Origin of the sequence: Sphingopyxis sp., assembly GCF_036261875.1 — a bacterium.
GTDB lineage: Bacteria > Pseudomonadota > Alphaproteobacteria > Sphingomonadales > Sphingomonadaceae > Sphingopyxis.
The window spans coordinates 166,079-279,534 of sequence record NZ_DATAJZ010000010.1; the positions used below are offsets into that span (position 1 = coordinate 166,079).

Genomic DNA, 113,456 nt, shown 5'->3' on the forward strand with positions numbered 1-113,456 from the left:
TCGCAGCGTGGAAATGGTCGAGGTCGGGCCGCGCGACGGCCTGCAGAATGAATCGGCGATCGTCTCGACCGCCGACAAGGCCGAACTGATCCGCCGCGCCATAGCTTATGGCGCGCGGCGGATCGAGGTGACGAGCTTCGTCAATCCCAAGAAGGTGCCGCAACTCGCCGATGCCGAATCCCTGGTGGCGATGCTGCCCGAGCGCGACGACGTCACCTATATCGGGCTGGTGCTCAACCGCCGCGGCGCCGAGCGCGCGCTGGCGACGGGGCGAATCGACGAGCTTGGCGCGGTGTGCGTGACGAGCGATTCGTTCGGCATCCGCAACCAGGGGCAGAGTTCCGACGAATCGCTCGCCGCCGCGATCGGGATCGTCGGCCTGGCGAAGGCGGCGGGGCGCGACGGACAGATCACCATCGCCACCGCCTTCGGCTGCCCGTTCGAGGGCGAGGTCGCGATCGACCGCGTTGTTGAGATGGCGAAGCGCGCGGCCGAAGCGGAGCCGCGCGAGATCGCGCTCGCCGACACGATCGGCGCCGGCACCCCGGCCGAGGTTGCTGAGACGGTGGGGCGCGTGCGCGCGGCGGTCGGCGCGCTGCCGGTGCGGGTGCATTTTCACAATACGCGCGGCAGCGGACTCGCCAATGTCTGGGCGGCGGTGAACGAGGGTGCGGCGACGGTCGACGCCTCGCTCGGCGGTCTCGGCGGCTGTCCCTTCGCGCCGGGCGCGGCGGGCAATGTCGCGACCGAGGACGTCGTCTACCTGCTCGAACGCAGCGGCGTGGCGACCGGGCTGGACCTGCCGTTGGCGGTCGAGGCGGCGGGCTGGCTCGGCGGGGTGATGGCGCGTCCGCTGCCCGCGATGGTGAGCCGGGCCCCCGCCTTTCCGGGCTGACGGCCCAAGTTTTCCGTGATTTTTGTCGCCACGCGCGACGGGCACATCGCTGCCCGATAGTCGTCGGAATTTTATTCACACACACGATAGTGAATATTGACTCCTCCGTGAATGTGACGGATAAACCTTCCCAGATCGGTGGCAACGACCGCCGACGGGAGGGAGAGTTTGTATGAAGGCTCAGCTTTTCGCGTCCGCATCGGCGGTCGCCTTGTTCGCGCTACCTGTTTCGGCGCTGGCCCAGTCTAATGATGGCGACGCACCTGCCGATACCGGCGTCCGCGCCGATACCCACGACAGCAAGGATATCATCGTCACCGCGACGCGCCGCACCGAGCGGCTTCAGGACGTCCCGCTCAGCGTCACCGCCTTCGGTCAGAAGGAACTCGATGATCTGGGGATCGTCGGCTATGAGGGGATCGCGCAGAACACCCCCGGCGTGGTCGTCAACCGGCCGACCCAGAATTTCAACAATTTCACTGCGCGCGGCATCAACACCAACGGTTATTCGGCCGGGCTGCAAAGCGCGGTCGCCATCTATGTCGACGAACTGCCGATTTCGGCGAACGGCAATTCGACGATCCTCGACCCCAATCTCTACGACGTCGAGCGCGTCGAATTCCTGCGCGGGCCGCAGGGGACCTTGTTCGGGTCGAACTCGCTCGCGGGCGCGATGCGGATCATCACCAAGAGCCCCGACCTCGACGAATTTCAGGCGTCGGCGAGCGTCGACCTTGGCCTCACCGGCTCGCATTCGCTGCGTCAGCGCTACAATGCGATGATCAACCTGCCGATCATGAAGGACGAGATCGGGCTTCGCGTCTCGGGCTATTATCGCAACGAAGACGGCTGGATCGACAATATCGGCACCGGGATCAAGGATTCGAACAGCCTCGAGGCCTATGGCGGCCGCGCGGCCCTGCTCCTCCAGCCGAGCGACCGGATGAAGGTGAAGCTGCTCGTCTCCTATGAGAACAGCAAGCCCGCGGATTCGGGCCTGACCAATCCGCTGCTCGGCAAATTCGTCCGCAATTCGGATCGCCCAGACCTCTTCCAGGGCAAGCTCACCAACTACAACCTCACGGTCAATTACGAGTTCGATTTCGCCGAGCTGATCAGCTCGACGACGCTGTCGAATTACGACGCCTCCTTCTATGTCGATCTGGCCGGCACCTATGCGCAGGCCTTTCCGTTCGCGCTCGACGCATACGGCTATGACGACCTGTTCGTGCAGGAAACGCGGCTGGTGTCGCGTCATGACGGTCCTCTGCAATGGGTCGCGGGCTTCTTTTATTACGACAAGCGCCGGACGGTCGATTTCGCCTATCGCTCGACGCCCGAATATCTGGCGGCGAACAATATCGTCGGGCTTCCCGACGAATATTATCAGCGCTTCAACAGCTATACCGACCAGAGCGAAATCGCCGGTTTCGGCGAGCTGACCTTCCGCTTCAGCGACAAATTCTGGATCACCGGCGGACTGCGCTACGGCAATACCGAGGTGCAGAGCTTCACGCGCGGCGGCGGCTACAACAGCAATTATCTGACCGTCGCCTATTGCCGCGCGTTCACCGCGCTTTGCGGCGGTTTCATCCCAGCGTTCAGCGGCACGACGCCCATCCCCTATGCCGAAGGGCTGAAGGTTTCCGACGACCGCCTGTCGTGGAAGGCCAGCGTGTCATGGAAGCCGGTCGACAGTCTGACCACCTATGCCACCGTTTCGACGGGGTTCCGCACGCCGGTGGTCAACGCGCGCGCCGGCCTAGTCAGCACGATCAACCCCAATGACATCGTCATCCCCGACGGCGCCAAGTCGGACAGCGTGACCAATTACGAGGTCGGGCTGAAAGGGCGCTGGTTCGGCGGCGACCTGACCGCCAATCTGGCCGGCTATTACATCGACTGGAAGAATATCCAGGTCCAGGCGAACCGCGTGTCGGATTCGATCCAGTTCGCGACCAATATCGGCGCGGCCGAAAGCTATGGCCTGGAATTCGAGTTCATGGCGCGGCCGCTCGCGGGGCTCAGCCTCGCGCTCAACGGCTCGTTCAACGAAGCGAAGGTGACCAAGCTGTCGGCGATCGAGGCGGCGATCTCGGGCGCCGAAGTGGGCACCCGGCTTGCGTCGCCGCATTTCCAGGGCTCGGCGACGCTGCGCTATGACTTCCCCGTCGGCGATAGCGAGACCGCGTTCGCGGCGGTCAATGTGTCGCACGCGGGGTCGTTCCCGAACCAGTTCCCCAACGTGCCGGGCAATCCCAACGCGGTCAGCCCGACCTACGACTATACCGAGGCGTGGACCAACGTGAACCTCTATGCGGGCACGAAGCTGGGGGCGCTCAACCTGACCGCCTATGTCGAGAATCTCTTCGACGACAAGTCGATCACCTACGTTCACCCCGAAGCCTTTCTCGACGGGCGCTACGCCCGGATGCGGCCGCGCACGGTGGGCGTGCGCGCCGACTATCGCTTCTGACCGATGACGAGGGACCGGCCGATGATCGCTCGCTTCAGCCCCTTCGCACTTCTGCTCGCGGCCCTGCTTTCCGCGCCGGTCGCGGCCGCCGATCCGGTGGTCGATGCGCCCGACGGAGCGGTGCGCGGGGTGCAGGAGCGCGATATGCGGGTGTTCCGCGGCATTCCCTATGCCCAGCCGCCCGTCGGCGAGCGCCGCTGGCGCGCGCCGGCGGCGCTGCCGCGCTGGGACGGCACGCGCGACGCGACGAAGTTCGGCGCCGCCTGCATGCAGCCGAAGCCGCGCGGACCCAGCATCTATGCCTGGGACCTTCCGACGATGAGCGAGGATTGCCTGTCGCTCAACGTCTGGGCGCCGCAGAATGCGAAGGGCGCGCCGGTCTTCGTCTGGATTCACGGCGGCGCCCTGTCGTCGGGGTCGGGCGCCGATCCGCTCTATGACGGCAGCGCGCTCGCGCGGCGCGGGATGATCGTGGTGACGATCAACTACCGGCTCGGCATGTTCGGCTGGTTCGCGCACCCGGCGCTCAGCGCCGAGGCGCCCGATCATGTCTCGGGCAATTACGGCCTGCTCGACCAGGTCGCGGCGCTTGAATGGGTCAAGCGCAACATCGGCGCGTTCGGCGGCGATGCCGGCAATGTGACGATCGCCGGGGAATCGGCGGGCGCGCTCAGCGTCATGTATCTGATGGCGGCGCCCCCGGCGCGCGGCCTGTTCCACAAGGCGATCGCCGAAAGCGGCTATATGGTCTCGGCGCCCGCGCTCCGCGAGGCGATCAACGGCATGGTTCCCGCCGAGGCGCAGGGCGTCGATCTCGCCGCCAGGCTCGGCGCCGCCGATCTTGCCGCGCTGCGCGCGCTGCCCGCGGCGGACATCGCCGAAAAGGCGCCCGCGACGGGCTATTTCCCGTTCCCGAACGTCAACGGCAAGGTCGTGCCGCGCCAGCTCGTCGACACGTTCGACAAGGGTGAGCAGGCGCCGGTGCCGATGCTCGCGGGGTTCAACAGCGGCGAAATCCGCTCGCTCCGCTTCCTCCTGCCCAAGCCGCCCGCCGACGCCGCGGCCTATGAAGCCGCGATCCGCGCCGGCTATGGCGAATTTGCCGACCTGTTCCTCGCGCGCTACCCGGCGAAGACGATCGAGGAGAGTATGCTCGCCGCGACGCGCGACGCGATGTACGGCTGGACGTCGGAGCGGCTGGCGTCGGATCAGGCGGCGCTGGGGCAGGGCGCCTATCTCTATTTCTTCGACCATGGCTATCCGGCGACCGAGGAATGGAATCTCCATGGCTTTCACGCCGCCGAACTGCCCTATGTGTTCGGCACCGCGACGCGGACGCCGCCGCTGTGGCCGAAGATTCCCGACAATCTCGCCGAGCGGAAGCTGAGCGAGGCGATGGGCGATTATTGGGCAAGCTTTGCCAGGACGGGCCGGCCGCGCGCGAAGGGCTGGCCCGACTGGCCGGCCTATGCCGACAATCGCGGTTTCCTGCATATCGCGGATGTGCCGCGCGCCGGGCACAATCTCCTCCCCGGCACCGCCGCGCTCCACGAAGCGGTGGTCTGCCGCCGCCGCGCCGCGGGCAATGTCGCCTGGAACTGGAATGTCGGCGTGATGTCGCCGCCCCTGCCCCCCAAAGCCGCGGGGTGCCAATGATCGACGGATCGATGCAGACCTATGCGTTGACGCTCGACAAATTCCTCTCCCATGCCGCGAAATGGCACCCCGGCGCCGAAGTGGTTTCGGCCGGGGCGGAGGGTCGGGTCCGGCGCATCGGCTATGCCGCGCTGCGCGAGCGGGCGCTGCGCGTGTCGGGGGCGCTCGCGACCTTGGGGATTGCGAAGGGTGACCGCGTCGCGACGCTCGCCTGGAACACGCAGGGGCATGTCGAGGCCTGGTACGGCATCATGGGCATGGGGGCGATCTGCCACACGCTCAATCCGCGCCTGACCCCGGCGCAGCTCGGCTCGATGCTCGCCCAGTCGGAGGCGTCGGTGCTGCTCGCCAGCCCCGACCTGCTGCCGCTGGCACAGGATGCCGTGCGCAATCTGGGCACGGTGCGCCATATCCTGCTGCTCGATACCGCGGAGGGCGAGGGCGCGATCGAACCGCTGGTCGCCGCGGCCCCGGCCGATGCCGTCTGGGGCGATTTCGACGAGACCAGCCCCTCGGGACTCTGCTTCACCTCGGGCAGCACCGGCGCGCCGAAGGGCGTGACCTATACCCACCGCGGCTGCTTCCTTCACACGATGCGCCAGCTTCAGGCCGATGTTCTCGGCATCACGGCGCGCGACGCGGTGATGCCGGTCGTCCCGATGTTCCACGCCAATGCCTGGGGCATTCCCTTCACCGCCCCGGCGGTCGGCGCGAAGCTGGTGCTGCCGGGCCGCCACAGCGACGGTGCGCATCTGGCGCGGCTGATCCGGGCCGAAGGCGTGACCGCCGCCGTCGGCGTTCCCACCGTCTGGCTCGGGCTCATCGAACATCTGGAAGCCGAGGGCGGCGAGGTGCCGACGCTCGAGCGCATCCTCGTCGGCGGGTCGTCGATGCCGCCCGCGCTGATGGACCGGATCGAGCGATGCCTGGGGGTGGAGGTGCAGACGAGCTGGGGCATGACCGAGCTGTCGCCGCTCGGCACCGCCGCATTGCCGGGCGACTCCGCGCGCCGGCCGTCGCTTTCGGGCCGTCCGGCGATGGGCATCGACCTGCTGCTCACCGACGCCGAAGGCCGCGCGCTTCCCGAACAGCGCGGCGCCGAGGGGCATTTGCGCGTGCGCGGCGGCTCGGTCGTCGAACGCTATTTCGGGCAGGCCCAGCCCGCGACCGACGCCGAGGGCTGGTTCGACACCGGCGACCTAGCGCGGATCGACGGGGCGGGCAATCTCGTCATCACCGGCCGCGCCAAGGATCTGATCAAATCGGGCGGTGAATGGATCAATCCCGCCGAGATCGAGGCGCTGGTCGGCGCGCTGCCGCAGGTGTCGCTCGCCGCGGTGATCGGGCGGCCCGACCCCAAATGGGGCGAGCGGCCGATCCTGCTCGTCGAAACCAGCGAGCCCGCGGTCAGCGACGCCGAACTGCTCGCGCCGCTCGCCGGGCGGGTCGCGTCGTGGTGGATTCCCGACGCGGTCGTGCGGCTCGACGCGATGCCGCTCGCGCCGACGGGCAAGATCGACAAAATGCAATTGCGGGCCGAATATGGACAGGTGTAGGCGCCTAGGGCCTGACCCTAGGATCGCGGCCGCCTGAGAAGGTGCGGAAGGAAGAGAATTTGGCGTCGAATGCAAAGAGCGCGGTAAAGCGGCCATCGAAGGCGGAACAGCGCGCCGAAATGATGGAGCAGATTCTCGACACCGCCGAACTCCTGTTTTCGAAGCACGGCTTTCACGGCGTGACGCTGAAGGACGTCGCGAAGCAGGTCGGCGTCCACCACACGCTGCTCAACTATTATTTCGACGACAAGCGGACGCTGTTCGACGCGGTGTTCGCGCGGCGCGCGGTGGTGACGATCGACAAGCGGATGCAGGCGCTCGACGATTATGACCGCGCGGCCGGCGGCAAGCCGACCGTCGAGGGCGCGCTCCACGCCTTCCTCGATACCGACCTCGATCTTTATATCCAGGGCGGCGAGGGCTGGAAGAATTACGGCGCCTTCGGCGCGCAGGCGTCGAACAGCCCCGAGGGCGCCGAGTTCATGGACAAATATTTCGATCCGGTGGTGCTGCGCCTGATCGGCATATTGAAAAAGGCGCTGCCCGAATCCGACGAGGAGGATATTTTCTGGGGCTATCATTTCGTCACCGGCGCGCTGATGCTGACGCTCGCGCGGACGGGGCGCATCGACAAATTGTCGCAGGGGCTTTGCCATTCGGACGATTATGAGGCGGTGAAGCAGCGCATGGCGCGCTTCATGGCGGCGGGTTTCCGCGAGATCTGCGAACAGAGGAAGGACGCCAGGGCCGGCTGACCGCGGACGGAGGCCGCCGGACCCGCGGGGGCGGCGCTTTCGGGCTTTTATTCACTCACAAGTGAGTTACTATCATATGCGACGAGGAAGGAATGCTATGCAACTGGATGAGCGGGTCGCGATGGTGACCGGAGCGGGCGGCGGCCTCGGCCGCGCGCACGCGCTGATGCTCGCGCGACACGGTGCGCGCGTTGTCGTCAACGACATGCAGGCCGACGCGGCCGAGCGCGTCGCGGACGAGATCGCGGCGGCGGGCGGCGATGCGCTGGCGGTTCGCGCATCGGTCACCGACGAGGCCGAAGTCGCGGCGATGGTCCATTCGGCGACGCTCGCCTGGGGCGGCGTCGACATATTGGTCAACAACGCCGGCATCCTGCGTGACAAGAGCTTCGCGAAGATGGACCTCGCCGACTTCCGCCTCGTCGTCGAAGTTCATCTGATGGGCGCCGCGATCTGCTCGAAGGCGGTGTGGGAGCAGATGCGCGCGCGGCGCTTCGGCCGCATCGTGATGACGACCTCCTCCTCGGGGCTCTACGGCAATTTCGGGCAGGCCAATTATGGCGCGGCCAAGATGGCGCTGGTCGGGCTGATGCAGACCCTCGCGCTAGAGGGCGAGAAATACGGCATCCGCGTCAACTGCCTCGCGCCGACCGCGGCGACGGCGATGACCGACGGCGTGCTCGCGCCCGAAGCGCTCGCGCATCTCGCGCCCGAGGCGGTGAGCCCGGGATTGCTGGCGCTCGTCGGCGAGGATGCGCCGACGCGTGCGATCCTGTGCGCGGGCGCCGGTCATTTCGCGGCCGCGAACGTCACGCTGACGGACGGCGCCTTCATCGGGCGCGGCGACGATGCCGCGACGCGGGTCGCCGCCGAATGGGATCGCATCGTCGACCGGCGCGGCGAAAGCGTGCCGGCCTATGGCTTCACGCAGGCCGAGCGCGAGCTGGCGAGCGCGGGCGTCACCGCGCCGACGATGGCGGTCCAACGCTGATATTCCCCGGGAGCGTGGCGGACGGGCCGGTCAAGAGCCCGCCGCCGCTGCCGGGCTGAAGGGAGAGGAAGATGGTAACCGACAGCGAAATGCTGCCCGCCGAGGGCAAGCGCCAGAACGAGACTCTTGTCATCACCGCCTCGTCATTGGGGACGGTGTTCGAATGGTATGATTTCTATCTCTACGGCCTGCTCGCCAGCGTGCTTTCGCACCATTTCTTTTCGGGGGTCAACGAAACCACGGGTTTCATCCTCGCGCTGATGGCGTTCGCCGCGGGCTTTGCGGTGCGGCCGTTCGGGGCGCTGGTGTTCGGGCGCGTCGGCGACGTCGTCGGGCGCAAGAACACCTTCCTCGTCACCATGGCGATCATGGGACTGTCGACCTTCGCGGTCGGCTTCCTGCCCTCCTACGACACGATCGGGGTCGCGGCGCCGATCGTCCTGATGCTGCTGCGCCTGCTCCAGGGTCTCGCGATCGGCGGCGAATATGGCGGCGCGGCGGTCTATATCGCCGAACATGCGCCGCCGGGAAAGCGCGGCTTCTACACCAGCTTCATTCAGACGACCGCGATGATCGGGCTGATCCTCGCCTCGACCTTCGTCGTCACGCTGCGCCTGTTCATGGACGAGGACAGCTTCAACGACTGGGGCTGGCGGCTGCCTTTCCTCTTCTCGATCATCCTCTTGTCGGTCGCGCTGTGGATCCGCCTCCAGCTTGAGGAAAGCCCGGTCTTCCAGCGCATGAAGGAGGCCGGCGCGACCTCGAAAGCGCCGCTCAAGGAAGCGTTCGGCGAGTGGCGCAACCTCAAGATCGTGCTGATCGCGCTGTTCGGCGCGGTCGCGGGGCAGGCGGTGATCGGCTTTGCCGCGCACCTCTATCCGCTCTTCTATCTCGAACGCATCGCGCGGGTCGACGGGGCGACTGCGAATTTCCTCGTCGCCGCCGCGCTGACGATCATCATCCCCAGTTTCATCTTCTTCGGCTGGCTCAGCGACAGGATCGGGCGCAAGCCGATCATGATGACCGCCTGCGTGATCGCGGTCTTCGTCTATTTCCCGCTCTACAAGGCGCTGGTCGTCGCGGCCAATCCGGCGATGGCGGCGGCGGTCGAGCGCGCCCCGGTGCAGGTCGCGGCCGATGCCGGCGAATGCTCGTTCCAGTTCGATCCGGTCGGCCGCAACAGCTTCGATGCGACGAGCTGCGACATCGCCAAATCCTATCTCGCGAAGAACGGCATCAACTATGCCAATGTCGCGGCGCCGCCGGGAACGGTCGCCTCGGTGCGGATCGGCGCGCGGACGCTCGCGGTTCCCGACCCCGCGGGGCTCGACAAGGCGGGCCGCGCCGCCGCGGTCGCATCCTTCGACGCCGCCGCGAAGGCCGAACTCGACGCGGCGGGCTATCCCGACAGGGCCGATCCGGCGCGGGTGAACAAGGGTCGGGTGCTGTTGATCCTCTGCACCTTCGGCCTGCTCGCGACGATGGTCTATGGGCCGCTCGCGGCGCTGCTCGTCGAGCTGTTTCCGGCGCGCATCCGCTACAGTTCGCTGTCGCTTCCCTATCATATCGGCAACGGCTGGATCGGGGGTTTCATGCCGACGATCGGCTTCGCAATGGTCGCTGCGACGGGGGATATCTATCAGGGGCTCTGGTATGCGGTCGTGATCGCCGCGGTCACCGCGGTCGTCGGCATCCTGTTCCTGCCCGAAACCTATAAACGGGACATCGAGGCATGAGCGGGGACGGAGGCGGGGCGATCGGCCGCCGCGCCCTGATCCAGGCGGCGGCGGGCGTGGCGGCAGCGCCCGCGCTGCTGGCGAACGCATCCGCGGCGACGCAGCGCAAGCCCGCGCCCAAAGGCTTCCTCTGGGGCGCCGCGATCTCGGCGCATCAGAGCGAGGGCAACAACACGAACAGCGATGCGTGGCTCGCCGAAAATGTCCGGCCGACCTTGTTCAAGGAGCGCTCGGGCGACGCGTGCGACAGCTATCATCGCTATGACGAGGATTTCGCGCTGGCCGAAACGCTCGGGCTCAATTGCTACCGGCTCGGGATCGAATGGGCGCGGATCGAGCCGAGCGAAGGGCATTTCTCCAACGCCGAGCTCGACCATTATGCGCGGGTGCTGACCGCGTGCCGCAAGCGCGGGCTCGCGCCGGTCGTCACGCTCAGCCATTTCACCGTCCCGCTCTGGTTCGCGAAGCGCGGCGGGTTCGAGGCGAGCGACGCACCACAGCTTTTCGCGCGCTATTGCCGCACCGTCGCCGAACGGCTCGGCGGGCTGATGCATCTGGCGACGACGTTCAACGAAGCGAATATCGGCCTGCTCGTCGCGCTGTTCCCGCAATCGGAAGCGGGCGCGGCGTTGCAGCGCGAGGCGCAGGCGGCGCTGGTCGCGGCGACCGGCGCGCCGAAATTCTCGCGCCTCGCCTTCGCCGATCCCGCGGTCACGACCCCGATCATGCAGCAGGCGCACCGGCTCGCCTATGAGGCGATCAAGGTGGCGCGGCCCGAGCTGCCGGTCGGGATCACGCTGACGACGCAGGACATCCAGTCGGCGGGGGCGCCGTCGCTCGTCGCCGACTATGAGCGGCGGCTCTATGGCGACTGGATCGATGTGGCGCGCAGCCATGCCGATTTCTTCGGCGTGCAATGCTATACGCGCCTCCGCTTCGACGAGCATGGCATGGCCGCGCCGCCGCCGGGCGCCGAGCTCACATTGTCGGGCTATGAATTTTATCCGCAGGCGCTGGCGAACACGATCCGCTGGGCGCACCGGACGATCGGCAAGCCGATCTATGTCACCGAAAGCGGCGTGGCGGTGGCCGACGACGCCCGCCGCATCGCCTTCATCGACCGCGCGCTCGACGGGGTGCGCGAATGCCTCGATGAAGGCATATCGGTGCACAGCTATATCTATTGGTCGCTTCTCGACAATTTCGAATGGACGTCGGGCTACGCGGTTCCCTTCGGCCTCGCTGCGGTCGACCGGCAGAGCTTCAAGCGCACCCCGCGCCCGAGCGCTTTCCATTTCGCCGCGATCGCACGCGCGAACCTTATCTAGTCTGGTGGAATCAAAGTAACTGTCATCACCGTCACCCCGGGCTTGACCCGGGGTCCCGCTTCCTTTCGCGCACGGAGCGAAAAAAAGCGGGATCCCGGGTCAAGCCCGGGATGACGAAATCAATGCAGTGAACTTCAGATTCAGGGGACTAGCGTGTGATCGGCTTGGACTGAAATCCCGCTCCACCTTCGCCGGGATGACGATTCTATCACGGATGCTTGCACTCTAGAATCAGGCACCACCGCCACGCGGGCGACCGGAATCCATGCTGCCCACATAGGTCGGGAAAGAGGAGCCTTTATCCCCCGTCCGCCACACTCGGTGGCCGCGACGGGGGAACAGGTTGTGTGTGCACGAGAAGAACATTAGGAGAACAAATATCGATCGTCAACCCTCTTTCGCATCCGCTGCGGCCGATTGACGTAAACGTCAATTGACGCCAAAGCCAAGCCAGAGCCGATAAGGGAAACAGCGAAAGGAACAGGAAATGGCCGAGCAGCCCCGCTTTGATCTGACCGGGCGCGTCGCGCTCGTGACGGGCGCATCGTCGGGACTCGGCGCCGGTTTCGCGCACGCGCTCGCGGCGGCGGGCGCGAAGGTCGTGCTCGCGGCGCGCCGCGCCGACAAGCTCGCCGAACAGGTCGCGGCGATCGAGGCAGCGGGCGGCCAGGCGATCGCGGTCAGCCTCGACGTCACCGACGAAGCCTCGACCAAGGCCGCTTATGACGCCGCCGAGGCGGCGTTCGGCACCGTCGACACGATCGTCGCCAACGCCGGGGTCGCGACCGAGAAGGTGGCGACGGCACTGACGGTCGAGGAGGTCGACGGGCTGTTCGCCGCGAACGTGCGCGGTGTCTTCCTGACCGCGACCGAAGGCGCGCGACGGCTGGAGGCGGCGGGCAGCCGCGACAAGCAAAACGGCCGCGTCGTCCTCATCGGTTCGATCACCGCCGAAAAGGTCTTTCCGGCGACTTCGGTCTATGGCGCGACCAAGGCGGCGGTCCGTCACATGGGCAAGGCGCTCGCGCGCGAATGGGCGCGGCGCGGGATTAGCGTCAACGTCATCCAGCCCGGCTATTTCGAATCCGAGATGACCGCCGACCTGTTCAATAGCGAGGCAGGCAAGAAGTTCGTCGCGACCTTCCCGCGCCAGCGCCTGCGCCCGCCGAGCGACCTGCACGCACCGCTGCTTCTGCTCTGCTCGGACGCCGCGCAGGGGATCACCGGCAGCGTGATCACCGTCGACGACGGGCAGACGCTGTGAGCGGCGAACTGCTCGTCGAGGCGCGCGGGCAGGTCGAGATCGCGACGCTCAACCGGCCCGAGCGGCTGAATGCGCTGAGCGAAGGACTGGTCGACGAACTCAATGATTATTTCGGCGGGCTTGCGGAGCGCAAGGACGTCCGCGTCGTCATCCTGCGCGGCGCCGGGCGCGGTTTCTGCGCCGGGCTCGACATTCAGGAGGATCGCACAACCGGCGAGACGCCGGTGCTCCGCACGCTGCGCACCCAGACGAGCATCGGCAACATCTATCGCAAGATGCGCGCCTGTCCGCAGCCGATCATCGCGCTCGGCCATGGCGCCGCGGCGGGCGGCGGACTGTCGCTGCTGCTCGCGTCCGACGTGCGCTATGCCTCGCCCAGCTTCCGCTGCAACGCCGCCTATATCCGCATCGGTCTCGGCGGCTGCGACATGGCGTCGAGCTATTTCCTGCCGCGCCTCGTCGGCGCCAGCCTCGCGTCGGAGATGATCCTGACCGGCCGTTTCATCGACGCCGAGCGCGCGCTCTCCGCCGGGTTGGTCAGCGAGATCGTCGAGGAGGAGGCGCTGCTGGGCCGCGGCCTCGCGCTCGCCGACGAGATGCTGGCGACGAGCCCGTGGGGGCTGCGCCTGTCGAAGCAGGCGCTGAACCTCAATATCGACGCGCAGAGTCTCGACGCCGCGATGGCGATCGAGGACCGGCAGCAGGTGATCCTGTCGGCGACCGAGGATCACAAGGAAGCGCTCGCCGCCTTCCTCGGCAAGCGTCCGCCGGATTATCGCGAGCGGTGACCGGCACGCTCACCCTCTATGCCTTCAACACCGGCTGGTTCCAGTGCCGGCCGGGTTATTTCATCGAGGGCGAGGAGGGCGATTATCTCAAGGGGCCGGTTCCCTCTTATCTGATCGACCATCCCAAGGGCCGGGCGCTGTTCGACAGCGGCATGGGGGTGCGCTATCGCCGCACCCTCGCCGACGCGCTGCCGCCGAACAAGTTCGGGCTGCAATGGTTCGAGGGGCAGGAGATTGCGGCGCGGCTGAAGAGCATCGACGTCGATCCGGCGAGCATCGACTGGGTGATCAACTCGCACCTCCACATCGATCATTGCGGCGGCAACGCCAGCCTGCCGAATGCGACGATGATCGTCCAGTCGCGCGAGCTGGCGGCGGCGCAGGCGGTCGAGGAGCCGGGGCTTTACGAGGCAGAGGATTATGCCACCGGCCAGCCGGTGCGCGCGATCGACGGCGAACTCGACCTGTTCGGCGACGGCAGTGTGCGGATCGTCCCGACCTACGGCCATACGCCGGGGCATCAGAGCGTTATCGTCACTTTGCCGAGCGGGCGCGAAATACTACTCGCCGCCGACTGCTGCTACACCGAGCGCAACCTCGACCTGATGGTGCTGCAAAAGGCGGTGGTGGACCGCGAAGCGGGCCTCAAGACGATGGGCTTTCTGGACCGCCGCCGCCGCGCCGGCGCCCATATCCTCTTCGGCCACGACGGGCGCCAATGGGCGAGCGTCGAAGAGGGGAAGCCGATCGGGTGAAAAGACGGTCTCCCTGATCGATCTTCCCTCGTCATTCCCGCGAAAGCGGGAATCCAGCTTTTCCTTCTTCGCGCCTTTGCGCCTTTGCGTGAGTCTTTTGAAAATTTCACGCAAAGGCGCAAAGGCGCGAAGAATTAAGAGAGAAAGAAGCTGGATTCCCGCTTTCGCGGGAATGACGAAGGAAGTTTTCTGGTGCCTATCCTAAAACTGCTTCGCCACCCGCTCGGCGAAATCGGGCGCGACGCCTGCGCTGTTGAACACCTCATGCGCCAACCCCGGCCCCAGCGGCAGGTCGGCCTGCTCGCGGTAGAGCCGCTTGTAGGCGAAGACGCTGTGCCGCGACTGGGCGGCGATCGCTTCGGCCAGCGCCCGCGCCGTCCCATCAAGCTCGGCATCGGCGACGACATGATTGGCGAGCCCGATCCGCGCCGCCTCGCGCCCGTCGACGGGCAGGCCGGTGAAGCTGATCTCGCGCGCCTTCCATTCGCCGACGCGGCGCGGCAGCCGCTGGCTCATGCCCCAGATCGGCACCAGCCCGAACTTGCCATGGGTATCGGCGAAGCGCGCGCTCTCGCCCGCGACGATGATGTCGCCCGCGAGTGCCAGCTCCAGCCCGCCGGTGAAGCAGCCGCCCTGCACCGCGACGATCAGCGGCTGCGGCAGCCCGGCGAGCTTGGTCACGATCGAGGCCTGATAATGCGGCCGCGGCGCTTCGAGCCCGCGTTCCTTGAGGTCGTTGCCGGCGCAGAAGACCGGCCCCGCCGCGCGCAGGATCACCGCGCCGATCCGCTCGCCTGCGTCGGCGATCGCGTCGGCGTGCGCGTCGAGTTCGCCCCACAGCGCGAGGTTCAGCGCGTTGCGCTTGTCGGGGCGGTTCAGCGTCAGCGTCGCGATGCCGTCGGCATCGTCGCGCAGCACCAGTTGGTTCATCTCACTCTCCCTTTTTCGGATTCTTACCGTCCAAGCAGGAAAGGTCCGGCGTGCCAAGAGCATTGACTTTGCAATCTTTTGACATAACAAGTGCCAAAACTTATGCAGGGGGAGGGCGATGGCGATGCGTGAAAAAGCCGGGCGGGGGGCCGGCTGCATTGTCCGGGGGCGGAGCGCCCTTGTCGCCTCGATGACCCTGCTCGCGGCGGCGCCGGCTATGGCCTCGGCCAGCCCGGCGCCGCCGCGTCATCCCAATATCGTCATTCTGCTCGCCGACGACTGGGGGTTCAGCGATGTCGGTTCGTTCGGCAGCGAGATCGCGACCCCGAACATCGACGCGCTGGCGGCGGCGGGGATGCGCTTTTCCAATTTCCACGTCGCGGGCTCCTGCTCGCCGACGCGCGCGATGCTGCAGAGCGGGGTGATGAACCACCGCGCCGGGCTCGGCAACATGCCCGAGACGATCCCCGACGCGCATCGCGGCAAGCCCGGATACGACACGGTGATGAACCTGCGCGTCGTGACGATCGCGCAGCTTTTGAAGGCGGCGGGCTATCGCACCTATCTGACCGGCAAATGGCATCTCGGCAGCGACGCGAAACGGCTTCCCGGCGCGCGCGGCTACGACCGCGCCTTCAGCCTCGCCGACGCCGGCGCCGACAATTTCGAGCAGCGGCCGATCGAGGGCATGTACGACACCGCCGCCTGGACCGAGAACGGCAAGCCCGCGACGCTGCCGAAAGACTATTATTCGTCGCGCTTCGTCGTCCAGAAGATGATCGACTATATCGAGGCCGATCGCGCGAGCGGAAAGCCCTTCCTCGCGTCGGTCAATTTCCTCGCCAACCATATTCCGGTGCAGGCGCCCGACAGCGACATCGCGCGCTATTCGGCGATGTATCGCGAAGGCTGGACCAAGCTGCGCGAAGCGCGGGCGAAGCGCGCGGTCGCGCTCGGCATCATGCCCGCGAGCACGGCGCTGGTGACGATGAAGACGACCCCCGACTGGGCGAAGCTCGATGCCGAGGAGCGCGCGGCGGCGATCCGCGTGATGCAGGCCTATGGCGCGATGGCGACCGCGATGGACCGCGAGGTCGGGCGGCTCGTCGCGCATCTCAAGGCAACCGGCGATTACGACAATACGATCTTCGTCTTCCTCTCCGACAATGGCGCCGAGCCGACCGATCCCTACAACCGGCTGCGCAACCGGCTGTTCCTCGGGATGGAATATGACACCTCGACCGCGAACATCGGCCGTCGCGGCAGCTTCAGCGCGATCGGGCCGGGCTGGGCGAGCGCCGCCTCGTCGCCGCTGTCGGGCTATAAGTTCAGCGCGACCGAAGGCGGGCTGCGCGCGCCGCTGATCATCGCCTGGCCCGGCCATTCGCAGGTCCGCGCGGGCGCGATCAACGGCGGCCTCGCGCATGTCACTGACATATTGCCAACGCTGCTCGACCTTGCGGGGGTGGCGGGGCAGGACGGCACGTGGAACGGCCGCCCGGTCGAGCGGCTTGCCGGGCGCAGCCTCGTCCCCATGCTCGCGGGCGGCGTGGGCAGCGTCCATGGCGACACGCCGATCGGTTACGAACTGTCGGGCAATGCGGCGCTGTTCCGCGGCGATTACAAGCTCGTCCGCAACCTTCCGCCGACCGGCGACGGCCAGTGGCGGCTCTACGACATCAAGAGCGATCCGGGCGAGACGAAGGATCTGGCGACCGCGATGCCCGACCGCTTCGCGGCGATGCGCGCCGACTATGCGGCCTTCGCCAAGGACAATGGCGTGCTCGAAATGCCCGCGGGCTATACCGCCGACGAGCAGATCAACCTCTATGCCTGGCGCCAGCAGGGAAAGAAGCGCGCGATCCAGGCGGGACTGGTGCTCGGCGGGATTTTGATCGGGTTGGCGGCGCTGGTCTGGGCCTGGCGCCGCCGCCGTCGATCCAAAACTTAATCTCCGTCATTCCCGCCTTCGCGGGAATGACGTGGGAGGGGTCAAGCCCCGATCAGCGCCTCGATCATATGCAGAGTGACCCCGGCGGCGTCCTCGACCGACAGGCCCTGATCCTGCCGGATTGCGCGCCAGTTCTGGAACGACAGCGCCGCGCATAAGGCCTCGACCCGGTAGCGGTCGCTGCGCACCTCGGCGGGAAGCAGCCGCAGCACGAGGTCGCGCTCCATCGTCACGACCTGCGCATATTGCCCCATCAGGAAGGGCGACTGATAGCGCTTGATGTTGGCGGCGAGGCGGAAGGGCAGCATCGTCTCGAACACCCGCGCGCGGCGGCGGGTGAGGTCACGGACATTGGCGCGCCAGTCGGGGTCGGCATAGGGCGCGGTGATCACCGGCCAGATGCGGTCGGCGACGATTCGCGAAATTTCGCGATAAAGCGAATCCATGTCGTCGAAATGGCGGAAAACGGTGCGCAGGCCGACGCCCGCCTCCTCGGCGACGCGCGCCGCGCTCGGCATCAAATCGCCGCCCTCGATCAGGTCCATCATCGCCGCGACGATGCGCTTGTGGCTCGACCGGCCGCGCTCGCGCCGCCCGTCGATCCGCGTGCCTTCCTCGGCCGGTCCGGCTGTCACTTTCCCCTCCATACTCCTCCGCTGGCCCAGCTTGCGGCGCGCGTCAATGGCGGTGTCGAACCATCTTGCGCCGCAATCGATATAATGACACATATAGTGTCATAAGTTTATTGGCAACGGTCCGGCAGGTGGGGCAATGGACGGGCAGGCAGCAACCTTGGGAGTTATATGGGGCGGCGCGCTGCTGCTCTGGCTCGGCTTCCTCCTTTTCTACGACGGGATTCGCAGGCCGCTGCGCCGTGAAGAGGTCGACGCGTTTCTTGCGACGCTCGGCCCGCGGCTGATCGAGACGGGAAATGACGTCGGTCGGCTACGCGCTTTTCTGGAGGCCGACGACGGACGCGAATTCGTGATGGTCAATCTCGTCCGCACGCGCCCCGGCCCGGTCACCGACCCGGCGAGCGGCGAGACGCGCGCGGGACACGAATGGCTGCGCCGCTATTCGGAGCCCTTCGTGCGCGGGCTGATCGCGCGCGGCGGCCATCCCGTGTTCGTCGGGCGCAAGGTCGGCGGCTATATCGATGCGTGGAACACGCCCGCCGACCCCGGCTGGTCGCTCGCCGGGACGATGCGCTACCGCAGCCGCCGCGACCTCGTCCGCATGGCGGCGGACCCGCGCTTCCGCGCCGCCCACCTCAACAAGACGCTGGGGATCGAGGCGACTTTCTCCTTTCCGACGCAGCGCCAGATCGCCTTTTACGCGAGTCCGCGCGCCACGGTCGGGCTGGCGCTCGCGCTCGCCGCGGCGCTCGCTCACATCATGACACTGACATTCGCAGGGGGGACGGCATGAAGAAGAGATGGGTGGCGCTCGGCGTCCTCGCGCTGCTCGGCGCGGGCGGCTATTGGGGCTTTCAGGCGAATAAATACCGGCTTCCCGGCCTGCTTCAGGACTGGCGCGATCCGGTGCAGCCCAATCGCCCGGTCGCCTGGCAACAGGGGCCCGCGACGGCCGCCGCCAATCCGCCCGGGGCCAAGCGGCCGCCGAACATCATCCTGATCGTCGCCGACGACATGGGCTGGAACGACATCAGCCTCAACGGCGGCGGCGTCGCGGGCGGTATCGTCCAGACCCCGAACATCGACGCGCTCGCGCATCAGGGGCTGAACTTCACCACCGCCTATGCCGCCAACGCGACCTGCTCGCCCTCGCGCGCGGCGATGATGACAGGGCGCTATCCGACCCGGTTCGGCTTCGAATATACCGCGGTGCCGGTGGCGTTCGCGGAGAATCTGACCCACGGCAGCGGCATCGGGCCGCTGAAACCGATCTTCCACAAGGAACTGATCACCGACGACATCCCCGATTATCCCGACATGGGCGTGCCCGCGAGCGAAGTGACGATCGCCGAGGCGGTGAAGGCGGCGGGCTATCACACGCTGCACATCGGCAAATGGCACCTCGGCGAGGCGCCGAAGCTGCAACCCAACGCACAGGGTTTCGACGAGAGCCTCGCGGTGCTTGCGGGCGGCGCCAAATATCTGGACGACGACGATCCCGACGGGGTCAACGCGAAACTGCCGTGGGATCCGATCGACCGCTTCATCTGGGCCAATCTGCGCCCGGCGGTGACGTTCAACGGTAGCAAGCGTTTTCACGTCAAGGGGCATATGACCGACTATTTCGCCGACGAGGCGATCAAGGCGATCGACGCGAACAAGAACAGACCCTTCTTTATGTATCTCGCCTTCAACGCGCCGCACACACCGCTTCAGGCGACGCGCGAGGATTATGCGAAACTGCCGCAGATCAAGGACCACAAGACGCGCGTCTATGGCGCGATGATCGCGCAGCTCGATCGGCGGATCGGCGACGTGATGGCCGAATTGAAGCGTGCCGGGATCGACGATAATACGCTCGTCATCTTCGCCAGCGACAATGGCGGCGCCTGGTATAACGGCATCGCCGATCTCAACGCGCCCTATCGCGGGTGGAAGGCGACCTTCTTCGAAGGCGGCATTCGCACCCCGCTGTTCATGCGCTGGCCGGGGCATATCGCGCCTGGATCGACCCGCGTCGACCTGACCGGGCATCTCGACATCTTCGCGACGATCGCCGCCGCCGCGGGCGCGAAGCTGCCGACCGACCGCGTCATGGACAGCGAGAATATCCTCGCCGGCCCGGCGAAGCGGACCGCCATGTACTGGCGTTCGGGCGATTATCGCGCGGTGCGGATGGGCGACTGGAAATTGCAGGTGACGAAGCGGCCCGAAAAGGCGCGACTCTATGACCTCGCCACCGATCCGACCGAGCGGCACGATGTGTCGGCACAACAGCCGCAGCGCGTGGCCCAGCTCCGCGCGATGATCGAGGCGCAGAACAAGGACATGGCGAAACCGATCTGGCCTGGCCTGATCGAGGGGCCGATCCGCATCGACGTGCCGCTGAACACGCCGTGGAAGGACGGGCAGGATTATATCTACTGGACGAACTGACGAAACAGCTCGGCTGCGATAACGGGTGCGTCGAGCGATAGCGAAACGCCGGCAGGTGCGTTGATCCGCAGCGCGTCGTGCGCCGACAGGTCGAACCGGCGCCCGTCGATCGTGACCCCGGCGGTGTCGGCGGCAAGCAACAGCAAATGGTCCGCCGAGGTCGGCCGCGCGGCTTGCCATCGATCGAGCTTGGTGGAAAAGGCCTTGCGTCGCGCCATGATGTTCAGGACGGTGCAGGCCTCGCCGACCGGAGCGGCGCTCACCACCTCTTCACCGGTAAAGTGCAGCGCGGCGGAGCCGGGGCGCAAGCGATGCGCTACATCGCCGATCTTGATGACCAGTTCGCCGTCCAGCAGCATCAACGCGCGGTCGATCTCCGGAAACCGCGAAAAAGGCCCCGCCGCCGCAATCGTCGCAACGCTCGCGCGCCACAGAAAGCTCTTGTCGTCCGCGCCCTCGGGAAAGACGGCGACGTTGCGCGTGACGCCGCCGCCATTCTTCCACGGCCGCGCCGGGCAGTCCCGCGCGCGGAGCAGGCGGACGCCGCTCAACCCAATATGCCGGGCAGGTCGAGCCCCTTCTCGCGCGCGCAGTCGATCGCGATGTCGTAGCCCGCGTCGGCGTGGCGCATGACGCCGGTGCCGGGGTCGTTCCACAATACGCGCTCGAGGCGCTTCGCCGCTTCGGGGGTGCCGTCGGCGACGATCACCATGCCGCTGTGCTGCGAATAGCCCATGCCGACCCCGCCGCCGTGGTGCAGCGACACCCACGTCGCGCCCGACGCGGTATTGAGCAGCGCGTTGAGCAACGGCCAGTCGCTCACCGCGTCGGACCCGTCGCGCATCGCTTCGGTCTCGCGGTTCGGCGAGGCGACCGAGCCGGAGTCCAGATGGTCGCGGCCGATCACGACGGGTGCCTTGAGTTCGCCCGACGCGACCATCTCGTTGAAGGCGATGCCGAGCCGGTGGCGGTCGCCGAGCCCGACCCAGCAGATGCGCGCGGGCAGGCCCTGAAAATGAATCTTCTCGCGCGCCATGTCGAGCCAGTGGTGAAGGTGCGCGTTGTCGGGCAGCAGCTCCTTCACCTTGGCATCGGTCTTGTAGATGTCCTCGGGATCGCCCGACAGTGCCGCCCAGCGGAACGGCCCGATGCCGCGGCAGAAGAGCGGGCGGACATAGGCGGGGACGAAGCCGGGAAAGTCGAAGGCATTCTCGACCCCCTCGTCCTTCGCCATCTGGCGGATATTGTTGCCGTAATCGGTCGTCGGCACCCCCGCCGCCTGTAGGTCGAGCATCGCCTGCACATGCACCGCCATCGACGCCTTCGCAGCTTTCGCGACCGCTGCCGGGTCGCTCTCGCGCTTGGCAAACCACTCGTCGAGCGTCCAGCCCGCGGGAAGGTAGCCGTTGACCGGATCGTGCGCCGAGGTCTGGTCGGTGAGCAGGTCGGGGCGGATGCCGCGACGCACCATCTCGGGCAGGATCTCGGCGGCGTTGCCGAGCAGGCCGACCGAGATCGGCGTCTTCGCGGCGCAGCTTTCCCCGATCAGCGCCATCGCCTCGTCGATGCTGCTTGCCGCCTTGTCGAGATAGCCGGTGCGCAGGCGCATCTCGATGCGGCTCGGCTGGCATTCGATCGCGAGGCAGCTTGCGCCCGCCATCACGCTCGCGAGCGGCTGCGCGCCGCCCATGCCGCCGAGCCCGGCGGTGAGCAGCCAGCGGCCCGACAGGTCGCCGCCATAATGCTGCCGCCCCATTTCGACGAAGGTTTCGTAGGTGCCCTGAACGATGCCCTGGCTGCCGATATAGATCCAGCTTCCGGCCGTCATCTGGCCGTACATCATCAGGCCCTTTTTATCGAGCTCGTGGAAATGCTCCCAATTCGCCCATTCGGGGACGAGGTTGGAGTTGGCGAGCAGCACGCGCGGCGCATCCGGATGGGTGCGGAAGACGCCGACCGGTTTGCCCGACTGGATCAGCAGCGTTTCGTCGCTTTCCAGCCGCTTCAGCGTCTCGACGATCCGGTCATAGCTTTCCCAGTCGCGCGCGGCGCGGCCGATGCCGCCATAGACGACGAGCTCCTCGGGCCGCTCGGCGACATCGGAGTGGAGGTTGTTCATCAGCATCCGCATCGGCGCTTCGGTGAGCCAGCTCTTCGCGCTGATCTCGGGGCCGGTCGCGGGGCGGATCACGCGGCTGTTGTCGAGACGGGTCATCACAGTCCTTTCGCAAAATCGAGGGCCGCGGCGATCACTTGCTCCAATACGGGCCGGATCGCGGGAGCGGGGTCGAGGGGGAAGGGCCAGTTGGCGTGGGTGATCTCGGCCGGCTCGGCCATATAGCCGCGCTGCGCGAGCTCCATCTGGATCGCGTGGACGCCGTCGTCGGGGCGGCCGTAGTGCCGCGTCGTCCAGCCGCCCTTGAAGCGGCCGTTGACGACATGGCTCTCGCCGCTCGCGGCGCAGATGTTCGCGACGATGGTTTCGAGTTCGGGTGCGCAGGCGCCGCCGCCGTTGGTGCCGATGTTGAACTGCGGCAATTCACCCTCGAACAGGCGCGGGACATGGCTGCGGATCGAATGCGCGTCATAGAGCACGACCTTGCCGTGCCGCGCCTTCAGCCGGTCGAGCTCGGCCGCCAGCGCCTCGTGATAGGGGCGATGATAGAGATGCAGCCGCCGCGTGATCTCGGCCTCGTCGGGTTCGCCGAAGCGATACAGCGGGTCGCCGTCGAAGGTCGTCGTCGGGCACAGCTCGGTCGTCGCCTGCCCCGGATAGAGCGACGCGCCCGAGGGATCGCGGTTCATGTCGATCACGCTGCGCGAAATATCGGTCGCGACCGTCGTCGCGCCGAGGTCGGCGGCGAAGGCATACAGCTCGGCGATCCACCAGTCAGTGTCGATCTGCGCGTGCCAGGGCGAGACGAACTGCTCGTCGAGCCCCGCGAGGCCGGTGCCGCCGTGCGGGAAGGCGACGACGAGCGGCGCATCGCCGCGATGGATGCGCAGCCAGTCCATCAGCCGACCCCCGGCAGCCGCGCGGACACCGCGGCGACGAGGCTGCCCGAACGGATCAGTGCGGTCGCGGCCTCCATATCGGGGTGGAAATGCCGGTCGTCTTCGAGCGTCGGCACGGCGGCACGAAGATGCTTGTGCGCTGCCTCCAGCGCGTCGCTCGATGTGAGCGGCGCGTGGAAGTCTATCCCCTGACACGCCGCGAGCAGCTCGATCCCGATCACCGCGCTGGCGTTATCGGCCATGTCGAGCAGGCGGCGCGCGCCGTGCGCGGCCATCGAGACATGATCCTCCTGATTGGCGCTGGTCGGAATCGAGTCGACGCTGGCCGGAAAGGCGCGCTGCTTGTTCTCGCTGACCAGCGCGGCGGCGGTGACCTGCGGAATCATGAAGCCCGAATTGAGGCCGGGGCGCGGAGTGAGGAAAGCGGGGAGCCCCGACAGCGCCGGATCGACGAGCATCGCAATGCGGCGCTCGGCGATCGAGCCGATCTCGCACAGCGCCATCGCGATCATGTCGGCGGCGAAGGCGACGGGCTCGGCATGGAAGTTGCCGCCCGACAGCGCTTCATCCGTATCGGCGAAGATCAGCGGATTGTCCGACACACCGTTCGCCTCGATGCCCAGCGTCGTTGCCGCCTGCCGCAAGAGGTCGAGCGCGGCGCCCATCACCTGCGGCTGGCAGCGCAGGCAGTAAGGGTCCTGCACGCGCGGGTCGTCGATCGCGTGCGAGGCGCGGATCGCCGACCCCGCCATCAGTCCGCGCAGCGCATCGCCGACCTCGCGCTGCCCGGCATGGCCGCGCAGCGCATGGATGCGTGCATCGAACGGTGCGTCGGAGCCTTTGGCGGCTTCGGTCGAGAGCGCGCCGGTGATCAGCGCCGAGCGGAACAGGGTTTCGGCGCGGAACAGCCCGGCGAGCGCATTGGCGGTCGAAAATTGCGTGCCGTTGAGCAGCGCGAGCCCTTCCTTGGGGCCAAGATCGAGCGGGGCAAGCCCCGCTGCCGCAAGTGCCTCGGCGGCGGGCAATGTCTTGCCGTCGACCTCGATGTGACCGACGCCGATCATCGCCGCGGCCATGTGCGACAGCGGCGCGAGGTCGCCGCTCGCGCCGACCGAGCCCTGCGACGGCACGACCGGGGTCAGCCCCTTCGCGAGCATAGCCTCGATCATGGCGACCGTCGCGCGCTGCACCCCCGACGCGCCCATGCCGAAGCTGGCGAGCTTGAGCGCCATCATCAGCCGGACGATCGGCGTCGGCGACGGCGCGCCGGTGCCCGCGGCATGGCTGAGCACGATGTTGCGCTGGAGCGTCGACAGTTCGTCGTCGGCGATCCGCACGCTCGCGAGCTTTCCGAAGCCGGTGTTGATGCCATAGACCGGCGCGCCCTTCGCGACGATCCGCGCGACCGCGGCGGCGCTCCGGTCGATCGCATCCCACGCGCTCGCGTTCAGCGTGGCTCCCGCGCCTTCATAGATCGCGTTCCAGTCGGCGAGCGTCATCGCGCCGGGGGTGATCGTCACCATGTTCCTTGTCCCATCCAGATTCGTTGGTGCAGCGGATTGAAGCCGATGCGGCCGACCAGATCGGCGGGCCGCTCGATGTCCCAGATCGCGAGGTCGCAATGCTTGCCGACTTCCAGCGTCCCGGCCTCGGCCTGCATCCCGAGCGCCTTTGCGGCATGGCGGGTCGCGCCGAGCAGGCATTCGTCGACGGTCATGCCGAACTGCACCGCCGCCATGTTCATCGTCAGCAGGATCGAGGTCAGCGGCGAAGTGCCGGGATTGCAGTCGGTCGCGAGCGCGATTGGCACCCTCGCCGCGCGCAGGCTCGCGACGGGCGGCTGTTTGGTTTCGCGCAGGAAATAATAGGCGCCGGGGAGCAGCATCGCGACGGTCCCGGCTTCGGCCATCGCGGCGATGCCGTCGTCGTCGAGATATTCGAGATGGTCTGCCGACAGCGCCCGATGCCGTGCCGCGAGCGCCGCGCCATGCTGGTTCGACAATTGCTCGGCGTGGAGCTTGACCGGCAGGCCGTGCTTTGCGGCGGCCGCGAACACGCGTTCGGTCTGCGCGGGGGTGAAGCCGATATTCTCGCAAAAGGCGTCGACCGCATCGGCGAGCCCCGCCGCCGCGATCTCGGGCATCATCGTTTCGCAGACGAGGTCGATATAGCGGTCGGCATCGCCCGCATATTCGGGGGGCAGGGCGTGCGCGCCGAGGAAGGTCGTGCGCACCGTCACCGGCCGCGCCTTGCCGAGCACGCGCGCCGCGCGCAGCATCTTCGCCTCGTCCGCCGCCGACAGGCCATAGCCCGACTTGATCTCGACCGTCGTCACCCCCTCGGCGATCAGCGCGTCGAGGCGGGGGAGGGCGCTCGCGACCAGATCGGCCTCGCTCGCGGCGCGGGTCGCGTGGACGGTCGACACGATGCCGCCGCCGGCACGCGCGATCTCTTCATAAGAGGCCCCCTTCTGGCGCAGTTCGAACTCGGCGATGCGGTCGCCGGCAAAGACCAGATGGGTGTGCGGATCGATCAGCCCCGGCGTGATCCAGCGCCCTTCGCAGTCGATCGTTTCGGTCGCGGGCGGCGCATCGACCATCGACCCGACATAGGTGATTGCGCCCGCCGCCATGCCGACCGCGCCATTCTCTATGACGCCCAGGCCGGGCAGCCCGTCCTGCATCGTGGCAAGGCGGGCGTTGGTCCACAGGCGATCGCTATGCATCGGGCCCTCTCCTGCTTGCTGGCCGACTCAATTATGTATATACATTAATGGCAGACGGATAAAGATGTCCAGATGGAAGGCGACGACGTAGTTTGAAGAGCGAGGCGCGATCTGCTCTCTTCGTCACCCCGGATCAAGTCCGGGGTGACGAGGAAGGTGGTTGAATCTTTCAAAGTCTCACTAGGTTATCGCCAGATAGGATGATCGATGGCGCTTTGGTGCGAGCAGGCATGGCTTCCGGAAGGGTGGCGTAACAATGTGCGCCTGACCCTTGAAAAGGGGAGAATTTCCGCAATCGAAACGGGCGTCGAAGCGGGCCCCAACGACGAACGGCACGCGATTTTTCTGCCCGCCATGCCCAATCTGCACAGCCATGCCTTCCAGCGCGGCATGGCGGGACTCGCCGAGTGCGCGGGGACGGGCGACGACAGTTTCTGGACGTGGCGCGAGGTCATGTATCGCTTCGTCGATCGCCTCGATCCCGAGGGGATGGCGGCGATCGCCGCGCTCGCCTTTGCCGAAATGCTCGAAAGCGGTTTCGCGCGCGTTGGCGAATTTCATTATCTTCATCATGACGTTGACGGGCAACCCTATGACGACATCGCGGCGATGGCGCAGGCGATCGCGGCGGCGGCGGGTGAGACCGGCATCGCGTTGACCCTGCTCCCCGTCTTCTACGCCCATTCGGGATTCGGCGGCGCCGCGCCGACGCACGGCCAGCGGCGCTTCATCAATGACGTCGATCGCTATGCGCGACTGCTCGACGCATCGCGCGATGCGGTCGCCGGCCTCGACGGTGCGGTCGTCGGCGTCGCGCCGCACAGCCTGCGTGCGGCAACCGCGGATGAACTGGCGGCGGTGACCGCAATGGCGTCGGGCGCGCCGGTCCATATTCATATCGCCGAGCAGCTGCCCGAGGTCGAAGCCTGTCTCGCGTGGAGCGGCGCACGGCCGGTCGAATGGCTGATGGGTCACGCCGACGTTGGCGCCGACTGGTGTCTTGTCCATGCGACGCACATCACCGATGCCGAGCGCGCCGCCATCGTGCGCAGCGGCGCGGTCGCGGGTCTCTGCCCGATCACCGAGGCGAACCTCGGCGACGGCCTGTTCCCCGCGCGCGCCTTTCTCGCCGAGGGCGGGCGCTTCGGGGTCGGGTCGGATTCGAATGTCGAGATCGACGCCGCCGCCGAATTGCGCCTGCTCGAATATGGCCAGCGGCTCGCGCATCGCGGCCGCAACCTGCTCGCGGGCGGTGCGGGGCAATCGACCGGGGCGAGCCTCTATCGCGGCGCGCTCGCGGGCGGCGCGCAGGCGCTCGGGCGGCCTTCGGCGGGTCTCGCGGTGGGCGCGGCCGCCGACATCGTCAGCCTCAAAGCCGACGATCCCGCCTTCGCCGGGCGCACCGGCGACGCCATCCTCGACAGCTGGATCTTCGGCGGCGGCGCGTGCCTTGTCGATTGCGTGTGGCGCGGCGGCGTCAGGCGGGTCGAGGGCGGGCGTCACGTCGCGCGCGATGCGATCGCCGCGCGCTATCGCGCCGCGATGGCGAAGCTGCTCGGATGAAGCAAAGCAGCGCCATCCACGCCCAAATCCGCCGCGATATCGAGGCGCGGATCATGTCGGGCGAATGGGCGCCGGGAACGCGCATTCCCTATGAACATCAGTTGATGGCGAGCTATGGCTGCTCGCGCATGACAGTGAACCGGGCGCTACGCGCGCTGATCGAGGCGGGGCTGCTCGAAAGCCGGCGGCGCGCGGGCACCTTTGTCTCGCACCCGCGCATCCATCGCGCCGCGCTCGAAATCCCCGACATCCGTGACGAGATCGCTGCGCAGGGCGAGCCCTATCGCCTTGACCTCGACCGCCGCGAGGTCCGCGCCGCGAGCGAGGAGGACAAGCGCCTGCTCCAGATCGACGGCGGCGCGGTGCTCGCGCTCGAATGCCGCCACCATGCCGGCGGCCGCGCCTATGCGCTCGAACGCCGCCTGATCAACCTGTCGGCGGTTCCCCAGGCGGCCGAGATCGATTTCGCCGCCGAGCCGCCGGGCTCTTGGCTCCTCGCGCACGTCCCCTGGACCGAGGCCGAGCACCGCATCACCGCTTTCAATGCGGGGGCAAAGGAACTGGTCGCGCTCGGCATTTCGGCGGGCGCGGCGTGCATGGCGCTCGAACGCTGGACGTGGCGCGGCACGGAGCGCATCACCTATGCGCGGCAGGTCTATCCCGGTGACCGCTACGCCCTCGTCGCCCATTTTCGCCCCTGAAGGATAAGAGCCATGGATTTCTCGCGCCTCGAAACCAGCAGCAAGATCGGCGACGGCTGGACCTATCCACCGGCCGTGGCGCGGAGGAGCGGCTGGCTCGACGTCGATGCCGAGGCTGGGCATCGCATCTATTGGGAAGAATATGGCCCGGCGGACGGCGAGCCCGTGATGTTCCTCCACGGCGGCCCCGGCGGCGCCTGTTCGCCCGAGATGGCGCGCTTCTTCGATCCCGCGCGCTATCGCGTCATCCTCTTCGACCAGCGCGGCTGCGGCAAGAGCGAGCCCAATGTCGCCGCGGCGGGTCCGGCGGCGGCGCTGCGCAACAACACCACCGCCGACCTGATCGGCGATATCGAGAAGCTGCGCGATGCGCTCGACATCAGCGGCCGGATGCACGTCTTCGGCGGTAGCTGGGGCAGCACGCTCGCCATGGCCTATGCCATCGCTTTCCCGCAGCATTGCGCCAGCCTGATCCTGCGCGGCATCTTCCTCGGCGCGGCGGAGGATCTGCTCTATCTCTATCAGGGCAACGCCGCCACGTGGCATGAAGCGCCCCATGCGCTGACCGCGCCCGGCGCCTATATCTCTTACCCCGACGAATGGGGCGAATTGCTGTCGGTTCTGACCGTCGAGGAGCGCGCCGACGTCATGGCGTCGTACAAGGCGATCTTCGACATGGTGCCCGCGAACGAGGAAGAGCGCGCGAAGCAGCTTCACGCTGCCCTGACATGGTCGCTGTGGGAAGGGGTGATCTCGAACATGATCCCCGAGACCGCATCGACGGGCAAGTTCGGCGACGCCGACTTCGCGCTCTGTTTCGCGCAGATCGAGGCGCATTATTTCGCGAACGACCTGTTCATCGAACCGGGCCATCTGCTCGGCCATGCCGATGTCCTCGCGTCGATCCCGGTGCATATCGTCCACGGACGTTTCGATCAGGTCTGCCCGCTGACGCAGGCCTCGCGGCTGGTCGATGCGCTGCGCGGCGCGGGCGCGGAGCCTGCAACCTATGTGATCACCAACGCCGGGCACAGCGCGATGGAGCGCGAGAATGCGCTGGCGCTCACCGCGATCATGGACGGGCTGCCGCGCCTCGGCGCCTGACGGAGCGATCCACCACCCTGCGCGTTTCCCTTTCCGGTTTGTCGGACAGGAGAGGGAGAGCCATGCAGCATCTGTTCACGCGGATCGCCTCGCGCGCCGCGCATATCATGGGTCAGCCCGCGACTTTCATCGTGGCGGCCGGGTTCATCGTCGTCTGGGCCGCGAGCGGGCCGCTGCTGCAATATTCGGACACCTGGCAACTCATCGTGAACACTGCGACGACGGTGATGACCTTTCTCGCGGTCTTCCTGATCCAGAACAGCCAGAACCGCGACGGTGCGGCGATGCAGGCCAAGCTCGACGAGATTTTGCGCGTGCTCGAAAAGGCGCGCAACGAATTCGTCGGCATCGAGCATCTGACCGACGCCGAGATCGAGAAGATCCGCGACGCGCTCGAGGCCGACGTCACCGGCAACGAGGGCAATGGGGGCACCCTCGGCACCGCGGTCGAACGATTACTCAAGCGGCTTTAGGGCATAACCCTAAAGCCCCGCGCCGCCGAGCTTGTAGGTGAGCTGCAGGAATACGCTCCGGCCGATGCTGTCGAACCAGCTCGTGTTGTAATAGGGATAGCTCGACCAGGTCGGGTCCTTCACCGGCATCTTGTCGAACAGGTTGCGCACCGTCAGCGACCCGCGCAGATGGTCGGTGAAATCATATTGCATCGTCGCGTTGAAGAGGTAGCTCGCCTTGATATAGGCATCCTCGTCATAATTGGGCAGCTTGCCGAGGCGAGTGCCCGACAGGGTGAGCTGGAACCCGCGATCCTCCCAGGTAATGCTGCCGTTCGACTTGTCGCGCGGCAGATAATAGCCGCTGTCGGCCGCCAGCTTGTTGATGAACGGATCGCCCGGATATTGCCGGAATGTGTGATCGAACACATGGCTGTGCGCGAGCGACAAGGTGAAGGTGCCGATCCCCGTCGGCACGCTGCCGCGGAAGGCAAGGTCGATGCCGCTCGTCTTCTCGCGCGCGATGTTGATCGGGTTGACGCGGATCGATTCGATCTGGCCGCCCTGGATATTGCTGGGGAAACGGGTGATGCGCGCATAGGCGTCGAGGCAGGTCGGCGAACTCGGATCGAGGTCGCCCGCTGCGCAATCGGCCTCGGCGCGTGCCAGCGTGTCGAGGCTGAGATCATCGACCTGATTGTCGAGCGTGACGCGGAAATAATCGACCGACACATGCAGGTTGCGCGACGGGGAGAAGACCAGACCTGCGGTCAGCGTGCGACCGGTTTCGGGTTTCAGATCGCGATTGCCGGTGCGGTTCACGACCACGCCGATGTCGGCATATCGGCAATCCTCGATCGCCTGGTTTTTCTCGGCGCAGAGGCGATAGTCGTTGACGCCGCCTTCGACATTGCCCGGTCCGGTAAAGAGATAATGGAGGTCGGGCGCCCGGAAAGCGGTGCCATAGGCGGCGCGCAGCAATATGCTGTTCGTCGGGCGCACCTCGATTCCGCCGTTATAGGTGAATTTGCCGACGTTGCGACCCGCGAAGCCGAAACGGTCATAACGGCCCGCGCCGTTCAACGTCACGAAATCGAGCACCGGCACGCGGATTTCGCCGCCGATGGCGGCATGGCTGCGCTTGCCTGCGCCGTCGCTGTCCTTCCAGCTGAAATAATAGTCGGTGAGCGCGAGCGGGTCGGGGCGGAGGTTATAGCCTTGCTTGCCATATTCGGCGACCGCCGCGAAACCGACGGGCCCAGCAGGAAGCTGGAACAACTCGCCGTTGGTCAGCGTCGCCTGCAAATTGCTCGTCCAGCTGTAAGGGCGATAGACGGTATCGGCCGAGATGCTGTCATATTCGGCGGGGGTCAGGGCGCGGTAAAGATTGGTGGCAGGATCGGCGTTGTAGATGGGATAGCCGCTGTCCTCATCGAAGCCGAGCCGGGGGCCGAGAAAGAAATCCTGCGCCTTCTGGTTGATGATCTGCGGCCAGCGGACCACCGACTGATAGCGGCTGTAGTTGAACGACGCCTCGTAATTCCAACTCTTGCCGAAATTGCCCCGAATGCCGGGGGTGATGCTATAGGTCGTCTGCTTGCTGCGCTGCATTTCAAAGCCGCCGGTCTCCTCCGGCGTGAACTGCCGTTCCCAATCGTCGATCGTGCCGTCGAACGCATTGTAGAAGCTGTTGTTCGTGCTCGACGACGAGCTTTCGAAACCCCAGCTCGTCACGTCGTACATCAGGCGGACCTTGCTGATCCCGAACTGGAAATCGGCGAACAGCTTCGCGTTGTCCGACAGTTCGTAGGACAGGGTGCCGAAGCTGTTGAAGCCCTTGCGACCCGAAATGATCGTGCCGTAACCGATCGATTCCCGGCTGCCGCAATAATAGCCCGGGCCATAGTCGTCGAGCGCGTCGTCATAGTCGCCGTAGCGCGGCCGCGAGCCATAGATGGTCGTCCCGCGGTTGAGAGAGGCGAGCGGCGCGCAGGTCGCGGCACCGGGGTCGATATAGGTGTCATTCTCTATGTCGTAGCGCAGGAAGGTGCGCCGCGGGGCTTGCGACGAGGCCGTGGGGGCGTCGGCGGTGCTGTCCTGGATCGCGCGATCATAGCCCCACAGCGGCCGCTGATCGAGATATTCGATGCCGCCGACGATGTTGAAGCGTCCCGACGACCAGCCGCCGGTCGCGGTGAAGCGGTGTGACATCCCGCCGCCATGTTCGGTGCGCCCGTGGCGATAGTCGAGCGTCAGCCCGTCGAGCTTTTCCTTCATCTTGAAATTGACGACGCCCGCGATCGCGTCGGAGCCATAGATGGCCGAGCCCGCGCCGCTCAAAATCTCGACCTTGTCGATCAGGCTGACCGGGATGTTCGAGATGTCGGTGAAGTTGCTGCGGCCGATATAGGGCAGCGGAAAATCCGCGATGCGGCGGCCGTTGACCAGCACCAGCGTATGGTTGGGGCCGAGCCCGCGCAGGTCGACTTGCTGCGCGCCGGGGGTGAAGTCGGCGCTGCTGCCCGACTGCGGGCTCTGCGTTTCGCCGCTGTTCTGCGTCATCGCCGCGAGCAGTTCGGGAACGCTGGTATAGCCGTTGGCGCGGATCGTGTCCGAATCGATTGTGGTGACCGGCGAGGGGCCCTGATCCTTGATCGTAGGGATGCGCGACCCGGTGACGATGATCTCCTCGCCCCCAGTATCGGACGCATCCTGCGCATAGGCGGGCGCCGCGAGCGCCGGCAGCGACGCGCCGAGGCCGAGCAATATGCGAAACCCTCTTTTGCCGAAAACCGTCATCCCACACACCCCTGACTGCTCCGCCGCGACGATTCTGCGGTCGGACATGCCCTTCGTTGGATCAGAAATCGCCGAAAATTTCAACCAATATGACACTTCTGGAAATCATATTGTCTAATGGTTCAATCATTATGTAACATCACGTCGTCACCGGGGTTAGGAAAGGGATCAAGATGCCGCGCAGGATCGGGCTGAACTGGCTGTTGACTTTATTGGCGCTGCTTGCGGCGCTGCCGCTCGCTCCCGCCGTCGCGAAAGAGGCGAAGGTGCCGCCGGTCGAACATTATGTCTTCGGCAAGCTCGGCACCCCGACGCCGGGGCCGGTGTCGGGCGGCCTGCTGCTGATGGGTGGCGGCGACCGTAATATCGACGCGATGAAATGGTTCTTCGCCAAGGCCGGGAACGGCCATATCGTCGTGATCAGCGCCTCCTACGGCAAGGAGATGGGACAGGAATTCTTCCACGACGTCGGCGGCATCCAGTCGGCCGAAATCTTCGTATTCCACGACCGTTCGCAATCGACCGATCCGAAAATCCTCGACCGGCTGCGCAAGGCGGACGGCATCTTCATCGCGGGCGGCGACCAGGCGCGCTACGTCCGCTTCTGGCGCGGCACGCCGGTGAACGAAATCCTCGACGCACATGTCGCGGCAGGCAAGCCGCTTGCGGGCACTAGCGCCGGGCTCGCGATGCAGGGCGAAAAGCTTTACGGCGCGATGGACGGCGGCAGCATCACCAGCGCGGAGGCACTCGCTGACCCGTTCGGCCCCGCGAACACGATCGAGGGCGACTTCCTGCACCTCGCTTTGCTCAAGGGAATCGTCACCGACACCCATTTCAAGGAGCGCGACCGCCTCGGCCGCCTCTTCGCCTTCGTCGCCAAGGCCGAGGGCGATCGCCCGGCCGATGCGCCCGCGATGATCGGCCTCGGGGTCGACGAAAGCGCGGCGCTCGCGGTCGAGCCCGACGGGACCGGGCGCATTTATGCGACTGCGCCCGACGGCTATGCCTGGGTGGTCGATGGAGCGGGCCTGCGCGGCATAGCCGGGCGCGGCCCGCTCGACGCGCCGCGGATCAAGGTCACCGGCGTCGGGCCGGACTCGGTTGTCCATCTGCCGTCGGGGCAGGTCGATCGTCCCGTCTTCGTCCGCAACTATGCCGCGCGTGCAGGCGCGATTGCCGAAGTGCCGCGCTGGTCGCTCGCGATCCACGGTGGCGCCGGGGTGATCGAGCGCGGATCGTTGAGTCCGGAGAAGGAGAAAGCCTATCGCGCCGGTCTGGACGAAGCGCTCCGGGCGGGTAGCGCCGTGCTCGACAGGGGTGGCCCGGCGCTCGACGCGGTGGCCGCCGCGGTGCGGGTGCTCGAGGATAATCCGCTGTTCAACGCCGGACGCGGCGCGGTGTTCACCGCCGACGGCCGCAACGAACTCGACTCCGCGATCATGGACGGCAAGACGCAAAAGGCGGGCGCGGTGGCGGGCGTCCCCGCACGCGCCATCCCGTCGACCTCGCGCGCGCGGTGATGGACAAGAGCCCGCATGTGATGCTCGCGGGCGCGGGCGCCGACAAATTTTCGGTCGAACAGGGACTCGAACAGGTCGAACCGGGCTGGTTCCGTACCGAGGAGCGCTGGCAGCAACTGCTCGCGTGGCGCAAACGCCAGCAGGCCGCGGTCGATCCGACCCATTTGTTCGGCACCGTCGGCGCGGTCGCGCTCGACGCCGACGGCAATCTCGCGGCCGCGACCTCGACCGGCGGCATGACCGGCAAGCGCTGGGGCCGCATCGGCGATTCGCCGATCATCGGCGCCGGCACCTATGCCAAGAACGGGCAATGCGCGGTGTCGGCGACGGGATCGGGCGAATATTTCATCCGCGAAAGCGCGGCGCGGCAGGTCTGCGACCGCGTCGCATGGAAGGGCGAAAGCCTGAAGGACGCGGCGCAGGATACGATCGTGGCGGTCGGCGCGATCGGCGGCGACGGCGGGCTGATCGCGATGGGCCCCGACGGGCACCCCGCCTTTGCCATCAACGACCTCGGCATGTATCGTGGCCGGATGAGCGCCGGGGGGTCTCCTGAAACAGCGGTTTTCGCCGACGAGAAGCTGACCGATTGATGGCGAGCGGCGGCGTCAGTCTCGACGAGATCGACGAGCGGCTGCTCACCCTGCTGCGCGACGACGCCCGTCAGACGATCGCGCAGCTCGCCAAGGAACTCGGCATCTCGCGCGGGCAGATCTATTCGCGCCTCGCGCGGCTGGAGGAGGACAAGGTCGTCGCGGGCTACACCGTTCGCCTCGGACACGCCTTCGCCGCCAGCCGCGTCCGCGCGCACATGATGATCAAGACGCTGCCGCGCTATCACCGCGAGGTCGAACAGGCGCTCGCCGCGCTGCCGCAGGTGCAGGCGATCCACGCGATCAGCGGCGAATATGACATCATCGCGATGCTCGAGGCCGAGGACGGGGGCCAGCTCAACGAGCTGATCGACGACGTCGGGCTCCTCGACGGGGTCGAGCGGACCACGACCTCGGTCATATTGGCGACGAAGATCGAGCGATAATTTGAAATAATACGGATTCAGCCGGGCGCTCCGTAGCGCTCGACCCTAAAAGCGCATCGTCACCGCGATGCCGCCGCCCTTGGTATCGCCCCAGGGAAACACCTGAACGCGGTCGTTCGCGCGGCGGGTGATCAGAAAGCCCGACGCCTCGCCGATCGCGGCGCCGACGAGGGCATCGTGGACATGGTGCTTACGGGCCTCGACGCGGCTCAGGCCGACAAAGGCGGCGACGATCTGTGCCGGGACGCCGACCTTCCAGCCATATCGATTCTGGAGCGTCGCCGCGGCGGCGAACGACATGGAGGTGTGGCCCGACGGGAAACTCTTGGTATCGCTGCCGTCGGGACGCCGTTCGGGAAAGGCTTGCTTGAGGCCATAGGTGACGCCGGCGGCGACGCCGATGCTGCCGCCCGCCTGCAATACGCCGTCCCAGTCGCCCTGGACCGCGGGCACGCCGAAGGCCGCGACGACCAGTGCATCGCGCGCGACCGACCCCGCATCGTTCCACCCCTTTTCGCTGGCATGAGCGGGCACGGCGCCCGACAGGCCGGTCGCAACCGCCGCGACGATCCATATTTTACGCATGGCAGACTCCCCTCGTCGAAGAGGGCCGATGGGCCCGAAACGGCAAGCCCCATTTGCCGGGCGCCGGCATATCTCACTTAGGCGGCGAAGCAAAGCGGTGCATGCCCTCGCGCGGTGTCGATAGGCGCGGGAAAGCCATTATTCGTAACGATGAGGCCATGGCTTCTCTTGCGAAAGGGCAGGGGACGTGCCTAAGCAGACAGCGGTGGTCAGCAGGGGAGCCGGGATGCCATATTGCCACACGGGTGCGGAGCGTATGCGCGCATGACCCGGGCGACGATCAAGGATGTCTCGCGCGTCGCGGGCGTGTCGATCAAGACTGTCTCGCGCGTTCTCAACAAGGAACGCTATGTCAGCGACGACATGCGGCAAAAGGTCGAGGAAGCCGTCGCGCGGCTCAACTATCATCCCAGCCTCGCTGCGCGGACGCTGGCCGGCAAACGCTCGTTCCAGATCGGGCTGATCCACGACAACCCCAGCCCTTATTATATCTTCAACATGCAGGCCGGGGTCGGACAGCGCTGTCGCGAAGCCGACTTCCGCATGATCGTCCAGCCGTGCGACATCAACTCGCCGGGGCTGGTCGACGACATCGGCGCGCTGATCGATCAGGCGCAGCTCGACGGCATCATCATGACGCCGCCGGTGACCGACGTCGGCACCGCGCTGGCCGAGCTGTTCCGCCGCAAGATTCCCGTCGTTCGCGTCCAGCCGGGGACCGACCTCACCGCGACCTCGGCGGTCTATATCGACAATGTCCAGGCGGCCGACGACATGACCGCCTATCTGATTGCGCTCGGCCACCGCCGCATCGGACTGGTTACCGGCCATGCCAATTATTTCGCCAGCAGCCAGCGGCTGACCGGCTATCGGCAGGCGCTGCAGCGGGCGGGCATCGGCTTCGATGCGGCGCTCGTCTTTCCCGGCCAGTTCGATTTTCCGTCGGGCGCCGCGGCGGCCGAGGCGCTGCTCGCCCTCGACGAACCGCCGACCGCGATTTTCGCGAGCAGCGACGAAATGGCCGCGGGCGTTCTCGCCGCCGCGCATCGCCGGGGCGTGTCGGTGCCCGGGCAATTGTCGGTCGCGGGCTTCGACGACACCGACCTTGCGCAGGTCGTCTGGCCGGCGCTGACGACGATCCGCCAGCCGATCCGCGATCTCGGCTATGCCGCCGCCGATCTGCTGCTCGAATTCGGCGAGCGGATCGAGCGGCGGCAGTTGCCGCACGAATTGGTCGTGCGCGGGTCGACGGCGGCGCCGAAAGGCTGAAAGCGACCGTTTGCAAATATAAAGCTAACCAAACCCGTTCGCATCGAGCGAAGTCGAGATGCCCCTCAGGCTGTCGATGGGTGTCTCGACTTCGCTCGACACGAACGGAAACAGCGGACGGTTTACGCCCCACCCCATTCCCGCCGCTGTGAAAAAACGTCTGTCCTTTCGGATATGACAGCGTTATCTTATTGGTCAACGAAAGATTCGGGGAGAGACGATGGTGGCGCAAATCGCCGATAAACGCCGCTGGCTGCTGGTGGGACTCGTCTTCGTCGCCATCGTCCTCAACTATGTCGACCGCCAGATTCTCGCACTCCTGAAGCCGACCCTCCAGGCCGAATTCGACTGGAGCGACCGCGATTACAGCCACATGGCCTCGGCCTTTCAATTCGCTGCCGCGCTCGCCTTTCTCGGCACCGGCTGGTTCATCGACAAGGTCGGGCTGCGCCGTGGCTTCGCGATCGGGGTCGGCGTGTGGAGCCTCGCGGGCATGGCGCACGCCTTCGTGACCACGGTCGCGGGCTTCGTCACCTCGCGCGCGGTGCTCGGCGCCGCCGAATCGATCGGCACCCCGGCGGCGGTGAAGACCGCCGCGACCTATTTCAATGCGAAGGAGCGCTCGGTCGTCCTCGGCCTTGGCGGCATCGCGCCCAATGTAGGCGCGATCCTGACGCCGTTGCTGATCCCGCTGATGGCGCTGATGTGGGGGTGGCAGTCGACCTTTCTGATCGCGGGCGGGCTCGGGCTCGTCTGGGTGGTGGTCTGGCTGATGGTGCGCATTCCCGAACAGCCTGGCGCCGCCGACGCCGCCGCGACGAAGATCGCATGGGGCAGCCTGCTACGCGACCGCCGCCAATGGGCGGTGATCCTGGGGAAGGCGCTCACCGACCAAGTCTGGTGGTTCCTGCTCTTCTTCATGCCCGACCTCTTCCACCGCGTCTTCGGGCTGAGTCAGGGAACGCTCGGGCTTCCGGTCGCCTTCGTCTATTTCATGGCGGCGCTTGGCGGCATCACCGGCGGCTTCCTGCCGTCGTTGCTGATGACCCGCGGATGGAGCGTCAACACCGCGCGCAAGACATCGATGCTGATCTATGCCGTGCTGATCCTGCCGGTGCCTTTGCTCGTTCATGCCGACAGCGCGTGGGTCGCCGCCGCGATCCTCGGCCTCGGCCTCTTCGCGCATCAGGGGTTCTCGACCAATCTCTTCGGCCTCACCACCGATGTTTTTCCAGCAAAGATCGTCGGCTCGGCAATCGGCATCGGCGCCTTCGCGGGCAATTTGTCGGGCATGGCGATGATCGAGTTCGCGGGCTGGTCGCTCGACACCGGCCGTGGCTACATGCCGATGATGCTCATCTGCGCTTTCACCTATCTCGCTGCGCTCGCCGCGATCCACCTCATCCTGCCGCGCATCGTCGCGGTGGACGAGGAGGATGGCGAGGCGCCGGTGTTGGCGCGTTGAAGGTAATTCTCGTCATCCCCGCTTTCGCGGGAATGACGACGCAAAAGATTAGCTGCACCGCATAGAAAACCCGCTTCCCATCCGTTAAACCATGGAGTATATGACAGCGATGTCAGATCATCTACCCGCTCCCGCCCCCGTGTCGCTCGCCGGCCATGAGGTCGCTCCCATCGCCTGGGGCATGTGGCGCTTCGCTGGTGCCGACGTCGGCACCGCCCGCGCGCGCATCGACGCGGCGTTCGAGGCGGGGGTGACCCTCTTCGACACCGCCGACATCTACGGTTGCGACACCCCCGGCGGCTTCGGCTCGGCCGAGGCGCTGCTCGGCGAGGTCTTCGCCGAAGCGCCTGCCTTGCGCGACAAGATGCTGCTCGCGACCAAGGGCGGGATCATCCTCGGCGTCCCTTACGACAGCAGCGCGCCCTATCTCGCCTCGGCGATCGACATTTCGCTGAAGCGCCTGCGCACCGACCGTGTCGAACTGTGGCAGATCCACCGCCCCGACCTGCTCACCCATCCGCAGGAAGCGGCGCGCGCGCTCGAGGAAGCGCATCGCGCGGGCAAGATCGGCGCGATCGGCGTCTCGAATTTCACGCCGTCGCAGGCGGCGGCGCTCGCCAAATTCCTGCCCGTCCCGGTGGTCAGCCACCAGAGCGAGTTCTCGCCGCTCCACCTGAACCCGCTGTTCGACGGCATCTTCGACCAGTCGATGGCGGAGGGCATGACCTTCCTCGCCTGGTCGCCGCTCGGCGGCGGCCGGCTGGGCGATCCGGCCGACGAACGCGCGCGCGCCATCGCCGCGCTGCTCGACGCCAAGGCCGCCGAATATGACGTCTCGCGCGCCGCCGCGACCTATAGCTGGGTGATGGCGCATCCCGCGCGCCCGATCCCGATCGTCGGCACCCAAAATCCGGGCCGGATCAAGGAAATCCCGCAGGCCTTCGTGCCGCGCTGGACGCGCGCCGAATGGTACGCGGTGCTGCAAACTTCGATGGGGGAGAATCTGCCATGACCGATCGCACGTGCGAAGTGAGCTGGTTTTCGGCGCTTTGCGACGACGACTATGAATTTCTCGGCGTCCCCGACCCGATGCTCAAATCGAGTTGGGAGCATTGCCGCGACATCGTGATGCAGGCGGACAGTCTGGGATTCGACAATATCCTGCTCCCATCGGGCTATGCGCTCGGCATCGACACCACTGCCTTCGCCGCGGCGATCGCGACGATGGTCAAGCGCATCCGCCTGCTGATGGCGGTGCGCATCGGCGAGACATGGCCGCCGCAGCTTGCGCGCCAGATCGCGACGATCGACCGTATCCTGGGCGGCCGGTTGACGGTCAACATCATCTCGTCGGACATGCCGGGCGAGACGATGGAGTCCGAACCGCGCTATCGCCGCACGGTCGAGGCGATGCATATCCTGAAGACGCTGCTCAACGGCGAGGCGCTCGACCATGACGGCGAGTTCTGGAAGCTGAAGCTCGATCCGCCGCGCATCGGCATGGTGTCGGGCAAGGCGCCGCCGCTCTATTTCGGCGGGCTGTCCCCCGCCGCGCGCGACGCCGCCGCGAAGGGCTGCGACGTCTTCCTCATGTGGCCCGACCGCGAGGAGGTGGTGAAGGAGATCATCGCCGACATGACCGCGCGCGCCGCCGCTTATGGCCGCACGCTCAAATTCGGCTATCGCGCGCACATGATCGTCCGCGATACCGAGGCCGAAGCGCGCACCGCCGCTGACCGCCTGCTCTCGAAGCTCGACGCCGACAAGGGCGCGGCGATCAAGGCCAAGTCGCTCGATTCGCAAAGCTTCGGCGTCAACGCGCAGGTTGCGCTGCGCGAGGCCGCTTCCGACGACGGCTATGTCGAGGATAATCTGTGGACCGGCGTCGGCCGCGCCCGCTCGGGCTGCGGCGCCGCGATCGTCGGCGACCCCGACCAGGTGCTGGCGAAGCTGCGGCGCTATCAGGACATGGGCATCGAGGCGTTTATCCTGTCGGGATACCCCCACGCCGCCGAGGCGGACCTGTTTGCGCGCCATGTGCTGCCGAAGATGACGCACGGGCCGCTGGCGCTCTGACGCCTCCCGTCATTGCGAGCGAAGCGAAGCAATCTCCAGCTATCGGCCTCGCGCGGGTTCGATAGCTGGAGATTGCTTCGCTTCGCTCGCAATGACGACCAAGGGATGCCCCGCCTCCTCGATGAGACGTAGGAGAGAGGGAGACGGGGCGAGCGCGCTTAAGCAGAGCGCGGGTTGCGGGAGGATGAACGGGATCGTGCCGGTCGCGCTGGCTATCGCCCAGCCAGTAATGTAGCAACATATCCATGCAGGCTGGCCGAATTGTGACCTTCGCTTCATGCATGGCACTTCTGTCGTGCGGAGACGCGCCATCGTTACCCGCCGAAAGCCATTGGAGGCTGTCGGTCGAAGGAAGTCCAGCCTGTCTGGCGCAACTGACCCGTGCCATGGAACGGCAGGGAATAGCTGTTGCCCGGTTTCCTGAGTGGAACGACGGTAACGGCATAATGGTTTTCGGTCCCGTCGCGACGGATGCGATCGGCAATGTGACGACGGTCATTCACGCGTCGGGCTGCGCTACTCTGCGCGGAAAACAATCGAGTTGTTCAAGCGATCATTCCGACGTCGATGTTTGCTGACGGCTTTGAACGAAACGTTGGGCTACCCCGCCCACACCTGCGCATACAGCATCGCCATCTCCTCCGCATCCGGCACCCGCGGATTGTTCGCGGGCGATCCCGATGCCGCCGCCTGCCCGCACATCGTCGGGACCAGCGCCTCCCAGCGTGCCGCGTCGATGCCCCACGCCGCCGGCCCCGGCACTTTCAGCTCGCGGTTGAGCGCCGCCAGTTCGTCAAGCAGCCGCGCCACCGCCGACTGGTCGCCCTCGGCCTCGTCCGCCACCCCCATCGCCCGCGCGCAATCGGCATAGCGGTGGAGCGCCGCGGGCGCCGACCAGGCGGTGACCGCGGGCAGCAGCATCGCGTTCGACAGCCCGTGCGGGACATGGAAATGCGCGCCGATCGGCCGGCTCATCCCGTGAACCAGCGCGACCGAACTGTTCGAGAAAGCGATCCCCGCCTGCGTCGCGCCCAGCATCATCGCCTCGCGCGCCGCCGCATCCATCGGGTCGGCGCACACGCGGCGCAGGTTCGGCGCGATCGCGCGCATCGCGAGCAGCGCCATGCCGTCGCTGAACGGATTCGCGCGCTTCGACACATAGGCCTCGATCGCGTGGGTCAGCGAATCGATCCCGGTGTCGGCGGTCAGCCGCCGCGGCTTGGTGAAGGTCAGCTCATAATCGACCAGCGCCGCGACGGGCAGATAGGCGAGGCCGGGGCAGAGCATCTTCTCGTCGGTCGCCTCGTCGGTGATGATCGTGAAGCGCGTCGCCTCCGACCCCGTACCCGCCGTCGTCGGGATCGCGATCACCGGCAGTCCCGGCGCGTCCTGCACATGCGGCGCCTTGTAATCGGCCATCGCCCCGCCATGCTCGCCCAGCACCGCGATCGCCTTGGCGCTGTCGAGCGGGCTGCCGCCGCCGAAGCCGACGACGCAGTCGTGATCGCCCTCGCGCAGACAGGCGACGCCGGCGTCGACCGATGCCACCGTCGGGTCGGGCACCGTGTCGGCAAAGACGCGCGCGGCGATCCCCGCCGCCGCCAGCCCGCCGACCAGCGCCTCGACGCGCCCGCTGCCGAGCAGAAAGGCGTCGGTGACGATCAGCGGCCGCGCCAGCCCCAGCGTCGCCAGCACCGCGGGCAGCTCTTTCGATGCGCCCCCGCCGATGCGCAGGATGCGGGGCAAAGCGATGCTGGCGATACTCAACTGACCATCTCCTCACGGATCGAACTGCGCGCCATCCAGAACAGCGCCGAGGCGAGCGCGCCGAACATAATGAAGATCATCAGCGACCAGCGCACGCCCTCCGCCGACCCTAGCCCCATCGGCCCGCTTAGAAAATCGCTGACCGCGCCGACGCCGAGCGGGCCGAGCCCCAACCCGATCAGGTTGATGATGAACAGCAGCACCGCCGACGCGGTCGCGCGCGTCTGCGGCCGCACCAGCCCCTGCACCGCGGCATAGCCGGGCCCGTACCAGAGCGTGTTGAGGATCGGCGGAAAGGCGAAGAGGATCAGCGCGGTCACCGCTGAATCGACGAGCAGCGCGGCGACATAGAAAGGGATGCCGATCAGGGTCGAAACCGCCGGGATGCCGACATAGGCCCGCAGGTCGCGCGCGCCGTAGCGGTCGGCGAGCCAGCCGCCCAGCCATGTCCCGACCGCGCCGGTCAGCCCGAGCACGACGCCGAGCGCGACGCCGAGGAAGCCGGTCAGCCCCAGCCCGAAATCGCCCGCGATCGCGGTCAACTCCTCGGCATGATTGCGAAAGAAGAAGGGCGCGATAAAGGCCGCGGCGCCATAGCCGATGAACGCCTTGATCGCGGCGGCGAAGGCGATCAGCCAGAAGGTGCGCTTGCCGCGGATCTCCGCCATCGCGGTCTTGAAGTCGGGGCGCGCGGCCTTCAGCACGGCGAGGTCGACATGCATCTGCCGTCGCGGCTCGCGCAACGTCGTCCAGGCGACGACCGCCATCAGCAGCCCCGGCAGCCCGGCGACCAGAAAGGCGGTCCGCCAGCCATGAGCGTCGGCGATCAGCCCGCCGAGCGCGAGCCCGAGCAGCCCGCCGAGGGGCGTGCCCAGCGAATAGAAGGCGAGGGCGGAGGCGCGCTTTTCGCGCGGCGTATAATCGGTGATCAGCGAATGGGCGGGCGGGGTGCAGCCCGCCTCGCCGATCCCGACGCCGATGCGGCACAGCGTGAGCTGGACGAAATTCTGCGCATAGCCGCACGAGATGGTGAACAGGCTCCACAGCCCCGCCGCCGCCGCGATGATCCGCGGCCGGTGCCCCGTCTCGGCATAGCGCGCGATCGGAATGCCGAGCACGGTGTAGAAGAGCGCGAAGGCCAGCCCCGTCATCACCCCGAGCTGCCAGTCGGCGAGATGGAGGTCGTGCTTGATCGGCTCGGCGAGGATCGAGACGATCTGCCGGTCGAGGAAATTGAGGATATAGATGACGAGCAACACCGTCAGCGCATAGCGGCGATAGGCGGGCGATACCTGCGGAGGGGCGGGCGGGGCGGGGGCTTCGCTACTCATGACATCCTCTCGTAATCGTTTCTTATTTCGTCACCCCGAACCCTTCGACTGAGCTCAGGACAGGCTTGATCCGGGGTCCATTCTTCCTTTGCCGGCTTGAATGGATGCCGGATCAAGTCCGGCATGACGAGGGTGTTTTGCATTTGTCGGGCAGTTAGTTGACTCCCATCCCCATCGCGATATGACAACGCTGTCTGAAAGGGAAGTCATGCCGCAACTGCTCGTTCTTCAATCGGTCTGGGGCCTCGACCAATGTCTCGGCTTCGACATCGAAAACCGCCTCGACGATGCGCTCGAACGGGTCGTCGCGGCGGGGTTCGACGGCGTCGGGACCAACCTCGCGCGCATCGCGCGCACCGACGGCGTCGCGCGCGTCATGAACCCGCGCGGCCTTGCTTGGGAGGGGCAGGTGCTCGTCCACGACGCCGATCAGCTCACGCATTGGATCGGCGAGGCGCAGCGGCTCGGCGCGCATCATCTCAATGTCCAGATCGCGGGTCCGACGGCCGATTTCGGCGCCGCGCTGCGGCTCGTCGACAGCCTCGCCGCCGCGGCGAAGGATGCGCCGCTGCCCGTCTGGTTCGAAACCCACCGCGGCCGCCTCACCAACGATCTCCTCTTCACCCTGCGGCTGATCGAGGAACGCCCCGGCCTGCCGCTGACCGCCGACCTCTCGCACTATCCGGTCGCGGGCGAGATGGAATTGCCGCTGCGCGGCGACCAGCTCGCGGCGATCGAGACGATCCTGCAGGGGAGCCACAATTTCCACGGCCGCGTTTCGACGACGCATCAGGTGCAGGTCGCGCTGGACGCGCCGCAGCACAAGGGCTGGCTCGACCAGCATGTCGCCTGGTGGCGCCGCGGTTTCGAGCTGTGGCTCGAACAGGCGCGCGCGGGCGACGCGCTGACCTTCATGTGCGAGCTTGGCCCGCCGCCCTATGCGATCACCGCGCCCGACGGCCGCGAACTGACGAACCGCTGGGACGAGGCGCAGAGGATGCGCGACATCGTGCGCGGGCTGTGGCGCGAGGTGAGCGGGGCCTAGCCCTGTGCCCCTGCGAAGGCAGGGGTCCATCACCGAACGCACATATTCTGCACTGCGGATGCCTTGACAACGAGAGGGCCGGTGATGGGCCCCTGCCTTCGCAGGGGCACAAGGAAGGTGGTATCTCACACCATCACCGCCGCCCGCCACTGCGCAAACGCCGCATCGGCCTCGTCGCGCCCGACTTTCGGCAGGAACTCCGCGTCATATCGCGCCAGCCGCTGAAGGTCGCTTTCTCCGAACAGCCCCGCGCCCATCCCCGCCGCCAGCGCCGCGCCATAGGCGCTCGCCTCGCGCACCGCGTGGCGCCGCACCGGGCGCTGCAAGGCATCGGCCTGCAACTGCATCAACGTATCGCTCGCCGACAGCCCGCCCGCGACGGGCAGTGCCTCGGGCACCGGCAGCGCGTCGGCGATCACCTCGGCGATCTCGCGAAAGCGAAAGGCGATGCCCTGCAACGCCGCGCGCGCGACCTCGGCCGGTCCATCGGCAAAGCTCAGCCCCGCGATCAGCCCGCGCGCCTCGAACAGCCCATGCGGCGCGCCCATGCCCGCCAGCGACGGCCGCACCACGACATTCCCTGCCGTGCGCACTGAAGCCGCCGCCGCTTCCATCGCTGCCGGCGACGCGAACAGCCCCAGCCCGCCGCACAGCCATTCGACCAGCGATCCGGTCGTGTTGACCATCCCTTCGACGCAGAAGCGCCGCTTGCCGCCCGCAAAGGCCAGCGCCTCGGCGGGCATGGATCGGTGCACCTCCTGCGGCGTGTCGCCGGTTCCGGCCATCAGCACGCCCGAGGTGCCGTAAGTCGCTTTCCAGTCGCCGCGCTCCAGCGCGCCGTGCGCGACCATCGCCGCCTCCTGGTCGGCGATCAGCGCGGTGATCGGCACCCGCGCGCCGAGCACGGCGGGGTCGGTTTCGGCGATCGTGCCCCAGCTTTCGACCTGCGCCGGGAACAGGCTCGCGGGCAGGCGCTGGTGCGCCAGCAAGGCCGCGTCCCACCCGCTCCCGCGTGCAAAATCATAATAGCCCGTCAGCCACCCCGCCGAGGCATCGGTGACATGCGCGCCGCTCAGCTTATAGATCAGCCAGCTGTCGAGCGTTCCCCATTGCAAGTCCTTGGGATCGCGTCCCGACAGCGCGATCGCGGCGGGCAGCTTCGCCGACGGCACCTGCGGCCAGGCGGTGAAGCCCGCCGCGCGCAGCGCCTTATATTCGTCCATCCCGCGCAGGTCGCTCCACACCAGCATCGGCGCGACCGGCTCGCCGCTCGCGCGATCCCACAGGACCACGCTCGCGCGCTGCGTCGTCACGCCGATCGCCGCGACATCGGCGATGCGGCGCCCGGCGGCGGCCAGCGCGCCATCGATCACCGCGCGGCAGATGTCCCACACCGCGCCGACATCCTGTTCGACCAGTCCGGGGGCGGGAAAGCGGCTGGCGATCGGCCTCTTGTCGACGCCCAGGACCGTCCCCGCCGGATCGACCAGCATCGCGCGGGCGCCGGTGGTGCCCGCGTCGAGAGCGAGGAGGAGGGCGCCGTGGCTATTCACTTGGCCCCCACCCAATCGTCATTGCGAGCGCAGCGAAGCAATCTCCAGCCAGATCCCGCAATGCCGACCGCTGGAGATTGCTTCGCTACGCTCGCAATGACGAGGTGCTTATGCATCGGGTATCAAATTCCCCGGATTCATGATCCCCTCCGGATCGAGACAATGCTTGATCCGCCGCAACAGCGCCACGCCATTCCCGCCGAGGTCGTGGTGCAGATACGGTTTCCTCAGCCGCCCCGCGCCATGATGGTGCGCAACCCCGCCGCCATGCTTCGCGGTTGCTTCCATGATCGCGCGCCAGCCCGCGAAATAGGCGGGCTCCATCTTCGCGCTGTCCTCGAAGGTCGCGGCGAAGCTGAAATAGAGGTTGATCCCCGACCGATAGACATGGCTGCTGTGCGCCGACGCGTTGATCACGCCGGGGATCGCGTTCAGCGCCGCGATGCTGTCGTCATAGATCGCGCCGATCTCGCTCCAGCGCCCCGAAATCTCGACCGTGTCGGCGACATAGCCGCGCTCGAACATGTCGCGCCAGCTCGGCACATGGTTGCGCTTTTCGATCCATTGCTTCGCCGCCATCGGATCGCCTGCCTCAAGCCCCGCGCTCGCGCAAATCTCGTGCATCGCTGCCAGTTCGGCCTCGACGCGCGCCTGCGGCCCTTCGTGCACCATCAGCAGCATTGCCTTGCCGCCCTGTTCATGATCGCGGAACAGCCGCCGCACCTCGCGTCCGTCATATTGGCGCATCACCGGCGGGCGCCAGTCGGCGCGGACGATCCGCCGCTGCGCCTCGAACCCGGCGCGCATGTCGTCGGCATAGAAGATGCTGTAATCGCGGTGCGGCGCCTTCGCGCGCAGCGAGAAGGTCACGCCGGTGATGACGCCCATCGTTCCTTCGGCGCCCATCAGCAGGTGGCGGAGATCGGGCCCGGCGGCGGCGCGCACCGCCTTGCCCAGCGTCACCAGTTCGCCGTTCGGCAGCACCGCCTCGATCGAATGGATGATGTCCTCGATATTGCCGTATGCGGTCGAAAATTGCCCCGACGCGCGCGTCGACACCCAGCCGCCGACGCTGCTGATCGCGATCGACTGCGGCCAATGCCCGATCGTCAGGCCGTGGGCCGCGACCGCCTCTTCGGCCTCCATGCCGTTGAGTCCGGCGTCGAAGCTCGCGAGCAGATCGCCGCTGTCGATATACCGCACCCGGTTCATCGCGCTCATGTCGAGCAGGATCGCATCCGGCGTCGGCTCGATCCCGCCGCACACCCCGCTGCCGAGACCATAGGGGATCAGCGGCACGCGGCGCTCGGCGGCAAGGCGCACGACCTTCTGCACATCCTCGACCGACTGCGGCCGCACGACGCAGCCCGGCGCGGGCACGGCTTCGCCGCGCCAGTCGCGCAGATGCTTGACCGCCCACTGGTCGTACCGCCGCGCTTGTCGCGCATCGGCGTCGCTCGCGACGCGGTCGGCGCCGATGGCGCTCGCTAGGGCTTCGGCAATCGAACTCATCTCACTCTCCCAAAAGCCTGCGGCTCTCATCGTTGATCCGCCGGCAATGCGCGATCTCGGCCGCCCTGGCGGCATCATCCCATCCGAGCAGCGCGCCCATCGCGTCGGCGGCGGGGGCCAGCGCGGCAAGACCCGCGCCCCGGTCGAACCAGGCGCGCGCGCTGCGGCGCACCCAATAATCCTCGAGCCGCGCCGCGCCTTCGTGCGTCACCGCGCGCGCCGCTTCGGCGGCGACGTCGCCGCCCGCGATCAGTATCTCGCTCGCCTCATCGCCATAAAGCCCGGCCAGCCGTTCGGCGGCGAGTGGATCGAGGCGGCTCAAAGCGTCGCCGACGCTCCGCGATCCGCCGGGCAACGGGGCGTCGGCGGTCGAGCAGGGCAGCGCGGTCCTGCCCAGCCGGTTCACGACCAGATCGACCACCCGCTCGGCCATCGCGCGATAGGCGCTGAGCTTGCCCCCCGCGATCGAGACGAGCCCGCCCGGCGAGGTCCATATCTCGTCCTTGCGCGACACCTCGTTCGCTTTCTTCCCCGGCTGCGCGATCAGCGGCCGCACCCCCGACCATAGCGAAACGATCTCGGCATCCCCGATCGGGTCGATGTCCAGCGCCGCTTCGGTGGCGCGGAGCAGATAGTCGATATCCGCGCGCGTCGGCGCGGGCCAGTAATCGGCGCCGTCGTGGAAGACGTCGGTCGTGCCGATATAGGTGAAGGTCCCGCGCGGCACCGCGAAGATGCTGCGCTTGTCGGGCGCGCGGATGATGATCGTCGCGTTGATCGGCAACCGTTCGCGCGGCAGCACCAGATGAATGCCGCGGCTCAGCGACAGCCGCGCATCGCCTTCGCCCGCTTCGAGCCCGCGCACTGCGTCGACCCAGGCGCCCGCGGCGTTCACGACCAGCCTCGCCCTGATCCGCGCGCCGAGATTATCGCCCAGCGACGATATTGCGACCAGCCCATCGTCGGTCAGGTCCGACGCCGCCGCATGGTTGGCCACCACCGCGCCCGCGCCCTGCGCGCTGCGGATATTGGCGAGCACGAGCCGCGCATCGTCGGTCAGGAATTCGGGGTATAATACCGCGCCGTTTAGCCGGTCGGTGCGCATCAGCGGCTCGCGCCGCTGCAATTCGGCGAGGTTGATCACCTCATGCTTCTCGGCCTCGGGCACGCTGCCCAGTTTCTCGAAAGTCCACAACCCCGTGCGCAGCTTCGCGGTCATCGCCATGTTCGTCGTCGGGATCAGGAAAGGCGACAATCTCGTCAAATGCGGCGCGATCCGCCGCAGCACCTGCCGTTCCGACGCCGCTTCCTTGACCAGCGCGATATCGCCCTGGCTGAGGTAGCGCAGCCCGCCGTGGATCATCTTCGAGCTTCGGCTGCTCGTCCCGCTCGCATAGTCGCGCGCTTCGACCAGCGCGACCGACAGCCCGCGCATCGCCGCATCGCGCGCGATCCCCGCGCCGGTGATCCCGCCGCCGATCACCGCAAGGTCGAACGTCCGCGATTCCAGCTCGGCAAAGATTTGCGCACGCCGCCGCGCGTCGAGTTGGGTGCTGCTCATGGCGTCACGCTATGCGAATGACCGGGGCATTGGTATTGCATAATAGGAATGATATGGTGCGCGCCATGAACCTCCGCCGCCTGCGCCATTTCGACACGCTCTACCGCCTCGGCAGCTATGCGCGCGCCGCCGACGAACTCGGCCTGACGCAATCGGCGCTGACCCGGTCGATCCAGAAGCTCGAGGGGGAATTGGGCGCCACGCTGTTCGACCGCACCACCCATTATGTCCGCCCGACGAGCGATGCCGACCGCCTGATCCGCTCGGCGCGCGACGTCATCGCCGCTTCGGCGAACCTCGAACAGGAAGCGCGCGGGCTCGGTCAGCCGAGCAGCGGCACCGTCGCGGTCGGCGCCGGTCCCTATCCGCTGCAACCCCTGCTCACCGACGCGATCGCGCGCTTCGCCGCGGGGCATCCGGGGGTGCGCGTCACCGTCACCGGCGGGCCGTCGGAGCAATTGCTCGAAACCCTCGTCGACCGCCGCCTCGATCTCGTCGTCTGCAATCGCGCGAAATTCGCCACGTCCGCCCACGCCGACGAAGTGCTGTGCATCCCGCTGCCGCCCGAGCCGCTGGTGCTCGTCTGCGCGCCCGATCACCCGCTCGCGCGGGGGGAGGGCGACAGCGCCGCTTTCCCCTGGGCGCTCCCGCGCCCCGCGCCGGGCAGCAATTTTCCGCGCGTGATCCGCACGCGCTTCGCCGCCGGACAATTTCCCGATTATGAGCTTGATTCCACCGCCGCCTGCCTCGACGTGGCACGGAGCGGCCGCGCGATCACCGTGGTGCCGCGGCGTCTTGCGCTGCGCAGCGGTCTGGCGATGATCGCGCTCCCGCCGTCCGAAGTCACCCGCGACGCCATCCACCTTCTGCGTAACCGCAGCCGCAGCGCGCTCGTCGCCGCCTTCGTCGCGGTGCTGAAGGATGTTGCTCAGGCCGACGGGATCGCGTCGAACAGCGCCGCGTCCGGCGACCCGGCGCGATAAAAGACCGGCGGCTCCCCGAACGGCGCCACCACGGTCACATCGCCGCCGCCCGCATAGACTTTCTTCGACCAGACATGCACCCACTCGGCCCCCGCGGGCAGATAGGTCGTCCACTCGTGCTTTCCCGCCGCGATCACCGGCGCGACGAGCAGGTCGGGGCCGAGCAGATACGACGTCTGGATCGCATAGGTTTCGGGATCGTCCTCGAAATGCAGGAACAGCGGCCGCTGCACCGGCAGCCCGGTCTCCGATGCTTCCTTCGACAAGCGCCGGACATAGGGCGCCACATGCGCATAGATCCGCGTCATCTTCGCGAAATGCGCGAGCAGTTCGGGGCTGTCGTCATATTGGACATTCTGCCGCGGCCGGTTGCCCTCGTGCGTGCGGATCATTGCGGTGAAGGCTGACATCTCGGCCCAGCGCATCGCCAGCTCGGCATCGCGCACCGTGTCGAACAGGCTGGTATAGCCGCCGCAATCGCTGTGATGATGCGCGTTGCCCAGCATCCCTGCCGACAGCGCGGCGCAGATCACCGTGCCGATTCCGTCGTGGCGGCTGAAATCGACCGCCTGGTCGCCCGCCCACAGCATCGGACAACGCCCCTGCGCCCCGGCGGCGCCCGAGCGCATGAACACCATCATTTCGCCCGTCTGCCCGCGTCCCGCGATGCCTCTGGCATTCACTTCGCCCCACAACGCGGGCCAGCGGTTGTGCGCGGTCATCCCGCTCTCGCCGTTCGCCAGCCGGACATCGACCGGCAGATATTCGCCGAAGTCGGCCATCCAGCCCGACAGGCCGAAATCGATCATCTTCTCGCCGATGATCGTGTCGGCGAACCAGTCCGCCGCCGCCGGATTGGTGAAGTCGACATGCGCGCAGTCGAACTCGCCGAAATCGATCACATAAGGCTCGTCGCGGTCGGGCCGCATCACCAGCAGGCCCCGCGCTGCCGCCTCGGCATAGAGCGGTCCATCGACGGCGAGATAGGGATTCACATAGCCGAGGAAGCGGATGCCGCGCTCGCGCAGTTCCGCGATCCGCGCCGGCAGCTCGGGATAGCGGTCCGCATTCCATTGCCAGTCCCAGAACAGCCGGTTGCCGAAGCTGGTGATGCGCAGGCCGACCCAATCCTCGCACCACAGCCCCGACACCGCGACCCCGGCGTCTTCAAAGGCTTTCAGGCGCGCAAAACTCTTGTCGCCGTCCTTGAGCCCGATCACCGCGCCCTTCAGCAGCCATTCGGGCAGCGGCGGCTGGCGCCCGAACCGCGCCGACAGCGCCGACACGAGCTCGATGAAATGCGGTCGCGCCCACAGCTCGATCCTGGCCGGAATTTCCCACACCTCGACTTCGTGATAATCGGCATTGCGAAAATCGAACGCCGCATAGGCGAAGGTGTCGACGTGCAGCGCATAGCGCCGCGAACTCACATAGGTCGGCTGCGGATAATTGGTATGGGCATAGCTGCCGCCGCCGCCCTTGCGATGCGCCTCGACCTTCTCGAACAGCGGCGAGGACGGGTCGCGGCCATTGCCGGGCTCGCTCGACCACAGCGGAAAATACCGCCCGCGAAGGTCGAAATAGGAGAATTGCTCGCCGCCGCCCCACACATGCTCGCCCGCCTCCGCGGGAACGCGCAGCCACAGCCGGTTGAGCGCCGGGTCGAGCGCCTTCAGCGCGATCGCCGCGTCGTTGCCGTCGTCCGACACCGTAGCTTCGAGCAGCCACGGCGCGTTTTCGCTTTCGGCAAAGCGCACGATATCGCCCTGAACCTCGGCATGGGCCAGCGCCCGCCGTTCGATCACGTCCTGCGCGACATCGAAATGGCCGAGCGCCCCGTGGACATGTGGCTCTCCGCGCCCGACGAAAAAACAGGGGGCGTCCTCGCGGTGCGACAGGATCGTCCGCCCGCCGAGGCGGATCGCAAAGCCGGTGTCGAGCGCCTCGAGCGCCATGGGCGGGAATCCTTTCGTATTGAGCGGGACCGTCATTGCGAGGAGCGCAGCGACGAAACAATCTCCTGCTATCGGCGTAGCGCGAGGCCGATAGCAGGAGATTGCTTCGCTCCGCTCGCAATGACAAACGGCTTTCCTATCCTCCCCATCGCTTCGCGACGGGGAGGATATCCGGTCAGAAGTTCACGCGTCCGGTGACGCCGACATAGCGTTCGGCATCGCGCGGGGTGATCTGGCGCATGAACGAAGTGCCGTTCGGGATGCGCTGGATGACGAACTGCTTGCCGGTGATGTTCTTGACCAGGAACGACAGCGCATATTTGTCGTCGGCGGTGCGTAGCGTGATCCCCGCATCCCAGATCGCATAGGGGCTCTGAAAGGCGTTGGGGTTCTGGTTGATGTCGAAATTGGTCTTGCTCTGATAGGTGAGCGAGCTGTTCAGATCGACATTGAAGCCGTCGAGGTTCAGCGGCAGGCGCCAGTCCATCGTCACCGTGCCCTTGTATTTGGGGGCAAAGGGCAACGGCTTGCCGTTGATCGCATCGGCACAGGTCACCGCCGCGCCGACCGGGCAGATGAAGGTGTTGATGTGCGCGTCGGTGTAGTTGAAGCCGCCCGAAAGCTGGAAATCGTCGGTGATCGCCGCGTTGAAATCCATCTCGATGCCGCGCGTCGACACCGAACCGGCGTTGGTCAGGCGGGTGACGACCTGCCCCGCGACGATGTCGAGGAAGTTCGCCTGATAATTGTCGTACTTGGCATAGAAGGCCGCGAGGTTCAGCGTCAGCTTGCGGTCGAACAGCCGCATCTTGAGCCCCGCCTCATAGGCATTCGACTTTTCGGGGTCGATCCGGCCGGTGTCGCGCGCCTGCATGTTGAAGAAGACGTTGAGCGCCGGTCCCTTGTAGCCGCGGGTGTACATGCCATAGGCCATGATGTCGTCGGTCACGTCATATTGCAGCCCGGCATTGCCCGACCAGCCATGATCCTTGATCGACCCGTCGGCGCTGAAGGCCGGCGCCACCCCGGCAAAGGCGGTCGTCTGGGTCGATCGCCGCGCGAAGTCATAGCTGACCTTGTCCTCGGTATAGCGCAGGCCCAGGATGCCGCGGAACGCGTCGGTGAAGTTGAGCGTGCCCTGGCCGAACGCCGAATAGCTGGTCAGCGTCGTGGTGAAATCGGCGTTGCCCTCGTTCGTTGTATAGGTCGACGACCCGGCCGCGCACGGCGTCAGTCCGCCGACGGTCGGCAGCGTCGAGGCGGTGCAGGCGGTGACCGTGCGGTTGAAGAAGTCGACCTCCTTCGTATGGTAATAATAAAGCCCCGCAACATATTCGAAGAATTGCGGGTTCGACGAGGCGATGCGCAATTCCTGCGTGAACTGGTCGAACTTCAGGTCGCCGCGGTCGTGCGAGCGCACGTCGCCCGACGCGGTGCCGGTGTTGACGTAGGACGGCGCGTCCGACCGGAAATCTCCGTCGCGGACCTGGAAATTATACCAGTGGCGATAGGCGGTGATCGAGGTCAGCGTCACGCCGCCGAAATCATAGTCGATCTGCCCCGACACGCCGCTGTTCTTGTCCTTGGTATAGGGGTCGAGGTCGTTGTCGATGTCCTTGTTCTTGCCGTCGAGTGTCAGCGGCGCGAGGCTCGGCTTGAACACCGCATCGTTGAACGCGGAGGAAAAGACGGTGCCGATGCTGTCGGCATAGCCATTGTCGCTGTTCTTCGAATAATCGGCGATCAGCGTGATCTTCAGCGCGTCGGTCGGCTCGGCGATCAGCTTGCCGCGCACGCCCCAATGCTCATATCCGTTGATCTTGTGGCCGTTGAACACGTTGCGGCCGTTGCCGTCATATTGCGACCAGAAGCCGGTGAGCGACGCCTTGACGCCGTCGCCGAGGGCGCCGCCGACGCTGCCGCGGATGCGATATTCATTGCCCTCGTACCAGGCGGCGTCGACATAGCCGCCCAGCGCGTCGTCGGGTTCGCGCGTCACGATGTTGATCACGCCCGCGCTGGCGTTCTTGCCGAACAGGCTGCCCTGCGGCCCGCGCAGCACCTCGATGCGCTCGACATCGAGGAAGTCCGACGTCTGCTGCCCGGTGCGCGCATAGACGACGCCGTCGATCACCGTCGACACCGACGGTTCGACCCCCGACGAGAAACTGATCGTGCCGACGCCGCGGATCGACAGCGCCGAATCCTTGTTGGTGTTGCCCTTGCGAAAGGTCAGCGTCGGGACGCGCTGGAAAAGCTGTTCGGCCGAATTGACGTTCGCGCGCTCCAGCATGTCGCCCGACACGACCGAGATGGCGACGGGCACGTCCTGCAGATTCTGCGCGCGCTTCTGCGCGGTGACGATGATGTCATTGTTGGCGAAGGGCGCGTCGGCTGCTGCCGCGGCTTCCTGTGCGGCGGCGGGCGCGGTCAAGGCCGCGGCACCCAGCACGGACGACAGGAACAACGATTTTTTGAACGGCGAAAACTTCATTTCATCCTCCCCAAGAAGCGGCAGCGGATCTGCGTCCGCTCGTGCATCGAGTAGGAGGCTCGGCAGGCCTCCTAATATCTACTCATTCAATTGACAATATGGTCAATCTGCCAGCGTAGGGATGACCGCTAAAATCATTGCAGTCCAATCGAGAAATATCGGTAGATTATGTCCAAATGCTATGGCTTGATTGGGCAACAGCTAAGGATCGGAAACCGACCCCATCCACCATCGTCATCCCGGACTTGATCCGGGATCCATTCATCCGACGATGAGAGAGTGGATCCCGGATCAAGTCCGGGATTACGAGAGTCTGAAAATCGCGCGGCATCGCTTGTCTTCTCTTATCTTCGTCATCCCCGCGAAAGCGGGGACCCAGAGCGTGCGTCGGCTAACCCCACACTGGGTTCCCGCTTTCGGGAATGACTAAGATGGGAATGCCCGCTCACTATTCCAAACCCGCCATCCCAACTAACCTGTCGCCACGACCTTCCGCACATGCGCCAGGCACGCCGCGGTCTCGCGCGCGACGTCGGCGTTCAGCCAGGCGACGATCTCGGGCGTCGGGCCGATGTCGGGTTCGAGCAGGCCGAAGTCGAGTTCGACCGGCGGAGTGAAGGGGCGGATCGCGACGCCCAGCCGGTGGAACAGCGGCGCGCTGAACGGTTCGGCGATCGACACGCCCAGCCCAGCCTCGACGAAGGCATAAAGGGTGTGCGACTGCTGCGTCTCGAGCCGGCGCGAGATCGCGACGCCCGAGGTTTCGAGCACGACGTCGATCCCGTTCCACAGCGCGTCGGCCTCGTGCATCGGGCCGATGAATTCCTCGCCCGCCAGATCCTCGACCGTCAGCCGCTCGCGTGCCGCCAGCGCATGGTTCGCGGGAAGCACGCCGACATATTCGGCGCGCGCGAGGGGGGTCGACCGGATGCCCTCGCGGCCCGGCACGTCGATCCCGATGCCCAGATCGGCCTGCCCCAGGAACACCCGCTCCTCGATGGAACGCTGGCCGAGCGATTCGACCGTGATCTTGATCTCGGGATAGAGGATGCGGAAGCGCGCGATCACCGCGGGCAGGATTGCCGTCGCGATCGCCGCCAGCGCCGCGATCCGCACCGTGCCGACCGGATGCGCGCGGATGCGCCGCGCCGCCTGGTCGAGCAGGTCGAGTCCGGCATAGCTTCGCCGCACCGCTTCATAGAGGGCCTGCGCCTGCGCGGTCGGGTGGACGCGCGCGCCGCGCCGGTCGAACAGGCGAAAGCCGACCGCGCGCTCCATGTCGGCGATCAGCCGGCTCACCGACGGCTGGCTGATGTTGAGCATCGTTGCGGCGGCGGTGATGCCCCCGCTCATCATCACGGCGCGAAACGCCTCGACCTGTCTCATCCGCATAAGCCATAGTATAGACGTATGACCGATGGATGCAATTCGATTGGATACGATGGATGATATCGCGCTACGTGACAGCTTAGACAACATCGGGAGAGTGAAGATGGATTTCTCCGCCCAGCGCGAACAATTCGCCACCGAAGGCTATGCAGTCTTCGAACGCGTCCTCGAAGGCCCGCTCCTCGACCTGCTGCGCGAGGAATGCGGCCGCGTCATCGAACGCGAAGATGCCCGCCTCGACGCGCTTGGGGTCGAGGTCGACGGCATCAGCCACAAGGGCAAGCGCTATTTCGCCGGCGAATGCCAGCGCCGGCAGCCCGACCTGCGCCGGATGCTGTTCAGTGAGACGATGGCCGACGTCTGCCGCGCGACGCTCGGCGACGACGCCTATTTCTTTTACGACCAATATGTCGTGAAGGGCGCCAGCGAAGGGATGCCGTTCAGCTGGCATCAGGATTCGGGCTATGTCGTCGGCAACGGCGGCCCCGCCGATCACAAGCCCTATCTCACCTGCTGGTGCACGCTCGACGACACGACGGTCGCGAACGGGACGGTGCGCATCCTGCCTTTCTCTGAGGCGCCCGGAACGCGCGAGGGCATCGTCCCGCACAGCCGCCAACCCGGCAGCAACGACCTCGTCGGCTATACCGGCGACAGCGATGGGGTGACGCTCGAGGTTCCCGCGGGCAGCGTCGTCGCTTTCTCCAGTCTCGCGCTCCACGCGACGGGATCGAACTCGACCCCGAATATGCGCCGCGTCTATCTGGCGCAATATTCGCCCGAGCCGATTCTGAATCCCGGCACCAACCACCTGCGCCGCAACGCCATCGCTTTCCTGCGCGGCGGCAACCAGGTCACGTTCAATTGACAAGGTGGGCAGCTGACTGGGCGGGGCAGGTGACGGACACGCGCCCGCGCATCGTCGCGCTCGGCGGCAACGCGACCGCCGGCGGTTCGGCCGAGCGGCTGCTGCGCCACGCGCTCGCGTGCTGCGAGGCGCGGGGCGCCGACAGCCTGCTGCTCGCGGGCGATGCGATCGACCTTCCGCTCTATGCGCCGCATCTCAGCGACCGCTGCGACAAGGCGCGGGCGCTGGTCGCCGCGCTTCGCGGCGCCGACGGGGTCATCGTCGCGTCGCCCGCCTATCACGGCACCGTATCGGGGGTGGTGAAGAATGCCCTCGATTATGCGCAGGATCTGGTCGCCGACGCGCAGCCCTATTTCGACGGGCGCGCCGTCGGGCTGATCGCGGTCGCGGGCGGATGGCAGGCGGCGGGCAGCACGCTTGCGACCTTGCGCTCGATCACCCATGCCCTGCGCGGCTGGCCGACGCCGATGGCGGTGACCGCCAATTCGAGCCAGCCGCTCTTCGACGCCGACGGCCTGCTCGCCGATCAGGCGATCGCGGCGCAGCTCGATATCATGGCCGGCCAGGTCGTCGACTTCGCGCAGATGAAGCGCGCTTATGCCGACAATCGGGACAAGGCGGCGGCCTTCGCCTGAGCGTCCTCAGCGGCAATGGTTCCACGCCGGGCCGCGCACCGCGCGCCCGGGCGTCGCGCCGCTATGCTCGCCATCCTTGAGCACCGCGACGCCGTTCACATAGACGTCGCGCATCCCGACCGCATATTGCTGCGGCTGCTCGAAGGTCGCGCGGTCGGCGATCGTCGCGGGATCGAACACCACGACATCGGCATAATAGCCGGGCTTCAGCGCGCCGCGTCCGGCAAGGCCGAGGTTCGTTGCGGGAAGCGAGGTGAGGCGGCGCACCGCTTCCTCGAGCGGGATCAGCTTTTCGTCGCGGACATAGCGGCCGAGCAGGCGCGCGACATTGCCGTAAGCGCGCGGATGGGTGCTCGATTTCAGGAACACGCCCTCGGGCGCCTGTGATTCGGCGTCCGAACCGAAGCTCATCCACGGCAGCTTGATCTGCTTGCGGACATTGTCCTCGGACATCAGGAAATAGATGGTGCCGACGCGCGAGCCATCCTCGACGACCAGATCCATCGCGGTTTCCTCAGGGGACTTGCCGCGCATCGCCGCGACTTCGGCAAGCGTCTTGCCGGTCAGCGGCTTGAGCGCGTCATTCTTGAAACCCGCAAGGATCATCTTGTCGGCGCCCGCGCCGAGATAGAGATTTTCCCAGTCGTTGCCGGGCTTCTGCATCTCGGCGGCGACGCGCGCGCGGATCGCGGGGTCTTTCAGCCGTTCGATCCACGCTTCCAGCCCGCCCGCCTGCACCCAGGTCGGCATCGCGGCGTCGAGCCCGGTCGCGCCGGCGGTATAGGTGTACATGTCGGTGGTGATCCGCAGCCCCTCGGCGCGGGCCGCCTCGATCTTCCTGACGATGGCGTCGAGCTTGCCCCAATTATCGCGCCCCGCCATCTTGAGGTGATAGATTTCGGCGGGCGCGCCCGATTGGCGCGCGATCTCGATCAGCTCGTCGACCGCTTCGCCGATCCGGTCGCTCTCCGAGCGCATGTGGCTGATATACATGCCGCCGCATTTTCCGGCCTCGGTCATCAGCGCAACCAGCTCGGGGGTCTCGGCATAGGAGCCGGGCGCATAGATCAGCGAGCTGCCGACGCCGAGCGCCCCCTCGTTCATCGCCTGCCGGACGAGCAGTTTCATGCGGCCGAGTTGCTCGGGGTTCGGGTCGACGTCGCCTTCGCCCAGTTCGTGGACGCGCACCGTCGCGGCGCCGACGAAGCTCGCGATATTCGTCGCGATGCCGCGCTTTTCGAGATAGGCGAAATAATCGCCGAGGCTGGTCCATTCGATCGGATATTTGATGTCGCCCTGACGCTGGGTTTCCAGCGCCTTCATCGTCGCATTGAGCGGTCCCATCGACCAGCCTTCGCCCATCACCTCCAGCGTGACGCCTTGCCGGATATCGCTCTGGCTCCTCGGATCGGCGATCAGCGATTCGGTCGCCCAGCTCAGCATGTTGATGAAGCCCGGCGCCACCGCCATGCCCCTGGCCGCGACTTCGGTCCGGCCCTTGCCCGCAACCTCGCCGACCGCGACGATGCGGTCGCCCCTGATCGCCACGTCGCCGACGACCGGTGCCTTGCCCGACCCGTCGTAAAGCGTGCCACCGCGGATCACGACGTCATAGGCGGGCTCGGCCGCCGATGCGGCCGCCGCGCCGGCGAGCAGCGCCAGCGCGAGAGTGAAAGTCCGACCGGATGCCATGCGTCTCTCCTGTGCTTTTTCCCGAAAATTTCAGCCGTGCAGGCTCATCAGCGAATCCATGAGGCCGTCGTCGGCGCTCGAACACACCCCCAGCACCAGCGCTTCCTCGCAGCCTTCGGCGACGACGTAAGCGTGGCCCATCGACGAATCGATGTAGATGCCCTGACCGACCTCGAGCGTGACGGGGTCGTAGAATTCGCTGTGCACTTCGATCCGTCCTTCGAGGACATAGATGAATTCCTCGCCCTGGTGGCGGACGAGGTCGCCGAACTCGCGCGCGCTGTGCGCGCGGATGCGGGTGACGATCGGGATCATCCGTTTCTGGCGAAGGTCGGTGCAGAGATAATGATAGTCGTAATTGTCGGTCGTGACGCGCGCCGCCCGGTCGATCGTTCCGATGCTGCGGCGGCCGGTGACGCGCGGCGCGCTTTCCTCCTCCTCTTCGGCGAACAGGTCCGACATGCGAATCTGGAGCCGCTGGCTGAGCTGCTGGAGCTTGTCGTAGCTGAGCGTCAGTCGGTCGTGCTCGACCTTCGACAGCGTCGATACCGGAATCCCCGACTTCGCGCTCATCTCCTTGAGCGTCCAGCCGTTTCGCGAGCGGATGCCACGCATCACCGCGCCGAGCGTCGGCGGGCTGGGACGGTCCGCCATCAGTTCTTCCATTCCATATTTGACAATTTTCTAATCAGGATCATTATGTCCCCATCGGGTCAAGAGGTGCCGTCCCTTGGTAAGGGGTCGCGCGGCTTGCCGCAAGGGTCGGCAGACCCGCCTGACAAAGAGGGGAAGAGGATGCGTTTACTTCACAAAGCCATGATCGGGCTTGCCGCGATCGCGGCGGTTCCGCTCGCGGCGCAGGGCCCGGTCCCCGCGCCCGCCGCCAGGACGGTCGAGGCACCGCCCTTGCCGCCGTCGAAGCCCACGCAGGCGGCGACGCTCAACGCGGCCGATCTCGAAGCCTTTCTCGACGGCTTTCTGCCCTATGCGCTCGACCGCGCGCGCATTCCGGGGGCGGTCGTCGTCGTCGTGCGCGGCGACGGGGTCGTGCTCGAAAAGGGTTATGGCTATGCCGACGTCGCGACGCGCAAGCCCGTGTCGCCTGAAACCACGCTGTTCCGGCCGGGATCGGTGTCGAAGCTCTTCACCTGGACCGCGGTGATGCAGCAGGTTGAGGCGGGCAAGCTCGACCTCGACAAGGATGTGAACGCCTATCTCGATTTCAAGATTCCGCCTTTCGAGGGCAAGCCGATCACGCTGCGCAACATCATGACGCACACCGCGGGCTTCGAGGAATCGGTCCGCTATCTGATCAGCAACGATCCGAAGGCGGTGATGCCGCTCAAGAAGCTGTTGCCGCTCGCGCTGCCCGAGCGCGTGTTCGCGCCCGGAACGACGCCTGCTTACTCGAACTACGCGACCGCGCTTGCGGGCTATATCGTCGAGCGCGTCAGCGGCGAGCCCTTCGACGATTATATCGACAATCATATCTTCAAACCGCTGGGCATGGCGCATTCAACCTTCCGCCAGCCGCTTCCCAAGGCGCTCGTTCCCGATATGGCGAGCGGCTATCCCGACATCACGCAGAAGGCGCGGCCGTTCGAGATCGTGACTCCGGCGCCCGCGGGCAGCCTGTCGGCGAGCGGCGCCGACATGGGCAAGTTCATGATCGCGCATCTGAATGACGGCGCGGGGCTGCTGAAGCCCGAAACCGCGAAGATGATGCACGACTACAAGGCGACCGGCGTCGGCCCGCTCAACAGCATGGCGCTCGGTTTCTACGAACAATGGGTCAACGGCCACCGCGCGATCGCGCACGGCGGCGACACCGTCTGGTTCCACTCCTATCTCTGGCTGTTCCCCGACGCCGACGTCGGCGTCTTCATCTCGATGAACAGCCCGGGCAAGGAAGGCGGCGCGGGCGCGGTGCGCAGCGCGCTGTTCCATGAATTCGCCGACCGCTACCTGCCCGGCCCCGCGCCGACGGGCCGGGTCGATGCGAAAACCGCGAAGCAACATGCCGAAATGATGGTCGGCCATTATGTCACCAGCCGCGGGTCGTTCACCAATTTCATGAGTCTGTTCGGCCTGCTCGGCCAGCCGACGGTGACGCTGACCGAGGACGGCAAGATCAGCGTGCCCGGACTTGACGGCCTCAGCGCCGGCGCGCGCGACTGGGTGGAGGTCGAGCCCTTCGTCTGGCGCGACACCGGCACCGGCGAACGCCTTGCCGCCGACGTCAAGGACGGCAAGGTCGTGCGCTGGAGCCTCGATGCCGGATCGCCGTTCATGGTCTTCGATCCCGCACCCGCCGGCACCAATGCGGCGTGGCTGATGCCCGCGCTGATCGCGGCGCTCGGCATCGCGCTGCTCGCCGCGCTTGCGTGGCCGGTGCGCGCGCTGGTGCGGCGCAGCTTCGGCGCGAGCTTCGCGCTCGAGGGCAAGCCGCTCCGCGCGTATCGCCTGTCGCGCGTCTTCGCGTGGCTGGCGCTGGCCGCGGTCGCCGGCTGGTTCGGTCTGATCGCGGCCTTCTCGGCCGATATCGGCAGCATCGGCGGGCCGCTCGACTGGCTGATCCAGTTGCTGCGCGTCCTGACGCCGCTCGCCGCCTTCGGGCTGCTGGCGACCGCCGCCTGGCACCTGTGGCTCAGCATCCAGGGCAAGCGCAAATGGACGATGAAGCTCGGCGCGGTGCTGCTGGTTCTTGCAGGACTGGTGCTCGTCTGGGTGACGCTTGCCTTCCATCTCTATGGCTTCGGGATGGTCTATTGATGGCGGCGCAGGGCTTTCGCGGATTGACGCTCGACCTTCGGGTCGAGTGTTTTCCTTATCATCAGCCGTTCCGTATCTCGGGCCATGTCTTCACCGAGACGGCGCTGCTCGTCGCCACAGTGTCGGACGGCGAACATGCCGGGCGCGGCGAGGGGGCCGGGGTCTATTATCTCGGCGACGATATCGACCATATGGTCGCCGAAGCGGCCACGGCGCGCGGCGCGATCGAGCAGGGAGCGACGCGCGCGGATCTTCAGACCTTGCTGCCGCCGGGCGGCGCTCGCAACGCGCTCGACTGCGCTTTCTGGGAGCTCGAAGCGAAGCAGCAGGGGCGGCCGGTCTGGGAACTGGCGGGGCTGAGCGCGCCGCAGCCGCTGCGTTCGACGCTGACGCTCGGCGCCGACAGCCCGGATATCATGGCAAAGGCGGCGCTCGCGATCGATCCCGAGGCGCCGGTGAAGGTCAAGCTGACCGGCGACCTCGGCGACGACATCGCGCGCGTCGCCGCGATCCGCGCTGCGCGCCCCGATGCCTGGATCGGCGTCGATGCGAACCAGGGCTATGATGTCGGCACGCTCGCCGACCTGCTGCCGGTGCTCGTCGAGGCGCGCGTCGCGCAGCTCGAACAGCCGCTGAAACGCGGGCGCGAGGCCGATCTCGACGGGCTCAAGCGGCCCTTGCCCTTCGTCGCCGACGAAAGCGCGCTGTCGCTCGCCGATACCGCATCGCTCGTCGGGCGCTTCGACGTCGTCAATATCAAGCTCGACAAGTGCGGCGGGCTGACCGAGGGGCTCGCGATCGCGCGGCAGGCGAAGAGGCTCGGGCTCGACGTCATGGTCGGCAACATGATGGGCACCAGCCTGTCGATGGCGCCCTCCTGGCTCGTCGGGCAGCTTTGCGACATCGTCGATCTCGACGGGCCGACCTTTCTCGCGCACGATCGCGACCCCGGCGTCGTCTATCGCGGCGGCATGATCGACTGTCCGCCCGAAATCTGGGGTTGATGCAAATTCATGTCCTAAATGGGTTGACAATTTTCCGATTAGGACAATAGTCGAAAAACCGAAACATAAGATCGAAGGACGGGATGACGGGGTCATTCCCCACGGCGTGCCCCGCGACTTTCGCGGGCGGGTCTGGGGCGCGCATGGCCTGCATCGACGATCCGGCAAGGACATCATCACGGCCGCACGGGGCGCTTTCGCTGCCTGCCCGGCCAAGTCTTGGGGGTAGGGCGATGAAGAAGAGCTTTTTGATGGCGGGCAGCCTGGCCGCTCTGGCGGTGACGATGCCGGCCCATGCCGACGAAGCGACCGGCGACGAGCATGACATCGTCGTCACCGCGCAGAAACGCGAGCAGCGGCTGATCGACGTGCCGCAGTCGGTGAGCGTCGTGTCGGGCGACGCGCTCGAAAATGTCCAGGCGACGAATTTTTCGGATTATCTGAAGCTCGTTCCGGGGCTTCAGCTCAACCAGACCACCGCCGGCTTCGGTCGTCTCGTGCTGCGCGGCGTCAACACCGGCGGCGTCGCCTCGACCGTTGCGGTCTATCAGGACGAAACAACCTTCGGGTCGAGCAGCGGGCTCGTCAACGGCGCGATCCTCGCGGGCGATTTCGACACCTTCGACGTCGAGCGGATCGAGGTGCTGCGCGGTCCGCAAGGCACCATCTATGGCGCGAGTTCGATGGGCGGCGTGCTCAAATATGTGACGCGCAAGCCCGATACCAGCGGAGTCGAGGTTCGCGCGCGCGGCAGCGTCGAGACGGTCAAGGGCGGCGATGAATCCTATCTGGGCAGCGCGGTGGTCAACGTGCCGCTCGGCGATATGGTCGCTTTCCGTGCCTCGGGCTTCTACCGCGACTTCGGCGGTTTTATCGACTCGATCGGCACCGCGGGGTCTGACGTTGAAGACGACATCAACAGCTCGAAAAGCTATGGCGGCCGCGCGTCGCTGTTGTTCAAGCCGAGCGAGAGTGTCTCGATCCAGCTCAGCGCCTATCTCCAGAATCTGAAGACGCACGCCTCGAACAGCGTCGACAGCGACCCGTCGACCGGGCGGACGCTGTACGGCCGCCTGTCGCAGTCGCAGTTCGTTCCCGAATTCACCGATGTCCGCTACCGCGTCTACAGCGCCGTTGTCGACGCCGATCTCGACTTTGCCAATCTGGTGTGGGCGACGAGCTACAGCAGCCTGTCGCAATCGTTCCGCGGCGATCTCACCACCCAATATGGCGGGCTGATCGAGACCTTTTTCGGCACGCCCAACGATTTCTATCAGGGGCAGCTCACCCGCGTGAAGCGCTTTTCGCAGGAAATACGGCTGCAGTCGCCCGAGAATGAGCATTTCGAATGGCTCCTCGGCGCCTATTACACGCGTGAGAAGGGGATCATCGATCAGGACTTCAACGCGGTGGAGCCGGGGACGCTGACCCCGATCGACGGCCTGCCGCTGCTCGGCATCGCGACGATCAACTCGCGCTACCGCGAGCTGGCGGGCTTCGCCAATGCGACGCTCCATCTCGGCGAACGCTTCGACCTGACCTTCGGCGGCCGCTACAGCGGCAACAAACAGGTGGCGGATCAGGTGTCGGACGGCGTCCTCGCGGGCGGACCCAGTAAGCTGCCGAAGGCGCGCTCGTCCGAAAATGTCTTCACCTTTTCGGTCGCGCCGCAGTTCGAGGTCAGCGATCAGGCGACCATCTATGCCCGCGTCGCCAAAGGCTTCCGCCCCGGCGGCCCGAACGTGCTCGCGCCGGGGGCGCCGCCCGAACTCGCCACCTATGGCTCGGACTCGCTCATCAGCTATGAGCTCGGCGTCAAGGCGGAAACGGTCGACCGCAGCTTCTCGATCGACATCGCCGCTTTCCATATCGACTGGAAGGACATTCAGGTCTTTGGCCAGGTCAATGATTTCGGCGTCAATTTCAACGGCGGCAAGGCGAAGAGCGATGGCCTGGAATTCACGACGACGCTGCGCCCGGCGGGCGGGCTGACCTTCTCGCTCAACGGCGCCTATACCAACGCGAGGCTGAAGGACGACACGCCGCCGCTGGTCGGCGGGCTCGCCGGCGATCGCCTGCCCTACACCCCCAAATACAGCATCGGCGCCAATGCCGATTACGAGTGGGAACTGGGCGGCGACACCAAGGCCTATGTCGGGGCGTCGGTGCGCAGCCTGTCGAAACAGCCCGCGGGCTTCGACCTCGCGTTCCGTACTGCCAACGGCCGGCAGCGCTATCTGCCCGCCTATGAGGTCGTCGATTTGCGCGCCGGGGTCGATTTCGGCAAATATTCGCTCGAGCTTTATGCGAAGAATCTGACCGACAGCGAAGGCAAGACATCGCTCGAGGCGCCGGCCAATGTGCCGCTAGGCGCCGCGGGGACGGCGGTGATCCGGCCGCGGACCTTCGGCGTGACACTGACGGCCGGCTTCTGACGGCCGAGAGGAGAGACTGGATCATGGCTACTGTGCTGCAACGGCGAACCGACGCCGATCGGGGGGGCGTTCCCGCCCTGCCGCAGCCCTATCTCCTCTTCCTCGGCGACACGGTCGAGGCGGGTTATGCCAAGACCGCCTTCGGGCTCGCCGACTGGGCGGCCGACCGCTGCGTCGGCGAATGGTCGGTCGCAGGCTGCGCCGTCACCACCGGCCTGCCGCCGATGGCGCCCGCCGAAGCGCGGGCGGCCGGCGCACGGTCGCTGGTGATCGGGGTCGCCAACCAGGGCGGGGTGATCGGCGAAAGCTGGATCGCGGCGCTCGTCGAGGCGATGGAGGCGGGACTCGACATCGTCAGCGGGCTTCATGCCCGCCTCGCGAGCGTGCCCGCGCTGGCCGAGGCGGCGCGGCGCACCGGACGGCGGCTGATCGACGTCCGCACCCCGCCGCCGTCGATCCCGGTCGGCAACGGGCGGAAACGCAGCGGCAAGAGGTTGCTGACGGTCGGCACCGACTGCGCGCTGGGGAAGAAATATACCGCGCTCGCGCTGCACCGTGCCTTCCTCGAACGCGGGATCGCCGCCGATTTCCGCGCGACCGGCCAGACCGGCATCATGATCGCGGGCGGCGGGATGCCGATGGACGCGGTGGTTTCGGATTTCGAGGCGGGCGCGGCGGAGATGCTGAGCCCCGACGCGGCGGCAGATCATTGGGACCTGATCGAGGGGCAGGGGTCGATCTTCAACCCCGCCTATGCCGCGGTGTCGCTCGGCCTGCTTCACGGCAGCCAGCCCGACGTCTTCGTCGTCTGCCACGATCCGACGCGCAAGGTGATCCTGGGAATGGAGAGTTTCGCGCTGCCGACGATCGAGGAGGTGATCGATCTGACGATCCGCCTCGGCAGCCGGACGAACCCGGCGATCCGCTGCGGCGGGGTCTGCCTCAATACCGCGAGCTTCGACGCAGACGGCGCCGAGGCGCTGATGGCGGCCGAGCGTGCGCGGCTCGGGCTGCCGGTCGCCGATCCGATCCGCGGCGGCGCGGGGTTCGACGCGCTCGTGGACGCCATCCTCGCATGACGGCGGGCGCGGCGAACCCCAGCCGGTTCCAGCGCTTCCTGCTCCCCGGCTTCGCGCTCAAGGCCGTGATCATCGGCGGCGGCTATGCGACCGGACGCGAGCTCGCCGAATATTTCGTGCCCTCGGGGCCGTGGGGCGGGCTCGCCGCGATGCTGCTCGCGACCGGCATCTGGAGCCTCGTCGCCGCGCTGACCTTCGCGCTCGCGCGCCAGTTCGGCGCCTATGACTATCGCGCTTTCTTCAAGGGGCTGCTCGGCCCCGGCTGGATCGCCTTCGAGGCGGCGTATATCATCTTCGTCATCCTGATCCTCGCGGTGTTCGGCGCGGCGGCGGCGGCGATCGGCGCCGCGACCTTCGGCTGGCCCGAATGGGTGGGCGCGCTGCTGCTCGCCGTCCTGATCGTCGCGGTGACCGCGCGCGGGACCGGCGTCGTCGAGCAGATGTTCAAATATGTCTCGATCCTCCTCTACACCGTCTATGCGCTGTTCCTGATCCTCGCGCTCGCGCGCTTCGGCGGGCCGATCGCACAGGGGTTCGCCGCCGCGCCGCCGCCTTCGGGCGACTGGATGGCGGGGGGCGTCACCTATGCGAGCTACAATATCGTCGGCGCGGTGGTGATCCTGCCGGTGCTGCGGCACCTGACCAGCCAGCGCGACGCGGTGGTCGCGGGGCTGATCGCGGGGCCGCTGTCGATGCTGCCCGCGGTGCTCTTCTTCGTCGCGATGATGGCCTTCTATCCCGCGATCGGCGCCGAGACGCTGCCCTCCGATTTCCTGCTCCGCCAGATGAACGTGCCGGGCTTCCACATCCTGTTCCAGGTGATGATCCTCGCGGCGCTGCTCGAAAGCGGCGCGGGCGCGGTGCACGCGATCAACGAGCGCATCTCGGGCGCGGTCGAGAGCCGCGGGCGCCCCGCGCTCGGCGCCGGGGCGCGGGCGCTGATCGGCGCGGCGATCCTCACCGGCTGCATGTTCGTCGCGGGCGAGATCGGGCTCGTCGATCTGATCGCCAGCGGATACCGCTTCCTCGCCTGGCTGTTCCTCGCCGTCTTCGTCGTGCCGCTGCTCACGCTCGGCACCTGGCGCCTGCTGCGCCCCGCGTCCGTTCCCCATATGGAGGCCTTGCCATGAAAGTGTTTCGTCTGCTTGCCCTGCCGTTGCTGCTGTCCGCCGCCGCGCCCGCCTGGGCCGACCCACCCGCCGACATCGGCGAAAGCGTCGAGGCGCTACGACAAAAGGTCGGCGCGCCCGGCGTGTCGATCGCGATCGTCGAGGACGGCAAGACGACGCTCGCGCGCGGCTGGGGCGTCCGCAAGCTCGGCGAGAGCGCGCCGGTCGATGGCGAGACGATCTTCCAGACCGGATCGACCGGCAAGGCGATGACCGTGGCGGCGCTGGCGGTGCTCGTCGACGAGGGCAGGATCGCGTGGGACGATCCGGTCATCCAGCATATGCCCTGGTTCCGCATGTACGACCCGTGGGTCACGCGCGAGATGACGATCCGCGACCTGCTCGTCCACCGCAGCGGGCTGGGGCTGGGGCAGGGCGACCTGATGTTCGTGCCGCGCACCAACCTCACCCGCAGGCAGACCGCCGAGCGCGTGGCTTTCCTGAAACCCCGGACGAGTTTCCGCTCGGCCTATGCCTATGACAATATCCTCTATGCCGTGGCGGGGCAGCTCATTGAGGAGGTTACGGGGCAGCGCTGGGAGGATTTCATCCGCGAGCGGGTGCTGCGCGCGGGCGGCATGAAGAATGCGACGAGCGACAGCGAGGACCGCTTTCGCATCGCGAACCGGAGCTGGCCGCACGCGCGCCTGTCGGGCGTGCTGCGCGGAATCGGGCCGCAGCAGGTGCTCGACGAGCGCGACGAACTCGGCCGCAACGGCGCGCCGGCGGGCGGGCTTGCCTTGAGCGCCGAGGACATGGCGGCATGGCTCAAGATCCAGCTCGCGCACGGCGCGCTCCCCGACGGCAAGCGATTGTTCAGCGAGCAGCAGGCGGCCGAGATGTGGGCGCCGGTGACGCCGATGCCGATCACCCCGCTCCCCGACGCGCTGAAGCCCGCGCAGCCGACGCAGCAAGCCTATGCGCTCGGCTGGCAGGTGCAGGATTATCGCGGCCACCGCATCATCCAGCACGGCGGCGGCGTCTTCGGATCGATCACGCGCGTCGTCATGATCCCCGACAGGAATGTCGGCTTCGCGATCATGATGAACAGCGAGGACAGCGGGATGCTGCTCGGCCTGACCTACGAACTGCTCGACCATTATCTGGACCAGCCCGACTATGGCTGGACCACCAAGTGGGAGGATTGGTATCAGGCGCGGCTGGCGGGCGGGGTCGAGTTCCTCAAGCAGGCGAAGGCGTCGCCCGCCAAATCGGGGCCGTCGCTGCCGCTCGCGGGCTATGCGGGGCGCTACCGCGATCCCTGGTACGGCGACGTGGTGATCGGGTCGGGCGCGAAGGGGCTGACGATCGACTTCACCTCGACGCCGCGGATGGCGGGGCGCCTCAAGCATTGGCAATATGACAGCTTCGTCACCGATTTCGACGATCCCGCGATCGAGCCCGCCTATGTGACCTTCGCGCTCGATGCCGAGGGCAAGGTGACCGGTGTGACGATGAAGGCAGTCAGCCAGATCGCCGATTTCAGCTGGGATTATCAGGACCTCGACCTGAAGCCCGTGGAGGACAAGAAATGAAACGCATCGCCATTCTGCTCGCCGCAACCGCGCTCGCCGCCTGTTCGAGCGGCGGCGACAAGCCGAAGCCGTCCGAAGCGCCGCTGCACAGCCGGATGCTCGTGCTCGACACCCACCTCGACACGCCGCTCCATTTCGAGCGGCAGGGGTGGAATTTCGCCGACCGCCACACCCTCGCCACCGACCTGTCGCAGCTCGACATCCCGCGGATGAAGGACGGCAATCTCGATGGCGGCTTCTTCGCGATCTACACCGATCAGGGGCCGCTGACCGCCGCAGGTTATGCGGCGGCGCTCGCCCACGCCCGCAAGCGGTCGGATGCGATCGACAAGATGATCGCCGACAATAGCGATGTCATCGGCGCCGCGCGCACCGCCGACGATGCGCGACGGCTGAACAAGGAAGGCAAGCTCGTCGCCTTCAAGTCGATCGAGAACAGCTATCCGCTGGGCGAGGATCTGTCGCTGCTCAAGGAATTCTACGACAAGGGCGTGCGGCTCGCGGGGCCGGTGCACGGGGCGAACAACCAGTTCGCCGACAGCGCGACCGACAAGCCGCGCTGGAACGGGCTCAGCCCGCTCGGCAAGCAATGGGTCGCCGAGATGAACCGGCTCGGCATCGTCATCGACGCGAGCCATTCGTCCGATGCGACCTTCGACCAGCTTCTCGCGCTGTCGAAATATCCGATCCTGCTTTCACATTCGAGCCTGCGCTCGGCGCACGACCATCCGCGCAACCTCGACGAGGGGCGGCTGAAGGCGCTTGCGGCGAAGAGCGGCGCGATGTGCATCTCGACCATCTATATGTCGGAAATGAACATGTCGCCCGCGCGCGCGAAGCTGTTCGCCGACTATGAGCGGATCGGCGAATTGAGCCCCGAAGCGCAGGCCGACCTCACCCGTCAATGGCGCGAACTCGACAAGACCGAAACGATGTGGGCGGCGGACTTCGAGGATTATATGAAGATGGTACTGCGCGCGATCGAGGTCGGCGGCGTCGATCATATCTGCTTCGGCGCCGACTGGGACGGCGGCGGCGGCCTCAAGGGCATCGAGGACATCGCCGCGCTGCCCAAGGTCACCGAGCGGCTGAAGGCGGCGGGCTATTCGGACGCCGACATCGAGAAGATGTGGAGCGGTAACATTCTCCGCGTCCTCGCGGCACAGGGGAAATAGACGGCGCAAACCCCCAGTCGTCTTTGCGAGGAGCGTAGCGACGAAGCAATCTCCAGCCATCGTTCCTTACAGACGTTGGCTGGAGATTGCTTCGCTACGCTCGCAATGACGATTCCAAGGCAGTATCCCGTGATCAAACTCACCGTTATGCGGCGAGGCTCTCGACGCCAAAGGGTGCGGCTTCCTTCCTTCCGTCCAACGCGACTTCGATCACCGCGACCGTCTCGCCCAGCTTGGCGGCGATGACGGCGGCGCGCATGTCGTCGAGACCGGCAGCAGCCACCTCGATCCTCAGAAACCCGCTGCCTGCCTCCATCCGCATCATCGACGGCACGATCGCGCGCTGCGCAAAGACGCCGGCGATGCGCGGAAGCGATTGCGGATCGGGAAGCGCGTCGATCCGGAACCGGTGCATCAGGCCGCGACCCGCTCGGCGCCCGCGATGACCTCTTCGGCCATTTCGTCGGCGACCGCCGCGGGCGAGCGGCCCTCGCGCGCGGCGCGGTCGAGCAGCGCGGCGACGCGCGGCGCGATCTGTCCCACGCGGGCTTCGACGTCGCTTTCGTCCTCGCCCAGATATTCGGCCGAGACGCTGATGATCCCGCCCGCGTTGACGACATAGTCGGGCGCATAGGCGATGCCGCGGTCGCGCAGCATGTCGCCGACTTCAGGCGCGGCGAGCTGGTTGTTCGCTGCGCCGCAGACGAGCTTCGCCTTCATCGCGCGGACGCTGTCGCGACCCAGCACGCCGCCGAGCGCGCAGGGCGCGAAGATTTCGGCCTGCACCGACGCGATCGCATCGACGTCGACGACCTTGGCGCCCAGGATCGCGGCGAGCCGGTCGCGGCGCGCCGGGTTCGGATCGGCGATCACCAGCCGCGCCCCGGCATCGGACAGGCGGCGACAGAGGTCGGCGCCGACATTCCCCGTTCCCTGCACCGCGACCGTCAGCCCGGCGAGGTCGGTGTCGAGCGCGAAGCGCGCCGCGGCGCGCATCGATTCGAAGACTCCGCGCGCGGTCCACGGCGACGGGTCGCCCCCGGCGCGGCCGGCGGCGGGCGGGAGGCCCGCGACGTGGCGCGTCGTGCCGGCGACCTCCTGCATATCGGCGACCGACGTCCCGACATCCTCGGCGGTCACATAGAGGCCGCCGAGCTGCTCGACCGCGCGGCCGAAGGCGCGGAACAGCTTCGCGCGGTCGAAATCGCCCGCGGGTTTGCGCAGCACCGCCTTGGCGCCGCCCAGCGGCAGGCCGGCGAGCGCGTTCTTGTAGCTCATGCCCTCGGCGAGCCGCAGCGCGTCGGCGAGCGCTTCGTCGATGCCGGCATAGGTCCAGAAGCGGCAGCCGCCGGCGCCGGGGCCGAGCGTCGTCGAATGGATCGCGATCACGCCGTCGAGTCCGCTCTCGGCGTCGTGCAGGCGAACGCATTCGACCGGCGGGGTCAGGCGGGCGGGGCGGGCAACCATGAATCTCTCCTTTGATGAGGCGCCGAGGATGGCATGGGTGCTGCGGGTAATCTCGGTCGCTTTTCGGGGTGGATCGGCAAAATATGGGATATTTATTCCCAAATATTTGTCCTATGGGAAATGAATGACCGATCTTGATCCGTTCGAGATAAAAATCCTCCGCGAGATGCAGCGCGACGCGAGCCAGACGACCGCCGAGATCGCCGAGCGCGTCGGCCTGTCGGTGTCGCCCTGCTGGCGCCGCATCGACCGGCTCGAGCGCGAGGGCTTCATCCGCAAGCGCGTCGCGCTGATCGACCGGCGGCGCGTCGGGCTCAACGCGCATGTCTTCGCGCAGGTGAAGCTCAACGCCCACGGCCGCGCCAACCTCGACGAATTCAGCGCGGCGATCCGCGGCTTTCCCGAAGTGCTCGACGCCTATGTGCTGATGGGCACGACCGATTTCATGCTGCGCATCGTCGCGAAGGACATCGACGCCTATGAGCGCTTCTTCTTCGATCAGCTCAGCAAATTGCCGGGCATTCAGGAGATCAACTCGACCGTCGCGCTGTCCGAGATCAAGGCGACGACCGAATTGCCGCTATAGGGGCGAGCCCGCCCGCGCGAACCAGATGACGTGGCGTGCGCCCTTGCCGCTCGCGCGGGCGCGGACGCCGACCTCCTCGACCCGAAAGCCCGCCGCCGCGAGGCGCTTCGTGAAGCGTGCGTCGGGGGCGGCCGACCAGATTGCCAATAGCCCGCCCGGCCGCAGCGCCGCCTTTGCCTTCGCGAGGCCTGCGGGCGAATAGAGGCGGTCGTTCGCGGGGTGCGTCAGCCCGTCGGGGCCGTTGTCGACATCGAGCAGGATCGCGTCGTAGCGGCCGGACGCTGCCGCGATCGCGGCGCCGACGTCCTCGATAACCAGTTCGACGCGCGGATCGTCGAGGCAGCCCGCCGCCAGCTCCGCCATCGGCCCGCGCGCCCAATCGATAATCGCGGGCACCAGTTCGGCGACGGTGATCCTGGCTTTCGGCCCCAATGCCGCCAGCGCCGCGCGCAGCGTGAACCCCATGCCATAACCGCCGATCAGCAGATGCGCGGCGTCGGGGTCGTGCAACCGCTCGCAGCTCATCACCGCGAGCGATTCCTCCGAACCGCTCATCCGGCTGTTCATCAACTCGTTGCCGCCGATCGCGATGATATGATCCTCGCCGCGCCGGAACAGGCGCAGCGTTTCGCCACCCGGAATCGCGGCGGTGTCGATCAGCTCGCGGATTTTCACTCGGCGGTCAGTTCAATTCGCCAAGGCCGAGCGCGTCGAGCAGCGCCGCGCGCGCCTGCCGCACTTCGGCGACGAGCGCCGCCGACGCGAGGTCGCCGGGCGCGATCGCTTCGGGCCAATGCTTCGCCACCACCTCGGCGATGCGATCGAGCTTGGCCGTGTCGGCGAGGAAGCGCGGATCGACGCGCGCCGGATCGGCGACGACGCGCAAGCGGAGGCAGGCAGGACCGCCGCCGTTCGCCATCGACTGGCGAACGTCGACGGGAAGCAGGCGGCGGATCGGCCCGTTGCCCGCGACATGCGCCTCCAGCCAGTCCCAGACCGATTTCGTCTCGCGTGCCTCGGTCGGCAGCACCAGCCCCATGCCGCCATCGCCGGGCAGGCTGACGAGTTGCGCGTTGAAGAGATAGGATTTGATCGCTTCGGGCAGGCTGACCGCGCTCGCGGGCACCTCGACGATCTCGACCTCGGGAAAGGCCGCGCGGATCTGCGCGTGCGCGCCTTCGCGGTCCTCGAACGCGGTTTCGTGCGTGAACAGCACCCGCTCGTTCGCGACCGCGACGACGTCGTTGTGGAAGGCGCCGCCCTGGATCGCGATATCCGACTGGCGGATGAAGAGCGTGCGCGCGGGGTCGAGCCGATGCTTGCGCGCGATCGCCTTCGACGCGTCGAGATGCTGGCGCGCCGGGAAGCGGCCGCCGCCGACGCCGTAGACGAAAATCTCGACCCCCGGCGACCCGTGCCCGTCGCAGAGCCGCATATGGTTCGCCGCGCCTTCGTCGCCGAAGGGGGCGGGGATGGGGCCGTGCACGACGAACGCCGGATCGGCGAAGGCGAGGCGAAGCTGCGCGAGCGTCCCCGGCCATTCGTGGCTGCGATGCGGCATGGTGACGAGGTTGGCGACGGTCAGATGGCATTTGCCGTCGGCGCTGTCGGGCGCGGGCGAGACGGTCGCGGCGTTCGCTGCCCACATCGACGAGGCCGACCAGGCCTGCGCGCGCAGATGCGCTTCCGCGCCGTCGAGCGTCGTGCCGAGCGTTTCGAGCCACGGCGCGTCGGGGCGATCCAGCGGCATGAAGAAGCCTTGGCGGAGCCCGAGCGCGATATTGTGGCGCATCTTCTCGATGCCCTGCAGCGCCGCGGCGCGCGGCTGCGACACGTCGCCGGCGTTGCTCGCCGAGGCGATATTGCCGCGGCTGAGGCCGGCATAATTGTGGGTCGGGCCGATGATCCCGTCGAAATTGATTTCGGTGAGCATGTCAGCGCCCGATCCAGCTTATCGCGTCACCGACCCCGACACCCAATATCCGCGCCGCTTCGGCGTCGATCGTGCCGTCGGCGCCCATGCGCCCGAAACAGCAGCGGAAATCGGCGAGCTGGCCGGTGGCGATCAGCGCGTCCGCGACTCCCCCGTCTCCACCATCGCCGATCGCCGTCACCGCGACATGCTTCGCATCGCGGATGCTCGCGACCTGATCGGTGCGCGCGGTCATCGTCGGGCCGCCGTCGAAGATGTCGATATAATTTTCGAAGGCGAAGCCCTCATTCTCCAGCATCCGCATCGCGGCGCGGCCCGTCGGATGCGGCACGCCGATCACCGCGCGCGCGGTTTCGGGGAGCATCGCGATATAGACGGGATGCTTGGGCATCAGGTCGGCGATGAACTGGTTGCCGTGCACCGCGTTGAACTGATCGGCCTCCTGGAAATTCATCCCGAAGAATTTGCCCGCGACCCCGTCCCAGAAGGGCGAGCCGCCGGCCTCGTCGATCACGCCGCGCAGCTCGGCGAGGATGCGGTCGGCGAAGCGCGCGCGGTGGCGCGCGATGAACAGATAGCGCGAGCGCGCGAGCAGCAGCCCGAGCCCGCCGGCGCGCGCCGCGGGGTGAAGGAACAGCCCGCCGACCTCGCTCGCGCCGTTAAGGTCGTTGCTGAGCATCAGCACCTGCGCGTGGAAGGTGCGGTCGAGCTGCTCGCTATGCTTGCTGTCGGTGCCGATGCGATAGGAGTAGAAGGGCCAGCGCTGGCCGACCTGCCCGAAAATCTGGCAGGTGCCGCGCACCTCGCCGCTATCCATGTCCTCGAGCACCATCAGATAAAGGTCGTCGCCCGGCTCATCCTTGTCCGACGCGAAACCGGCCTCGGCGCGTTCGAGCTTGGCGCGCAGCGCCTGGCGATCGGGGGGCAGGTTGGTGAAGCCGCCGCCGGTCAGCTTCGCCATTTCGTAGATGCTCTGGAGATCGCCCGGTTTGGCCGCCCGGATCACATAGGTCACACAGTCCCCCGTTCCACTATTTTCAACAAGGTGAGCGCCGATAGCTGTGCCCGTTCGGCGAGGCTGTCGACGATCAGAAATTCGTCCGACGAATGGATGGCGCCACCGCGCGGACCCATGGTGTCGACGACGGGCACCCCGCACGCCGCGATATTATTGCCGTCGCAGACACCGCCGGTGGCGTTCCAGCCGATCGCCAGGCCGAGCGTCGCGCCGCAGTCGCGCACCAGTTCGAAGAGGCGCGTCGCGGAGGGATCGAGCGGCTTGGGCGGGCGATTGAAGTTGCCGTGGAGGTGGCAATGCACATCATGGTCGCGCGAGATGGCGGCGATCGCATCGCGCAGCGCCGCTTCGGCGGCAGCCATGGCATCGGGCGTCATCGGGCGCATGTTGACGCGCAGAATCGCCTGATCGGGAACGACATTGTTCGGCCCGCCGCCGTCGATCTTGGCCGGATTGACCTTGAGGTCCGGCGATTTCAGCGCGTTCAGCCGCAGCGCGAGGTCGGCTGCGGCGACGAGGGCGTTGCGCCCCTCCTCGGGATTGCGCCCGGCGTGCGCCGAACGGCCGTGGATCAGGACCGAGAAATTGCCGCTGCCCGGCCGTGCGCCCGCGAGCGTGCCGTCGGGCAATGCGGGTTCGTAGGTCAGCGCGGCGGTCTTGCCGCGCGCCAGTTCGGCGATCAGCGCCGCCGAGGCGTGGCTGCCGGTCTCCTCGTCGCTGTTGATCATCACGTCATAGCCGACGCGCGCCGCGAGCGGCGAGGCCTCAAGCGCGCTCAGCGCCGCGAGGATCACAGCGATACCACCCTTCATGTCGGCGGTGCCGGGGCCGTTCAGCACGCCGGGTTCCAGCCATTGCAGCGACTGGAAGGGATGGTCGGCGGCAAACACCGTGTCCATATGGCCGGTCAGCAGCAGTTGCACCGGCGCCTCGGGCCGGACGCGCAAATGGAGATGGTCGCCGCGCTGGGTCGTCCGGACATTGCCGGCGGCATCGACGCTCTCGACCGGATCGGGCGCGACGAGCCGCACCGCGCCGGGCAAGCCCGCGAAGGCGTCGGCGAGCAGGCCCGCTACGGTCTTCAGCCCCGCCAGATTGCCGGTGCCGCTGTTCACCGCCGCCCATTGCTCGACCTGCGTCAGCATCGGGGCATCGGCGGCGCGTTCGAGGGTCGCGCTTTCGCTTGCGGTGAGGGTGGTCATGGCGTGGCTATAGCGAGCGGCGAGCGGCTTTGGCACCCCCGGCCCGGCATTTTGTTGCCGCGATACCGTAAGTCACTGATGCCGTGCGCCCGCGCGCCTATGCACCCCATGCGAATCCTCGCCCGATTGACGCTGTTAACCAAAATTTCGTGGCCGTTCCGCTACCCGCCCCGGAGCAATGATGAGTGGATCGATGACTGCTGCCTTCGTGCTTGGCATCAATATGGCCGTTGCGGGCATCTTTGCCGTGGCCTTCGCGGTGGTCGCGGCAACGAACCGGAGCGCGCGCGGCGCGCGGTGGCTGGCGCTCGGCTGCGGCATGGGAATCGTCAATGCCGGACTGGAATTTCTGCTCCGGCAACAGGCCGATCCGGTGCCGGTCAGCATCGGCATCTTCCTCGTCTTCCTGTCGGCGCTCAGCTTCGCGCTGATCGGGGTCGCGCGCCACTATCACGTTCGCCCGCCATGGACCGCGATGACGGCGATCTGGATCGTCACGATCCTGCTGGTGCCGGTGATCTTCAACATGACCTATGGCTCGCTATTGCGGCTGGCGCTCTATCAGCTTCCCTATTTCGCTATGCAGGCGCTGTTCGGTATCATGATCTGGCGCTCGGGTCGCCGGCAGCCGCTCGACCTGCTGCTCGTCGCGCTGCAGGCGGTCGCGGCGGCGATTTATCTGCTCAAGCCGCTGTTCGCCATGATGGTCGGCACGGCGCCCACCCCGCAGGACTATATGGAAACGACCTATGCGGCGATCTCGCAAAGCGGCAGCGTGGTGGTGCTGATCGCGACCGGACTCGTCATGCTGCTGGTGACCATGCGCGACACGACGGCCGAGATGATCGCCCGCTCCGAAACCGATCCGCTGTCGGGCGTCTTCAATCGCCGCGGTTTTGAGCGTCATGCCGAAGCAGCGCTCGCGCGCGCAGGCGATGACGGGAGCAGAGCGGTGCTGATCGCCGCCGATCTCGATCATTTCAAGCGGATCAACGACAGTTTCGGCCATGCCGCGGGCGATGGAGTAATCGCGCATTTCGCCGCGATGCTGGCCGAGACCGCGCCGTCCGGCGCGATCGTCGGTCGCGTCGGGGGCGAGGAGTTCGTCGTCCTCCTGCCCGGCGCGCTATTGTCCGACGGACGGCTTTATGCCGAAGTAGTGCGCGCGGCCTTCGCCGCGGCGAAATTGCCGGTGCTCGGCGTCGACCGCCGGTTCAGCGCTTCCTTCGGTGTCGCGCAATGGATGCCGCCGGAGGCTTTGCCCGACCTGATGCATCGCGCCGACACCGCACTCTACCGCGCGAAGACGGGCGGGCGAAACCGCGTCCGCGTCGCGCTCGGCGATCTGCCCCCGACGCCGGTGCGCGGCGCCGCCTGACCCGAAACTTTTTAAGTTCCCGTCGTTCCCGCGAAAGCGGGAACCCGGCTTTCTGCTCTCTTAATTCTTCGCGCCTTTGCGTGAGTCTTTTGAAAATCTCACGCAAAGGCGCAAAGGCGCGAAGAAGGAAAAGCTGGATTCCCGCTTTCGCGGAAATGACGAGGGAAGGAGGGCTGATAGGTCCCGATCCGGACTCATCCGATTGCCGCGAGCATGATCTCCAGCATCGGGCGCATTCGCCGGATCTCGTCGCGATGTGCCGCCGACAGTGCCGCCAGCGCGTCGCGCGCCTTGGCGGTCAGCCGCAGCCGTGCGCGGCGCCGGTCGTCGGTCGCGGCAATCCGCTCGATCCAGCCCTGATCGGCGAGACGGTTGATGAGCCCCGTCGCGCTGTGCGGCTTGAGCATCAGCCGCCGCGCCACATCGCCGATCGTCGGCAGGTCCGGCCCGGCGCCGCGAATTGCGAGCAGTGCCTGATGTTGCTGCGGGGTCAGTCCCTGCTCGATCGCGCGCGCCTCGCTGAAGGCATGGAATTGCCGCAGCGCATGGCGGAAATCGGCGAGCGCGGCGTAATCGGCGTCGGTGAGGGCGGTCTCGCGCGGCATGGAGGACGGCATAGGGGGCGGCACGAAAGGAGGAAAGCTCCATTGAATTATATCGCATTGCGATATAATGGCGCGGGCCGCCCATTCAATCCTGCTGGAAATCCCATGTCCGTTCCTCCCGCCGCCTATAAACTCGCGGATCACAGCGCCGACCGGCGGATGCTGTTGCTCGCCGGGCTGGCGCTGGCGATCGGGGCGGGCGCTGCGGGCGGTGCCTGGGTGCTGCTGAAATCGATCGCGCTCGCGACGAACCTCTTCTGGTTCGGCCGCTTCTCCTTCGCCGCGACCGCGATCACCGATGCGTCGGTCGGCCTGCTCGTCGTCGTCATTCCGGTGATCGGGGCGCTGATGATCGGGGTGATGGCGCGGTTCGGCTCTGACAAGATCCGCGGTCACGGCATTCCCGAGGCGATCGAGGCGATCCTCTATGGCCAGAGCCGCCTGTCGCCGAAGGTCGCGGTGCTGAAGCCGATTTCGGCGGCGATCTCGATCGGCAGCGGCGGGCCGTTCGGCGCCGAGGGGCCGATCATCATGACCGGCGGCGCGATCGGCTCGCTGTTCGCGCAGCGCTTCCGCCTTAGCGCCGCCGAGCGCAAGACGCTGCTGGTCGCGGGCGCCGGGGCGGGGATGACCGCGATCTTCGGCACCCCGCTCGCGGCGATCCTGCTGGCGCTGGAGGTGCTGCTGTTCGAGTGGAAACCGCGCAGCTTCGTCCCCGTCGTCGTCGCGGTGCTCGTCGCGATGGGCGCTCGCCCGCTGCTCATCGGCAGTGAGCCGATGTTCCCGCTTGCCGCGTCGCTGCCGCCCGCCGGATCGGCGCTGCCGATCGCCGGCGTGCTCGGTGTGGTCGTGGGGCTGGAGGCGGCGCTGCTGTCGGCGCTGCTTTACCGCATCGAGGACGGCTTTCACCGCTTGCCGGTGCACTGGATGTGGTGGCCCGCGATCGGCGCGGTGGTGGTCGGGCTTGGCGGGCTGATCGACGCGCATGTCCTTGGCGCCGGCTATGGCAGCATCCAGGCGCTGCTCGACGGAACGCTCGCGATGCGCGTCGTGGTCGCGCTGCTGGTGGTCAAGGCGGTGGTCTGGCTTTTCGCTTTGGGATCGGGGACTTCGGGCGGCATATTGGCCCCGCTGTTGATCCTCGGCGGCGCGGCGGGGGCACTCGCGGGGCATCTCTGGCTCGGCAATCCGGGCGTCTGGGCGCTTGTCGGCATGGCCGGAATCCTGAGCGGCGCGATGCGCGCGCCGCTGACCGGAGCGCTGTTCGCGGTCGAGGTGACGGGGCTGTACGGCGCGCTGCCGCTGACCATCGCGGCCGCGTGCGGCGCCTATGCGGTCAGCGTGCTCCTCATGCAGCGCTCGATCCTCACCGAAAAGATCGCGCGGCGCGGGCGGCACATCCGGCAGGAATATGTCGTCGACCCGATGGACCTTGTGCAGGCGCGCGACCTGATGACGCCGCAGCCCGCGACGCTGCCCGGAACGATGGCGGCGGGCGACGTCCTCGATTTCTTCGCCGAAAGCGCCGAGCATCGCAGCTATCCGGTGGTCGATGCCGAGGGCCGGCTGCTGGGTCTCGTGTCGCGCAGCGACGTGCTCGAATGGCGCGTCGCCGACATGCCGGCCGACCGCACCCTCGCCGATCTCGTCTCCGACGCCGCGCAGCCGGTCGCCCACGCCGACGCGCCGATCGGACAGATTGCCGACATGATCGTCGAAACCGGGGTCGGGCGCATTCCGATCGTCGATCCGGCGACGCGCAAGGTGCTGGGCATCCTGTCGCGCCACGACCTGCTCAAGGCGCGCCGCGACCATCGGAGGGCGGAGACGGCGCGGTCGCGGTGAATCTGGTCCGTCATTGCGAGGAGCGCAGCGACGAAGCAATCTCCAGCCCGCGTTGATTCAGGATGGTAGTTGGAGATTGCTTCGCTCCGCTCGCAATGACGAGCGGGGTCAATCCACCGCCCCATTGCCAAGCCCCGTCATTCGCGCCATAGGGCGGCGGCCCTTTCCTCCCCGGGTCCACTGGCGCGTCCGCGCCGACCAAAGGGTGCTTGCATGACTGATTTCCTCGATCGCCACGGCCTTTCCGTCGATTCGCGTCTGGTCGATTTTATCGAAACCCGGGCGCTGCCGGAAACGGGGCTCGACGCGACGCGTTTCTGGGCCGATTTCGCCGCGCTGCTCGGCAAATTCGCGCCCGAGAATGTCGCGCTGCTTGCCAAGCGCGAGGATTTGCAGGCCAAGATCGACGCCTGGCATCAGGCCCGCGAAGGGCAGGCGCACGACGCGCAAGCCTATCAGGCCTATCTGCGCGAGATCGGATATCTCGTCCCGGAACCCGCGCCTTTCGCGGTCGGCACCGCGAATGTCGATGCCGAAATCGCGACGATGGCGGGGCCGCAGCTCGTCGTCCCCGCGCTCAATGCGCGCTTTGCCTTGAACGCCGCCAATGCGCGCTGGGGCAGCCTTTACGACGCCTTCTACGGCACCGACGCGCTCGACGCGCCGGCCGCGAAGCCCGGCGGCTATGATGCCGAGCGCGGCGCGGCGGTGATCGCGCGCGCGAAGGCTTTCCTCGACCAAGCGGTGCCGCTCGCAAATGGTGGCAAATGGGCCGACTGGCAGGGCGGGGAGCTGGCGCTTGCCGACCCGTCGCAGCTTGCCGGCACGCGCGACGGCGGCATCCTGCTCAAACACAACGACCTGCACATCGAACTGGTGATCGATCCCGCCAGCGCGATCGGCCGGACTGATCCTGCGGGTATCGCCGACGTGATCGTCGAAGCCGCGCTGACGACGATCATCGACCTTGAGGACAGCGTCGCCGCGGTCGATGGCGAGGACAAGGTGCTCGGCTATACGAATTGGCTCGGCCTGATGCGCGGCGATCTGGTCGAGAGTTTCGACAAGGGCGGCAAGGTGATGACGCGCCGCATGGCCGCCGACCGCGACTGGACCGCGCCCGACGGCACGGCCTTCGCGCTGCACGGCCGCAGCGTGCTGTTCGTGCGCAACGTCGGTCATTTGATGACGACGCCGATGATCCGGCTTCCCGACGGCAGCGAAGCGCCCGAGGGGCTCTGCGACGCAGTGATCACCAGCCTGTGTGCGATCCATGACCTCAAGGGGCTCGGCACCCTTCGCAACAGCCGTGCGGGCAGCGTCTATATCGTCAAGCCCAAGCAGCATGGGCCGGAGGAATGCGGCTTCACGAACCGGCTGTTCGACGCGGTCGAGGACATGCTTGGCCTCGCGCGCCACACGGTCAAGGTCGGGGTGATGGACGAGGAACGCCGCACCAGCGCCAACCTTGCCGCCTGTATCGAAGCGGTGAAGGACCGCATCGTCTTCATCAACACCGGTTTCCTCGACCGCACCGGCGACGAGATTCACACCTCGATGCGCGCCGGTCCGATGATCCCCAAGGGCGAGATGAAGGCGTCCGACTGGATCGCGTCCTACGAGGACCGCAACGTCCGCATCGGCCTTGCCTGCGGGCTCAGCGGCAAGGCGCAGATCGGCAAGGGCATGTGGGCGATGCCGGACCTGATGAAGGCAATGCTCGAAGCCAAGATCGGCCACCCGAAATCGGGCGCGAACACGGCATGGGTGCCGTCGCCGACCGCCGGGACCTTGCACGCGCTGCATTATCATGCGGTCGATGTCTTCGCCCGCCAGCGCGAGATCGCGGGCGAGGCGGTGCCGTCGCTCGACAGGCTGCTCGCCATCCCGGTCGCGACGGGGCGCAACTGGAGCGAGGCCGAGGTCACGCGCGAACTCGACAATAATTGTCAGGGCATCCTCGGCTATGTCGTGCGCTGGATCGACCAGGGCGTCGGCTGCTCGAAGGTGCCCGACATCGACGACGTCGGCCTGATGGAGGACCGCGCCACCCTGCGCATTTCGTCGCAGGCGCTGGCGAACTGGCTGCTCCATGGCGTCTGCACCGAAGCACAGGTCGACGCGGCGCTGGCGCGCATGGCGGCGAAGGTCGATGCGCAGAATGCGGGTGATCCGCTTTATGAAAAGCTGACGCCCGACGGGATTGCGTATCAGGCGGCGCGGGCGCTGATCTTTGAGGGGGTGACGCAGCCGTCGGGTTATACCGAACCGCTGCTGCACAAGTTTCGGCAGGCGAAGAAAGCGGCGTAACCCGTTCGTCGCCTCCGCCTCCGCGGGGGCGACGGTGGCATCCTGTCTTCGTCATTGCGAGCGAAGCGAAGCAATCTCCGGCTATCGTCCTGCATGAACGCGCGCTGGAGATTGCTTCGCTTCGCTCGCAATGACGATTCCAGCCAATGTCATCTCACCCCAAAACTGCCGCTTCGATACAATACGCCTTGCCTTCGCGCCCTATAAACCGGCATCTGATGACAGGGCAGGCAGGGGGCATGGCGATGGCGGCACCGTTCAATTTCGGGCAGCTCAAATTCCTGAAGGCGCTGACCGAGGCGCTGTTCCACGGCGCCGAGATGAAGATCACGCCCGATCAGGTCGTCGCCAACGTCAGCGACCTGTTCGCCAAGGTCGGCGGGACGAAGCTCGACGAGATCCGCCTGTCGCTGACCGCGACCGAAATCGTCCTCGGCCCGCTGTTCGTGCTCGCCGACGTCGGGGAGCGCGCGCGGCGGATCCGGAACCGGCTCCAGAACAGCAGCATCGATCTGTTTCAGGACATGGCGCGGCTGCGCGGCATTATCTACGGCTGCTATTACGGCCACTGGATGCCGGGCGACCAGGACGCCAATGCCGCGAACCCGGTGCACAGGCAGATCGGCTTTACCCTGCCGAAGCATCGCCATCGCGGTTCCGGCGAAATCGAGATCGCGCGCGTCGAAGGGCGCGAAATCGACCCCGCGCATATCCTCGACGCTTCGACGCTCGCAGACGAATATGACGTGATTGTCATCGGTTCGGGCGCGGGCGGCGCGGTCGCGGCGCATGGGGTTGCGGCGCAGGGCTACAAGGTGCTGATCGTCGAGGCCGGGCCCTTCTATCCTTCGCCGCGGATCAATCATCACGAGCTCGACATGGTCGCGAACCTGTTCAAGCATGGCGCGCTGCAAACCTCGACGAATCGCGATTTCGTAGTGTTCCAGGGGCGCTGCGTCGGCGGGTCGTCGACGATCAACAACGGTATCTGCCTGCGCGTGAACGAGGCGGGGCGGACGCACCCCGACGCGGTCGACGTGTTCGCCAGATGGGCGAGCGTCGGCGCGCCGATCGACGCCGATGCCTTTCACAAAAGCTATGACGCGATCCGGGACCGCCTCGGCATCGCGCCGATCGAGCCGCGCAGCGGGCGGCACAACGGGCCGCATTTGCTGAACGGCTGGCGCGCCTATGCCGCGACCTCGACCGATCCCAAGGACCAGCGCGCGGTTGCCGACTGGTTCGCGAAGAATTTCGGCCCGCCGCACACGCCGACCGCCTGCGCCTATTGCGGCTATTGCAATACGGGCTGCGCCTATGGGCGGCGGCTGGGGATGGCGCAGACCTATCTGCCCGACGCCTGCCGCGACCATGGCGCGCGCATCCTGCCCGGCACCAAGGCCGACCGCATCGTCTGGCAGACCGCGATCGACGGCCGGCGCGAGGCCGAGGCGGTGAAGCTGATCCTGCCCGATGGATCGCAGGCGCTCGTCCGCGCCCGCGTCGGGGTGATCGTCGCGGGCGGCACGATCGCTTCGTCGAAGCTGCTCAGTCGCAGCGACATCGACGGCACCGGCCGGCAGGTGTCGCTCAATATCGCTTCGCCGGTCGTCGCGCTGATGCCGTCCGGCGCCGGCGGCGATGCGTGGGACGAGGATCAGATGGCGACCTATGTCGACTGCGGCGACTTCCTGCTCGAAAGCCATTTCCAGCCGCCGATGGCGATGGCGTCGCTGATGCCCGGCTGGTTCGCCGACCATGCGGCGCGGATGCAGAATTTCGGCCGCGTCCATTCGGCGGGCATCCTGTTTCCCGCCGACCGGCGCGGACGGGTGAAGGACGGCAAGCTCAAATTCCAGCTCGACAAGGCCGAGGATCTGCCGCTGCTCAGCCGCGCGATGGCGACGCTGACCAAAGTGCATTTCGCGGCGGGCGCGCTCGAATGCTATCCCGCGCTCACCAAAGGGCAGGTGGTGACCCCCGGCATGGACGTCGATGCCTTTTTCGAGGCCGCGATCGAGGAGGCCGACGACGTCACCCTGTCGAGCAGCCATCCGCACGGCGGCAATGCGATCAACGAAGACCCGCGGCACGGCGTCGTCGACCCCGAATGCCGCGTTCACGGCACGACCAACGTGCTGGTGACCGACGCCAGCGTCTTCCCCACCTGCATTCGCGTCAACGCGCAATGGACGACGATGGCGATGGCGCATTACGCGACCGCGCGGGGCGATCCGTTCCGGTAACCTCTTCGTCATTGCGAGCGTAGCGAAGCAATCTCCAGCCTTCGGCGTCGCGCGAGGTCGATAGCTGGAGATTGCCGCGTCGCCTTCGGCTCCTCGCAATGACGGCTGCTTTTGTTTATGGGCGCCGCCATGACCTTCACCGTCGCCGCCCTCTATCGTTTCGCCGGTTTCGACGATCCCGCCGCCTTGCGCCAGCCCTTGCTCGATCTCTGCGCCGCGCATGGGGTCAAGGGCACGCTGCTCCTCGCCCGCGAGGGGATCAACGGCACCATCGCGGGCAGCGCGGACGGCATCGCCGCGGTGATCGCGCATATCCGCGCGCTTCCCGATTGCGCGAACCTCGACGTCAAATATTCGGCCGCCGCGGCGATGCCGTTCCGGCGGCTCAAGGTGCGGCTCAAAAAGGAAATCGTGACGATGAAGGTGCCGGGGCTCGACCCGGCGCGGGAGGCCGCGCCCTATGTCGACCCTGCCGACTGGAATGCGCTGGTCGACGATCCGGACACGGTGCTGATCGATACGCGCAACGGTTTCGAGGTCGGCTACGGCAGCTTTGCCGGCGCGATCGATCCGCAGACCAAGAGCTTCGGCGACTTTCCCGGCTGGTGGCGCGATCATGCCGCGGCGTTCGCGGGCAAGCGGATCGCGATGTTCTGCACCGGCGGCATCCGCTGCGAGAAGTCGACGGCTTTCCTGCGGGGCGAGGGCGTCGAGGATGTCGTGCATCTGAAAGGCGGCATCCTGGCCTATCTGGAGCAGATGCCTGCCGAGGAAAGCCGCTGGCACGGTAGCTGCTTCGTCTTCGACGAGCGGGTGAGCGTGGGGCATGGGCTGGCCGAGGTCGGGGAGAAGAAATGAAATCGTCACCCCGGACTTGATCCGGGGTCCCGCTTAGTGCCGTCGAGAAGCGGGACCCCGGATCAAGTCCGGGGTGACGAAGATGAGATCGGGTTCCGTTCTCTCACCCCACCGTCAGCGTATAGGTCACCCGATAGTCGCTCGCGTCCCCGGTCAGCGTCCTGGTGAACGTCCCCGGCTCGCTGCCGAGGTCGACGGTGCCGATATGATCGCTGCCGCCGATGTCGTCGAATTCGCGGAGCTGGAAGCTCACCGGCTGGTCGAAAGAGAAGGCCTTGTCGACGACCCAGCTTTCGCCCTTCTTGATCGAGAAAATCTCGCTCTTGCCCTCGGGAAAGCGCTCGCCGGTGTTGAAGCGCAGGAAAAGCTGGTCGGGCAGACCGAGCCCCAGCCGCCCGGTCAGCTTGACGCAATCGACGCGGATGTTCGAGAGGATATATTGGGGGCCGGCCGGCCGGACCGCTGCGGTGATCGCCGCCGGTGCGGGCGCTTTGGGGTCTCTGGTCAGCCTTGCGACGCCGTCGCTCGCCTGCGCCGCATATTTGCCCGCGGGAAATTCGGCGAGATAGGATTTGAACGCGCTTATGCTGTTGTCGGCGAGCGCGCCTTTCCACATCAATTCCTCCATCGCCGCGCGGTTGGCGGCGCCGGGGCGCGGGACGAGATAGACGGGTGTTCCGGTGATGCTGGCGCTGACGAACGGGCGCTGCAGCCCGCCGGTCGCCGCGAGCACATCGTCGCGGATCGCGCCGCCGAGAAGCTGGACCGGCAGGTCGGGCTGCGGCAGGCGTTTCGCGAGCGAGGTCGCGAAGGGCGAATTGGCGCCGCTTCCGTCGGCGGCGGTCTGCCCCGGCGCCGCCGCGAAGATGACGAGCACGTCGTCGGCCTCGACCCCCGCGAGCCCGGTCTGCACCGCGCGCGTCCCCGACCGCCAGCTACGACCGAAGGGATTGTTGCGGCACGAATCGAGAATCACCATGCGAATCTGCGCGCCCGACACCGATTCCATCAGCCGGTCGAGGTTGATCGCTTCATAGGGCAGGTCGAGGTCCGACTTGAGCTGCGCGTCGGTCGGGATCAGCCAGTTCTTGCCCTGCGCCTCGATCCCGTGCCCCGCGTAATAGACCATCGCGACATCGGCACCCTCGGCCTTGGCGCGGAAATCGCGCATCGCCTTCTGGAACTCGTTGACCGCAAGGTCCGCCGCGACGGTGACATCGTCGAACCCGGCGCTCCGCGCCGACGCGGCGACGAGCTTGATGTCGTTCGCCGGGTTCACGAGATGGCTGGTGTTCGCATAGTCGCTGTTGCCGATGATCAGCGCGACCTTGCGCGCCTCGGCGCCGGTCGGGGCGAGCAGGAAGAGCGTGGTGAAGAGGACAAGCCAGAATCGCGTCATCGCGCCATCCTTCCGTCAGGCGGCGGCGTGCGCCGCGCCATATTCGATCCAGCCAAAGGGGCGGGGGGTCTTGGGCATATAGGCCGCGCCTTGCCGCTCGACCGCGAAGCCCGCCTGTTCATAGGCGTCGCCGATCGGACGGGTCAGGTGGCAGTTGCCGCCGATGCGTTTCCACAGCGGCTCGATCCGCCGCTGCCATCGGGCGACTCCCGCATCGGGCGCGCCGCCATGTTCGAGGAAGAGCGCGGTGCCGCCGGGTTTAAGCACGCGGCGAATCTCGGCCAGCACCGCGGCCTGATCGGCGACCGAGCAGAGGGTGAAGGTCGTCACGACCGTATCGAAGCGCCCGCTCTCGAACGGCATCGCCTCGCCGACCCCGCCCTGGATGTCGGCGTCGATCCCGCGCGCCGCCGCCGCGGCGCGGCTCATCGCCAGCAGTTCGGGCGAGGGGTCGAGCCCGGTGAAGCTGTCGATCCGCATCGGATCGTAAAATTGCATATTGATGCCGCCGCCGCAGCCGAGTTCCAGAACGTCGCCCACCGCGTGCGGCACGACGCGGCTGCGCGCCTTCATGATCTGCCCTTGCGAACAGGCGCATTTGATCAGCCGCGGCACCCCATGACGTTCCCACCAGCTCGCCATTTTTCCGACTCCCCTTGGCGGCGAAGGTGAGCCTTGCTAGCGCGGTTGGCAACACCCATCTGTGCGGTCCCGCACAGGATCAGAAAGACCGTCATGCCCGCCACCCACCACACCAAGATGCTCATCCTCGGCTCCGGCCCCGCCGGCCTGTCGGCCGCCATCTATGCGGCGCGCGCTGGGATGCAGCCGATCGTCGTGCAGGGGCTCCAGCCGGGCGGGCAGCTCACCATCACCACCGACGTCGAAAATTATCCGGGTTTCGCAGAAGTGATCCAGGGTCCGTGGCTGATGGAACAGATGACCGCGCAGGCGACGCATGTCGGCACGAGCATGATCTGGGACACGATCGTCGATGTCGACCTGTCGCAGCGTCCGTTCAAGCTGACGGGCGACGGCGGCGACGTCTATCTCGCCGAAACGCTGGTGATCGCGACCGGCGCGCAGGCCAAATGGCTCGGCGTTCCGGGCGAGCAGGAACTCGGCGGCAAGGGCGTGTCGGCGTGCGCGACGTGCGACGGCTTCTTCTATCGCGGCAAGAAGGTCGTGGTGATCGGTGGCGGCAACACCGCGGTCGAGGAAGCGCTCTATCTCACCAACCACAGCGACGACGTGACGTTGATCCACCGCCGCGATCACCTGCGCGCCGAAAAGATCTTGCAGGACCGGCTGCACGCGAATCCGAAGATCAAGGTGCTCTGGAACAAGCGCGTCGAGCGCTTTGTCGGCGGCGAAGGCACGGCGGGCCTGATCGGGGTCGACCTGATCGACACGGTGACCGGCGAGGCGAGCCACGAACCGACCGACGGCGGCTTTGTCGCGATCGGCCACAGCCCCTCGACCGAGCTGTTCAAGGGCAAGCTGCCGCTCGACGACGATGGCTATCTGCAGGTGACGCCGGGCACGTCGCTGACGTCGATCCCCGGCGTGTTCGCGGCGGGCGACGTGACCGACAAGATTTATCGGCAGGCGGTGACGGCGGCGGGCATGGGCTGCATGGCCGCGCTCGACGCCGAGCGGTTTCTGGCCGAGGCGGAATATAAGGCGCTGGTGGAGGCGTAGAGGGGCGCGGAAGGGCCGTTAGCGGCCGGGAGCGGGCATAGGTAAGGATCATATTCTCTCCCCTTGAGGGAGAGATACGAAGGCTTGGCAGCTTGCTGCCTAGCCGAAGTTGAGAGGGGGTTTTGCGTCCGCTGGCGTCACACCCCTCTCCAAGCTTCGCTAGCTCCCAGGGGAGCAAGCTGCGCTATCCTCTCCCTCAAGGGGAGAGGAGGCTATGTCCCCTCCCCACTCCAAAGCGGTCAGCCCAGTCTTTCCAATATCCGCGCCGCCAGCCAATCGGCATCCGCTCCCGCAAAGCTGTGCGACCCGCTGTCCAAGCGTTCGACCTTTATGTCGCCCGGCCGGCAATTTTCCGCAAACGCCTGCGCAGTGCGGTCGCCGGTCGCGAGCAGGATTGTCGCCGGGCAAGGCAGCGCCGCCATCGCCTGGTCGAGCCGCGCGGGCAGGCTGTCCGGCGCGGCGGGCGGTTTCGGCTTACCGAGCGCCGACAGGCCGCGCAGCAATTTGCGGACATCGACCTCGCCCTTAAGCAAGCGGAGCAGGCTCCTCGAGTCTTTCAGCCGCGAAAGATAGCGCGCCCGGATTGCGGCGGCGGGGGGCAGGGCGGGTTCGTCCGCTTCCACCTCGCTCTCCTCGTAGGTCCATGGATTGGCGAGGATCAGCCCGCCCAGCGGCAGCGGCTGATGCAGCAGCAGCGCGCTCGCGGCGTCGCAATTGCCGAAGGCGACGATGCGCTCGACATGCGGCGCAGCCTCCCGGAAAGCGGCGATCGCGGCGGCGATGTCGGGGCCGCTGCTGGTATAGCCGCCGTTCGCGCCCTCGCTGTCGCCGATCCCGCGGCGGTCGAAGCGGAACACCGGATGGCCCGCGGCGGCGATGCGTTGCGCGAGCGCTGCCATGCCGCGATGCGCGCCGCTGCGGACCTCGTTGCCGCCCGAGACGATCAGCAGCCCCGTCGTGCCGGGCGCTTCGTCGAGGCTCGCGGCGAGCGTATCGCCTTCGCAGGTGAAGGTCAGATGATGCCGCATGTCCGGCTCCATGCGATGATATCGGCGGCGATCGCGGCCGCCATGGCGGCATCCTCGCCGGGCTCGGCGCGCAGCCAGAGCGGGGTGCCCGCGATGCCATCGGCGCCGAGGCCGACGCTGCGCAGCGGCTCGACCGGCTGCGCTTCGGCACGGCCGAGCTGCGCGACCATGGCAGGCGACAGGGCGTTGCCTGCGAGCAGCAATGGCGCAGCCTTTGCCGTCTCGTGCAGGCTGTCGAGTGACGATTCGACCCCCGCCTCGCGATCGGCGGCGACGCGCGCGCGCATCATCGTGCGGAGCAGCGACGCGCCGCTGACGGGCGCGAGGCGCCACCATGCGGCGGCCTGGACGCGGTGATCGATCAGCGCGCCGCCGCGGATCGACGCGACGATGACGCGGCCGGCGATGCCCGCGGCGAGATCGGCGAGCGCATCCTGCCAGCGAGCGAGGTCGACGTCTTCGAGCGCGACGAGGCTTTCATTCTGGCCGGGCAGGTCGGGCAGGACCACCGCAAAGCCCTCCGCTGCCAGCGCGCGCATCGCAAGCACCAGCGTGCGGCGCAGCCGGTTCGCTTCGTCGAACAGCGGCGGGACAAGCAGCACGGTGGCGCGGTGGGCGCCTGCGGGGGTGAGGCGCAGATGGTGTTCGGTGGCATCCGCCGCCATGATGCGCGTCCTCTTCTGCCGTCATCCCGGCGAAGGCCGGGATCTCGCCGTGGCGTTTCCAGCTACGGCGAGATCCCGGCCTTCGCCGGGATGACGGGATGGAAGGGAAGCGATGGCCGTCAACCAGCCACCTTGCGCTGCGAAAAAGCCAGCAGATGCCCATAGGTTTCGAAAATTTCGCCGTCGATCTCGTCGTCGTCGATGGTGATGCCGAGGCGGTCTTCCATCTCGGTGAGGACGGTCGCGACCGCCATCGAATCGAATTCGGGCAGCTCGCCGAACAGGCCGCTGTCATCGGTCAGCGCGGCGGCGCGTTCCTCGCCGAGGCCGAGCACGTCGGCGAGCAGGGCGCGGAGGGTGGCGTCGACGGTGTCGGTCATATGTCTTTCCTGATCAGCGAACGCGCAAAGGCTTTGAATGCCGGTCCCCATGCCGCGATGCGCGCCGGATTGAAAGCCTCGATGCGCCACAGCGGGTCGTGCCGGTTCATCCAGTCGCGCTTATAGGCGTCGTTGCCGGTGCCGAAATCGACCCGCGCCACGCCGTCGACCTCGATCGCATGGCGAAACAGCGCCGCCGACAGCAGGGTGCCGGGCGAGGCTTTCAGACTGTCCTCGACATGTGCGAGCTTGTGGATGAAGGCGGTGCCGTCCTCGACGGTCCAGAACTGCGCCGCGACGGGCCGCCCCTCGATGCGGGCGAGCCCCATGCGCAAGGCGCCGCGCGCCGCTTCGGCCTCGGCAAAGGCGCGGAGCAGCGCGGGGTCGCCCTCTTCGGGTTTCCAGCTCGCCGCGTAGATGGCTTCATAGGCGGCCCAGGCATCGGCGTCGAAGCGGGTGAAAAGCGCGATGTCGACGACGCCCTTCTTCGCTTTGCGCCTGACCGTGCTGCGGAGCGCGCCGGGACGGCTCTCCCACCAGAGATCGTGCGTCAGGCCCGTAAGGTCGAGCCAGTGGCGGTCGCCCGCGGGCGTCGCCCGAGCCCACCAGCCCGCCTTGCGGAGCGCGATGGCGAGATCGCCGGGCAGGCCATCGACCTCGGGCACTGGATAGAGCGTCAGGCGCGCGGCACGGCGCTTCAGCCGCGCGAACAGGTCGCTGAGCGCCCCGCCGCGCTCGCCGGGATGCGCCGGACCGTCGTAGAGCGGCCGGATGCCGAAGCTATACCAGCAGGTCAGCCCCGAAAAATGACCCGGCTTTTCAAGGTGCAGCGGCAGCCATGCCGATACCGCCCCGCAGTCGCCGCGCGCGTCGTGACGGCCTTGACCCGCGAAACCATGCGCCGCGAGCAGGTCGAACCACTCGGCGCGATCGAAGGGCGAGGCAAAGCCCGCCGCGCGCGCTGTGGCGGGCAGCAGGATATCATTAGCGTGATCTTCACCGTTCCCTTGCATGACCCAGCGCTCTATCACCTAGCTCCTAACAGCCGATGACCATGATACAAAATCCGCCGTCGCGTCCGATCGACCATCTCGTCCGTTTTGGCGCCGCCGATGCGCCTGCGCTGCTGACCGGCGAGCGCGTGACGAGCTATGCCGATCTCGATGCGGGAGTCGGACGGCTCGCGGCGTGGCTGCTCGATCAGGCGGGCGGTCCCGGCGAGCGCGTCGCGAGCTGGGGCGCAAAAGGCCGCGCGACCTGCCTGATGCCGCTCGCCGCGGCGCGCGCGGGGCTGATCCATGTGCCGGTCAATCCGCTGCTGAAAGGGCCGCAGGTCGCGCACATCCTCGCCGACAGCGGCGCGGTGCTGCTCGTCACCAACGGCTCGCGCGCCGATATGCTCGGCGCCGGCCGGCCGGACGCCTGCGCGGTGCGCGATCTGAAGGTCGCCGAAGAGGTAATCGATTCGGGCGGCGACGGCCTGCCGCTTTCGATGGCCGAGCCCGGCGACCTTGCCGCCATCCTTTATACCAGCGGGTCGACCGGCCGCCCCAAGGGGGTGATGCTGAGCCATGCGAACCTGTGGCTCGGCGCCGAAAGCGTCGCTTCCTATCTGAAGCTTTCGCCGCGCGACCGCGTGCTCGGGGTGCTCCCGCTCAGCTTCGATTATGGGCAGAACCAGCTTCTGTCGGCGTGGCACGCGGGCGCCGCGGTCGCGCCACTCGACTATCTGACAGCGCGCGACGTGGTGAAGGCGGTCGCGCGCTACCGCATCACGACGCTCGCGGGGGTGCCGCCTTTGTGGGTGCAACTGGTCGAAAGCGACTGGCCGGCCGAGACGGCGGCGCTGCTCGAACGGCTGACCAACAGCGGCGGCGCGCTGACGCCTTCGCTGATCGACGCGATGCGTGGCACCTTTCCGAACGCCGCCATCTATCCGATGTACGGGCTGACCGAAGCCTTTCGTTCGACCTACCTCGCCCCCGAACTGGTGGCGACGCATCCGACCTCGATGGGCCGCGCGATCCCGCACGCCGAAATCCTCGTCTGCCGCCCCGACGGCAGCATCGCTGCCGACGATGAACCCGGCGAGCTCGTCCATTGCGGACCGCTGGTGGCGAAAGGCTATTGGCGCGATGCCGAGCGCACCGCCGAACGGTTCAAACCCGCCCCCGCGGCGTCGCGCTATGGCGGGACCGCGGTCTGGTCGGGCGATACGGTGCGGCGCGACAAGGATGGTCTGCTCACCTTCGTCGGCCGCGACGACGCGATGATCAAGACCGCGGGCAACCGCGTCAGCCCGACCGAGGTTGAGGATGCCGCGGTCGCCTCCGGCCTGATTTACGAAGCGGTCGCCTTCGGCGTTCCCGACCCGCGCCTGGGCGCCGCGATCATCCTGATCGTGCGGGGGAAGGGGGCGCGCGACGAGGCGGGGCTGGCGGCGTATCTTCGCCAGACTCTCCCCAATTTCATGCAGCCGCAGGTCGTCGAATGGCGAGACGAGCTGCCGCGCAACCCCAACGGCAAGCTCGACCGGGTGGCGATCGCCGCCGACTGGAAGGTGACGGCATGAAGCCGCACGGTCCGATCCCGCCCGCCTTTCGCGCCGATGCCAGCGGCATGTTGCTGATCGGCGGCGACCGCGCCGAAGCGCTCGCCGATGCGGCGGGCGACACGCCGCTGTTCGTCTATGACAGCGCGATGTTGAGCGCGCGCGTCGCTGAGTGGCGCGCCGCGATGCCGAAGCAGGTCCAGCTTCATTACGCGATGAAGGCGAATCCCTATGCACCTTTGCTCGCCCATATGGCGGGGCTGGTCGACGGGTTCGACGTCGCGTCGGGCGGCGAGCTCAAGGCGGCGCTGGCGAGCGGGATGGCGGCGGCGCATGTCAGCTTCGCGGGACCCGGCAAGCGCGACCGCGAACTCGAAGCGGCGATCACGGCGGGCGCGACGCTCAACCTTGAATCGATGGGTGAAGCCGAGCGGGCGCTTTCGATTGCGCAGAGGCTCGGCGTCACGCCGCGCCTGGCGGTGCGGGTCAATCCCGATTTCGACCTCAAGGGATCGGGGATGAAGATGGGCGGCGGCGCCAAGCCCTTCGGGGTCGATGCCGCAGTGGTTCCGGTGCTGGTGCGCCGCCTGATCGACGCCGGCGCCGACTGGCGCGGCTTTCATATTTTCGCGGGATCGCAGGCGCTTGACGCCGCTGCCATCGCCGACACGCAGGCGCAGACAGTGGCGCTCGCGGCGCGGCTGGCGAAGGCGATCGGCGTCGCGCCGCCGCTCGTTAATCTGGGCGGTGGGATGGGGGTGCCTTACTTTCCCGGTGACACGGCGGTCGATGTCGTAGCAGTCGGCGCGGCACTGACGGAGACACTCGGCGGCCGCGATCCGGTTCTGGCGGAGAGCGGGTTCGCGATGGAACTCGGGCGCTGGCTCGTCGCCGAGGCCGGGGTCTATCTGACCCGCATCGTCGACCGCAAGACCAGCCATGGCGAGACCTTTCTCGTCACCGACGGTGGCCTTCACCACCAGCTCGCCGCGAGCGGCAATTTCGGCACCGTCATCCGGCGCAACTATCCGATCGCGGTGGCAAGCCGCTTTGGCGAAGCGCCCGCGGAGACGGTATCGGTGGTCGGCTGCCTCTGCACCCCGCTCGACCGGCTCGGCGACCAGGTTGCGCTGCCGCGCGCCGATGTCGGTGATCTTGTTGCGATTTTTCAGGCGGGGGCTTATGGGGCGACCGCGAGTCCAGCGGCCTTTCTGGGGCAGGGACCGGCGCAGGAAATGCTCGTCTGAACCGCCGGGACGGTTAATTTCTGTGCCAAGGCGGCACAAGGTTCGACAAGCGCGGTGCGAACTTATCCCAATACTAACGGTATGTTCACCCTTTCCGAGCAATGGCTGACCCTGACGCAAAGGCTGTTCTGGCGGGATATGGAGCCTGCACAGGGCCGCGGCCGCTCGAAAGGTGATTTGAATATGATGTCCTTCCCCCTGCTTCGCGCCGCCAAGGCGGCGCTTGTTTCGGGCATCGCCGCCACCGCGCTGACCGGCTGCATGGGTGCGGGCGGCGCTGCGCCGCAACTGCCGAGCGCCAATTTCGTCGCGAATCAGGAAGGGCCGGGCGAGGAATATATCATCGGTCCGCTCGACGAGCTTCAGATCTTCGTGTGGCGCAATCCCGAACTGGGCGGCAAGGTGCAGGTCCGCCCCGACGGCCGCATCACCACGCCGCTGATCACCGACATGCCCGCGGTCGGCAAGACGCCGACGATGCTGCAGCAGGATATCAAGCTGCAGCTCAGCCAGTATATCACCGATCCGATCGTCAGCGTGATCGTCACCAGTTTCAACAGCACTTTCTCGCAGCAGGTGCGCGTCGTCGGTGCGACCGAAAAGCCCGCGTCGATCCCGTTCCGCGCCAATATGACCGTGCTCGATGCGATGATCGCGGTCGGCGGCCTCGGCGAATATGCCGCAGGCAACAAGGCGCGGCTCGTCCGGTTCGACAAGGGCACGGGCAAGCAGCACGAATATGCGCTGCGCCTCAACGACCTCATCAAGCGCGGCGACATCAAGGCGAATGTCCGGTTGCAGCCGGGCGACGTCATCATCATCCCCGAAAGCATGTTCTGACGCACGCCCGCGACGCCGATTGCCAAGGATTGAAACCAGACGATGAACGGCCTTTACGACGAAATCCGGGTGGTGGTGCACAGCGTCTGGACGCGGCGCTGGCTGGTGCTGGGCGTCGCGTGGGGCATCTGCATTCTCGGCTGGCTGGCGGTCGCGTCGATCCCGAACCGTTATGATAGCCGCGCGCGGCTGCTCGTCGAGGTCAATCAGATACTGCCCGACGATGCCGGCGGCAGCCCCTATTCGGGCGCCCGGCAGATCGACCAGATTCGCGAAACGCTGACCAGCGCGCGCAACCTTGAAAAGGTCGCGTTGACGACGGGACTGATCGGCGCCGACGCCGGCGAGCGCGACAAGGCGGGTGCCGTCGCGATGCTGCAAAAGAATATCAAGGTCGTCCCGCAGCAGCAGAATATCTTCGAGATCACCTCGTCGGTCGGGGTCGGTAGCCTGTCCGACGCCGACAATGCGAAGCTGGCGTCGGGTGTGCTCGACAGCCTGATCACCGTGTTCCGCGACGATCAGCTTCGCGGCGGGCGGATGGACGCGCGCGAGGGCCTCAAATTTCTCGATGCGCAGATCGCCGAACGCGAAAAGGGGCTGCGCGAGGTCGAGGCGCGCCGCGGCGCGTTTGAGGCGCAGAATATCGGGCTGATCCCCGGCGGCAGCGGATCGCCCGCGCAGCGCGTCGATGCCGCGCGCGCCGAACTCAGCCAGATCGATTCGCAGCTCGTCTCCGCGCAGGCGCAGCTTGCGGCGGCGAACGGCCAGCTTTCGGCGACCCCCGCGACGGTGCCGGGCGTCGGCGGAGTCGGCGGCGGTGTCGCGCGCCAGCAGCTTGCCGGGGCGCAGAACGAGCTTGCATCGATGCGCGCGCGCGGCCTGACCGACGCGCATCCCGACGTGATCGCGCTCAAGAGCCAGATCGCCTCGCTGAAGGCGATGGCCGACCGCGAAGGCAGCGGCGGCGGCGGGATGCAGAACCCCGCTTATGCCTCGCTCGCCGCGATGCGCGCCGATCGCCAGGCGACGGTCAGCGCGCTGTCGGCGCGCAAGACGCAGCTCATGGGCGACATTGCGAAGATCACCTCGCAGCAGATCCAGAACCCCGGCATCGCGGCCGAATATGACCGGATCAACGGCGAATATACCGCGCTCAAGGCGCAGTATGACAAGCTGCTCGCCCAGCGCGAGCAGGTGCGGCTGCGCGGCGAGGTGCAGACCGAAACCGACGCGATCAAGGTCGAACTGCTCGACCCGCCGTCGAAGCCGACGAGCCCGGCGGCGCCGAACCGGCCGTTGTTTTTGACGCTGGTGCTTCTGGCAGGGATCGGCGGCGGCATCGGCGCGGCCTTTGCCCTGTCGCAGGTGCGCGCCAGCTACGCGACCGCGGCGAAGCTCGAACGTGCGAGCGGATTGCCCGTGATCGGATCGATCACCGAGGTGGTGACGCCCGATCGCCATGTCGAGCGGCGCAAGCGCCTCGTCTGGCTCGGCGGCGGTGCGGCGGCGCTTGTCGGCCTCTATGCGCTGCTGCTGATCGCCGAATTTGTCCAGCGCGGCATGGTCGCGTGAACGGGGAAGACGACATGAACGATCAACGCCCCGTCAAGCGCCCACCCTCGCTGCTCGAACGCGCCGCCGACATGTTCGGCCTCGATCCCGCAAAGAATGCGGCAACGATCGACGTCTCGAAACTGCCGCCCGAGCCCGAGAAAAAGGCGAAGAAAGTCAAGGCGAAGGAAACCCCTGCCGACGTGCTGCCGCCCGAAGCGCCGGTGGTCGAGGCCGCGCCCGCGGTCGAGCCCGCGCCTGCGAAGCCCTCGCCCCGCAAGGAGATTGCCAGGGCCGCGCCTGCGATCGTGCCCAACCGTCAGGGCACGATCGACCGCGAGCGCCTCGCCGCGCGCGGCATGGTCGTCCCCGGCGCGCCGGTCACCGGCATCGCCGAGGAATATCGCATCGTGAAGCGCGAGATCATCCGCAATTTCGCGGGCACTGCGAACCGCCCGGTCGTGCCGCGCGGCCACCGCGTGCTGATCGCCTCGGCCAATCCGGGCGAGGGCAAGACCTTCACCGCGGTCAATCTCGCGCTCAGCCTCGCGGTCGAAGCCGATCACGACGTGCTGCTGATCGACGCCGACATCGCGAAGCCGAGCGTGCTGGAGACGCTGGGGCTGAAGGAGGGGCTCGAAAATGGTCCGGGCCTGATGGACGCGCTCGCCGACCCGCATCTGGCCCTGGGCGACTGCCTGATCCAGACCGACATTCCGGGGCTCAAGGTCATGCCCGCCGGCAGCCAGCACATGCACGACACCGAATTGCTCGCTTCCGCGCGCACCGAGACGCTGCTCGCGCAGCTCGAGGCGGGGGCGCCGGGCCGCATCCTCATTCTCGACTCGCCGCCGGTGCTCGCGGCCTCACCCGCGGCGGTGCTCGCGGGGCATGTCGGCCAGCTCATCATGGTGGTGCGCGCCGACCAGACGCTCGAATCCGCGCTGCGCGACGCGATCGGCCTGATGGGCGCGTGTCCGCATATCCAGCTGCTGCTCAACGGCGTCAAATTCTCGCCGGGCGGCCGCCGCTTCGGCACCTATTATGGACAAGGAGGCGCGTCATGATGCGCACCAGTCTCAAGCTGCGCCGCGGGGCGGCGCTCGCTGCGCTGCTGCTCGCCGGAACGGCGACGGGCGCGCAGGCGCAATTTTCGGGCGACCCGGGCGCGGGCGGCGGGGACACGCCTGCCGCGGGAAGCGCGTCGGCACCGGATGCGGGCGCCGACCGCCAGGGCAAGCGCGGCGAGCGTCAGCAGAAAAAGCGCCAGGTCGCCGTCACCCCCTATCTCGAAGTCGGGCAGGTCTTGACCGCCGACCTCAAGAACGGCGGCGACGTGCTGACCTATACGACCGTCGCAGCGGGGGTCGATGCGTCGATCGTCACGCGCCGCGCCGAGCTCGCGGGCACGCTCCGCTACGAGCATCGCTTCGGCGAGTCGGGCGGGCTGGGCGATGCCGACATCATCAGCGGCCTCGCGCGCGGGCGGCTCGAAGTATCGCGCGGTTTCAATCTCGAGGCTGGAGCGCTCGCGACGCGGACCAGCGCCGACGGGCGGGGCGCCGACGGGCTGTTCATCGGCCGCGCGAGCAACGCCGCCGACCTTTATTCCGTCTATGCCGGCCCGACGCTGGCGCAGCGCATCGGCGGGTTCGACGTCGGGGCGGGCTATCGCTTTGGCTATACGAAGGTCGATGTCGGCTCCGCGCCATTGCTCGCGCCCGGTGCTGCGGCGCAGGACGTCTTCGACAGCTCGACCAACCATGTCGCCTGGGCGAGCATCGGCCAGCGTCCCGGCGACCTGCCCTTCGGCTGGCAGGTCTCGGGCGGCTATGAACGCGAGGATGCGAGCCAGCTCGACCAGCGGTTCGAGGGCAAATATGCCCGCGCCGACGTCACCGTGCCGATCGGCCCGACCGTCGCGCTGCTCGGCGGGGTCGGCTATGAAGATATCGAGATCGGCCAGCGCAATCCGGTCCTCGATCAGAACGGCGTGCCGGTGCGCGATGCATCGGGCCGCTTCGTCACCGACAAATCGGCGCCGCGCCAGCTTTCCTTCGACACTGACGGGCTGATCTGGGACGCCGGGGTGATGTGGCAACCGAGCCGCCGCACCTCGCTGACCGCGAAGGTCGGCCGCCGCTATGGCGACACCATCTACACCGGCAGTTTCTCCTATCGGCCCGACCATGCGACGCTGTTCCAGGTCGGCGTCTATGACGGGCTGTCGAGCCTCGGCCGCGGCATGTCGGGCGGACTGTCGGCGCTGCCGACGCAATTCGACCCGACGCGCAATCCGCTGAGCGGCGACGTCGACACCTGCGTCTTCGGCAATGCGACCGGCGGCTGCCTCAACAACCAGCTCGGCAACGTCAACGCCTATCAGTATCGCAACCGCGGCGTGCAGGCGGTGATGACCTCGCGCTACGGCCGCTGGACCTATGGCGTCGGGCTCGGTTACGACCGCCGCCGCCTGCTGGTGCCGGCGGGCTCGGCGATCGCGAACCTCAACGGCGTGACCGACGAAAGCTATTATCTGTTCCTGACCGCGGGGCGGCAGCTCGATAGCGATTCGAGCATCGGGATCAGCGGCTATCTCAACTATTTCGACAATGGCGCGCCGGGGGTCGGCGATGTCCGGTCGGCGGGTCTGTCGGCGTCCTATTCGCGGCGTTTCTGGCGCAGCCTGACCGGCACCGCCGCCGCATCGATCGACGCCTTCGACCAGGACGGCTTCAACAGCCAGCTTATCGGTTCAGCCTTGGTGGGACTGCGCTACAACTTCTGATCGGGGAATTTCGATGTACGATCAATATTATGGTTTCACCGGCCGGCCGTTCCAGCTGACGCCCGACCCGGCCTTCTATTTCGAGAGCGGCACCCACCGCAAGGCGATGTCCTACCTCGGCTACGGCCTCGCGCAGGGCGAGGGCTTCATCGTCATCACCGGCGACGTCGGCGCGGGCAAGACGACGCTGGTCGGGCATCTGATGAACACGATCGACCCCAATCGCCTGACCGCGGTCAAGCTGGTGTCGACGCAGGTTGAGGGCGACGACCTGCTCCGCCTCGTCGCCGAACAGTTCGGGATCGAATGGGAAGGGCAGAGCAAGGCCGAACTGCTCCGCGCGATCGAGCAATATCTGCGCGAACAGGCGCGCGCCGGCCGCCGCACGCTGCTGATCGTCGACGAGGGGCAGAATCTCGCCATCTCGGCGCTCGAAGAACTCAGGATGCTGTCGAACTTCCAGCTCGGCGACCATTCGCTGTTGCAGATATTCCTGCTCGGCCAGCCCGAATTCCGCCAGACCCTGTTCCACACGCCCGCGCTCGAACAGCTCCGCCAGCGCGTGATCGCGACGCACCATCTCGACCCGATGGAGCCCGAGGAGGTCGAACCCTATATCCTCCACCGTCTCAAGAAGGTCGGCTGGACCGGCAATCCCAGCTTCGCGCCCGAGGCGTATGAGCTGATCTTCGACTATAGCGACGGCGTGCCGCGCAAGCTCAATGTGCTGGTCAGCCGCCTGCTGCTGTTCGGCGCGGTCGAGGAACTGCACCGCATTTCGGCGCAGCACGTCCGCAACGTCATCGCCGAGGTCGAGGCCGACCGCGGCATCGACGAGGCGAGCCTCGCGCCGCTGCCGGTCGAGGAGGTCGTCGCGCACGCGGCCGCCGCGACCGCGCCGCTCGACTGGCCGGCGCCCGCCGAAGCCGCGGATGATCGTCCGCCGTTCGCCGCGCCGGTGGAGGCTGCGGCGCTCGCCGAAGTCGCCGCGACCGCGCCCGTGCCGCCGCCGGTCGACGACGCGCAGATCGGCGCGCTCAAGGAGCAGATCGCGAGCCTCGAAGCCCGCCTCGTCGAACAGGACGCCGCGCTTCGCCGCGTGCTCGACCTGCTGATCGAATGGGTCGAGCGCGATCCCGAAAATTCGCCCAACCCTGCCCGGTCGGAAGTGTGGGCCGCGTGAGGTGCGGGAGAGAGGCGGCGTGAAGCCGCCTCCCCTTTCCGTTCGTGTCGAGCGAAGTCGAGACACCCATCGAGATAGCACCACGCCGATGGGTGTCTCGACTTCGCTCGACACGAACGGGTTCAATTGAAGTCATCATCGGCTAAGATGCTGATGAAGGTGAGGGAAAATGCAGAACGGCCTGTCGGTCGATGTCGAGGACTGGTTCCAGGTCGGCGCCTTTGAGCGCACGATCGACCGTGCCGACTGGCCGGCGCTCGAATGCCGGGTCGAGGCGAATTGCGACGCAGTGCTGCAGATTTTCGCCGATGCGGGCGCGAAGGGCACCTTCTTCACGCTGGGCTGGGTGGCGGAGCGCTATCCGGCGCTGATCCGGCGGATCGTCGATGCCGGGCACGAACTGGCGAGCCATGGTTATGACCACAAGCGCGTGTTCCAGATGACCGCCGAGGCGTTCGCCGCCGACCTCCAGAAGACGCGGGCGATCCTCGAAGATTTGGGCGGCGTCGCGATCCGTGGCTATCGCGCGCCGAGCTTCTCGATCGATACGCGCACCCCCTGGGCGCATTCGGTGCTTGCCGAGCAGGGCTATGCCTATTCGTCGAGCGTCGCGCCCGTCGTCCACGACCATTATGGCTGGCCGCAAAGCCCGCGCCATGTCTGGCGGCCGGTGGCGGGCAGCGATCTCGTCGAATGGCCGGTGACGACCGCGCGAATCGCCGGGCGCACGCTCGCGGCGGGCGGCGGCGGCTTCATGCGGCTGCTCCCCTATGGCTTCACGCGCTGGGCGATCGCGCGAATGAACGCAGAGGGGCATCCCGCGATCCTCTATTTCCATCCGTGGGAGATCGACCCCGGCCAGCCGCGCGTCGCCGATGCGCCGATCAAGTCGAAGATCCGTCATTACAACGGCCTGTCGGCGATGGCGGGCAAGCTGAAGAAACTGCTGACCGATTTTGAATGGACCCGCGCCGATGCGCTGCTCCCCGCGCAGCAGGACCGCGCGCAGCCGTGGCGCGCCGCGGCGTGAACGCGCCGGTGCATCCGGTGACGAAGCTGTCGGTTGCGCCGCTGGACAATGCGGCGGCGTGGGACGCCTATGTCGCGGCGCATCCCGATGCTACGCCCTTCCATACCCGCGCGTGGTGCGAAGCGATCACGAAGGCGACGAGGCACAAATGCCATGTGCTTGCGGCCTATGATACGGCAGGGACCATCGTCGGCCTGCTGCCGCTCCACCATATCCGCTCGCCGCTGTTCGGACAGGCGCTCGTCGCGACTGGCTTCGCGGTCGATGGAGGCCTGCTCGCCGACGATGAAGCGGCGGCGAACGCGCTCGCCGATGCGGCCGCATCGCTTGCTGCATCGCTCGGCGTTCCGTCGGTCGAACTGCGTGGCGGGCCGCAGCCCGAAGGCGAAGGCTGGCGGGTCGAAAAAGGCGTATACGCTGGTTTCGCGCGCGACCTCGCCGCCGATGACGACGCCGAATTGCTCGCCGTCCCGCGCAAGCAGCGTGCCGAGGTGCGCAAGGCGCTCGAAAGCGGGCTGACCGTGACGACGGGCCGCGACGCCACCGAGCGCCGCGACCATTATCGCATCTATGCGACGAGCGTCCGCAATCTCGGCACGCCGGTGTTTCCGAAGGCGCTGTTCGACGCGGTGCTCGATGCCTTCGGCGACGATGCCGACATATTGACCGTGCGCGACGGCGGGAGGCCGGTCGCGAGCGTGCTCAGCCTTTACTGGCGCGGCACGGTCATGCCCTATTGGGGCGGCGGCACCGCCGAGGCGCGGGGGCTGCGCGCCAACGAACGCATGTATTTCGCGCTGATGTGTCATGCGCGCGCCAAGGGCTGCGCGCGCTTCGATTTCGGCCGCTCGAAGGTCGGCACCGGCCCCTTCGCCTACAAGAAGAATTGGGGTTTCGAGCCGCGCCCGCTTGTCTATGCGCGCTGGCTCGCGCCGGGCGAAACGCCGCGCGACACCAACCCCAACAGCGCCAGATATAGGCGGCAAGTCGATCTTTGGAAGAAGCTGCCGCTGTGGGCGGCGAACCGCATCGGCCCCCTGATCGCGCGCGGGCTAGGATAATGGCCGAAATCTTGTTTCTGGTGCACCGCGCGCCATGGCCGCCCGACCGCGGCGACCGCATTCGTAGCTGGCATATGTTCGAGGCGCTGGCGAAGCTGGCGCCGGTCCACGTCGCCGCGCTCACCGACAATGAAGCCGACGCGGCGGCCGCGCGCGCGAAAATGGCGCCGCTTTGCAAGAGCCTGTGCATCGAGGTTCGCGATGTCTCACGCCCCGCGGCGCTGGTGCAGGCGGTGCTGCGCGGCGAGCCGGTATCGAACAGGCTGTTCCGGAATGCCGCGCTCGCCGAGCATGTCGGGGCGCTGCTCGCGCTCGGCACCGTCACCCATATCGTCGCCTTCTCGGGCCAGATGGCGCAATATCTGCCCGCGCGTTTCGACGGGCCGGTGATCATGGATTTCGTCGACGTCGATTCGGCGAAATTCGCCACTTATGCCGAACAGGACAAGCGCCAGCCGCTGAACTGGGTTCACGCGCGCGAAGCGAAAAAGCTCGCCGCGTTCGAAGTCGAGGTCGCGCGTAACGTCGACGCCAGCCTGTTCGTCAGCGAGGCCGAAGCCGCCCTGTTCCGGGCACGGAGCGGGCTCGGCGGCGATATCGTCTTCGCGGTCGAGAACGGCATCGACACCGATCGCTTCGACCCCGCATTGGCGTTCGACAGGGCTGGCGAGGGCGAAGGGCCGCTCGCGGTGTTCACCGGCCAGATGGACTATCGCCCCAACATCGACGCGGTGCAGTGGTTCGCCGCCGATATCCTGCCGCTGGTGCGCAAGGCGCATCCGCGCGCGCGTTTCGCGATCGTCGGCCGCGCCCCGACCGAGGAGGTGCGCGCGCTGGTGGTGCTGCCCGGCGTGACCGTCACCGGCGAGGTGCCCGATGTCCGCCCATGGCTCGCCGCTGCCGATGCCGTGGTCGCGCCGCTGCTGCTGGCGCGCGGGGTGCAGAACAAACTGCTCGAAGCGATGGCGATGGCGCGGCCGGTGGTCGCGAGCGCCGCCGCCGCGACCGGAATCGACGCCTTGGACGGCGAACATCTGCTCGTTGCCGATGATGCGGCGACGATGGCGACAGCGGTTGTTCGCCTGTTCGCCGATCCAGACGCTGCGGCCACGATGGGCAGGGCGGCGCGCGCGCGGATGATCGCGCGCTATGGCTGGGACGCCCGCCTCGCGCCGCTCGCCGACTTGCTGGGACTGGACGCATGACGCGCTGGCAGCGGCATCTCGCGGCGCTGGCGATCCTGTCGGCGGTGATCCTCGCGATCTTCCATGCCGATGCCGCCGATATGATCAGCATCTGGTGGCATAGTTCGACTTTCACCCACTGTCTGCTGATGGTGCCGATGATCGGCTGGCTGGTGTCGCAGCGCGCCGCGCTGCTGAAACCGCTGACGCCGGCATATTGGTGGCCCGCGCTGGTCTGGATGGCTGGCGCGGGGCTCGTCTGGCTCGTCGGCGAGGCGGCGGGGGTCGGGTTGTTCCGCCAACTCGCGCTGATCCTGATGTTGCAGGGGGCGGTTGCGGTGACGCTCGGCGAGAAGCTGGTGCGCGGGCTGCTCTTTCCGCTCGGCTATGCGCTGCTGCTGGTGCCGTTCGGCGAGGAACTGGTGCCTTTGCTCCAGACGCTTACCGCGAAGATCAGCATCGCACTGCTTCATCTGTCGGGGCTGTCGGCCGAGATCGAGGGGGTGTTCATCACCACCCGTGCGGGCTTCTTCGAAGTGGCGGAGGCCTGCTCGGGGGTCAATTTCCTGATGGCGATGCTCGCCTATGCGGTGTTCGCGGCGCACCTCTGTTTCAAAAGCTGGACGCGGCGGATCGTCTTCGTCGCGCTCGCACTCGCGACGACGGTGCTCGCCAATGCGTTGCGTGCCTATGGCACAATGGTCGCTGCCGAAATCTGGGGGATCGAGCGCGCGGGCGGGATCGACCATGTCTTCTACGGCTGGGTCTTTTTCGGGCTCGTCATCCTGCTCGTGATGCTGATCGCGTGGCGCTGGTTCGACCGGCCCGCGAACGACGTCGCGGTCGATGTTGCGAGGCTGGGCGGCCTGCCGCGCCATGCGGGACCCGCGAGGGCCGTGCTTCCCGCCGCGCTCGCGCTGCCTTTGCTTTTCGCCGCCTGGGGCTGGCTGATCGGCGGTCGTTCGGCGCCGCTGCCTGAAGCCATGGCGATTACGGCCCCCGCCGGATGGACTATCGCCGCGTCGGAACGGACGGCATGGATGCCGCGCTTCGACGGCGCCGACCAGCGGTTGGTCCGCGATTTCACCGATGCGAAAGCGCGCCGCGTCACCGTCGCGATTGGCGGCTATGAACGGCAGGCCGAGGGGCGCGAGGTTGTCGCTTATGGTCAGGGCGCGGTCGACCCTGACAGCAAATGGGCGTGGAGCGCGGCGCTGCCGCCGGTCGAGGGCGCCAAGACCGACCGCTTGCTCCATCCCGGCCCGGTGCTGCGCGATGCCGCGACCTGGTATGTCGTCGACGGGCGCGCGACGGGCAGCTCGCGCGGTGCCAAGCTCGCGGGGCTCAAGGCACGATTGCTCGGCGGCGATCCGCGCGCGCTATCGCTGATCGTGTCGAGCGAGGAAGGGCAGGGCGGCCGCGATGCGATCATCGATTTCGTTTCCGCGTCGGGCGGACCGCAGGCGATGGCTGACCGCGCGCTGAAACTGCGCTAAGGCCGCTTCCTATATGTGTGGGATCGCGGGCATTTATCATCTGGAGACGGCCAAGCCGGTCGATCCCGCGCGCGTCCGCGCGATGTTGCACCCGATGGCACATCGCGGCCCCGACGGATCGGGCGACTGGACCGCGCCGGGCGTCGGGCTCGGCCATCTTCGCCTGTCGATCATCGACATCGCGGGCAGCCCGCAGCCGATGGCGAGCGACGACGAAGCGGTGACGCTCACCTACAATGGCGAAATCTATAATTTCCGCGAGTTGCGCGCCGAACTCGAGGATCGCGGACACCGCTTTCGCACCAGCGGCGATACCGAGGTGATCATCGCGGCGTGGCGGCAATGGGGCGTCGAATGCCTGTCGCGCCTCAACGGCATGTTCGCTTTCGCGATCCACGATCATGCGCGTGGCTGCCTGTTCCTCGCGCGCGACCGGCTGGGGGTGAAGCCGCTGCACCATGTCCGCCTGTCGGATGGATCGGTGGCGTTTGCGTCTGAACTGAAGGGCCTGCTCCGTCACCCGCTGCTGCGGCAGGAGGCCAATCTGGCCGCGGTCGAGGATTTCCTCGCGCTCGGCTATGTTCCCGACGATGCCTGCATCGTCGCGGGGGTCGAGAAATTGCCCGCGGGCCATTATCTGCTCCTCGAACGTGGCAAGCCCGTTCCCGCGCCGGTGCGCTGGTGGGCGCCCGATTTCTCGAAACGCGTCCGTGCGAGCGAAGGCGAAGCGGCCGAGCATCTGATCCACCTGATGCGCGCCGCGGTGACCGACCGCATGGTCGCCGACGTGCCGCTCGGCGCCTTTCTGTCGGGCGGGGTGGACAGCAGCGCAGTGGTCGCCCTGATGGCCGAGGCGAGCGCCAAGGCGGTCAAGACCTGCACGATCGGCTTCGACCAGGCGGCGCTCGACGAGACAGCCTATGCGCAGCAGATCGCCGAGCGTTTCGCGACCGACCACCGGACCCGCACCGTCGCAGCGGGCGATTTCGCGCTGATCGACAAGATCGCCGACATGTTCGATGAGCCCTTTGCCGATGCGAGCGCGCTGCCGACCTACCGCGTCTGCGAACTCGCGCGCGAGGAGGTGACCGTCGCGCTCTCGGGCGACGGCGCCGACGAAGCCTTCGCGGGCTATCGCCGCCTCGTCTTCCAGCATCAGGAGGAGCGGCTGCGCGGGATGATCCCGCGTTTCCTGCGCAAGGGGCTGTTCGGTCCGCTGTCGCGCGTCTGGCCGCAGATGGACTGGGCGCCGCGCCCGCTGCGCGCGCGCGCGACGCTCGCGAGTCTGTCGCGGAGCGGCGCGGAGGGCTATGCCGAAGCGGTCGGGGTGACCGGCCCTGCGCAGCGCGCGCGCCTGTTCAATGACGCCGCGGTCCACGCGCTCGGCGATCATATTGCCGAGGCACGCTACTGGAAGGCGATGGCCGAGGCGCCCGCCGCCGAACCCCTCGACCGCGCCCAATATGCCGACCTGATGATCTGGCTGCCCGGTGACATACTGACCAAGACCGATCGGATGAGCATGGCGGTCAGCCTCGAAGCGCGCGAACCTCTGCTCGATTATCGCCTGATCGAATTCGCCGCGACCTTGCCCGCGTCGATGCGCGTGCAGGGCGGCACCGGCAAGGCGATCCTCAAGAAGGCGATGGAGCGCTATTTGCCGCACGACATCCTCTATCGCCCCAAGATGGGCTTCGTGACGCCGGTGTCGCACTGGTTCCGTGGGCCGCTGGTCGAGCAGGCGAAGGCGCTCGCGACCTCGTCGACGCTGACGCGCTCGGGCTGGTTCGACATGGCCGAGATCGAGCGCATCGTCGCCGCGCACCAGTCGGGCCGCCGCGACCATGGGCGGCTGATCTGGCAATTCTTCATGCTGGAGAAATCGCTGGCGAAGCTGTTCGGGATTTGATGCCTGATGGCCGCCGTGGGGTGGGGAGTTTCCGTTCTTTTCTTTCGTCATCCCGGACTTGATCCGGGATCCATTCATCCGGCGCTGAGAGAATGGATCCCGGATCAAGTCCGGGATGACGATGCAAGTCAGGTCCGCAATCGGTCGCTCTCGATCTGCGGAGGGTGATAGAAGGGCGTAGAGGAATCGCCACGCCCTCTTAACGACTTGCTGCTAGGTTCGCCGCCGATGACGGTCCATCCTGCCTTTCCGATCGGCGCCGCCGATGCCGCGCCGCTTGCCGTGCGTGTCGCCGACCCGCTGTCGCTTTCGGACGAGTTGGCGAAGGCGTGGGACCGGCTGGCAGAGGAGGCGAGCGAGCCGAACCCCTTTGCCGAGCGCTGGTGCCTGCAACCCGCGTTGCACCTGCTCGATCCCGAGCGGCGGGCGCGGCTGGTGATGGTGCGCGCCGACGACGCGGGGCCGCTGATCGGCGTGATGCCGCTTGCGCCCGCGGTGAAATATGGACGCCTGCCGCTGCGCCATGTGACCGGATGGGCGCACCCCAATCATTTCCATGGCGCGCCGCTTGTCCGGGCCGGGATGGAACCGCTCTTCTGGTCGATCCTGCTCGGCTGGTGCGATGCCGCGACCTGGGCAAGCACTCTGCTCCATGTGCCGCGCTTGACCGAGGACGGCCCGCTGCACCGCGCGCTGATCGAGGTGGTGCGCGGACGCGGCGGCGAGGCGGAGACCGTGCACCGCGAGGAACGCGCACTCCTCGACAGCGATCTCTCGGCCGAAGCCTATTGGGACGAAGCGGTGCGCGCGAAGAAGCGCAAGGAGCTTCGCCGCCAGGCGAACCGGCTCGCCGAACAGGGCGCGGTGTCCTTTCGCCGCTGGCAGCCCGATGAGGCGGTCGAGCCCTGGATCGACGCTTTTCTCGATCTCGAGGCGCGCGGCTGGAAAGGCCGGGCCGGATCGGCGCTCGCCAGCCATGGCGATACCGAGGCGTGGTTTCGCGCGATCATCGCGGCCGCCGTCGGCGCCGGCAAGCTCGACATGCGTCGGCTCGCGCTCGACGATCGGCCGCTCGCGATGCTGATCAATTTCCTCTGCCCGCCGGGGGGCTTTTCGTTCAAGACCGCGTTCGACGAGGAATTCGCCCGCTTCTCGCCCGGCGTGCTGTTGCAGCAGGCGAACCTCGATCTGTTGGGCGACGATCGCATCGACTGGGTCGACAGCTGCGCCGCGCCCGGCCATCCGATGATCGACAGCGTCTGGCGCGAGCGCCGCCATCTCGTCTGGGTCAACGCGCCGCTTGCGGGCGGCACCGACCGGCTGCGCTTCCGGGCGCTGGTCGAAGTGGAAAAAATGTGGCGGCGCTGGAAACGCGCCATTTCCGCCGAAAACAGCCTATAGGAACTGCCATGACGGCCCATCAGAATATCGACCAGCCGGTTTTCCCCGCCGAAACGCTTGCGCGTATGGAAGCGCTCTATCCGGCGGAGGCGGGGCTGCTGCATCACCGCCTGCCCGATCATCCTCTGCTGTCGCTCGAAGCGCTCGCGGCGCTCGGCGAAAACCTACCCGCCGCGCAGGTCGAATATAATCCCGGCGAACTGCCGATCGGAATCCGGCCCGAGGATATCCCGTCGAACGGCCTGTCGATCGGTGAGACGATCCGCACGATCGACAGCAACCGCAGTTGGGCGGTGCTCAAGAATATCGAGACGGTGCCCGGCTATCGCACGCTGCTGATGGATCTGCTCGGCGAACTCGAACCCGTCGTCGCGCCGCGCACCGGAGCGATGCTGACGCCGCAGGGCTTCATCTTCATTTCCTCGCCCGGTTCGATCACGCCTTTCCACTTCGATCCCGAACATAATATCCTGCTGCAATTGCGCGGCACCAAGGTGATGAACGTCTGGCCCGCGGGCGACGAACGTTTCGCGCATCGCACCGAACATGAACGCTATCATCTGGGCGGGCACCGCAATCTGCCGTGGCAGGAGGAATTTCGCGAGCGCGCGCAGCAGGTGCCGCTTGGCCCCGGCGACGCGGTGCTGATGCCGGTGATGGCGCCGCATTTCGTCGCCAATGGCGACGCGCCCTCGATCTCGCTGTCGATCACCTGGCGCAGCGAATGGAGTTACCGCGAGTCCGAGGCGCACGCCGCCAACGCGACGCTTCGCCGCATCGGGCTCGACCCCGCGATGCCGCCGCGATGGCCGAGCTATGCCTGGGCGAAAACCATCGGCTGGCGGGTGGCGCGGAAGCTGAAACTCGTGTCCTGAACCGACCGTTACAGATTGCTTTCAATTGCGCACATTTGGCGTTATGGGCGCCCATCCCGATATTTCGAGCCCCTAGAGGATAGATGGCGAAAGAAGAACTTCTGGAAATGCGCGGCCAGGTGGTCGAACTGCTCCCCAACGCGATGTTCCGCGTGAAGCTGGAAAATGATCACGAAATTCTCGGCCACACGGCCGGCAAGATGCGCAAGAACCGCATTCGCGTTCTGGTGGGCGACGAAGTGCTCGTCGAACTCACCCCCTATGACCTGACCAAGGGTCGGATCACCTATCGCTTCAAGTGAGCGGCGCGGCGACACCTCCCGCGCCAATTCCGGCTCTCGTCCTGGCTTCGACCTCGCCGCGCCGCCGCGAGTTGCTGGCGCGCATCGGCCTGACGCCCGCGCGTATGGCCGCCCCCGACATCGATGAAACGCCGCTGAAGGGCGAATTACCGCGCGCCTATGTCGCGCGGCTCGCGACGGGCAAGGCGCTCGCCGTCGAGCGTGCGCCGGATGAAGTGGTGCTTGCGGGCGACACGACCGTCGCGGTCGGGCGCCGCATCCTCGAAAAGCCGGTCGACGAAGCCGACCTCCGCCGGATGCTCGGGCTGCTTTCGGGGCGGCGGCATCATGTCTGGTCGGGCGTCTGCGTCGTCGGTGCCGACGGCCGCCCGCGCGTTCGCGTCACCGACACGATCGTGGCGTTCAAGGTGCTGAGTCAGGCCGAAATCGACTGGTATGTCGAAAGCGGCGAAGGGATGGGCAAGGCGGGCGGCTATGCGATTCAGGGCAAGGCGGAAGTTTTCGTCCGCTTTCTGTCGGGCAGCCATTCCAACGTCGTCGGCCTGCCTCTGTTCGAGACGCGCGCGCTCTTGAGCAGCGCGGGAGTGCCGCTTGGCTGAGTGGTTTTATGAAGCCGGTATCGGCGAATGCCGCGCCGCGCTGGTCGAGGACGGGGCGATTGTCGAAGCGCGGATCGAACGCGACGGCGACGGTCCGCGCGTCGGCGCAGTGGTGGCGGCGCGGCTGGTCGAACCGGGCAAGGTTGCGCTCGATGCGCCGGGCGAACCGTTCGCGACGCTGGCATCGCCGCCGGGGCTTTCGCTGGGAACGCGGCTGACCGTCGAGATAACGCGCATGGCGCTGCGCGAGCGCGGCCGCGACAAGCCGGCGCGCGCGCGCCTGTCCGACCTGGCGGTGGGCGCCGGTCCCGATCTGCGCGCGCGTATCGCGGCGACGGAATATCCGGTCGTCGAACCGGGCGCGATGGGCCCCGACCGTCTGGAGGAAGCGGGCTGGTCCGAGTTGATCGGGCATATCTGCGCGGGACATTGGCCGTTCGCGGGCGGCGCGCTGTGGGTCGATACGACGCCCGCAATGACGCTGATCGACATCGACGGCGACGGGAACGGGCTGGCGCTCGCGCGGGCGGGGGCCGAGGCCGCGATCCACGTCATCCGCTGCTGCGATATTGGCGGGTCGATCGCGATCGATTTCCCGACCCTCGCCGGCCGCGCCGAGCGGCAGGCGATCGACGCGCTGGTCGACGAATGGCTGCCGCCGCCGTTCGAGCGCACCGCGATCAACGGCTTCGGTCTGATGCAGATCATCCGCCGTCGCGAGCGGCCGTCGCTGGTCGAGCAGGTGCGATTCGATCCCGTCGCCACCGACGCCGCGCTGCTGCTGCGCCAGGCCGAACGGGCAAAGGGCGCGGGTGCGTTGCAACTGACCGCGCGCCCGGCCGTTGCCGATCATATCGCGGCGCATCCCAGCTGGGTCGCCGAGTTGCAGGCACGCGTCGGGCGGCGGGTCGAATTCGTGCGCGATGCGCAGATGAAAGGAACGGGCCATGCCCAATGAAGCCGCCGCCGCACCCGGCAAATGCCCGCTTTGCGGCAAGCCGCGCGTCCAGCAATATCGGCCGTTCTGCAGCCGCGGCTGCCGCGACCGCGACCTCAACCACTGGTTCGACGAACGCTATCGCACCCCCACGCACGAAGGGCCCGACGGGGGCACCGACGATGCCCGGTTCGAAGGCGATTGACCCGCGAAATTGACGCAACAAAGGCTCTGGACAGGATGAAACGCCCTGCCTATAGCCGCCGCTCGCCAGCAGGCCGACCGGCCTCGCGATACCCGTGCCCGGGTAGCTCAGTTGGTAGAGCATGCGACTGAAAATCGCAGTGTCGGCGGTTCGACTCCGTCCCCGGGCACCATTTCTTCTTTTCAGGACATGTCGCGTTCCATAATCGTTGACTCCAGCTGTCGACAGAAAATTGAGGCTTTCAGCCATTCTTGCGATGGGGGCACCATTTAGGGCAGACTCTTTATTCCGGTGTCGCCGACTCAATCAGCTTCATATTCCGCTAAAACTGACTCCCGAGCATCCGAACGACGTCAGAGCGTTGCCAAATGTTGATCTTGTTGAGCGTCGCCACCGGGTGAATTCCGGCCTCTGCCATCGTTCTAGCAAAACGCAAACCTGAGCCGTTGAACCATTTAGAAATTTCGGATGGAAAGATGTACGTCGCGCGAAAGGCATCTAGCTCATGGAGCAAGAAACCTTCTTCATGCTTTCGGAGCAAGCCGGCTTTGACTGCTTGACCGAGAACGGCGTCATTGACGCCGACTATGGGTGCGGCAGTGCAGGCAGGAATATGCATGTCCGGCAGAGGAATAGCTCGCGCGGCGACGAGAAAGTCACGCAACACTCCTGACTGCACCACCAACCTTTTGCACCATTGTTCCCCGCCGGCAGCGAGGAATGCAGGTAGCTCGCCACTCTTTACTGCCATCAAAGATGCCGACCAAGCAAACGGAGACAAGTCGGAAGCAAGTTCGTCCGAAAGGCTCGTCATATTGTGGCCGCTCATCGGCGGTGAAAGTTTTTCAAAAACTTCGTACAGGGACGTCACCGATGCGGGGTCTAGAAGTGGCTGTCGCGAAAGGATTTTAACGTTTGGGTCCAATATCTCTCTGACTAATTCGTACCGAATAAGCGTCCCGACCACATACGCAGGGATACCCGTTTCTTTCGAGAACCTGAAGGCACTTACGCCTGATTTTGCTAGGCTAACAGCTGCTTCCAATTTTGCTCTATCGAACAGATGCAGCCCAGTCGGCCCGGTGGATTTTTCCAGCAGGCAGTCGCCAGCTGGTGACACGCCTCGAAGAGGAGACCCGGATCGGCAAAGGCGGGACCCTGGCGGCGCAGCTGTCGCGGCTCGACCTGATCGTGCTCGACGAGCTCGGTTATCTGCCGTTCGCCCGCTCGGGAGGGCAGTTGCTGTTCCAC

At 67.0% G+C, this 113,456-nt stretch carries 94 protein-coding genes, 1 tRNA gene and 1 pseudogene (1 of these 96 cut by a window edge); 63 read left to right on the forward strand and 33 right to left on the reverse strand.

Annotated features, from left to right (window positions below):
- From VHO04_RS05965 to VHO04_RS06015, 11 genes are all read left to right on the forward strand, one after another.
- Positions 1–895, forward strand: the 3' portion of a protein-coding gene (locus VHO04_RS05965; protein WP_329627451.1) for a hydroxymethylglutaryl-CoA lyase. 26 nt of this gene lie to the left of the window's left edge; the window shows 895 of its 921 coding nt (coding positions 27–921); the start codon falls outside the window, past its left edge; it ends in the stop codon at positions 893–895.
- Between the two features lie 172 nt (positions 896–1,067).
- Complete coding sequence (locus tag VHO04_RS05970; protein ID WP_329627452.1) at positions 1,068–3,371, forward strand: TonB-dependent receptor; 2,304 nt, start codon at positions 1,068–1,070, stop codon at positions 3,369–3,371.
- A 21-nt stretch (positions 3,372–3,392) separates the two neighbouring features.
- The gene (locus VHO04_RS05975; RefSeq protein WP_329627453.1) at positions 3,393–5,027 is read left to right on the forward strand and encodes a carboxylesterase/lipase family protein; all 1,635 of its coding nucleotides are present in this window, start codon (positions 3,393–3,395) and stop codon (positions 5,025–5,027) included.
- On the forward strand, positions 5,024–6,583 hold the full coding sequence (locus VHO04_RS05980) for an AMP-binding protein (RefSeq protein WP_329627454.1): 1,560 nt from the start codon (positions 5,024–5,026) through the stop codon (positions 6,581–6,583). Before VHO04_RS05975 ends, VHO04_RS05980 begins: the two co-directional genes overlap by 4 nt.
- Positions 6,584–6,642: 59 nt before the next feature.
- Positions 6,643–7,338 carry a TetR/AcrR family transcriptional regulator gene (locus tag VHO04_RS05985; protein WP_329627455.1) on the forward strand — a complete coding sequence of 232 codons (696 nt, stop codon included), beginning with the start codon at positions 6,643–6,645 and terminating at the stop codon, positions 7,336–7,338.
- A 97-nt stretch (positions 7,339–7,435) separates the two neighbouring features.
- On the forward strand, positions 7,436–8,329 hold the full coding sequence (locus VHO04_RS05990) for an SDR family NAD(P)-dependent oxidoreductase (protein ID WP_329627456.1): 894 nt from the start codon (positions 7,436–7,438) through the stop codon (positions 8,327–8,329).
- Between the two features lie 71 nt (positions 8,330–8,400).
- Positions 8,401–10,065, forward strand: coding sequence for an MFS transporter (locus VHO04_RS05995; RefSeq protein WP_329627457.1), 1,665 nt, complete (start codon positions 8,401–8,403; stop codon positions 10,063–10,065).
- Positions 10,062–11,393 (forward strand): glycoside hydrolase family 1 protein, encoded by a 1,332-nt coding sequence (locus tag VHO04_RS06000; protein WP_329627458.1) that lies wholly within the window; start codon positions 10,062–10,064, stop codon positions 11,391–11,393. The genes VHO04_RS05995 and VHO04_RS06000 overlap by 4 nt, the downstream gene beginning before the upstream one ends.
- A 487-nt stretch (positions 11,394–11,880) precedes the next feature.
- A complete protein-coding gene (locus VHO04_RS06005) occupies positions 11,881–12,657 on the forward strand; it encodes an SDR family NAD(P)-dependent oxidoreductase (RefSeq protein WP_329627459.1) in 777 nt (258 codons plus the stop codon).
- Positions 12,654–13,445 (forward strand): enoyl-CoA hydratase/isomerase family protein, encoded by a 792-nt coding sequence (locus tag VHO04_RS06010; RefSeq protein ID WP_329627460.1) that lies wholly within the window; start codon positions 12,654–12,656, stop codon positions 13,443–13,445. The genes VHO04_RS06005 and VHO04_RS06010 overlap by 4 nt, the downstream gene beginning before the upstream one ends.
- A complete protein-coding gene (locus VHO04_RS06015; RefSeq protein WP_329627461.1) occupies positions 13,442–14,200 on the forward strand; it encodes an N-acyl homoserine lactonase family protein in 759 nt (252 codons plus the stop codon). The genes VHO04_RS06010 and VHO04_RS06015 overlap by 4 nt, the downstream gene beginning before the upstream one ends.
- Before the next feature lie 201 nt (positions 14,201–14,401).
- On the opposite strand, the gene VHO04_RS06020 is transcribed toward VHO04_RS06015, so the two are convergent.
- The gene (locus VHO04_RS06020) at positions 14,402–15,130 is read right to left on the reverse strand and encodes an enoyl-CoA hydratase/isomerase family protein (RefSeq protein WP_329627462.1); all 729 of its coding nucleotides are present in this window, start codon (positions 15,128–15,130) and stop codon (positions 14,402–14,404) included.
- A 190-nt stretch (positions 15,131–15,320) separates the two neighbouring features.
- Here VHO04_RS06020 and VHO04_RS06025 point away from each other — a divergent pair, with 190 nt between their 5' ends.
- The gene (locus tag VHO04_RS06025) at positions 15,321–17,081 is read left to right on the forward strand and encodes an arylsulfatase (RefSeq protein WP_329627463.1); all 1,761 of its coding nucleotides are present in this window, start codon (positions 15,321–15,323) and stop codon (positions 17,079–17,081) included.
- Positions 17,082–17,122: 41 nt separating this feature from the next.
- On the opposite strand, the gene VHO04_RS06030 is transcribed toward VHO04_RS06025, so the two are convergent.
- Positions 17,123–17,716: a TetR/AcrR family transcriptional regulator gene (locus tag VHO04_RS06030; protein WP_329627464.1), complete on the reverse strand. Its 594-nt coding sequence runs from the start codon at positions 17,714–17,716 to the stop codon at positions 17,123–17,125.
- Between the two features lie 157 nt (positions 17,717–17,873).
- Between VHO04_RS06030 and VHO04_RS06035 the strand changes: the two genes are divergently transcribed.
- Together VHO04_RS06035 and VHO04_RS06040 are read left to right on the forward strand one after the other, a co-directional pair.
- Entirely contained in the window at positions 17,874–18,509 is a 636-nt protein-coding gene (locus VHO04_RS06035; RefSeq protein WP_329627465.1) for a hypothetical protein, read from the forward strand.
- Positions 18,506–20,152 carry a sulfatase-like hydrolase/transferase gene (locus tag VHO04_RS06040; RefSeq protein WP_329627466.1) on the forward strand — a complete coding sequence of 549 codons (1,647 nt, stop codon included), beginning with the start codon at positions 18,506–18,508 and terminating at the stop codon, positions 20,150–20,152. The genes VHO04_RS06035 and VHO04_RS06040 overlap by 4 nt, the downstream gene beginning before the upstream one ends.
- Here the strand turns inward: VHO04_RS06040 and VHO04_RS06045 are convergent.
- The 5 genes from VHO04_RS06045 to hutI are packed head-to-tail and all read right to left on the reverse strand — an operon-like array spanning position 20,137 to position 25,892.
- On the reverse strand, positions 20,137–20,703 hold the full coding sequence (locus VHO04_RS06045) for a HutD family protein (RefSeq protein ID WP_329627467.1): 567 nt from the start codon (positions 20,701–20,703) through the stop codon (positions 20,137–20,139). The genes VHO04_RS06040 and VHO04_RS06045 overlap by 16 nt on opposite strands.
- On the reverse strand, positions 20,700–22,367 hold the full coding sequence (hutU, locus tag VHO04_RS06050) for a urocanate hydratase (RefSeq protein WP_329627468.1): 1,668 nt from the start codon (positions 22,365–22,367) through the stop codon (positions 20,700–20,702). The genes VHO04_RS06045 and hutU overlap by 4 nt, the downstream gene beginning before the upstream one ends.
- Positions 22,367–23,167, reverse strand: coding sequence for an N-formylglutamate deformylase (gene hutG / locus VHO04_RS06055; protein WP_329627469.1), 801 nt, complete (start codon positions 23,165–23,167; stop codon positions 22,367–22,369). The genes hutU and hutG overlap by 1 nt, the downstream gene beginning before the upstream one ends.
- Positions 23,167–24,690 (reverse strand): histidine ammonia-lyase, encoded by a 1,524-nt coding sequence (gene hutH / locus VHO04_RS06060; RefSeq protein ID WP_329627470.1) that lies wholly within the window; start codon positions 24,688–24,690, stop codon positions 23,167–23,169. Before hutH ends, hutG begins: the two co-directional genes overlap by 1 nt.
- Positions 24,684–25,892: an imidazolonepropionase gene (gene hutI, locus VHO04_RS06065; RefSeq protein ID WP_329627471.1), complete on the reverse strand. Its 1,209-nt coding sequence runs from the start codon at positions 25,890–25,892 to the stop codon at positions 24,684–24,686. The genes hutH and hutI overlap by 7 nt, the downstream gene beginning before the upstream one ends.
- A gap of 207 nt (positions 25,893–26,099) precedes the next feature.
- Here hutI and VHO04_RS06070 point away from each other — a divergent pair, with 207 nt between their 5' ends.
- From VHO04_RS06070 to VHO04_RS06085, 4 genes are all read left to right on the forward strand, one after another.
- Positions 26,100–27,455, forward strand: coding sequence for a formimidoylglutamate deiminase (locus tag VHO04_RS06070; protein WP_329627472.1), 1,356 nt, complete (start codon positions 26,100–26,102; stop codon positions 27,453–27,455).
- On the forward strand, positions 27,452–28,156 hold the full coding sequence (gene hutC, locus VHO04_RS06075; RefSeq protein WP_329627473.1) for a histidine utilization repressor: 705 nt from the start codon (positions 27,452–27,454) through the stop codon (positions 28,154–28,156). The genes VHO04_RS06070 and hutC overlap by 4 nt, the downstream gene beginning before the upstream one ends.
- Positions 28,157–28,168: 12 nt before the next feature.
- Positions 28,169–29,260 carry a prolyl aminopeptidase gene (gene pip, locus VHO04_RS06080; protein ID WP_329627474.1) on the forward strand — a complete coding sequence of 364 codons (1,092 nt, stop codon included), beginning with the start codon at positions 28,169–28,171 and terminating at the stop codon, positions 29,258–29,260.
- A 62-nt stretch (positions 29,261–29,322) separates the two neighbouring features.
- Complete coding sequence (locus tag VHO04_RS06085; RefSeq protein ID WP_329627475.1) at positions 29,323–29,733, forward strand: low affinity iron permease family protein; 411 nt, start codon at positions 29,323–29,325, stop codon at positions 29,731–29,733.
- A 9-nt stretch (positions 29,734–29,742) separates the two neighbouring features.
- Here VHO04_RS06085 and VHO04_RS06090 read toward each other — a convergent pair whose 3' ends face one another.
- Positions 29,743–32,559, reverse strand: a complete 2,817-nt coding sequence (locus tag VHO04_RS06090) for a TonB-dependent receptor plug domain-containing protein (protein ID WP_329627476.1) — start codon at positions 32,557–32,559, stop codon at positions 29,743–29,745.
- Positions 32,560–32,684: 125 nt separating this feature from the next.
- Here VHO04_RS06090 and VHO04_RS06095 point away from each other — a divergent pair, with 125 nt between their 5' ends.
- From VHO04_RS06095 to VHO04_RS06105, 3 genes are read left to right on the forward strand one after another with little or no spacing between them, the layout of a single operon-like run.
- Positions 32,685–34,034 (forward strand): isoaspartyl peptidase/L-asparaginase, encoded by a 1,350-nt coding sequence (locus VHO04_RS06095; RefSeq protein WP_329627477.1) that lies wholly within the window; start codon positions 32,685–32,687, stop codon positions 34,032–34,034.
- The gene (locus tag VHO04_RS06100) at positions 34,034–34,627 is read left to right on the forward strand and encodes an isoaspartyl peptidase/L-asparaginase family protein (protein ID WP_329627546.1); all 594 of its coding nucleotides are present in this window, start codon (positions 34,034–34,036) and stop codon (positions 34,625–34,627) included. Before VHO04_RS06095 ends, VHO04_RS06100 begins: the two co-directional genes overlap by 1 nt.
- Positions 34,627–35,073 (forward strand): Lrp/AsnC family transcriptional regulator, encoded by a 447-nt coding sequence (locus tag VHO04_RS06105; RefSeq protein WP_257548175.1) that lies wholly within the window; start codon positions 34,627–34,629, stop codon positions 35,071–35,073. The genes VHO04_RS06100 and VHO04_RS06105 overlap by 1 nt, the downstream gene beginning before the upstream one ends.
- Positions 35,074–35,118: 45 nt before the next feature.
- Here the strand turns inward: VHO04_RS06105 and VHO04_RS06110 are convergent, their stop codons facing one another.
- Positions 35,119–35,658 (reverse strand): phosphatase PAP2 family protein, encoded by a 540-nt coding sequence (locus VHO04_RS06110; protein ID WP_329627478.1) that lies wholly within the window; start codon positions 35,656–35,658, stop codon positions 35,119–35,121.
- 264 nt (positions 35,659–35,922) lie between these two features.
- On the opposite strand from VHO04_RS06110, the gene VHO04_RS06115 reads away from it, so the two are divergent.
- The 4 genes from VHO04_RS06115 (at position 35,923) to VHO04_RS06130 (ending at position 40,468) form a co-directional block, all read left to right on the forward strand.
- The gene (locus VHO04_RS06115) at positions 35,923–36,927 is read left to right on the forward strand and encodes a LacI family DNA-binding transcriptional regulator (protein ID WP_329627479.1); all 1,005 of its coding nucleotides are present in this window, start codon (positions 35,923–35,925) and stop codon (positions 36,925–36,927) included.
- Between the two features lie 220 nt (positions 36,928–37,147).
- A complete protein-coding gene (locus VHO04_RS06120; protein WP_329627480.1) occupies positions 37,148–38,392 on the forward strand; it encodes an MFS transporter in 1,245 nt (414 codons plus the stop codon).
- Between the two features lie 100 nt (positions 38,393–38,492).
- Positions 38,493–39,404, forward strand: a complete 912-nt coding sequence (locus tag VHO04_RS06125; protein ID WP_329627481.1) for an aldo/keto reductase — start codon at positions 38,493–38,495, stop codon at positions 39,402–39,404.
- Positions 39,401–40,468 (forward strand): LLM class flavin-dependent oxidoreductase, encoded by a 1,068-nt coding sequence (locus VHO04_RS06130; protein WP_329627482.1) that lies wholly within the window; start codon positions 39,401–39,403, stop codon positions 40,466–40,468. The genes VHO04_RS06125 and VHO04_RS06130 overlap by 4 nt, the downstream gene beginning before the upstream one ends.
- Positions 40,469–41,068: 600 nt before the next feature.
- On the opposite strand, the gene VHO04_RS06135 is transcribed toward VHO04_RS06130, so the two are convergent.
- Both VHO04_RS06135 and VHO04_RS06140 read right to left on the reverse strand, forming a co-directional pair.
- Positions 41,069–42,235, reverse strand: a complete 1,167-nt coding sequence (locus VHO04_RS06135; protein ID WP_329627483.1) for an iron-containing alcohol dehydrogenase — start codon at positions 42,233–42,235, stop codon at positions 41,069–41,071.
- Positions 42,232–43,566 carry an MFS transporter gene (locus VHO04_RS06140; RefSeq protein ID WP_329627484.1) on the reverse strand — a complete coding sequence of 445 codons (1,335 nt, stop codon included), beginning with the start codon at positions 43,564–43,566 and terminating at the stop codon, positions 42,232–42,234. The genes VHO04_RS06135 and VHO04_RS06140 overlap by 4 nt, the downstream gene beginning before the upstream one ends.
- A gap of 208 nt (positions 43,567–43,774) precedes the next feature.
- On the opposite strand from VHO04_RS06140, the gene VHO04_RS06145 reads away from it, so the two are divergent.
- Positions 43,775–44,611 carry a hypothetical protein gene (locus VHO04_RS06145; protein WP_329627485.1) on the forward strand — a complete coding sequence of 279 codons (837 nt, stop codon included), beginning with the start codon at positions 43,775–43,777 and terminating at the stop codon, positions 44,609–44,611.
- Between the two features lie 125 nt (positions 44,612–44,736).
- On the opposite strand, the gene VHO04_RS06150 is transcribed toward VHO04_RS06145, so the two are convergent.
- The 3 genes from VHO04_RS06150 to VHO04_RS06160 all read right to left on the reverse strand — a co-directional run bounded on the left by VHO04_RS06150 (position 44,737) and on the right by VHO04_RS06160 (position 49,237).
- Positions 44,737–46,164 (reverse strand): FGGY family carbohydrate kinase, encoded by a 1,428-nt coding sequence (locus VHO04_RS06150; RefSeq protein WP_329627486.1) that lies wholly within the window; start codon positions 46,162–46,164, stop codon positions 44,737–44,739.
- 108 nt (positions 46,165–46,272) lie between these two features.
- Positions 46,273–47,676: an FAD-binding oxidoreductase gene (locus VHO04_RS06155; RefSeq protein ID WP_329627487.1), complete on the reverse strand. Its 1,404-nt coding sequence runs from the start codon at positions 47,674–47,676 to the stop codon at positions 46,273–46,275.
- Position 47,677: 1 nt separating this feature from the next.
- Complete coding sequence (locus VHO04_RS06160) at positions 47,678–49,237, reverse strand: glycerol-3-phosphate dehydrogenase/oxidase (RefSeq protein ID WP_329627488.1); 1,560 nt, start codon at positions 49,235–49,237, stop codon at positions 47,678–47,680.
- Between the two features lie 65 nt (positions 49,238–49,302).
- Here VHO04_RS06160 and VHO04_RS06165 point away from each other — a divergent pair, with 65 nt between their 5' ends.
- On the forward strand, positions 49,303–50,220 hold the full coding sequence (locus VHO04_RS06165) for a LysR family transcriptional regulator (protein WP_329627489.1): 918 nt from the start codon (positions 49,303–49,305) through the stop codon (positions 50,218–50,220).
- Here the strand turns inward: VHO04_RS06165 and VHO04_RS06170 are convergent.
- The 3 genes from VHO04_RS06170 to VHO04_RS06180 form a co-directional block, all read right to left on the reverse strand.
- On the reverse strand, positions 50,166–52,175 hold the full coding sequence (locus VHO04_RS06170) for an alpha-glucosidase (RefSeq protein ID WP_329627490.1): 2,010 nt from the start codon (positions 52,173–52,175) through the stop codon (positions 50,166–50,168). The two genes, VHO04_RS06165 and VHO04_RS06170, sit on opposite strands and share 55 nt — an antisense overlap.
- Before the next feature lie 175 nt (positions 52,176–52,350).
- Entirely contained in the window at positions 52,351–54,669 is a 2,319-nt protein-coding gene (locus VHO04_RS06175) for a TonB-dependent receptor (RefSeq protein ID WP_329627491.1), read from the reverse strand.
- A gap of 471 nt (positions 54,670–55,140) precedes the next feature.
- The gene (locus VHO04_RS06180; protein ID WP_329627492.1) at positions 55,141–56,061 is read right to left on the reverse strand and encodes a LysR substrate-binding domain-containing protein; all 921 of its coding nucleotides are present in this window, start codon (positions 56,059–56,061) and stop codon (positions 55,141–55,143) included.
- Between the two features lie 100 nt (positions 56,062–56,161).
- Here VHO04_RS06180 and VHO04_RS06185 point away from each other — a divergent pair, with 100 nt between their 5' ends.
- Entirely contained in the window at positions 56,162–56,926 is a 765-nt protein-coding gene (locus VHO04_RS06185; protein WP_329627493.1) for a phytanoyl-CoA dioxygenase family protein, read from the forward strand.
- 29 nt (positions 56,927–56,955) lie between these two features.
- Positions 56,956–57,561, forward strand: coding sequence for an NAD(P)H-dependent oxidoreductase (locus tag VHO04_RS06190; protein WP_329627494.1), 606 nt, complete (start codon positions 56,956–56,958; stop codon positions 57,559–57,561).
- A 6-nt stretch (positions 57,562–57,567) separates the two neighbouring features.
- Here the strand turns inward: VHO04_RS06190 and VHO04_RS06195 are convergent, their stop codons facing one another.
- Together VHO04_RS06195 and VHO04_RS06200 are read right to left on the reverse strand one after the other, a co-directional pair.
- On the reverse strand, positions 57,568–59,253 hold the full coding sequence (locus tag VHO04_RS06195; protein ID WP_329627495.1) for a D-aminoacylase: 1,686 nt from the start codon (positions 59,251–59,253) through the stop codon (positions 57,568–57,570).
- Positions 59,254–59,283: 30 nt separating this feature from the next.
- A complete protein-coding gene (locus tag VHO04_RS06200; RefSeq protein ID WP_329627496.1) occupies positions 59,284–59,907 on the reverse strand; it encodes an XRE family transcriptional regulator in 624 nt (207 codons plus the stop codon).
- A 162-nt stretch (positions 59,908–60,069) separates the two neighbouring features.
- Between VHO04_RS06200 and VHO04_RS06205 the strand changes: the two genes are divergently transcribed.
- From VHO04_RS06205 to VHO04_RS06235, 7 genes are all read left to right on the forward strand, one after another.
- Positions 60,070–62,025, forward strand: coding sequence for a serine hydrolase domain-containing protein (locus VHO04_RS06205; protein ID WP_329627497.1), 1,956 nt, complete (start codon positions 60,070–60,072; stop codon positions 62,023–62,025).
- Positions 62,025–63,029 (forward strand): dipeptide epimerase, encoded by a 1,005-nt coding sequence (locus VHO04_RS06210; protein WP_329627498.1) that lies wholly within the window; start codon positions 62,025–62,027, stop codon positions 63,027–63,029. Before VHO04_RS06205 ends, VHO04_RS06210 begins: the two co-directional genes overlap by 1 nt.
- 251 nt (positions 63,030–63,280) lie before the next feature.
- Positions 63,281–65,464: a TonB-dependent receptor gene (locus VHO04_RS06215; protein WP_329627499.1), complete on the forward strand. Its 2,184-nt coding sequence runs from the start codon at positions 63,281–63,283 to the stop codon at positions 65,462–65,464.
- A 23-nt stretch (positions 65,465–65,487) separates the two neighbouring features.
- Entirely contained in the window at positions 65,488–66,543 is a 1,056-nt protein-coding gene (locus VHO04_RS06220) for a DUF1611 domain-containing protein (protein ID WP_329627500.1), read from the forward strand.
- A complete protein-coding gene (locus tag VHO04_RS06225; RefSeq protein ID WP_329627501.1) occupies positions 66,540–67,673 on the forward strand; it encodes a hypothetical protein in 1,134 nt (377 codons plus the stop codon). Before VHO04_RS06220 ends, VHO04_RS06225 begins: the two co-directional genes overlap by 4 nt.
- Entirely contained in the window at positions 67,670–69,247 is a 1,578-nt protein-coding gene (locus tag VHO04_RS06230) for a serine hydrolase (RefSeq protein ID WP_329627502.1), read from the forward strand. The genes VHO04_RS06225 and VHO04_RS06230 overlap by 4 nt, the downstream gene beginning before the upstream one ends.
- Complete coding sequence (locus VHO04_RS06235) at positions 69,244–70,422, forward strand: dipeptidase (protein ID WP_329627503.1); 1,179 nt, start codon at positions 69,244–69,246, stop codon at positions 70,420–70,422. Before VHO04_RS06230 ends, VHO04_RS06235 begins: the two co-directional genes overlap by 4 nt.
- Before the next feature lie 145 nt (positions 70,423–70,567).
- Here VHO04_RS06235 and VHO04_RS06240 read toward each other — a convergent pair whose 3' ends face one another.
- Complete coding sequence (locus tag VHO04_RS06240; RefSeq protein WP_329627504.1) at positions 70,568–70,837, reverse strand: hypothetical protein; 270 nt, start codon at positions 70,835–70,837, stop codon at positions 70,568–70,570.
- Complete coding sequence (locus VHO04_RS06245; RefSeq protein ID WP_329627505.1) at positions 70,837–71,889, reverse strand: Leu/Phe/Val dehydrogenase; 1,053 nt, start codon at positions 71,887–71,889, stop codon at positions 70,837–70,839. Before VHO04_RS06245 ends, VHO04_RS06240 begins: the two co-directional genes overlap by 1 nt.
- Before the next feature lie 124 nt (positions 71,890–72,013).
- On the opposite strand from VHO04_RS06245, the gene VHO04_RS06250 reads away from it, so the two are divergent.
- Positions 72,014–72,475: an Lrp/AsnC family transcriptional regulator gene (locus tag VHO04_RS06250; RefSeq protein ID WP_257548234.1), complete on the forward strand. Its 462-nt coding sequence runs from the start codon at positions 72,014–72,016 to the stop codon at positions 72,473–72,475.
- Here VHO04_RS06250 and VHO04_RS06255 read toward each other — a convergent pair.
- The 4 genes from VHO04_RS06255 to VHO04_RS06270 are packed head-to-tail and all read right to left on the reverse strand — an operon-like array spanning position 72,470 to position 76,628.
- A complete protein-coding gene (locus VHO04_RS06255) occupies positions 72,470–73,150 on the reverse strand; it encodes an MnmC family methyltransferase (protein ID WP_329627506.1) in 681 nt (226 codons plus the stop codon). The two genes, VHO04_RS06250 and VHO04_RS06255, sit on opposite strands and share 6 nt — an antisense overlap.
- Before the next feature lie 7 nt (positions 73,151–73,157).
- A complete protein-coding gene (locus tag VHO04_RS06260; RefSeq protein ID WP_329627507.1) occupies positions 73,158–74,408 on the reverse strand; it encodes an N-succinylarginine dihydrolase in 1,251 nt (416 codons plus the stop codon).
- Position 74,409: 1 nt separating this feature from the next.
- On the reverse strand, positions 74,410–75,423 hold the full coding sequence (locus tag VHO04_RS06265; RefSeq protein WP_329627508.1) for an arginine N-succinyltransferase: 1,014 nt from the start codon (positions 75,421–75,423) through the stop codon (positions 74,410–74,412).
- The gene (locus tag VHO04_RS06270) at positions 75,420–76,628 is read right to left on the reverse strand and encodes a hydrolase (protein ID WP_329627509.1); all 1,209 of its coding nucleotides are present in this window, start codon (positions 76,626–76,628) and stop codon (positions 75,420–75,422) included. Before VHO04_RS06270 ends, VHO04_RS06265 begins: the two co-directional genes overlap by 4 nt.
- Positions 76,629–76,821: 193 nt before the next feature.
- On the opposite strand from VHO04_RS06270, the gene VHO04_RS06275 reads away from it, so the two are divergent.
- Positions 76,822–78,006 (forward strand): GGDEF domain-containing protein, encoded by a 1,185-nt coding sequence (locus tag VHO04_RS06275; protein ID WP_329627510.1) that lies wholly within the window; start codon positions 76,822–76,824, stop codon positions 78,004–78,006.
- A gap of 194 nt (positions 78,007–78,200) precedes the next feature.
- Here the strand turns inward: VHO04_RS06275 and VHO04_RS06280 are convergent, their stop codons facing one another.
- A complete protein-coding gene (locus VHO04_RS06280) occupies positions 78,201–78,611 on the reverse strand; it encodes a helix-turn-helix domain-containing protein (protein ID WP_329627511.1) in 411 nt (136 codons plus the stop codon).
- A 105-nt stretch (positions 78,612–78,716) separates the two neighbouring features.
- On the opposite strand from VHO04_RS06280, the gene VHO04_RS06285 reads away from it, so the two are divergent.
- The 4 genes from VHO04_RS06285 to VHO04_RS06300 all read left to right on the forward strand — a co-directional run bounded on the left by VHO04_RS06285 (position 78,717) and on the right by VHO04_RS06300 (position 85,870).
- A complete protein-coding gene (locus tag VHO04_RS06285; protein WP_329627512.1) occupies positions 78,717–80,456 on the forward strand; it encodes a chloride channel protein in 1,740 nt (579 codons plus the stop codon).
- Between the two features lie 213 nt (positions 80,457–80,669).
- On the forward strand, positions 80,670–82,766 hold the full coding sequence (locus VHO04_RS06290) for a malate synthase G (RefSeq protein WP_329627513.1): 2,097 nt from the start codon (positions 80,670–80,672) through the stop codon (positions 82,764–82,766).
- Between the two features lie 218 nt (positions 82,767–82,984).
- Positions 82,985–85,012, forward strand: a complete 2,028-nt coding sequence (locus tag VHO04_RS06295; protein ID WP_329627514.1) for a GMC family oxidoreductase N-terminal domain-containing protein — start codon at positions 82,985–82,987, stop codon at positions 85,010–85,012.
- A gap of 129 nt (positions 85,013–85,141) precedes the next feature.
- Positions 85,142–85,870 carry a rhodanese-related sulfurtransferase gene (locus VHO04_RS06300; RefSeq protein ID WP_329627515.1) on the forward strand — a complete coding sequence of 243 codons (729 nt, stop codon included), beginning with the start codon at positions 85,142–85,144 and terminating at the stop codon, positions 85,868–85,870.
- A gap of 103 nt (positions 85,871–85,973) precedes the next feature.
- On the opposite strand, the gene VHO04_RS06305 is transcribed toward VHO04_RS06300, so the two are convergent.
- Positions 85,974–87,269: a caspase family protein gene (locus VHO04_RS06305; protein ID WP_329627516.1), complete on the reverse strand. Its 1,296-nt coding sequence runs from the start codon at positions 87,267–87,269 to the stop codon at positions 85,974–85,976.
- Between the two features lie 15 nt (positions 87,270–87,284).
- Positions 87,285–87,911 carry a class I SAM-dependent methyltransferase gene (locus VHO04_RS06310; protein WP_329627517.1) on the reverse strand — a complete coding sequence of 209 codons (627 nt, stop codon included), beginning with the start codon at positions 87,909–87,911 and terminating at the stop codon, positions 87,285–87,287.
- Between the two features lie 93 nt (positions 87,912–88,004).
- On the opposite strand from VHO04_RS06310, the gene trxB reads away from it, so the two are divergent.
- Positions 88,005–88,970 carry a thioredoxin-disulfide reductase gene (gene trxB / locus VHO04_RS06315; RefSeq protein ID WP_329627518.1) on the forward strand — a complete coding sequence of 322 codons (966 nt, stop codon included), beginning with the start codon at positions 88,005–88,007 and terminating at the stop codon, positions 88,968–88,970.
- Positions 88,971–89,209: 239 nt separating this feature from the next.
- Here trxB and VHO04_RS06320 read toward each other — a convergent pair whose 3' ends face one another.
- The 4 genes from VHO04_RS06320 to VHO04_RS06335 form a co-directional block, all read right to left on the reverse strand.
- Positions 89,210–89,998: a hydrolase 1, exosortase A system-associated gene (locus tag VHO04_RS06320; RefSeq protein ID WP_329627519.1), complete on the reverse strand. Its 789-nt coding sequence runs from the start codon at positions 89,996–89,998 to the stop codon at positions 89,210–89,212.
- Entirely contained in the window at positions 89,983–90,663 is a 681-nt protein-coding gene (locus VHO04_RS06325; RefSeq protein ID WP_329627520.1) for a hypothetical protein, read from the reverse strand. Before VHO04_RS06325 ends, VHO04_RS06320 begins: the two co-directional genes overlap by 16 nt.
- 119 nt (positions 90,664–90,782) lie before the next feature.
- Positions 90,783–91,043, reverse strand: a complete 261-nt coding sequence (locus VHO04_RS06330) for an acyl carrier protein (protein ID WP_329627521.1) — start codon at positions 91,041–91,043, stop codon at positions 90,783–90,785.
- Positions 91,040–92,056 carry a GNAT family N-acetyltransferase gene (locus VHO04_RS06335; protein WP_329627522.1) on the reverse strand — a complete coding sequence of 339 codons (1,017 nt, stop codon included), beginning with the start codon at positions 92,054–92,056 and terminating at the stop codon, positions 91,040–91,042. The genes VHO04_RS06330 and VHO04_RS06335 overlap by 4 nt, the downstream gene beginning before the upstream one ends.
- A 35-nt stretch (positions 92,057–92,091) precedes the next feature.
- Between VHO04_RS06335 and VHO04_RS06340 the strand changes: the two genes are divergently transcribed.
- From VHO04_RS06340 to VHO04_RS06430, 19 genes are all read left to right on the forward strand, one after another.
- Positions 92,092–93,615 (forward strand): acyl-CoA ligase (AMP-forming), exosortase A system-associated, encoded by a 1,524-nt coding sequence (locus VHO04_RS06340; RefSeq protein WP_329627523.1) that lies wholly within the window; start codon positions 92,092–92,094, stop codon positions 93,613–93,615.
- Complete coding sequence (locus VHO04_RS06345) at positions 93,612–94,841, forward strand: pyridoxal-dependent decarboxylase, exosortase A system-associated (protein ID WP_329627524.1); 1,230 nt, start codon at positions 93,612–93,614, stop codon at positions 94,839–94,841. The genes VHO04_RS06340 and VHO04_RS06345 overlap by 4 nt, the downstream gene beginning before the upstream one ends.
- A gap of 186 nt (positions 94,842–95,027) precedes the next feature.
- Complete coding sequence (locus VHO04_RS06350; protein WP_414713086.1) at positions 95,028–95,681, forward strand: XrtA/PEP-CTERM system exopolysaccharide export protein; 654 nt, start codon at positions 95,028–95,030, stop codon at positions 95,679–95,681.
- Positions 95,682–95,723: 42 nt separating this feature from the next.
- Complete coding sequence (locus VHO04_RS06355; protein WP_329627526.1) at positions 95,724–97,256, forward strand: XrtA system polysaccharide chain length determinant; 1,533 nt, start codon at positions 95,724–95,726, stop codon at positions 97,254–97,256.
- A 14-nt stretch (positions 97,257–97,270) separates the two neighbouring features.
- A complete protein-coding gene (locus VHO04_RS06360; protein WP_329627527.1) occupies positions 97,271–98,302 on the forward strand; it encodes an AAA family ATPase in 1,032 nt (343 codons plus the stop codon).
- Entirely contained in the window at positions 98,299–100,023 is a 1,725-nt protein-coding gene (locus VHO04_RS06365; RefSeq protein WP_329627528.1) for a hypothetical protein, read from the forward strand. Before VHO04_RS06360 ends, VHO04_RS06365 begins: the two co-directional genes overlap by 4 nt.
- Before the next feature lie 13 nt (positions 100,024–100,036).
- The gene (locus tag VHO04_RS06370) at positions 100,037–101,206 is read left to right on the forward strand and encodes an XrtA/PEP-CTERM system-associated ATPase (protein ID WP_329627529.1); all 1,170 of its coding nucleotides are present in this window, start codon (positions 100,037–100,039) and stop codon (positions 101,204–101,206) included.
- Between the two features lie 169 nt (positions 101,207–101,375).
- Positions 101,376–102,236 carry an XrtA system polysaccharide deacetylase gene (locus tag VHO04_RS06375; protein ID WP_329627530.1) on the forward strand — a complete coding sequence of 287 codons (861 nt, stop codon included), beginning with the start codon at positions 101,376–101,378 and terminating at the stop codon, positions 102,234–102,236.
- Positions 102,218–103,297, forward strand: coding sequence for a FemAB family XrtA/PEP-CTERM system-associated protein (locus tag VHO04_RS06380; protein WP_329627531.1), 1,080 nt, complete (start codon positions 102,218–102,220; stop codon positions 103,295–103,297). Before VHO04_RS06375 ends, VHO04_RS06380 begins: the two co-directional genes overlap by 19 nt.
- Positions 103,297–104,502, forward strand: coding sequence for a TIGR03087 family PEP-CTERM/XrtA system glycosyltransferase (locus tag VHO04_RS06385; protein WP_329627532.1), 1,206 nt, complete (start codon positions 103,297–103,299; stop codon positions 104,500–104,502). The genes VHO04_RS06380 and VHO04_RS06385 overlap by 1 nt, the downstream gene beginning before the upstream one ends.
- A complete protein-coding gene (gene xrtA, locus VHO04_RS06390) occupies positions 104,499–105,977 on the forward strand; it encodes an exosortase A (protein WP_329627533.1) in 1,479 nt (492 codons plus the stop codon). The genes VHO04_RS06385 and xrtA overlap by 4 nt, the downstream gene beginning before the upstream one ends.
- 13 nt (positions 105,978–105,990) lie before the next feature.
- Positions 105,991–107,886 carry an XrtA/PEP-CTERM system amidotransferase gene (locus VHO04_RS06395; protein WP_329627534.1) on the forward strand — a complete coding sequence of 632 codons (1,896 nt, stop codon included), beginning with the start codon at positions 105,991–105,993 and terminating at the stop codon, positions 107,884–107,886.
- Positions 107,887–108,114: 228 nt separating this feature from the next.
- Positions 108,115–109,287: a GNAT family N-acetyltransferase gene (locus VHO04_RS06400; RefSeq protein ID WP_329627535.1), complete on the forward strand. Its 1,173-nt coding sequence runs from the start codon at positions 108,115–108,117 to the stop codon at positions 109,285–109,287.
- A gap of 8 nt (positions 109,288–109,295) precedes the next feature.
- Entirely contained in the window at positions 109,296–110,162 is an 867-nt protein-coding gene (locus VHO04_RS06405) for a cupin-like domain-containing protein (protein ID WP_329627536.1), read from the forward strand.
- A gap of 83 nt (positions 110,163–110,245) precedes the next feature.
- Positions 110,246–110,464, forward strand: a complete 219-nt coding sequence (gene infA, locus VHO04_RS06410; RefSeq protein ID WP_010162480.1) for a translation initiation factor IF-1 — start codon at positions 110,246–110,248, stop codon at positions 110,462–110,464.
- Entirely contained in the window at positions 110,461–111,063 is a 603-nt protein-coding gene (locus tag VHO04_RS06415) for a Maf family protein (RefSeq protein ID WP_329627537.1), read from the forward strand. The genes infA and VHO04_RS06415 overlap by 4 nt, the downstream gene beginning before the upstream one ends.
- On the forward strand, positions 111,056–112,021 hold the full coding sequence (locus VHO04_RS06420) for a ribonuclease (RefSeq protein WP_329627538.1): 966 nt from the start codon (positions 111,056–111,058) through the stop codon (positions 112,019–112,021). Before VHO04_RS06415 ends, VHO04_RS06420 begins: the two co-directional genes overlap by 8 nt.
- Complete coding sequence (locus VHO04_RS06425) at positions 112,011–112,205, forward strand: DNA gyrase inhibitor YacG (protein ID WP_329627539.1); 195 nt, start codon at positions 112,011–112,013, stop codon at positions 112,203–112,205. Before VHO04_RS06420 ends, VHO04_RS06425 begins: the two co-directional genes overlap by 11 nt.
- A 96-nt stretch (positions 112,206–112,301) precedes the next feature.
- Positions 112,302–112,377: transfer RNA gene (locus VHO04_RS06430), tRNA-Phe, on the forward strand.
- 150 nt (positions 112,378–112,527) lie between these two features.
- Here VHO04_RS06430 and VHO04_RS06435 read toward each other — a convergent pair.
- Positions 112,528–113,019 carry a hypothetical protein gene (locus tag VHO04_RS06435; RefSeq protein ID WP_329627540.1) on the reverse strand — a complete coding sequence of 164 codons (492 nt, stop codon included), beginning with the start codon at positions 113,017–113,019 and terminating at the stop codon, positions 112,528–112,530.
- 296 nt (positions 113,020–113,315) lie between these two features.
- Here VHO04_RS06435 and VHO04_RS06440 point away from each other — a divergent pair.
- A pseudogene (locus VHO04_RS06440) lies at positions 113,316–113,456 on the forward strand (ATP-binding protein); the annotation flags it as partial.

Bases quoted from the DNA above. Each gene is read 5' to 3' on its own strand.
- VHO04_RS05970 (WP_329627452.1), top strand. From the start codon at position 1,068: ATGAAGGCTCAGCTTTTCGCGTCCGCATCGGCGGTCGCCTTGTTCGCG.
- VHO04_RS05975 (WP_329627453.1), top strand. From the start codon at position 3,393: ATGATCGCTCGCTTCAGCCCCTTCGCACTTCTGCTCGCGGCCCTGCTT.
- VHO04_RS05980 (WP_329627454.1), top strand. From the start codon at position 5,024: ATGATCGACGGATCGATGCAGACCTATGCGTTGACGCTCGACAAATTC.
- VHO04_RS05990 (WP_329627456.1), top strand. From the start codon at position 7,436: ATGCAACTGGATGAGCGGGTCGCGATGGTGACCGGAGCGGGCGGCGGC.
- VHO04_RS05995 (WP_329627457.1), top strand. From the start codon at position 8,401: ATGGTAACCGACAGCGAAATGCTGCCCGCCGAGGGCAAGCGCCAGAAC.
- VHO04_RS06000 (WP_329627458.1), top strand. From the start codon at position 10,062: ATGAGCGGGGACGGAGGCGGGGCGATCGGCCGCCGCGCCCTGATCCAG.
- VHO04_RS06005 (WP_329627459.1), top strand. From the start codon at position 11,881: ATGGCCGAGCAGCCCCGCTTTGATCTGACCGGGCGCGTCGCGCTCGTG.
- VHO04_RS06020 (WP_329627462.1), bottom strand. From the start codon at position 15,130: ATGAACCAACTGGTGCTGCGCGACGATGCCGACGGCATCGCGACGCTG.
- VHO04_RS06025 (WP_329627463.1), top strand. From the start codon at position 15,321: ATGACCCTGCTCGCGGCGGCGCCGGCTATGGCCTCGGCCAGCCCGGCG.
- VHO04_RS06040 (WP_329627466.1), top strand. From the start codon at position 18,506: ATGAAGAAGAGATGGGTGGCGCTCGGCGTCCTCGCGCTGCTCGGCGCG.
- hutU (WP_329627468.1), bottom strand. From the start codon at position 22,367: ATGACCCGTCTCGACAACAGCCGCGTGATCCGCCCCGCGACCGGCCCC.
- hutG (WP_329627469.1), bottom strand. From the start codon at position 23,167: ATGGACTGGCTGCGCATCCATCGCGGCGATGCGCCGCTCGTCGTCGCC.
- hutH (WP_329627470.1), bottom strand. From the start codon at position 24,690: ATGGTGACGATCACCCCCGGCGCGATGACGCTCGCCGACTGGAACGCG.
- hutI (WP_329627471.1), bottom strand. From the start codon at position 25,892: ATGCATAGCGATCGCCTGTGGACCAACGCCCGCCTTGCCACGATGCAG.
- VHO04_RS06070 (WP_329627472.1), top strand. From the start codon at position 26,100: ATGGCGCTTTGGTGCGAGCAGGCATGGCTTCCGGAAGGGTGGCGTAAC.
- hutC (WP_329627473.1), top strand. From the start codon at position 27,452: ATGAAGCAAAGCAGCGCCATCCACGCCCAAATCCGCCGCGATATCGAG.
- pip (WP_329627474.1), top strand. From the start codon at position 28,169: ATGGATTTCTCGCGCCTCGAAACCAGCAGCAAGATCGGCGACGGCTGG.
- VHO04_RS06085 (WP_329627475.1), top strand. From the start codon at position 29,323: ATGCAGCATCTGTTCACGCGGATCGCCTCGCGCGCCGCGCATATCATG.
- VHO04_RS06090 (WP_329627476.1), bottom strand. From the start codon at position 32,559: ATGTCCGACCGCAGAATCGTCGCGGCGGAGCAGTCAGGGGTGTGTGGG.
- VHO04_RS06095 (WP_329627477.1), top strand. From the start codon at position 32,685: ATGCCGCGCAGGATCGGGCTGAACTGGCTGTTGACTTTATTGGCGCTG.
- VHO04_RS06100 (WP_329627546.1), top strand. From the start codon at position 34,034: ATGGACAAGAGCCCGCATGTGATGCTCGCGGGCGCGGGCGCCGACAAA.
- VHO04_RS06105 (WP_257548175.1), top strand. From the start codon at position 34,627: ATGGCGAGCGGCGGCGTCAGTCTCGACGAGATCGACGAGCGGCTGCTC.
- VHO04_RS06110 (WP_329627478.1), bottom strand. From the start codon at position 35,658: ATGCGTAAAATATGGATCGTCGCGGCGGTTGCGACCGGCCTGTCGGGC.
- VHO04_RS06115 (WP_329627479.1), top strand. From the start codon at position 35,923: ATGACCCGGGCGACGATCAAGGATGTCTCGCGCGTCGCGGGCGTGTCG.
- VHO04_RS06120 (WP_329627480.1), top strand. From the start codon at position 37,148: ATGGTGGCGCAAATCGCCGATAAACGCCGCTGGCTGCTGGTGGGACTC.
- VHO04_RS06125 (WP_329627481.1), top strand. From the start codon at position 38,493: ATGACAGCGATGTCAGATCATCTACCCGCTCCCGCCCCCGTGTCGCTC.
- VHO04_RS06130 (WP_329627482.1), top strand. From the start codon at position 39,401: ATGACCGATCGCACGTGCGAAGTGAGCTGGTTTTCGGCGCTTTGCGAC.
- VHO04_RS06140 (WP_329627484.1), bottom strand. From the start codon at position 43,566: ATGAGTAGCGAAGCCCCCGCCCCGCCCGCCCCTCCGCAGGTATCGCCC.
- VHO04_RS06145 (WP_329627485.1), top strand. From the start codon at position 43,775: ATGCCGCAACTGCTCGTTCTTCAATCGGTCTGGGGCCTCGACCAATGT.
- VHO04_RS06155 (WP_329627487.1), bottom strand. From the start codon at position 47,676: ATGAGTTCGATTGCCGAAGCCCTAGCGAGCGCCATCGGCGCCGACCGC.
- VHO04_RS06160 (WP_329627488.1), bottom strand. From the start codon at position 49,237: ATGAGCAGCACCCAACTCGACGCGCGGCGGCGTGCGCAAATCTTTGCC.
- VHO04_RS06165 (WP_329627489.1), top strand. From the start codon at position 49,303: ATGAACCTCCGCCGCCTGCGCCATTTCGACACGCTCTACCGCCTCGGC.
- VHO04_RS06170 (WP_329627490.1), bottom strand. From the start codon at position 52,175: ATGGCGCTCGAGGCGCTCGACACCGGCTTTGCGATCCGCCTCGGCGGG.
- VHO04_RS06175 (WP_329627491.1), bottom strand. From the start codon at position 54,669: ATGAAGTTTTCGCCGTTCAAAAAATCGTTGTTCCTGTCGTCCGTGCTG.
- VHO04_RS06180 (WP_329627492.1), bottom strand. From the start codon at position 56,061: ATGCGGATGAGACAGGTCGAGGCGTTTCGCGCCGTGATGATGAGCGGG.
- VHO04_RS06185 (WP_329627493.1), top strand. From the start codon at position 56,162: ATGGATTTCTCCGCCCAGCGCGAACAATTCGCCACCGAAGGCTATGCA.
- VHO04_RS06195 (WP_329627495.1), bottom strand. From the start codon at position 59,253: ATGGCATCCGGTCGGACTTTCACTCTCGCGCTGGCGCTGCTCGCCGGC.
- VHO04_RS06200 (WP_329627496.1), bottom strand. From the start codon at position 59,907: ATGGCGGACCGTCCCAGCCCGCCGACGCTCGGCGCGGTGATGCGTGGC.
- VHO04_RS06205 (WP_329627497.1), top strand. From the start codon at position 60,070: ATGATCGGGCTTGCCGCGATCGCGGCGGTTCCGCTCGCGGCGCAGGGC.
- VHO04_RS06210 (WP_329627498.1), top strand. From the start codon at position 62,025: ATGGCGGCGCAGGGCTTTCGCGGATTGACGCTCGACCTTCGGGTCGAG.
- VHO04_RS06215 (WP_329627499.1), top strand. From the start codon at position 63,281: ATGGCGGGCAGCCTGGCCGCTCTGGCGGTGACGATGCCGGCCCATGCC.
- VHO04_RS06220 (WP_329627500.1), top strand. From the start codon at position 65,488: ATGGCTACTGTGCTGCAACGGCGAACCGACGCCGATCGGGGGGGCGTT.
- VHO04_RS06225 (WP_329627501.1), top strand. From the start codon at position 66,540: ATGACGGCGGGCGCGGCGAACCCCAGCCGGTTCCAGCGCTTCCTGCTC.
- VHO04_RS06230 (WP_329627502.1), top strand. From the start codon at position 67,670: ATGAAAGTGTTTCGTCTGCTTGCCCTGCCGTTGCTGCTGTCCGCCGCC.
- VHO04_RS06235 (WP_329627503.1), top strand. From the start codon at position 69,244: ATGAAACGCATCGCCATTCTGCTCGCCGCAACCGCGCTCGCCGCCTGT.
- VHO04_RS06240 (WP_329627504.1), bottom strand. From the start codon at position 70,837: ATGCACCGGTTCCGGATCGACGCGCTTCCCGATCCGCAATCGCTTCCG.
- VHO04_RS06245 (WP_329627505.1), bottom strand. From the start codon at position 71,889: ATGGTTGCCCGCCCCGCCCGCCTGACCCCGCCGGTCGAATGCGTTCGC.
- VHO04_RS06250 (WP_257548234.1), top strand. From the start codon at position 72,014: ATGACCGATCTTGATCCGTTCGAGATAAAAATCCTCCGCGAGATGCAG.
- VHO04_RS06260 (WP_329627507.1), bottom strand. From the start codon at position 74,408: ATGCTCACCGAAATCAATTTCGACGGGATCATCGGCCCGACCCACAAT.
- VHO04_RS06270 (WP_329627509.1), bottom strand. From the start codon at position 76,628: ATGACCACCCTCACCGCAAGCGAAAGCGCGACCCTCGAACGCGCCGCC.
- VHO04_RS06275 (WP_329627510.1), top strand. From the start codon at position 76,822: ATGACTGCTGCCTTCGTGCTTGGCATCAATATGGCCGTTGCGGGCATC.
- VHO04_RS06280 (WP_329627511.1), bottom strand. From the start codon at position 78,611: ATGCCGCGCGAGACCGCCCTCACCGACGCCGATTACGCCGCGCTCGCC.
- VHO04_RS06285 (WP_329627512.1), top strand. From the start codon at position 78,717: ATGTCCGTTCCTCCCGCCGCCTATAAACTCGCGGATCACAGCGCCGAC.
- VHO04_RS06290 (WP_329627513.1), top strand. From the start codon at position 80,670: ATGACTGATTTCCTCGATCGCCACGGCCTTTCCGTCGATTCGCGTCTG.
- VHO04_RS06295 (WP_329627514.1), top strand. From the start codon at position 82,985: ATGACAGGGCAGGCAGGGGGCATGGCGATGGCGGCACCGTTCAATTTC.
- VHO04_RS06300 (WP_329627515.1), top strand. From the start codon at position 85,142: ATGACCTTCACCGTCGCCGCCCTCTATCGTTTCGCCGGTTTCGACGAT.
- VHO04_RS06305 (WP_329627516.1), bottom strand. From the start codon at position 87,269: ATGACGCGATTCTGGCTTGTCCTCTTCACCACGCTCTTCCTGCTCGCC.
- VHO04_RS06310 (WP_329627517.1), bottom strand. From the start codon at position 87,911: ATGGCGAGCTGGTGGGAACGTCATGGGGTGCCGCGGCTGATCAAATGC.
- trxB (WP_329627518.1), top strand. From the start codon at position 88,005: ATGCCCGCCACCCACCACACCAAGATGCTCATCCTCGGCTCCGGCCCC.
- VHO04_RS06320 (WP_329627519.1), bottom strand. From the start codon at position 89,998: ATGCGGCATCATCTGACCTTCACCTGCGAAGGCGATACGCTCGCCGCG.
- VHO04_RS06325 (WP_329627520.1), bottom strand. From the start codon at position 90,663: ATGGCGGCGGATGCCACCGAACACCATCTGCGCCTCACCCCCGCAGGC.
- VHO04_RS06330 (WP_329627521.1), bottom strand. From the start codon at position 91,043: ATGACCGACACCGTCGACGCCACCCTCCGCGCCCTGCTCGCCGACGTG.
- VHO04_RS06335 (WP_329627522.1), bottom strand. From the start codon at position 92,056: ATGCAAGGGAACGGTGAAGATCACGCTAATGATATCCTGCTGCCCGCC.
- VHO04_RS06340 (WP_329627523.1), top strand. From the start codon at position 92,092: ATGACCATGATACAAAATCCGCCGTCGCGTCCGATCGACCATCTCGTC.
- VHO04_RS06345 (WP_329627524.1), top strand. From the start codon at position 93,612: ATGAAGCCGCACGGTCCGATCCCGCCCGCCTTTCGCGCCGATGCCAGC.
- VHO04_RS06350 (WP_414713086.1), top strand. From the start codon at position 95,028: ATGTCCTTCCCCCTGCTTCGCGCCGCCAAGGCGGCGCTTGTTTCGGGC.
- VHO04_RS06355 (WP_329627526.1), top strand. From the start codon at position 95,724: ATGAACGGCCTTTACGACGAAATCCGGGTGGTGGTGCACAGCGTCTGG.
- VHO04_RS06360 (WP_329627527.1), top strand. From the start codon at position 97,271: ATGAACGATCAACGCCCCGTCAAGCGCCCACCCTCGCTGCTCGAACGC.
- VHO04_RS06365 (WP_329627528.1), top strand. From the start codon at position 98,299: ATGATGCGCACCAGTCTCAAGCTGCGCCGCGGGGCGGCGCTCGCTGCG.
- VHO04_RS06370 (WP_329627529.1), top strand. From the start codon at position 100,037: ATGTACGATCAATATTATGGTTTCACCGGCCGGCCGTTCCAGCTGACG.
- VHO04_RS06375 (WP_329627530.1), top strand. From the start codon at position 101,376: ATGCAGAACGGCCTGTCGGTCGATGTCGAGGACTGGTTCCAGGTCGGC.
- VHO04_RS06385 (WP_329627532.1), top strand. From the start codon at position 103,297: ATGGCCGAAATCTTGTTTCTGGTGCACCGCGCGCCATGGCCGCCCGAC.
- xrtA (WP_329627533.1), top strand. From the start codon at position 104,499: ATGACGCGCTGGCAGCGGCATCTCGCGGCGCTGGCGATCCTGTCGGCG.
- VHO04_RS06395 (WP_329627534.1), top strand. From the start codon at position 105,991: ATGTGTGGGATCGCGGGCATTTATCATCTGGAGACGGCCAAGCCGGTC.
- VHO04_RS06400 (WP_329627535.1), top strand. From the start codon at position 108,115: ATGACGGTCCATCCTGCCTTTCCGATCGGCGCCGCCGATGCCGCGCCG.
- VHO04_RS06405 (WP_329627536.1), top strand. From the start codon at position 109,296: ATGACGGCCCATCAGAATATCGACCAGCCGGTTTTCCCCGCCGAAACG.
- infA (WP_010162480.1), top strand. From the start codon at position 110,246: ATGGCGAAAGAAGAACTTCTGGAAATGCGCGGCCAGGTGGTCGAACTG.
- VHO04_RS06425 (WP_329627539.1), top strand. From the start codon at position 112,011: ATGCCCAATGAAGCCGCCGCCGCACCCGGCAAATGCCCGCTTTGCGGC.
- VHO04_RS06435 (WP_329627540.1), bottom strand. From the start codon at position 113,019: ATGACGAGCCTTTCGGACGAACTTGCTTCCGACTTGTCTCCGTTTGCT.